This is a genomic window from Mesorhizobium sp. M4B.F.Ca.ET.058.02.1.1 (assembly GCF_003952505.1).
Classification (GTDB): domain Bacteria; phylum Pseudomonadota; class Alphaproteobacteria; order Rhizobiales; family Rhizobiaceae; genus Mesorhizobium.
Genome location: NZ_CP034450.1, coordinates 2,971,312 through 3,086,205 on the forward strand (window position 1 = coordinate 2,971,312; position 114,894 = coordinate 3,086,205).

Annotated in this window: 94 protein-coding genes, 1 tRNA gene and 7 pseudogenes; 34 read left to right on the plus strand and 68 right to left on the minus strand. The window is 63.6% G+C overall.

What is annotated here, in order from left to right; all coding sequences use genetic code 11:
- Positions 1-205: 205 nt before the first annotated feature.
- The 4 genes from EJ073_RS14750 to EJ073_RS31850 all read right to left on the minus strand — a co-directional run bounded on the left by EJ073_RS14750 (position 206) and on the right by EJ073_RS31850 (position 1,965).
- A complete protein-coding gene (locus tag EJ073_RS14750; protein WP_245455612.1) occupies positions 206-436 on the minus strand; it encodes a hypothetical protein in 231 nt (76 codons plus the stop codon).
- 51 nt (positions 437-487) lie between these two features.
- Positions 488-709 (minus strand): DUF768 domain-containing protein, encoded by a 222-nt coding sequence (locus EJ073_RS14755; protein WP_126056373.1) that lies wholly within the window; start codon positions 707-709, stop codon positions 488-490.
- Positions 710-757: 48 nt separating this feature from the next.
- The gene (locus EJ073_RS32755; protein WP_281033065.1) at positions 758-892 is read right to left on the minus strand and encodes a hypothetical protein; all 135 of its coding nucleotides are present in this window, start codon (positions 890-892) and stop codon (positions 758-760) included.
- Positions 893-1,560: 668 nt separating this feature from the next.
- Positions 1,561-1,965 (minus strand): hypothetical protein, encoded by a 405-nt coding sequence (locus EJ073_RS31850; protein ID WP_126056376.1) that lies wholly within the window; start codon positions 1,963-1,965, stop codon positions 1,561-1,563.
- On the opposite strand from EJ073_RS31850, the pseudogene EJ073_RS32155 reads away from it, so the two are divergent.
- Both EJ073_RS32155 and EJ073_RS32160 read left to right on the plus strand, forming a co-directional pair.
- A pseudogene (locus EJ073_RS32155) lies at positions 1,909-2,275 on the plus strand (diguanylate cyclase); the annotation flags it as partial. The gene EJ073_RS31850 and the pseudogene EJ073_RS32155 sit on opposite strands and share 57 nt — an antisense overlap.
- Positions 2,270-2,578: pseudogene (locus tag EJ073_RS32160) on the plus strand (TRAP transporter large permease subunit); the annotation flags it as partial. The pseudogenes EJ073_RS32155 and EJ073_RS32160, both read left to right, overlap by 6 nt.
- Positions 2,579-3,268: 690 nt before the next feature.
- On the opposite strand, the gene EJ073_RS14780 reads toward EJ073_RS32160, so the two are convergent.
- The 8 genes and pseudogenes from EJ073_RS14780 to EJ073_RS14815 form a co-directional block, all read right to left on the minus strand.
- Positions 3,269-3,985 carry a pentapeptide repeat-containing protein gene (locus EJ073_RS14780; protein WP_126056377.1) on the minus strand — a complete coding sequence of 239 codons (717 nt, stop codon included), beginning with the start codon at positions 3,983-3,985 and terminating at the stop codon, positions 3,269-3,271.
- 355 nt (positions 3,986-4,340) lie between these two features.
- Entirely contained in the window at positions 4,341-4,697 is a 357-nt protein-coding gene (locus tag EJ073_RS14785) for a helix-turn-helix transcriptional regulator (RefSeq protein WP_281034933.1), read from the minus strand.
- A 134-nt stretch (positions 4,698-4,831) separates the two neighbouring features.
- Positions 4,832-5,869 (minus strand): CapA family protein, encoded by a 1,038-nt coding sequence (locus tag EJ073_RS14790; protein ID WP_245455616.1) that lies wholly within the window; start codon positions 5,867-5,869, stop codon positions 4,832-4,834.
- Between the two features lie 49 nt (positions 5,870-5,918).
- Positions 5,919-6,587, minus strand: a pseudogene (locus EJ073_RS14795) (Arm DNA-binding domain-containing protein); the annotation flags it as partial.
- A gap of 292 nt (positions 6,588-6,879) precedes the next feature.
- A complete protein-coding gene (gene guaA, locus EJ073_RS14800; RefSeq protein WP_126056379.1) occupies positions 6,880-8,442 on the minus strand; it encodes a glutamine-hydrolyzing GMP synthase in 1,563 nt (520 codons plus the stop codon).
- Positions 8,443-8,497: 55 nt separating this feature from the next.
- Positions 8,498-9,153 (minus strand): annotated as a pseudogene (locus EJ073_RS14805) (5'-methylthioadenosine/S-adenosylhomocysteine nucleosidase).
- 3 nt (positions 9,154-9,156) lie between these two features.
- Positions 9,157-9,615 carry a PaaI family thioesterase gene (locus tag EJ073_RS14810; RefSeq protein ID WP_126056380.1) on the minus strand — a complete coding sequence of 153 codons (459 nt, stop codon included), beginning with the start codon at positions 9,613-9,615 and terminating at the stop codon, positions 9,157-9,159.
- 95 nt (positions 9,616-9,710) lie between these two features.
- On the minus strand, positions 9,711-11,000 hold the full coding sequence (locus EJ073_RS14815) for an RsmB/NOP family class I SAM-dependent RNA methyltransferase (protein ID WP_126056381.1): 1,290 nt from the start codon (positions 10,998-11,000) through the stop codon (positions 9,711-9,713).
- A gap of 331 nt (positions 11,001-11,331) precedes the next feature.
- On the opposite strand from EJ073_RS14815, the gene EJ073_RS14820 reads away from it, so the two are divergent.
- The gene (locus tag EJ073_RS14820) at positions 11,332-12,009 is read left to right on the plus strand and encodes an MIP family channel protein (protein ID WP_126056382.1); all 678 of its coding nucleotides are present in this window, start codon (positions 11,332-11,334) and stop codon (positions 12,007-12,009) included.
- A 78-nt stretch (positions 12,010-12,087) separates the two neighbouring features.
- On the opposite strand, the gene katG is transcribed toward EJ073_RS14820, so the two are convergent.
- The gene (gene katG, locus EJ073_RS14825; RefSeq protein ID WP_126056383.1) at positions 12,088-14,283 is read right to left on the minus strand and encodes a catalase/peroxidase HPI; all 2,196 of its coding nucleotides are present in this window, start codon (positions 14,281-14,283) and stop codon (positions 12,088-12,090) included.
- Positions 14,284-14,423: 140 nt separating this feature from the next.
- Here katG and EJ073_RS14830 point away from each other — a divergent pair, with 140 nt between their 5' ends.
- Positions 14,424-15,332 (plus strand): hydrogen peroxide-inducible genes activator, encoded by a 909-nt coding sequence (locus EJ073_RS14830; RefSeq protein ID WP_126056384.1) that lies wholly within the window; start codon positions 14,424-14,426, stop codon positions 15,330-15,332.
- On the opposite strand, the gene EJ073_RS14835 is transcribed toward EJ073_RS14830, so the two are convergent.
- A complete protein-coding gene (locus tag EJ073_RS14835) occupies positions 15,295-16,347 on the minus strand; it encodes a DMT family transporter (RefSeq protein WP_126056385.1) in 1,053 nt (350 codons plus the stop codon). The two genes, EJ073_RS14830 and EJ073_RS14835, sit on opposite strands and share 38 nt — an antisense overlap.
- A 387-nt stretch (positions 16,348-16,734) precedes the next feature.
- Positions 16,735-17,376, minus strand: coding sequence for a hypothetical protein (locus tag EJ073_RS32165; protein ID WP_245455618.1), 642 nt, complete (start codon positions 17,374-17,376; stop codon positions 16,735-16,737).
- Here EJ073_RS32165 and EJ073_RS14845 point away from each other — a divergent pair.
- The 7 genes from EJ073_RS14845 (at position 17,366) to EJ073_RS14880 (ending at position 27,022) form a co-directional block, all read left to right on the plus strand.
- Positions 17,366-18,529, plus strand: coding sequence for a hypothetical protein (locus tag EJ073_RS14845; protein WP_245455620.1), 1,164 nt, complete (start codon positions 17,366-17,368; stop codon positions 18,527-18,529). The genes EJ073_RS32165 and EJ073_RS14845 overlap by 11 nt on opposite strands.
- A 92-nt stretch (positions 18,530-18,621) precedes the next feature.
- Complete coding sequence (locus EJ073_RS14850) at positions 18,622-21,357, plus strand: hypothetical protein (protein ID WP_126056388.1); 2,736 nt, start codon at positions 18,622-18,624, stop codon at positions 21,355-21,357.
- A gap of 65 nt (positions 21,358-21,422) precedes the next feature.
- Positions 21,423-22,268, plus strand: a complete 846-nt coding sequence (locus tag EJ073_RS14855; RefSeq protein WP_189347762.1) for a UbiA family prenyltransferase — start codon at positions 21,423-21,425, stop codon at positions 22,266-22,268.
- Positions 22,269-22,282: 14 nt separating this feature from the next.
- Entirely contained in the window at positions 22,283-23,053 is a 771-nt protein-coding gene (locus EJ073_RS14860) for a glycosyltransferase family 2 protein (protein ID WP_126056390.1), read from the plus strand.
- Positions 23,054-23,279: 226 nt separating this feature from the next.
- Entirely contained in the window at positions 23,280-24,098 is an 819-nt protein-coding gene (locus EJ073_RS14870) for an N-formylglutamate amidohydrolase (RefSeq protein ID WP_245455622.1), read from the plus strand.
- Entirely contained in the window at positions 24,095-25,963 is a 1,869-nt protein-coding gene (locus EJ073_RS14875) for a flavohemoglobin expression-modulating QEGLA motif protein (protein ID WP_126056392.1), read from the plus strand. Before EJ073_RS14870 ends, EJ073_RS14875 begins: the two co-directional genes overlap by 4 nt.
- 12 nt (positions 25,964-25,975) lie before the next feature.
- The gene (locus EJ073_RS14880) at positions 25,976-27,022 is read left to right on the plus strand and encodes a glutathione synthetase (protein WP_126056393.1); all 1,047 of its coding nucleotides are present in this window, start codon (positions 25,976-25,978) and stop codon (positions 27,020-27,022) included.
- 270 nt (positions 27,023-27,292) lie between these two features.
- Here EJ073_RS14880 and EJ073_RS14885 read toward each other — a convergent pair whose 3' ends face one another.
- A complete protein-coding gene (locus tag EJ073_RS14885; protein WP_245455624.1) occupies positions 27,293-28,249 on the minus strand; it encodes a calcium:proton antiporter in 957 nt (318 codons plus the stop codon).
- Here EJ073_RS14885 and EJ073_RS32760 point away from each other — a divergent pair.
- Entirely contained in the window at positions 28,242-28,367 is a 126-nt protein-coding gene (locus tag EJ073_RS32760) for a hypothetical protein (protein ID WP_281033066.1), read from the plus strand. The genes EJ073_RS14885 and EJ073_RS32760 overlap by 8 nt on opposite strands.
- A 91-nt stretch (positions 28,368-28,458) precedes the next feature.
- Here EJ073_RS32760 and EJ073_RS14890 read toward each other — a convergent pair whose 3' ends face one another.
- The 5 genes from EJ073_RS14890 to hisS form a co-directional block, all read right to left on the minus strand.
- Entirely contained in the window at positions 28,459-29,112 is a 654-nt protein-coding gene (locus tag EJ073_RS14890; protein ID WP_126056395.1) for a poly-gamma-glutamate hydrolase family protein, read from the minus strand.
- Positions 29,113-29,122: 10 nt separating this feature from the next.
- Positions 29,123-30,889, minus strand: a complete 1,767-nt coding sequence (locus EJ073_RS14895) for an AMP-binding protein (RefSeq protein WP_126056396.1) — start codon at positions 30,887-30,889, stop codon at positions 29,123-29,125.
- 171 nt (positions 30,890-31,060) lie between these two features.
- Positions 31,061-31,762: an ATP phosphoribosyltransferase gene (gene hisG, locus EJ073_RS14900; RefSeq protein ID WP_126056397.1), complete on the minus strand. Its 702-nt coding sequence runs from the start codon at positions 31,760-31,762 to the stop codon at positions 31,061-31,063.
- Positions 31,759-32,880: an ATP phosphoribosyltransferase regulatory subunit gene (locus EJ073_RS14905; protein ID WP_126056398.1), complete on the minus strand. Its 1,122-nt coding sequence runs from the start codon at positions 32,878-32,880 to the stop codon at positions 31,759-31,761. The genes hisG and EJ073_RS14905 overlap by 4 nt, the downstream gene beginning before the upstream one ends.
- Positions 32,881-33,057: 177 nt before the next feature.
- Positions 33,058-34,563 carry a histidine--tRNA ligase gene (gene hisS / locus EJ073_RS14910; protein ID WP_126056399.1) on the minus strand — a complete coding sequence of 502 codons (1,506 nt, stop codon included), beginning with the start codon at positions 34,561-34,563 and terminating at the stop codon, positions 33,058-33,060.
- A 198-nt stretch (positions 34,564-34,761) separates the two neighbouring features.
- On the opposite strand from hisS, the gene EJ073_RS14915 reads away from it, so the two are divergent.
- Entirely contained in the window at positions 34,762-35,010 is a 249-nt protein-coding gene (locus tag EJ073_RS14915; RefSeq protein ID WP_126056400.1) for a hypothetical protein, read from the plus strand.
- Between the two features lie 73 nt (positions 35,011-35,083).
- Here the strand turns inward: EJ073_RS14915 and EJ073_RS14920 are convergent, their stop codons facing one another.
- Complete coding sequence (locus EJ073_RS14920) at positions 35,084-35,722, minus strand: DNA-3-methyladenine glycosylase I (RefSeq protein ID WP_126056401.1); 639 nt, start codon at positions 35,720-35,722, stop codon at positions 35,084-35,086.
- Positions 35,723-35,934: 212 nt separating this feature from the next.
- Here EJ073_RS14920 and EJ073_RS14925 point away from each other — a divergent pair, with 212 nt between their 5' ends.
- The 3 genes from EJ073_RS14925 to EJ073_RS14935 all read left to right on the plus strand — a co-directional run bounded on the left by EJ073_RS14925 (position 35,935) and on the right by EJ073_RS14935 (position 39,295).
- Positions 35,935-36,675, plus strand: a complete 741-nt coding sequence (locus tag EJ073_RS14925) for a L,D-transpeptidase (protein ID WP_126056402.1) — start codon at positions 35,935-35,937, stop codon at positions 36,673-36,675.
- 291 nt (positions 36,676-36,966) lie between these two features.
- Complete coding sequence (locus tag EJ073_RS14930) at positions 36,967-37,887, plus strand: bifunctional 5,10-methylenetetrahydrofolate dehydrogenase/5,10-methenyltetrahydrofolate cyclohydrolase (protein WP_126056403.1); 921 nt, start codon at positions 36,967-36,969, stop codon at positions 37,885-37,887.
- A 217-nt stretch (positions 37,888-38,104) separates the two neighbouring features.
- A complete protein-coding gene (locus tag EJ073_RS14935; protein ID WP_126056404.1) occupies positions 38,105-39,295 on the plus strand; it encodes an integrase core domain-containing protein in 1,191 nt (396 codons plus the stop codon).
- A gap of 228 nt (positions 39,296-39,523) precedes the next feature.
- On the opposite strand, the gene glcF is transcribed toward EJ073_RS14935, so the two are convergent.
- The 5 genes from glcF to EJ073_RS14960 form a co-directional block, all read right to left on the minus strand.
- Entirely contained in the window at positions 39,524-40,849 is a 1,326-nt protein-coding gene (gene glcF / locus EJ073_RS14940) for a glycolate oxidase subunit GlcF (protein WP_126056405.1), read from the minus strand.
- A gap of 9 nt (positions 40,850-40,858) precedes the next feature.
- Positions 40,859-41,248, minus strand: a complete 390-nt coding sequence (locus tag EJ073_RS14945) for a DUF4870 domain-containing protein (protein ID WP_126056406.1) — start codon at positions 41,246-41,248, stop codon at positions 40,859-40,861.
- Positions 41,245-42,501 (minus strand): FAD-binding protein, encoded by a 1,257-nt coding sequence (locus EJ073_RS14950; protein ID WP_126056407.1) that lies wholly within the window; start codon positions 42,499-42,501, stop codon positions 41,245-41,247. Before EJ073_RS14950 ends, EJ073_RS14945 begins: the two co-directional genes overlap by 4 nt.
- A 108-nt stretch (positions 42,502-42,609) precedes the next feature.
- The gene (locus EJ073_RS14955; RefSeq protein WP_126056408.1) at positions 42,610-44,106 is read right to left on the minus strand and encodes an FAD-linked oxidase C-terminal domain-containing protein; all 1,497 of its coding nucleotides are present in this window, start codon (positions 44,104-44,106) and stop codon (positions 42,610-42,612) included.
- Positions 44,107-44,384: 278 nt separating this feature from the next.
- Positions 44,385-45,707, minus strand: a complete 1,323-nt coding sequence (locus EJ073_RS14960) for a DUF3422 family protein (protein ID WP_126056409.1) — start codon at positions 45,705-45,707, stop codon at positions 44,385-44,387.
- A gap of 207 nt (positions 45,708-45,914) precedes the next feature.
- Between EJ073_RS14960 and EJ073_RS14965 the strand changes: the two genes are divergently transcribed.
- From EJ073_RS14965 to EJ073_RS14975, 3 genes are read left to right on the plus strand one after another with little or no spacing between them, the layout of a single operon-like run.
- Positions 45,915-46,712, plus strand: coding sequence for an FCD domain-containing protein (locus EJ073_RS14965; protein WP_126056410.1), 798 nt, complete (start codon positions 45,915-45,917; stop codon positions 46,710-46,712).
- Positions 46,713-46,734: 22 nt separating this feature from the next.
- Positions 46,735-47,871, plus strand: coding sequence for an alpha-hydroxy acid oxidase (locus EJ073_RS14970; RefSeq protein WP_126056411.1), 1,137 nt, complete (start codon positions 46,735-46,737; stop codon positions 47,869-47,871).
- A gap of 59 nt (positions 47,872-47,930) precedes the next feature.
- A complete protein-coding gene (locus EJ073_RS14975; RefSeq protein WP_126056412.1) occupies positions 47,931-48,704 on the plus strand; it encodes a metallophosphoesterase family protein in 774 nt (257 codons plus the stop codon).
- 46 nt (positions 48,705-48,750) lie between these two features.
- On the opposite strand, the gene EJ073_RS14980 is transcribed toward EJ073_RS14975, so the two are convergent.
- On the minus strand, positions 48,751-48,891 hold the full coding sequence (locus EJ073_RS14980; RefSeq protein WP_006206855.1) for a hypothetical protein: 141 nt from the start codon (positions 48,889-48,891) through the stop codon (positions 48,751-48,753).
- Between the two features lie 421 nt (positions 48,892-49,312).
- Complete coding sequence (locus EJ073_RS14985; protein WP_126056414.1) at positions 49,313-50,011, minus strand: type 1 glutamine amidotransferase; 699 nt, start codon at positions 50,009-50,011, stop codon at positions 49,313-49,315.
- A gap of 75 nt (positions 50,012-50,086) precedes the next feature.
- On the opposite strand from EJ073_RS14985, the gene EJ073_RS14990 reads away from it, so the two are divergent.
- The 4 genes from EJ073_RS14990 to EJ073_RS15005 all read left to right on the plus strand — a co-directional run bounded on the left by EJ073_RS14990 (position 50,087) and on the right by EJ073_RS15005 (position 54,155).
- Positions 50,087-50,734 (plus strand): hypothetical protein, encoded by a 648-nt coding sequence (locus EJ073_RS14990; protein WP_126056415.1) that lies wholly within the window; start codon positions 50,087-50,089, stop codon positions 50,732-50,734.
- 31 nt (positions 50,735-50,765) lie between these two features.
- On the plus strand, positions 50,766-51,500 hold the full coding sequence (locus tag EJ073_RS14995; protein ID WP_126056416.1) for a 16S rRNA (uracil(1498)-N(3))-methyltransferase: 735 nt from the start codon (positions 50,766-50,768) through the stop codon (positions 51,498-51,500).
- A gap of 185 nt (positions 51,501-51,685) precedes the next feature.
- On the plus strand, positions 51,686-53,059 hold the full coding sequence (locus EJ073_RS15000) for a glutamate--cysteine ligase (RefSeq protein ID WP_126056417.1): 1,374 nt from the start codon (positions 51,686-51,688) through the stop codon (positions 53,057-53,059).
- Between the two features lie 103 nt (positions 53,060-53,162).
- On the plus strand, positions 53,163-54,155 hold the full coding sequence (locus EJ073_RS15005) for a DUF937 domain-containing protein (protein WP_126056418.1): 993 nt from the start codon (positions 53,163-53,165) through the stop codon (positions 54,153-54,155).
- Between the two features lie 148 nt (positions 54,156-54,303).
- On the opposite strand, the gene EJ073_RS15010 is transcribed toward EJ073_RS15005, so the two are convergent.
- Positions 54,304-54,594, minus strand: a complete 291-nt coding sequence (locus tag EJ073_RS15010) for a DUF1127 domain-containing protein (protein ID WP_126056419.1) — start codon at positions 54,592-54,594, stop codon at positions 54,304-54,306.
- Positions 54,595-54,772: 178 nt separating this feature from the next.
- On the opposite strand from EJ073_RS15010, the gene EJ073_RS15015 reads away from it, so the two are divergent.
- Positions 54,773-55,729, plus strand: a complete 957-nt coding sequence (locus EJ073_RS15015; protein WP_126056420.1) for a LysR substrate-binding domain-containing protein — start codon at positions 54,773-54,775, stop codon at positions 55,727-55,729.
- Positions 55,730-55,754: 25 nt separating this feature from the next.
- On the opposite strand, the gene EJ073_RS15020 is transcribed toward EJ073_RS15015, so the two are convergent.
- A complete protein-coding gene (locus EJ073_RS15020) occupies positions 55,755-57,977 on the minus strand; it encodes an EAL domain-containing protein (protein WP_126056421.1) in 2,223 nt (740 codons plus the stop codon).
- A 122-nt stretch (positions 57,978-58,099) separates the two neighbouring features.
- Between EJ073_RS15020 and xseA the strand changes: the two are divergent.
- Together xseA and EJ073_RS15030 are read left to right on the plus strand one after the other, a co-directional pair.
- A pseudogene (xseA, locus tag EJ073_RS15025) lies at positions 58,100-59,661 on the plus strand (exodeoxyribonuclease VII large subunit).
- 110 nt (positions 59,662-59,771) lie between these two features.
- Complete coding sequence (locus EJ073_RS15030) at positions 59,772-60,896, plus strand: P1 family peptidase (protein WP_126056422.1); 1,125 nt, start codon at positions 59,772-59,774, stop codon at positions 60,894-60,896.
- Between the two features lie 49 nt (positions 60,897-60,945).
- Here EJ073_RS15030 and EJ073_RS15035 read toward each other — a convergent pair whose 3' ends face one another.
- The 12 genes and pseudogenes from EJ073_RS15035 to EJ073_RS15090 form a co-directional block, all read right to left on the minus strand.
- A complete protein-coding gene (locus tag EJ073_RS15035; RefSeq protein WP_126056423.1) occupies positions 60,946-61,200 on the minus strand; it encodes a DUF768 domain-containing protein in 255 nt (84 codons plus the stop codon).
- A gap of 415 nt (positions 61,201-61,615) precedes the next feature.
- Entirely contained in the window at positions 61,616-62,527 is a 912-nt protein-coding gene (locus EJ073_RS15040) for an ABC transporter permease (protein ID WP_126056424.1), read from the minus strand.
- Complete coding sequence (locus EJ073_RS15045) at positions 62,524-63,624, minus strand: ABC transporter permease (protein ID WP_126056425.1); 1,101 nt, start codon at positions 63,622-63,624, stop codon at positions 62,524-62,526. Before EJ073_RS15045 ends, EJ073_RS15040 begins: the two co-directional genes overlap by 4 nt.
- Positions 63,621-65,143, minus strand: a pseudogene (locus EJ073_RS15050) (ABC transporter ATP-binding protein). Before EJ073_RS15050 ends, EJ073_RS15045 begins: the two are co-directional and overlap by 4 nt.
- A gap of 2 nt (positions 65,144-65,145) precedes the next feature.
- A complete protein-coding gene (locus EJ073_RS15055; protein ID WP_189347630.1) occupies positions 65,146-66,240 on the minus strand; it encodes a BMP family ABC transporter substrate-binding protein in 1,095 nt (364 codons plus the stop codon).
- A 26-nt stretch (positions 66,241-66,266) separates the two neighbouring features.
- Positions 66,267-67,646, minus strand: coding sequence for an amidohydrolase (locus EJ073_RS15060; protein ID WP_126056427.1), 1,380 nt, complete (start codon positions 67,644-67,646; stop codon positions 66,267-66,269).
- A 1-nt stretch (position 67,647) separates the two neighbouring features.
- Complete coding sequence (locus EJ073_RS15065; RefSeq protein ID WP_126056428.1) at positions 67,648-68,307, minus strand: glutathione S-transferase family protein; 660 nt, start codon at positions 68,305-68,307, stop codon at positions 67,648-67,650.
- The gene (locus EJ073_RS15070) at positions 68,304-69,149 is read right to left on the minus strand and encodes an aromatic ring-hydroxylating dioxygenase subunit alpha (protein ID WP_126056429.1); all 846 of its coding nucleotides are present in this window, start codon (positions 69,147-69,149) and stop codon (positions 68,304-68,306) included. The genes EJ073_RS15065 and EJ073_RS15070 overlap by 4 nt, the downstream gene beginning before the upstream one ends.
- Entirely contained in the window at positions 69,146-69,796 is a 651-nt protein-coding gene (locus EJ073_RS15075) for a Rieske 2Fe-2S domain-containing protein (protein WP_126056430.1), read from the minus strand. Before EJ073_RS15075 ends, EJ073_RS15070 begins: the two co-directional genes overlap by 4 nt.
- A 161-nt stretch (positions 69,797-69,957) precedes the next feature.
- Positions 69,958-70,239, minus strand: a complete 282-nt coding sequence (locus EJ073_RS15080; RefSeq protein WP_245455626.1) for an acylphosphatase — start codon at positions 70,237-70,239, stop codon at positions 69,958-69,960.
- 258 nt (positions 70,240-70,497) lie between these two features.
- Entirely contained in the window at positions 70,498-72,150 is a 1,653-nt protein-coding gene (locus EJ073_RS15085) for an ABC transporter substrate-binding protein (protein ID WP_126056431.1), read from the minus strand.
- A 145-nt stretch (positions 72,151-72,295) separates the two neighbouring features.
- Entirely contained in the window at positions 72,296-74,293 is a 1,998-nt protein-coding gene (locus EJ073_RS15090; protein ID WP_126056432.1) for an FAD-dependent oxidoreductase, read from the minus strand.
- A gap of 140 nt (positions 74,294-74,433) precedes the next feature.
- Here EJ073_RS15090 and EJ073_RS15095 point away from each other — a divergent pair, with 140 nt between their 5' ends.
- Complete coding sequence (locus tag EJ073_RS15095; RefSeq protein WP_126056433.1) at positions 74,434-75,432, plus strand: helix-turn-helix domain-containing protein; 999 nt, start codon at positions 74,434-74,436, stop codon at positions 75,430-75,432.
- Positions 75,433-75,504: 72 nt separating this feature from the next.
- On the opposite strand, the gene EJ073_RS15100 is transcribed toward EJ073_RS15095, so the two are convergent.
- The 4 genes from EJ073_RS15100 to EJ073_RS15115 form a co-directional block, all read right to left on the minus strand.
- On the minus strand, positions 75,505-76,533 hold the full coding sequence (locus tag EJ073_RS15100) for a GlxA family transcriptional regulator (protein WP_189375297.1): 1,029 nt from the start codon (positions 76,531-76,533) through the stop codon (positions 75,505-75,507).
- 82 nt (positions 76,534-76,615) lie between these two features.
- Positions 76,616-78,169, minus strand: a complete 1,554-nt coding sequence (locus EJ073_RS15105) for a trimethylamine methyltransferase family protein (RefSeq protein WP_126056435.1) — start codon at positions 78,167-78,169, stop codon at positions 76,616-76,618.
- A gap of 257 nt (positions 78,170-78,426) precedes the next feature.
- Positions 78,427-79,191, minus strand: coding sequence for a glucose 1-dehydrogenase (locus EJ073_RS15110; protein WP_126056436.1), 765 nt, complete (start codon positions 79,189-79,191; stop codon positions 78,427-78,429).
- A gap of 7 nt (positions 79,192-79,198) precedes the next feature.
- Positions 79,199-79,966: an SDR family NAD(P)-dependent oxidoreductase gene (locus EJ073_RS15115; RefSeq protein WP_126056437.1), complete on the minus strand. Its 768-nt coding sequence runs from the start codon at positions 79,964-79,966 to the stop codon at positions 79,199-79,201.
- A 327-nt stretch (positions 79,967-80,293) separates the two neighbouring features.
- On the opposite strand from EJ073_RS15115, the gene EJ073_RS15120 reads away from it, so the two are divergent.
- Together EJ073_RS15120 and EJ073_RS15125 are read left to right on the plus strand one after the other, a co-directional pair.
- Positions 80,294-81,205: a LysR substrate-binding domain-containing protein gene (locus EJ073_RS15120; protein ID WP_126056438.1), complete on the plus strand. Its 912-nt coding sequence runs from the start codon at positions 80,294-80,296 to the stop codon at positions 81,203-81,205.
- Positions 81,206-81,363: 158 nt separating this feature from the next.
- Complete coding sequence (locus EJ073_RS15125; protein WP_126056439.1) at positions 81,364-81,582, plus strand: hypothetical protein; 219 nt, start codon at positions 81,364-81,366, stop codon at positions 81,580-81,582.
- 315 nt (positions 81,583-81,897) lie between these two features.
- Here the strand turns inward: EJ073_RS15125 and EJ073_RS15130 are convergent, their stop codons facing one another.
- The 12 genes and pseudogenes from EJ073_RS15130 to EJ073_RS15185 form a co-directional block, all read right to left on the minus strand.
- Complete coding sequence (locus EJ073_RS15130; protein ID WP_245455628.1) at positions 81,898-82,881, minus strand: GlxA family transcriptional regulator; 984 nt, start codon at positions 82,879-82,881, stop codon at positions 81,898-81,900.
- Positions 82,882-83,060: 179 nt separating this feature from the next.
- On the minus strand, positions 83,061-84,044 hold the full coding sequence (locus EJ073_RS15135) for a 4-hydroxyproline epimerase (RefSeq protein ID WP_245455630.1): 984 nt from the start codon (positions 84,042-84,044) through the stop codon (positions 83,061-83,063).
- A 51-nt stretch (positions 84,045-84,095) separates the two neighbouring features.
- Positions 84,096-85,427, minus strand: a complete 1,332-nt coding sequence (locus EJ073_RS15140; RefSeq protein WP_126056441.1) for an FAD-binding oxidoreductase — start codon at positions 85,425-85,427, stop codon at positions 84,096-84,098.
- Positions 85,424-86,941 (minus strand): aldehyde dehydrogenase, encoded by a 1,518-nt coding sequence (locus EJ073_RS15145; RefSeq protein WP_126056442.1) that lies wholly within the window; start codon positions 86,939-86,941, stop codon positions 85,424-85,426. The genes EJ073_RS15140 and EJ073_RS15145 overlap by 4 nt, the downstream gene beginning before the upstream one ends.
- Positions 86,934-87,844: pseudogene (locus EJ073_RS15150) on the minus strand (dihydrodipicolinate synthase family protein). The gene EJ073_RS15145 and the pseudogene EJ073_RS15150 overlap by 8 nt, the downstream one beginning before the upstream one ends.
- A gap of 150 nt (positions 87,845-87,994) precedes the next feature.
- Complete coding sequence (locus tag EJ073_RS15155) at positions 87,995-89,035, minus strand: betaine/proline/choline family ABC transporter ATP-binding protein (protein WP_245455632.1); 1,041 nt, start codon at positions 89,033-89,035, stop codon at positions 87,995-87,997.
- Positions 89,028-89,915: a proline/glycine betaine ABC transporter permease gene (locus EJ073_RS15160; RefSeq protein ID WP_126056444.1), complete on the minus strand. Its 888-nt coding sequence runs from the start codon at positions 89,913-89,915 to the stop codon at positions 89,028-89,030. Before EJ073_RS15160 ends, EJ073_RS15155 begins: the two co-directional genes overlap by 8 nt.
- A 148-nt stretch (positions 89,916-90,063) precedes the next feature.
- Positions 90,064-91,056, minus strand: a complete 993-nt coding sequence (locus tag EJ073_RS15165) for a glycine betaine ABC transporter substrate-binding protein (protein ID WP_126056445.1) — start codon at positions 91,054-91,056, stop codon at positions 90,064-90,066.
- Between the two features lie 270 nt (positions 91,057-91,326).
- Positions 91,327-92,214, minus strand: coding sequence for a dihydrodipicolinate synthase family protein (locus EJ073_RS15170; RefSeq protein WP_126059236.1), 888 nt, complete (start codon positions 92,212-92,214; stop codon positions 91,327-91,329).
- 460 nt (positions 92,215-92,674) lie between these two features.
- Entirely contained in the window at positions 92,675-93,361 is a 687-nt protein-coding gene (locus tag EJ073_RS15175; protein WP_126059237.1) for a GntR family transcriptional regulator, read from the minus strand.
- Between the two features lie 270 nt (positions 93,362-93,631).
- Positions 93,632-93,708 (minus strand) — tRNA-His (locus tag EJ073_RS15180).
- Positions 93,709-94,066: 358 nt separating this feature from the next.
- Positions 94,067-94,525, minus strand: coding sequence for a phasin (locus EJ073_RS15185; protein ID WP_126056446.1), 459 nt, complete (start codon positions 94,523-94,525; stop codon positions 94,067-94,069).
- A 247-nt stretch (positions 94,526-94,772) separates the two neighbouring features.
- Here EJ073_RS15185 and EJ073_RS15190 point away from each other — a divergent pair, with 247 nt between their 5' ends.
- Positions 94,773-98,732 (plus strand): PAS domain S-box protein, encoded by a 3,960-nt coding sequence (locus tag EJ073_RS15190; protein ID WP_126056447.1) that lies wholly within the window; start codon positions 94,773-94,775, stop codon positions 98,730-98,732.
- 249 nt (positions 98,733-98,981) lie between these two features.
- On the opposite strand, the gene EJ073_RS15195 is transcribed toward EJ073_RS15190, so the two are convergent.
- The gene (locus EJ073_RS15195; protein WP_126056448.1) at positions 98,982-100,940 is read right to left on the minus strand and encodes an acetoacetate--CoA ligase; all 1,959 of its coding nucleotides are present in this window, start codon (positions 100,938-100,940) and stop codon (positions 98,982-98,984) included.
- Between the two features lie 264 nt (positions 100,941-101,204).
- Here EJ073_RS15195 and EJ073_RS15200 point away from each other — a divergent pair, with 264 nt between their 5' ends.
- A complete protein-coding gene (locus EJ073_RS15200) occupies positions 101,205-103,061 on the plus strand; it encodes an AsmA family protein (protein ID WP_126056449.1) in 1,857 nt (618 codons plus the stop codon).
- Between the two features lie 17 nt (positions 103,062-103,078).
- Here the strand turns inward: EJ073_RS15200 and EJ073_RS15205 are convergent, their stop codons facing one another.
- From EJ073_RS15205 to EJ073_RS15240, 7 genes are all read right to left on the minus strand, one after another.
- Positions 103,079-103,897 (minus strand): ABC transporter permease subunit, encoded by an 819-nt coding sequence (locus tag EJ073_RS15205; RefSeq protein ID WP_126056450.1) that lies wholly within the window; start codon positions 103,895-103,897, stop codon positions 103,079-103,081.
- Positions 103,894-104,865: an ABC transporter permease subunit gene (locus EJ073_RS15210; RefSeq protein WP_126056451.1), complete on the minus strand. Its 972-nt coding sequence runs from the start codon at positions 104,863-104,865 to the stop codon at positions 103,894-103,896. Before EJ073_RS15210 ends, EJ073_RS15205 begins: the two co-directional genes overlap by 4 nt.
- Before the next feature lie 9 nt (positions 104,866-104,874).
- Entirely contained in the window at positions 104,875-106,014 is a 1,140-nt protein-coding gene (locus EJ073_RS15215; RefSeq protein WP_126056452.1) for an ABC transporter ATP-binding protein, read from the minus strand.
- 409 nt (positions 106,015-106,423) lie between these two features.
- Complete coding sequence (locus tag EJ073_RS15225; RefSeq protein WP_126056453.1) at positions 106,424-107,521, minus strand: polyamine ABC transporter substrate-binding protein; 1,098 nt, start codon at positions 107,519-107,521, stop codon at positions 106,424-106,426.
- 360 nt (positions 107,522-107,881) lie between these two features.
- Positions 107,882-108,844 carry a DMT family transporter gene (locus EJ073_RS15230; RefSeq protein WP_126056454.1) on the minus strand — a complete coding sequence of 321 codons (963 nt, stop codon included), beginning with the start codon at positions 108,842-108,844 and terminating at the stop codon, positions 107,882-107,884.
- A gap of 171 nt (positions 108,845-109,015) precedes the next feature.
- A complete protein-coding gene (locus EJ073_RS15235; protein WP_126056455.1) occupies positions 109,016-109,918 on the minus strand; it encodes a DUF2167 domain-containing protein in 903 nt (300 codons plus the stop codon).
- Between the two features lie 150 nt (positions 109,919-110,068).
- Positions 110,069-111,514: a helix-turn-helix domain-containing protein gene (locus tag EJ073_RS15240; protein WP_126056456.1), complete on the minus strand. Its 1,446-nt coding sequence runs from the start codon at positions 111,512-111,514 to the stop codon at positions 110,069-110,071.
- A gap of 250 nt (positions 111,515-111,764) precedes the next feature.
- Here EJ073_RS15240 and aceA point away from each other — a divergent pair, with 250 nt between their 5' ends.
- The 3 genes from aceA (at position 111,765) to EJ073_RS15255 (ending at position 114,063) form a co-directional block, all read left to right on the plus strand.
- Positions 111,765-113,054 (plus strand): isocitrate lyase, encoded by a 1,290-nt coding sequence (gene aceA, locus EJ073_RS15245; protein WP_126056457.1) that lies wholly within the window; start codon positions 111,765-111,767, stop codon positions 113,052-113,054.
- Between the two features lie 65 nt (positions 113,055-113,119).
- Positions 113,120-113,362: a hypothetical protein gene (locus tag EJ073_RS15250; protein WP_126056458.1), complete on the plus strand. Its 243-nt coding sequence runs from the start codon at positions 113,120-113,122 to the stop codon at positions 113,360-113,362.
- Between the two features lie 239 nt (positions 113,363-113,601).
- A complete protein-coding gene (locus EJ073_RS15255; RefSeq protein ID WP_126059238.1) occupies positions 113,602-114,063 on the plus strand; it encodes a response regulator in 462 nt (153 codons plus the stop codon).
- A gap of 38 nt (positions 114,064-114,101) precedes the next feature.
- Here the strand turns inward: EJ073_RS15255 and EJ073_RS15260 are convergent, their stop codons facing one another.
- Complete coding sequence (locus tag EJ073_RS15260) at positions 114,102-114,815, minus strand: HAD family hydrolase (protein ID WP_126056459.1); 714 nt, start codon at positions 114,813-114,815, stop codon at positions 114,102-114,104.
- Positions 114,816-114,894: the final 79 nt, after the last annotated feature.

The window sequence follows — 114,894 nt, forward strand, 5'->3', positions numbered from 1 at the left end:
TCGCTTGGCACAAGTATCCCGTCGAGGCACGACAGAGGCATTACGCAACCCTCAATTGGCTAAGACCCTGCCTGTTATTTTGTGAGCGGTTTGCCGATTTCAAGCTACCTCTTGCGCCGCTTCTCCGGCGTCCTGGCAATGCTGGTGAACTGCAGTTTCCGATCTTTACGCCGACACGCAGGAAGCCGCTGCGCGACATGGTCGATTAGCTGCCCTTGGCCCTGCCGTAGGCGTTGGGGCTGGTGTCGGGCGTGTAGATCAGGCCGACATCCGTGCCGCCGCACCTGTTGCATTTCAACTTGGGAATGAGGTCATCGGCCTTTGCCGGCGCGTCAGGGCCGTAGCGGTCCCGGAGCTGGGCAAGGTCGAGCTTTTGGCTATGGTTGCAGGGAGACCAATGACAGAACGCCGTCACGGCCATCTTGGCGTCGATCAAGCTTTGGAATGTCCAGCCCTTGCCCATGCACCCGATATAGTGCGGCTCCAATCAATCCGCCACGCCGGCCTCCCGATGAACGGTGGCGTCAAAGATCACCTCATAGACGCTCCCAATTTCTTCCTCGATCTCCGTGCTGTCGATCCCGAGTACCTTGGCGTCAGCAAAAAGCTGTTGGGCCAATTCAGCCACGGAGATGACGTCGGCGCCGACCGTCTCCGGGATGTTGTTGGAAATCCATTTGTGGAGAAAGTTGATGCCGCGCGTGCTCATCTCGGCGACAAGCGCCGGCGGGGCATTAGGTTCCTTCCGTCGGAGACGTTAGGTCGACATCTCTTTGATGACCGCATCGAGCGAGGCGATATCTTCCAGCGCGGCTATTTCGAGCGGATCAGCCGCCTGTGCTGGCGTGCGTATCTCAGGAACGCCACCAGGCCCTATTGGCGCGTAGCTCATTACAAGGGTGTCGCGATACTGCCTGAGCAGGACGAGCGCTCTATCAATGGTTCGTTGGTCCATCGGTGAGATTTTAGCATATAGGTCCAACTCTGCGCACTACGCTAATTCTTCCCGAAATCCTGCCCGTTTCGGCGTCAAAGGTCACCTTGTCGATGAAGCGTCCTAATTGGCATCCCCCTGTCCGTTTCCGCTACCGACAATGCCAAAATCCTGAGATTTGATATTTCCATCCGCCAAGAGAAAGCCCTCAGCAGCCAGGCCCCGCCTCAACAACTCACGCACCGCTGACGCTCGGCTTGGCATTCGTCTTTCAAAGCGCCAGTCCTCCAGCGCATCAATTTCCCTTTGCGACAACATTATTTGAAGACGTACAGGTCTCTCGATTTGTGGCATTTTGCGACCTCACCCATAAAGCGTCGAATGAGTAGTTAGCGTATAATGAGCATAACACTCCAAAGGTTGCATGACCATCGTCTTGGGTCTGTACGCCTGATGAGGCGAATGCATTAAGGGCTGCGTCTACCGTAAGTACTAACTTCTTGAAAATATTAGCTTATTTAATGCTTTGTGACTTGTGCTCCCCTTCGCGAGCGCGCATGGTGAAGGTGAGGGTAACCCGGTCCGGAGGACAAGAGGTCACCATGCGCTACCATTATTCACAGACCCTACTGGACGACGTTACGGCGAGTGTCACTGAGGCGTTCCAGAGGCTTCGCATTGTCAACGTTCCGGTCGTGGCGGAACAAGTCAGGCGTCGTCATCTCTCGGAGAATATCGCCCTTGAGGACATTGAGGAGATAGTCCTGGACACCGCTCAAATGTTTCACATCCCGATGGAATTCGACGGTACGCGCGGCATTTTTGCTGGGCACGAAGCGGAAACCAGGCTGGCCGGGCGATTTGCGACCTCCCTCCACGGCCAACCACCACGCCTTTTGGCGAGCGAGAACTAACGCTTGGCCAGCGCGAAACGGTCGATGGCCCCGAAATATCTCGATCATCGGTTGCAATGCCCCGGTGCCGCAATGCTTATGTGCGATATCGACCACTTCAAGAAGCTCAACGATCACCTCGGACCATGCCGAAGGCGACCGATGCCTAGTGGAGGTCGCACCGATCATTCGAGACAACATCCGGCGCGGTGATCTTGTGGCCCGCTACGGAGGCGAAGAGTTCCTCGTTGTTCTGCCCGGCATAAAGGACGAGGCGTCCTCTGTCGCGGAACGCATCCGGGAAAGCGTAGAAGCCGCCGCCATTCACAACCCGGGATCGCGGCTGTCTCCTCGCGTAACACTCAGCATCGGAGTGGCAATTCAAACTTCGGACGAGGTGATCTCGCCGGAGAAACTGCAACGCCAAGCGGATGAAGCACTCCTGGTGCTCGGAACCATCTTTCTCGGTTTCGCCACGCCGACCGAAGGCGGCGCCATGGGCTCGGTCGGCGCCCTCATCATGGCGGCGGCCAAGCGCCGGCTTTCGCTCGACCTGATCCGGCAGGCGCTGACCTCGACGACGCGGTTGTCGTCCTTCGTTCTCTCCATTCTGATCGGCTCGCGCGTCTTCTATTTGACTTTCTGTGGTGTGAACGGCCATCTGTGGGTGGAGCATCTCTTGGTGTCACTGCCCGGCGGCGAGGTCGGCTTCCTGATCGTCACCAACCTGATCGTCTTCTTCCTCGCCTTTTAGGCGAACCTAAGGACCAGGAGGAGGACTAGAATTCCATGTGCATGTGGTGTCTCTTTCATCCACAAAAGGGTAGATGAACCCATCACGAGCGCGGCTGGTTTGAGGCCGGAAGCGCTCTGGCTGCTTTGGAGCTAATGTCGGCGATTTCGGTCGGTAGGCCATCTGTTAAGACGGTCCGTGTGGTCATTCGAACCACTGTCGCGATCGCGATCTATTTTATCCCATTTTTTGATGCTTTCCTCGTCCCGCCCGGCCGCGCACCCATGCTCGAGCGCGCGCGGCTACTCTGGAGCATGGCGGCCACGAATCGCAGATAGCGCACGAATTCGAGCCAGAATCATCCCATCCGGCATCGGTGAAGAACCTATGCCCGAACAGGCGTAGGATTGGACCTCGGCCGGTAGCGATGTCGATCAATGCCAGAGCAAGCGCCGACCAGCGCTACTCCCCCGCTCACATCGTTCTGGACCATGCAGCGAAGACATGGGCTACCTTGACCGCACTCGCCTGCGGGGCTTGCGCAACCCATTCCAGCAAGGTTTCGAAACGGGCCTCGGGATCAAGCATGTCGTCATCATCTTGGTCCGTGGATGCGACGCCGCTTCGCGTTCACCCGACCCTTGTTCCCCTAGCAGATGGCCTGGAACCCTGTCGGGTGCAGCATTGCGGCAGTTTGCTTGCCGACAACTATTCCTGCTGGAATTGACATGGCCAATCTTCAGGCCTGGTCAAGCCAGACGGCAACTCGGTCCGGGTGTCTCCGCAAGCCATGTTGAGCTGCCATTGGGACAGACCCGCCGATTTGGAAAGATCGAGGCCCTCGATACGGGTCAGAAAGAAAAAAGCGCGGTCAAAGTCTATCGGCTCGGTGAACGTCGCTCCTCGGAAGTCCGCCCGCGCGAGATTGGCAAACGAAAAGCGGCTGCCACTGATATCGGCGTCATGGAACTGCGCTCGCCCTAATTCCGCCTTTGTGAAATCAACATCGGTCAGATTGGCGTCCTGGAAATTCGAGCGCTGCACTTCCGCGCTCGTAAACACAGCGCCCTGCGCGTCCATATGGCTGAAGTCGGTCCTGTAGGCCTCGATTTTGTCGAACCGGGCTCCTTTGGCGGTCGAGCCGGCTAGGGAAGCACGCACAAGCGTTGCCTTCTCAAAATTTGCCGCAAGGAGATTGCTGTTCCTGAGGTCGGTCGAAGTGAAATCAACACCGATCAGGTTCGCGCCGCTCAGGTCCTGTCCTTTAAGGATGAGAAGCTTTTTGTCACAGTCCTGCCAATTGACGCCGGGCGTCGCGGCTGCGTCGCAATTTTGAGCGGCAGTGGCGTTCTGCCAAGCAAATACAATGCAAACCGCTAGAACCAAGCCGGATGTGACGTAAGCTCTAGTTCGTCTCAAAGTCATTGTTTCTGGACCTCTCCTACTCGCCGACAATCAAGCTTACCACATCTGCTGGCAATCGACCCACGGTAACGACCGCCGTCACATTTGGCGCATTTCTGCACAATTGCGGCTCGGAATTGCAGCCGATACTAGGCGTCGCTCATCTACCTCTCCAAAGCGGTGGCGTGGACTACGCTCACCCCGCGCGAGCTTGAAGGCGACCCGCTGCCTTCTCCGAGCTGGTTTCTTCACTACTGTAGCGCGCACCAGGTGATTTCCGGAAGCGGAACAGCCCTGGAGCAGCAGCGTTCGCCCTGATGGCTCTCGTCACTGGGTTTGCGTCTGCAATAAACGTCCTATCTGATGGTTCTGCTCTTCACCCGATTGCGGCAATAAGCGCAGAAATGCGGGCTCGCACCCTCGGAGGTAGTTGAACAAGTTGCTCGATCAGGCGCCGACCTTCTGCGCTGGCAATGAAGCCAATGCGCTCATCGGTTCGTAGACGTGAAGCCTCATTGCCGCTCTCACCATTCTCCGGAAGGCCTTCGAAAAACCGACTGACGGCGACGCCTAGCGACCTGCCAATCTCGTAGAGCATGGACGCGCTCACTCGGTTCCTTGCGTTCTCGTATTTTTGGAGTTGTTGAAAGGTTATGCCTATCGATCGGGCAAGCTGAACCTGCGATACGTCTGACTGCACGCGAACCGCTGCGATCTGCCTGCCGACATGCACATCGACGGGGTGAGGCTCACGCCCGATCTTTGGTTGTGGCGCCGCCAGGGACGGGCTGGAGCGGTGCGTTCGATGCCCCAACAGATCTTTGGGTGAAAATCAGTCGCGGTCGGTTCTGGTTTTTGTGTCGATTGTCAGCCGAATTTTCGCGCAGGCGGCACAACTATCCTGCCGGAGTATCCGGATATTTCGATCCCGGTACCGAAGGCACGCGAGCGGCTTACGAAGCCCTCGAGACCATCTCGCGCCACGTGCCCGGTGGCGGGGACCGGGACCAATCTGCCCCTTTCGGATCCTATGCGATCATTTAGATCGCCGATCACTACCGGCAGAAGGTCTATGCCTTCGAGGGTTCCACTCTCATCGTAGCGGCAAGCCGCGACAATGCTCTGCCAGACTTCCGGAGGATCCCATTCGCCCTCGTCCGGATGGACGTGAAACAGGAAATTTCCGAGACCGTAGAAGATGGGCAAGCCGTTATAGATTTCCACCGCCTGAAGAACCGGGGCACCGTGGCTGACGAAGACGTCTGCGCCGGCGTCGATGCATGTGCGGGCAAAGGTCTGCACCCAGCGCGGCACATCCTGCCAGCCCGGTTCCCAATGATGGTGGTGCAGATAGGCGATGACGAAATCGCCCCGCGCAGACGCCTGACCGATGGCAGACAGATGGATGCTGGCGCTCGCTTGATCGACTTCGACCATGCGGCCGAAATTGGCTGCTTGGGTGAACACGGTGCCGTAGAAATTGAGCTCCCCGTCGCTCGCTATCTCCGGCGGATCTTCCGGCTGCGCATAATTGGTCAGTTCGAAGGGAGAACTTTGCAAATGGCCTCCAAGCCGTGCCAACCGTCGGAAATGCCCGTCCGGCACTCCAATTTTTCGAACGGTCTTAAGCCGGTTGACGCCAGGGCGAGACGGGCGAAAGGCCGTGTGGTTCTCGGCATACATGCTGGACGGGCCGGGACCCGCATCGATCGCAAGAAGAGCGACGTCGCGTGTACCTAGCCGGCGGCGGCCCAGTTCCCGGGCATCGGTCGCGTCGACCCCGATGCCCGCATGCAGGAAGCCCCGTTCTTGAACTTCCTCTAGCGTCGAGAGGACGCCGCCAGCACCGAGATCGAACGCGTGGTTGTTCGCTAAGGCGAGCGCGTTGAAACCAATGTCCTGCAATGCATCCAGAACTTCGGCCCTGGAATAGCCGAAGTACCTGCCCTTGGTCGGGCAGTGTTGCGACCTTCTCCAGTATCTTGAGCATGACGCGGATTTCAGTTGGGGAGAGCGAGCGATCTCTCGGGACAAAGTGAGCAATCGATGCCGGCCCTACGTCGTCGGCCGGATTGGACACCTTCTCGCCATGGAGAATGGCGAAGCCGTAAATTTGCTTGAGGATATCACGGACGTGGATCGCCGTTGCCGGCGCTCCACGCTCGACGATCTTGGCACATTGGGCGCGAAGATCGTCCGGTGTGATTTCGGTCAGCAGCCTATTGCGCCAAACCGGCAGGAGTTCGCGTTCGTAAATTGACCGGCGCATTGAGCGAGTGCTATCCGCCATTGATGCCATGGTCAGCCACTTCTCTCCAAACTGACCAAAGCTCTTTGCTTCTTTCAGTCGCCGTTTGTCGCGCTGCTTCTCGATGGCTGGAGAGCGACCTTCTCTAACCGCTCGACGTGCATCGAGGCATTTTTCCCGGGCTTGGAGCAGGGAGATCCCATCGCGCCCGTACTTGCCGAGATAGACGGTCTCCCTCCGGCCATTGAGCCTGTAATCCAGACGAAACGAGATCGTGCCGCTAGGCATGACGCGGACATACATCCCGTCACGATCCGCCACCTTGTACATTTTCTGCTTTATTTTCAATGCCTTGATTGCGGCGTCCGTCAGCATCCCGACTGCCTTTCCAAAAGTACCGTCACGGGTTTTTTGAGGGCTTTTGGCGGAACTTCTTCTTAATTTTCATAGCCTTAGCCTGAAAAAAGTACCGTCATCAGACCTCTATGACGTGACGGTACTGTCGAAAATTCATCGTGGCAATATGTCGGAGGTCCGGCAGCCAGTCCGGCAAGGCCGAACAATGCACGCCGATAGGCAGCGAAAGCTGCTGGCAAAAATTATTTTTAATTTCAGTTAGTTAGATCGATTTTTGGCGTAATTTCGGCGAGGTTCGGATAGACCTGAATCATTCCCACTCGATCGTGCCGGGCGGCTTCGACGTCACATCGTAGACGACGCGGTTGATGCCCCGTACCTCGTTGATGATGCGGGTGGCGGCGGCGGCAAGGAAGTTCATGTCATAGTGGTAGAAGTCGGCGGTCATGCCGTCGACCGAGGTGACGGCGCGCAACGCGCAGACGAATTCGTAGGTGCGGCCGTCGCCCATCACGCCGACGGTCTGCACCGGCAAGAGCACGGCGAAGGCCTGCCAGATGGCGTCGTAGAGGCCGGCCTTTCGGATCTCGTCGAGATAGATGGCGTCGGCCTCGCGCAGGATCTCAAGCTTCTCGCGAGAGATGCCGCCCGGGCAGCGTATGGCAAGGCCGGGGCCCGGGAACGGATGCCGGCCGATGAAGCTCTCGGGCAGGCCGAGCTCCTTGCCCAGCGCCCTCACCTCGTCCTTGAACAATTCGCGCAGCGGCTCGACCAGCTTCATGTTCATGCGCTCTGGCAGGCCGCCGACATTGTGGTGTGACTTGATCGTCACCGACGGGCCGCCGGAGAAGGAGACGCTTTCGATGACGTCGGGATAGAGCGTGCCCTGGGCCAGGAAATCGGCGCCGCCGAGCTTCTTGGCCTCTTCCTCGAACACTTCGATGAAGAGCCGTCCGATCGTCTTGCGCTTCTTTTCGGGATCGGCCTCGCCTTCCAGCGCCGAGATGAAGCGGTCGGACGCGTCGACCAGGATCAGCGGCAAATTGTAGTGCTGGCGGAACATCTCCACCACGCTCGCCGCCTCGTCCTTGCGCATCAGGCCATGGTCGACGAGGATGCAGGTGAGCTGATCGCCGACCGCCTCGTGGATGAGAAGTGCGGCGACCGAGGAATCGACGCCGCCCGACAGCGCGCAGATCACCTTGCCCTTGCCGACCTGCTTGCGGATCGCCTCGACGGCGTGCTCGCGATAGGCGCGCATCGTCCAGTCGCCCTCGATGCCGGCGATGTTGTGGACGAAGTTCCTGAGCAGCCTGGCGCCGTCCGGCGTATGCACCACCTCGGGATGGAACATGATGCCGTACATCTTGCGCTCGACATCGCCGAAGATGGCGAAGGGCGAGCCTTCGGACCTGCCGAACACCTCGAAGCCCTTGGGGAGCGAGATGACGCGGTCGCCATGGCTCATCCACACCTGGTGCCGCTGGCCGGGCGCCCACAGGCCCTCGAACAGCGGGCTCTCCTTCTCGATCTCGACGAAGGCGCGGCCGAACTCGCGATGGTTGGAGCTTTCGGCGACGCCGCCCATCTGCACACAAAGCGCCATCTGGCCATAGCAGATGCCGAGCACCGGCACGCCGGCCTCGAAGACGATCTGCGGGGCGCGCGGGCTGCCGATATCGGTGGTCGAGGCCGGGCCGCCAGACAGGATCACCGCTTTGGGATTGACGCGCTCGAAGGCCGTCTCGGCCGACTGGAACGGCACGATCTCGGAAAAGACGCCGGCCTCGCGGATGCGGCGGGCGATGAGCTGCGTGAACTGGCTGCCGAAGTCGACAATCAGGACGGTGTCGGAGCGATTGGCTGTTTTCATGGCGAGCGTTTAGAGAAAGAAACGAGTCGGCGCAATGGGTTGCGAGGCGTCCGGTTCAATCCGACGGCTTCGCCGCGCCCAGGCTGACCGTGCCGGAAGCGATCGCCTGTTCCAGAAGGCCGACCGCGCCGGCCAGTTTCTCGTCGATGACGTGCAGGTATTCCGTCCAGTCGCCGACATGCCTGAGGTCAGCCGCGCCATCGGAAATGCCGCGCAGGCCGGCGAGTGGCACGCCGAACAGCTGGCAGGCGCGCAGGCAGGCGAAAGTTTCCATGTCGACCATGTCAGCGGCGATCGCATCATAGGCAGCGCCGGAGATGATCGCGCCGCCGGTCGACAGCGACGCCTCCCTGATGCCGGGGATCCTTAGCGGCAAGGGCACGGTGACCGGCAGGTCGAGAAACGGCGTGGCACCCTTCTCGAAGCCCAAAGGCGAGGCGTCGATGTCGCGATAGGCGACCGAAACCGCCTGATAGATCTCCGCCTGCTCCAGCGTGCGGCTGCCGGCCGAGCCGAGCGAGACGACAAGATCCGGCAGCGCCTTCCCCCCCTCAGCCGGGCAAGCTCGGCGCCCAGCCTGACCCCGGCCTCGACCGGCCCGACGCCAGTCATCAGCGGCGTGAACAGTTTTCTGAGATGCGGACCGTATTCGGCCTGCGCGGCCATGACGAAGAGAACGTCCCTGCCCGCGATCCGCACAGCGCTTGCCATGGATTATCCTTCGATCCCGTCCCGTCCGACGACCGTCATCATGGTGCCGGTCATGGTGGCGATCAGCTTGGCCTCGCCGTCGGCGGCGAAGGCGTAGGCCTGGCCGTCGGCGACGATGATGGTGCGGCCTGGCTTGGTCACCGAGCCGCGGAACAGGAAGCGCTCGCCCCTGCCCGGCGCCAGGAGATTGACCTTGAACTCTATGGTCAGCACGCTGGAATTCTGCGGCAGCAGCGAGAAGGCAGCATAGCCGCAGGCCGAGTCCAGCGCCGTCGAGATGACGCCGGCATGCAGGAAACCATGCTGCTGGGTGAGCGCGGCCGAGTAGGGCATCTCGATCTCGATGATGCCGGGTGTCACCAGGGTCAGCTCGGCGCCGATGGTCGTCATCGCCTGCTGCCGGGCGAAGGATGTGCGGACCCGGTCCTCATAGTCAGGAGCGGGTACGATCTTTGCTGCCATGGCTGTCGCCTTCATTTCCTGGGAAAGCTTATTGCAGAGGCACGCCGCGCAGGCAATCTCTTATGTTGCAGTGCAGCAATGCCGGCACCCCTGCCTCAACCCGCCCTGTGCAGCGCGCAGACATAGAACCCGTCGGTGCCGCTCAGCGCCGGCGACAGCGAGATACCGCCGCCGGCGCCGATGCGCGCGGCGGCTTCATGGCCGGGAAAGCGGCCGTCCCAGAGCTTGCGGTGGTCAACAGGCGCGAACTCACCATGGCGGGCGCGGAAATCGGCCACTTGCTCGCCATTCTCGGCGTCGAACACCGAGCAGGTGATGTAGACCAGCAAGCCACCGGGTTTGACGAAGGCCTTGGCCGCGTCGAGGATTTCCCTTTGCTCGCCCCGGCGCTGGTCGAGCTGTCTTTGCGTCAACCGCCATTTGGCGTCGGGGCGGCGCCGCCAGGTGCCGCTGCCAGTGCAGGGGGCGTCGACCAGCACGATGTCCATATGGCCAGCGAGCGGGCCCAGTTCGGCGGGTTTGCTGACGATCTGGATGTTTCGGTTTTCGGACCGGCGCATGCGGTCGAAGATCGGCGCAAGCCGCGCCTTTTCGGCATCATGGGCAAATATCTGGCCGCGATTGTCCATTTCGGCCGACAGCGCCAGCGTCTTGCCGCCGGCGCCGGCGCAATAGTCGAGCACCTGCATTCCGGCCTCGGCGCCGGCCAGCGTCGCGACGATCTGCGACCCTTCGTCCTGGACCTCGAACCAGCCCTTCTGGAAGGCGGGTTCGGCCTGGACGTTGGGGTGCCTGCCGTCGCCATCGATCGGCGGGATGCGGATGCCTTGCGCGGCAATGCTCGCGGCAGCCGCGCCCGTGCCGTTGAGTTCGGCCAGCACCTTGCCGCGATCGGCCTGCAGCGTGTTGACCCTGAGGTCCAGCGGCGGGCGAGCGGCGAGCGCCGCCCCTTCCGCGACCCACGTCTCGCCGAAAGCCTGCCCGAACAGCGGCACACACCAGTCCGGAATGTCGGCTCGTACCGCGTCCGGCGCATCGGCCGGGCGGCGATCGGCCGCCGCCATCAGTTCGGTGTCGCTGAGCAGCGGCGGCGCGAACCTGTCGCCGTCCAGCGCATCGTTCAGCGACTGTGCCGTCTGGCCCCATTCGAGCAGCAGGGCGCCGAAGCCGATTGCGCGCGGGGTGTCCTCGCCGAGCAGCCAGCCGGCGGAACGCTTGCGGCGCAGCGCGTCATAGACGATGTTGCCGATCGCCGCGCGATCGCCGCCGCCGGCAAAGCGGTGCGACAGGCCCCAGTCGCGCAGGGCGTCGGCCACCGGCCGGTGCCGCCGGCCGATGTCTTCCAGAACCTCAATGGCCGCCGCCAGCCTTCCGCCCAGTCTCATTCCTGCTCCGTCAACCGTTGCCTTCAGTCCTGCTCTTAGAGCCTTTCCTGCTCCGATTGAAACAGTTCTGTTGCGGTGAGGCCAAAACGGCCGGTCCAATGCCATCCTGCGTACGACATACGGAACGCTTTTCGATGCAGTCGGTCCTCAGCGGAAAACAAGAACAAATCAACCGGAACATGAAATATGTCTAATATTTTTACTAACGAGTACAAGCAAGCCCGCGGGCTTAACCACTCCGCTTTCCAAGATTTCGGGTTGCGAATACTCTCTCAGCCGTGATTCGCGACGCAGTAAAGGCGGTTTTGCGGATCGATACGAGGAGAGGGCAATGAAGACTTATCTTGCGGAAGTTCTAGGCACATTCCTGTTGGTATTCATCGGCACGGCTTCTGTGGTCACGGGCGGCTTCGGCGGCGCGCTGCCGCTTGGCCAGGAAGGCATCGGCCTGGCGTTCGGCATCGGCCTCATCGCGGCGGCCTATGCGATCGGGCCGATCTCGGGCGCGCATCTCAATCCGGCTGTGACGCTTGGCGCCTTCCTCGCCGGCCGGCTGCCGGCAAAGGACGTCGTTCCCTACTGGATCGCGCAGATCATCGGCGCCATCATCGCCTCGCTGGCGCTGTGGATCATCGTCTCCGGCCAGGTCGGCGGCCACACTGGCGGTTTCGGCGCCAATGGCTGGGACGAAGCGAAATGGGGCGTCAGCTCGGCTTTCCTGTGGGAATTGATCGCAACCTTCACCTTCGTCACCGTGATCCTCGGCGTCACGGCGCAAAATCACAGCACGACCTTCGCCGGGCTGGTCATCGGCCTGACGCTGGCCGGGCTGCACTTCGCCATCATCCCGGTCACCGGCACCTCGCTCAATCCGGCCCGCTCGATCGGTCCGGCGCTGTTTTCGGGCGCGGCGGCGCTCAGCCAGCTGTGGCTGTTCATCGTCGCGCCACTGATCGGCGGCGCCATCGCCGGCGTCGTCGCCAAGGCGCGCATCTTCGAGAAGGACTGATTTTTTTTGAAGCCTGAATGCGAAAAGGCGCGGGGCTGGCCCCGCGCCTTTTTGTTGGAGTGCACGCTCTTTCGAGGATCAGGCAATCTCGAAGCGGTCGAGGTTCATCACCTTGGTCCACGCCTTGACGAAATCCTTGACGAATTTGTCCTTGGTATCGACCGAGCCGTAGACCTCGGAAAGCGCTCGCAGTTGCGCGTGCGAGCCGAAGATCAGGTCGGCGCGGGTGCCGGTCCATTTGACCGCCTTGGTCTTGCGGTCACGCGCTTCGTAGATCTCGTCGGAGCCCGACGCCGGATCCCAGACCGTCGCCATGCTGAGCAGGTTGACGAAGAAGTCGTTGCTCAGCGTGCCTGGTCTGTCGGTGAACACGCCGTGCTTCGAGCCGCCGGAGTTGGCGCCGAGCACCCTCAAGCCGCCGACCAGCACCGTCATTTCTGGCGCTGTCAGGGTCAGGAGCTGCGCCCGGTCGACCAGCAACGCCTCGACCGACAGTGGCAGCTTGCCCCTGGCATAGTTGCGGAAGCCATCGACGACCGGCTCGAGTGCGGCGAAGGACTGGGCGTCGGTCTGTTCCTGCGAGGCGTCCATGCGGCCCGGGGTGAACGGCACCTTCACCTGGTGGCCGCCGTCCTTCGCCGCCTTTTCGACCGCGGCGACGCCGCCGAGCACGATCAGGTCCGCGAGCGAGATCTTCTTGTCGCCGGTCTGCGCTGCGTTGAACTCCTTCTGGATAGTTTCGAGCTTCGCCAGTACCGTCGACAGCTTGGCGGGCTGGTTGACCTCCCAGTCCTTCTGGGGACTCAGGCGAATGCGCGCGCCGTTGGCGCCGCCGCGCTTGTCGGAGCCGCGGAAGGTCGAGGCCGAGGCCCAGGCGGTCGAGACCAGGTCGGAGACCGACAGGCCGGAGGCGAGGATCTTGGCCTTTAGCGCAGCGATGTCCCCTTCGCTCGCCAACTCGTGGTCGATCGCCGGAATCGGATCCTGCCAGATCAGCTCTTCCTTCGGCACGAGCGGGCCGAGATAGCGCACGACCGGCCCCATGTCGCGGTGGGTGAGCTTGAACCAGGCGCGGGCGAAGACGTCGGCGAACTCAGCGGGATGCTGGTGGAACCGCCGCGAGATCTTCTCGTAGGCCGGGTCGAAGCGCAGCGAAAGGTCGGTGGTGAGCATGGCCGGCGCATGGCGCTTGGACGGATTGTGCGCGTCCGGCACCAGGCCGGCGCCGGCGCCGGCCTTCGGCGTCCATTGATGGGCGCCCGCCGGGCTCTTCGTCAGCTCCCATTCGTAGTTGAAGAGGTTGTCGAAGAAGTTGTTGCTCCACTTCGTCGGCGTCGTGGTCCAGGTGACCTCGAGGCCCGAGGTGATGGCGTCGCCGGCAATACCGGTGGCGTATTTGCTCGACCAGCCGAGGCCCTGCGCCTCGATGCCGGCGCCTTCCGGCTCGGCGCCGACAAGTGCGGCATCGCCGGCGCCATGGGTCTTGCCGAAGGTGTGACCGCCGGCGATCAGCGCGACTGTCTCCTCGTCGTTCATCGCCATGCGGCGGAAGGTCTCGCGGATGTCGCGCGCCGCGGCCAGCGGATCCGGATTGCCGTTGGGGCCTTCGGGATTGACGTAGATCAGGCCCATCTGCACGGCGCCGAGATGGCCATGGAGCTCGCGGTCGCCGGAGTAGCGCTCGTCACCCAGCCACTTCGCCTCGGAACCCCAGTTCACGTCCTGCTCGGGCTCCCAGACGTCGGCGCGGCCGCCGGCGAAGCCGAAGGTCTTGAAGCCCATCGATTCCAGCGCGACGTTGCCGGCGAGGATCATCAGGTCGGCCCAGGAGATCCTGCGGCCATACTTCTGCTTGACCGGCCAGAGCAGGCGGCGCGCCTTGTCGAGATTGGCGTTGTCTGGCCAGCTGTTCAGCGGCGCGAAACGCTGCTGGCCGGCGCCGGCGCCGCCGCGGCCGTCACCGATGCGATAGGTGCCGGCGCTGTGCCAGGCCATGCGGATGAACAGCGGCCCGTAATGGCCGAAGTCAGCCGGCCACCAGTCCTGCGAATCCGTCATCACATGGTGCAGGTCCTTGATCACCGCATCGAGGTCGAGGCTCTTGAACTCCTTGGCGTAGTCGAAATCCTCGCCCATCGGGTCCGAGAGGTTCGACTGCTGGTGGAGCACGCCGAGGTCGAGCTGGTTCGGCCACCAGTCACGGTTGGTCCGGCCGGCGGATCCATGCGCCACAGGGCATTTGCCCGCGCTGTTGTCGTCGGTTTTCGCGTCCATCTTACTCTCCGATTTTTGCCGAGATTTGATTTTTCACCAGGGGCTGCCAGCGGCCGCGCCAATCTGGAACGATTCCAGACTAGGCCGGCGAGACGATAAAGACAAATTGCCTTTCCTGTTTTTTCCGATAGGATTTCCTTATGATCGGCCTCACCGTCCGGCAGATGCAATATTTCGACGCGCTGGCGCAGACGCTGCATTTCGGCCGCGCCGCCAAGCTCGCCGGCGTCAGTCAGCCGGCGCTCTCCGCACAGATCGCGGAGATGGAACAGCGGCTGGCCTGCCGTCTGTTCGAGCGCGGCGGCAAGACGGTGCGAATGACCGACGAGGCGCTGGCCTTGCAGCCACGCATCGAGCGCATCCTCGCCGATATCCGTGACGTCGAGACGACGGCCCGGCGCGGCCGCCCCGCCATGGAAGGGCGCTTCCGCCTGGGCATCATTCCCACGGTCGCGCCCTATCTGCTGCCGCATGTGTTGCCGGAATTGAGAAAGCATTTCCCGGTCCTGCAACTCGAACTGCGCGAGGCGGTGACCGCGTCGCTGGTCGAGGACACAGCTTCCGGCCGGTTGGACGCCTTCATCGCCGCGCTGCCGCTCGACCATCCCGGCCTAGTCAGCGAAGAGCTTTTCCCTGACCGCTTCTTCCTTGCCGTGCCGTCAGGCGATCCGGCCTTCGCCTCGCCGCCGGTGCCGCCGGAAAGCCCGGCGCTGGAAAGGCTGATGCTGCTGGAGGAAGGCCATTGTCTGCGCGAGCAGGCGCTGGCCGTGTGCGGCAATGTCCGTCCGGTGGCGATGGCAAGCTACGGCGCCACCAGCCTGACGACGCTGCTGCAGATGGTGGCGCATGGACTGGGCGTGACGCTCGTGCCGGAGATGGCGATGCGGCCGGCCGGCACCATCCCCGACCTCAAGATCGTCCCGTTCCAGGAACCGATGCCGCTGCGCATGATCTGCCTCGCCTGGCGCCGCAACAAGGCGCGGCATGACGAATGCGTGGAGTTGGCGAAAATCATCCGTGGGCTTGGCGAAGCTGTGCTGGCGAACTGAGAAGCGTCGTGTCCGACCGGATGTCTGCTTCTGGCGACTGGCGATCTGACCCGCGATCAACCGACTTGTCCCCATCCGTGCCATCGGGTTTCGTTCCTATCGGCCCAGTTGAAATGACAGCGGCGAGCACCATGGCAATGCCGCCCAACTGCATCGCCGATATCGTCTCGCCGAGAACCAGGACGGCAAAGACTATGCCGAGCAGGGGCTCGACATTGCTGATCATCGTGGCGCGCACAGAGCCGACAATCGGGAACGCGCAAAGGAAAGCCAACGTTCCGATGGTGGAACCGATCGCGACACCTGCAAACCCGACCCACCCCGCAACAGTCTGCGGCAACGCGAATACACTCATGAACGGAAACAGGAGCGCCAGCGTTATCGTTGCCGACACCATCATATAGAAAGCCACAGCCAGGCCGCCGGCCTGTCTCATGGCGCGGGCGCTTCCAACAATAACGAACACGCAGGTGACCGCTCCGAGAGCGGCAAGGCAAAGCCCCGTGGCATTCAAGGCGCTGAGCGAGAAACCAATGGCCAGGCCCAAGCCCGCGAATGCCGCTGTGAACGCCATCATCATTCTCATGTTCATCGCCCCGTCGCCGAGCAGCGCCGCGGCAACCCCTACCAGCAGAGGGTGCGAAAAATAGATCAGGATGACCATGTTGACGGGGATGTATTTGACCGCTCCCAGAAATCCGAACAGCATGACGGCGTAGGACACGCCGGCAACGCAGCTGACGATCAAAGATTTTCGGACTATCCAAAGGGTTTGGCCGAGCGAGACCATCAAGATCCAGGTCATTCCGACGGTTAACAGGCATCGCAGCGTTATGACGGACATGACGTTGCTGCCCCCGTCGTAGGCCAGCCTGGCGAAGCTCGGCACGACGGCTATCGCAACCGACGATAAGATGACCATGGCCGTGCCAATGGATTGGCGATGGCGAGGCGGGGCCAAAGCCCGGCTAATCTGTCGGTGATCCTTTGGAAGACTTTCAACCGCAGCCGTCATTGTCGTTCGCCCCAAATCATCCGCGCCTTCAAACCTCTTGTATCGCCGTGCAGGGATGCATCCGTGGCAGCCAGCGGGAAGCCAGCGGGATTCGATCTGTATCCGTTGTGCCTCCCGGGAATTGCGCGTTAATTGTGGAGCCAAGGGTTTGGATGACAGCGACCCAGCTGGCTGGTGGGCGTCGTGGCCGTAGAAATCACGTTGTTCGGAGACTTCGGGCTAAAGCTTGCGACCGGCCAGGATATCGACCTGCCGGGCCAGAAAGACCGTGCCCTGCTTGCGTTCCTGGCGCTATCGCCTGGCACGAACCACACGCGAGACAAGCTGGCAAACCTGTTATGGTGCGACCGAGGAGATCAGCAGGCCCGCGACAGCTTGAAACACGCCCTAACGCGCGTCCGGCACGGCCTGCAGGCATCGGCGGCATCTCCGATCGTTGCGGACCGGCGAACGGTGAAGCTCGATCCCGCCGCGGTGAAGACGGACGTCGCGACGTTCGAGCGGCTTTTGCGCGAAGGAACGCCGCAGTCGCTCCATGCCGCGGCTGCGCTCTACCGCGGGGAAATCATCGAGGATGTCCGCGTCCGAAGTCCCCCGTTCGAGGATTGGCTGCTTCTCGAGCGACGGCGCCTCCGACATCTTCTCGAAGCTGCGCTGACGAGAGCCATTGCCGATTCGATCGCCAACGGCGAATTGGGTTTTGCCGCGGAGGCCGCGCGGCGACTCCTCCTGCTTGATCCTCTCAACGAAGCGGCCAGCCGGGCAATCATGCAGGCAGAGGCCGAGGCGGGCCAAACCGTTCAGGCGTTGAGGCGGTACGAAGGACTGCGCGATCGCCTTCGCGCGGAGCTCGGAGTCAAGCCGGCGCCAGAGACAATTCGCCTCTACGAAGCCATCCGGGATCGCGCCGCTGAGGAGCCCGTTTCTGCTGTCAGCCCTGTCTTGCCTTCGACTGCGGAGATGCCGCTCCCCGAGAGGCCGGCGGTTGCCGTGCTGCCCTTCGAGAATCTCAGCGGCGATGCCGACCAACAGTATTTCAGCGATGGCATCTCCGAGGACTATCATCACCGAGCTGTCGCGGTTCAGGTCGCTGTTCGTGATCGCGCGACACTCTTCGTTTGCGTTCAAGGGCCGGCCGGTCAAGGTGCAGGAAATCGCGCGGGAATTGGGCGTGGCCTATGTGGTCGAGGGCAGTTTCCGCCGGGTGGGCGACAGGGTGCGCATCAGCGCGCAACTGGTGGATGCTGGTCGTGGCACCCAGCTATGGGCGGAAAAGTACGACTGGGAGCTTGTCGATATCTTTGCCGTTCAGGATGACGTCGCGAGGTCCGTGGCCGCGGCCGTCTGCGGGCGGGTGGACGTGGCGAGCCGGGACCGGGTCGAGCGTATGAGCCCGGACACGCTGCGGGCCTATGACCTGGTGCTGCGCGCCAAGTTCCTGACGCTTAACTATACGCGAAGCGAGAATGCGCAGGCTCGCGAATTCGCCGAGCGCGCGGCGACGCTGGATCCCAAGAGCGCTGCGGCATGCACTCATGCCGCATGGTGCCTCTTCTATGAATACATGGCCAAATGGACCCGTGACTCCGGCGCGTCGCTTCAAAGAGCTTTCGACTATGCGCAGCGCGCCGTTCTGCTCGATGAAACCGACAGCTTTGCCCATACATTGCTTGGCATAGTGCACCTGTTCAGACGGGAATTCGACCAGGCTCATACAGAAATCCTAGCCGGCGTGGCTCTCAATCCCAACGATTTCCTGGCGCGACGCTACTACGGCATGTTCCTTGCCGCGACCGGCAACGCTGAGAGCGGCATCGCTCAAATCGAGCTGGGGAGACGGCTCAATCCGTTCGATACGCGTTGGGTGCCATGGGACATGGGGATTGTCTGTTTCACAGCCCGCCGCTATCAGGAGGCGATCACCGCACTCAAGCAGGCCCGCAATCCCATCAATGAAGTGCACGGCTGGCTTGCAGCCAGCTATGCCCAAGCCGGCCTTTTGCAGGAAGCCAGATCGGCGCTGGAGCATTTCCTGCGCGTTGCGGAACAAGACATGGCGGTCTTTCCCGGCCGCAAGCTCGCCAACTGGGAGCCCTATTGGCACGGAGCTTTCGAGTATCAGGACCAGGCGGATTTCGACCACCTGTTCGACGCGCTTCGAAAGGCCGGATTGGACGACTGAAGCGAGCTACGGCAAGCGGACAATTCTGTTGAAGCATAGGCATATCCGTTGAAGCCGACCGCGGCGACACTATAGGGTCCCTGAAAAGTCGCATGGGGTTCAGGGTATTGCCGACCGACACGGCCCATGCAGCGGGGCAAGAACGACAATCGCGGATATCGCGCCGAAGCGCCTTTCGGGATGTCGCGATCGCGGTCCTGATCGGGCTTTTCGCCTTTGTCGTCTACAACGCAAACCTGCGGTCGATCCCGGCCGCCGATACCTATGCGGCGCGATATATGCCGTTCTCGATCCTGCGCGACCACAAGGTGGTGCTGGATTCCATCGTCAGGGAGGTCGCCCAGGGGCGCAAGCCGCCGGAGGCTCAAGGGCAAGTCGAGACCGCGGCCTGGATGCTGAAGGGGCCCGGCGGCCACCTGGTCTCCCTATACCCGGTTGCCGTCCCTGTCGTTGTCGCTCCGCTGTACCTTCCGGCCGTTCATTTCCTCTCGGCCAGGGGCTGGGAACCGCTGCTGTTCGACAAGGTTGCCCGGGTCATGGAGAAGCTCTGCGCCTCGCTCATGGCCGCGGGCTCGGTCATGCTTTTCTATCTGCTGCTGCGGCGCCGCTGCGAGCCGCGGACCGCCGTTTTTCTCACTGCCATCTATGCTTTCGGCACGACAACATGGGTCATCAGCAGCCAGGCGCTCTGGATGCATGGGCTGGCTCAGCTCCTTGTCATCGCGACCATGCTGTTGCTGACCGGGCCGGTCACCGCGCTCCGCGCCGCGGCAACGGGTTTTCTCTGCGCGCTCATTGCCGTCAACCGCCAACCCGATGCCATTCTGGCGGCGGGCCTCGGCCTCTATGGACTTTGGTGGGCGGGACGCAAAATCCCCCTCTACGTGGCCGCAGGGCTGATCCCAGTGGGCCTGGTGGTCGCCTACAATCTCCATTTCGTCGGCAATATCGCCGGTGCCTACGCCTTGATCGATCCGCCGGACAAGTACAGTGACGGCGTTCTGGGCGGCATTGCCGGCCTCCTGTTCAGCCCCACGCACGGGCTCTTCGTCTTTTCGCCTTTCCTGCTGTTTGTACCCTGCTTCCTGCGCCAGGTGCTGCGAGACCGGAAGATGCGCGGCCTGACCATCGCGATAGGCTGCGCCATGGTCGTCCAGGTGATCTTCTACAGCATGATAGACTGGCGCCAGGGCATGTCCTTTGGGCCGCGCTGGCTCACGGATATGGCGCCGATGCTTGTCTGGATGCTGCCGCCCGTGCTGGCGGCATTGTCGCGAGCGGGCCGGGTTGTGTTTGCAGCAGCCGCATTGGCGGCGGTCGCGATCGAGGTCGTCGGCGCGTTCTGGTACCTCGGCGTGGCGGATGCGCACGTGGTGGCGGCGCGCGGTCCCGACAGAATGCGGCCAGCATGGGACATCAACAACGCTCCCTTTATCGCCGAGCTGAAGCATCCGCCCGCGCCCATGGACCTCCTGACCCGGATGCGCGGCTATCTGGACGAGATCAGGGTCATCGAGGCGTCGGCGGCGGGAGGCCAGGCGACCGAGCGCCAGGTCGAGATCGTCGGATGGGCGCTCGCTGATGCGATGACTCCGGTCGATGTCAACGCCATGGTCGACGGCCAAGGCATAGCCGGCACAAACGCGTTCTTCGATCGTCCCGACGTCAGTCAGGCACTCGGCTCGACGAATGCCGCCGGCTGGCGAATCTCGTTTCCCGCCAGCAAGCTCGCGCCGGGCGACCATATGGTGAGCATCCTGGTGCATCCGTGGCAAGGCGGCGAACCGCGGCTCATCATGGAGCGCAAGTTCACCCTGGCACCGCCGCCGACTAGCGAGCAACGCGCGGTTCAGGCACTTGCCGAGAGACAACAGGCACCCGGCTACTGGCTGACGGATTTCACCAGTGGCACAGCGTTCGAGCAGACGCGCCAGGAACTGAACACCTACCTCAACGCTGTCATGGTTGACGTCCTTTCGCCCGTGGCGAACGAGGCCGGCGTGCCGGACATGCTGATGCGGGCGCGGCGATATCTGACGGACCAGATCGAACCCGGAGGCCTGGTCCGCTATCACGGACGACCCGATGCGCCGACGATCGGCACGCTGGGCTGCGCCATAACACCGGACGCCGACGACACGGCACTCGTCTGGCGCGTAGCGCCGAGCACGGACAGGACGCTGTTGGCCCCGGCGCTCGCCACCCTTGCGCAATATCGCAGGGCCGACGGTCTCTACAGGACCTGGCTCGCGCCGACGGAGCGCTATCAATGCCTCGACCCGGGGAGGGATCCAAACCCAGCCGATCTCGGCATCCAGATGCATGTGTTCATGCTGCTCGCCAAGGAAGACCCACCCGCGGCAAAAGCACTGTGCGAGGCCATGACCCGGAAAGCAGCCGATGGCGACGTCTGGGTGTACTACGCCGATGCCCCGCCTTTGCTCATCCTGCGGCTCGCCGAACTGCGCAAGGCCGGCTGCCCGCTACAGCTGCCATCGTCGCGCCTGCGCACGACAGTTCCCGGGCAAGAGATTTGGATCAGAGCCATTCAGCTTCTGCAGTTGACGGAGGACGGCGCGGCCACGGCCGACACCCACCACGAGGCAACAGAACTTCTGGACAAGATCGCCGCCGATGATTTTTCCTTGCTCAGGAGCACCCCTCCGCTCTTCTATCATAATGATCTGACTGCCTCGGTGCGGCGATTCTACTGGTCGCAAGAGCTAGGATATGCATTGTGGCTGAGGCTCGATTTCGAAAACCGATCCAGGCAGACCAAGGCTGGCTGCCGATCCGACAGTCTCCAGCAGCGATGCGGTGAAAAGTGACACGAATTCCAATCGAAACGGCCATTGCGACGCGTCCTCGGCCAGGATTGTCCGCATATCGGCTGTTGTCCTGCGTCCGCTTCGATGAAGTGCTGGCGCTTCAAGGCGCGCCGCTGCTTGGGGCGATCCTATCGATCGGCACCCTGACAAGCGGCAACCTGTTGGAGATCGCCGCTCTCATGAGCGGCAATTTCTGTCTGGTCGCGCATGTCTTTGTGTTCAACGACTGGTCGGGAATCGATGGCGACCTCAACAACCCCCGGCGTGCCTCCGGGACTTTTGCCGCCAGAGGGTTGACGCGGACCGAAATCGGCTGCCTGGCGCTGTCGCTTCTGGCGCTCAGCCTCCTGCTGTTCGGATTGGTCGGCCAGAACACTCTCCTGCTCGGGCTAGCGATTGCCGGCCTCAGCGCGCTCTACTCCGCCCCTCCCGTTCACCTCAAGGGCGCGCCTTTGTTCAGCTCGGCGCTTCATCTTGCCGGCGGGGCGCTGCACTTTCTGCTCGGCTACGCAACCTTCACGGCGATCGACGCACGCGGCTTGGCCATCAGCTGCTTCTTCGGGCTGGTGTTCACCGCAGGCCATTTCACGCATGAAACGCGCGATCACGAGAGTGACGACCTCAACGGGATCCGCACGAACGCCGTGGCTTTCGGCAAGAGGCAGAGCTTCTTTGCCGGGCTTGCCTTGTTCACGGTGGCCTATGCCCTTCTGGTTGCGCTCGCGCTGTTGGGCCTTGTACCCCTCGTGCTCGTTCTGGCCGCGGCCCTCTACCCCTTGCATGTCCTGGCATCGTTGCGGGCCTTGCGCGAGGGCCTCACCTACGAAAGCCTGATCCGGCTTCAGGGACAGTATCGAGCGTTCTTTGCGATCATCGGACTGCTGATGCTCGCAGCAGCGCTTCTTGCCTAGGCCCGCCCCTCCCAATGCTTTCCGTAATCGTTCCTGTCTTCAACGAAGTTGCGACGCTGCCAAGCGTGCTGTCCGTCATCAGCAGCGCGCTTCCCGGCATCGAGAAGGAAATCATCGTCGTCGATGACGGATCGACCGATGGGACCCGCGAGCTGCTGCGAAGGAATTTTCCAGACGGGCCTCGCTCGGCCTCCGGCATGGTGGTCGGTGCCAACGGAGATCTAGTCTTCACCGACGATGCGGCGGATGCTCGAGTTACCGTGCGACCGCACTACCAGGAGCGCAACAGGGGAAAGGGCGCCGCAGTGAGGAGCGGGCTCGCGGCCGCCAGCGGGGATGTCATCGTCATTCAAGACGCGGACCTCGAATACGACCCCGCGGACTGGACCGTGATGTACGACCTGATCACCGGGCGTAAGGTTGCTGACGTGGTTTACGGCTCGCGCTTCTATGGCCGGCCGCATCGGTCACTCTATTTCCACCACTATCTGGCGAACAGGTTCATCTCGCTGATGTTCAACCTGCTCTACAACCAGACGCTCACCGACATCGAATGCTGCTACAAGATGTTCACACGTGAGGTCAAAGACCGCCTGCGTCTCACCTGCGACGACTTTGGCTGTGAAATCCAGTTGAGCGCCCAGATCGCACGCGCGCGCCGCTTGCGCATCTATGAGGTAGGCATCAGCTACTACGGCCGGACCTATGACGAGGGCAAGAAGATTGGCTGGCGCGACGGGATGAAGGCGCTCTGGTATCTGATCCGGTTCCGGATTTCTTCGTGACTTGTTGGCGCCGTTTCGGCAGGAGGAGGGTCAGCGCGACCAGGACCGCCAGATAGGCGCCGGTCCCTGTCGAACGATCGCCTGCTTGCGATGACGCCAGCCCCCAGGCGAGAGGCACAGGCCGACAACGCCTGCGAGACAATGTGGTTCTGCTCGCAAGCGTCAACCCGCTATGCTGGTGTGACGGACTGGAACCGTCCGCCCTCTCCGTGCATTTCGGTGGATCGTGAACAAGCCAACGTTCAATACCAATCGGGGCGGGCCGGCAGGCTGGACAATCAAGCTCGGTGATTCCCCCGTTATTGGCACGGCGATCCACAGCGGCTCCGACGTCGGGCCGACCTGCCAATCGCTCCTGTGCATTTCCAACTCGGACCGACGGAGGGAGGAAGACCCCTTCACCGAGCACTTTATCGCCGATTTCCCAACCCAGATCATTGTTCATCGATCGCGCTTCCAAGTCGATCTGAACCGCGCGCGCGCGGCTGCGGTCTATCGGTCGCCGGATCAGTCCTGGGGTCTGAACGTATGGCGAGAGCCGCCTGCCGAGCACATTGTCGACGAGTCCGTTGCCTTTCACGACGCGTTCTACGGCGAACTCAAGCGTGTCCTTTCCGATGTCGAGAAACGTTACGGCAAGTTCGTCCTGGTCGACGTCCACAGCTACAACCACCGGCGCGAAGGGCCGACGGCAGCGGCTGCGCCGCAAGATGTCGCGCCTGACATCAACATCGGCACATTCTCGATGGACCGCACGCGCTGGGCGCCGGTCGTCGACGCCTTTGTGGAAACGCTGCGCGGCCATCGTTTCCATGGTGACCCGATCGACGTGCGCGAAAATGTGTCTTTCCAGGGCAAGGGCGAACAGACCCGCTTCGTCCATGCCAATTTCCCCGAGACGGGGTGTGCCATCGCGGTCGAGTTCAAGAAGATTTTCATGGACGAATGGAGCGGCGAGCCCGACTGGGCGGCAATCGAACGACTGCGCGCCATGCTTGCGTCGACGGTGCCCGTGCTCGAGGCAGCGCTGCGGGGCATGACATGAAACCGAAGCTGGTCCAGGCTGCCTCTCCGTTGGCGACAATCGAATCGGACCTCGACGCACTTTTCCGGGACGGTAAGCCGATCCGCCGCGAGTTCGGCGACGGCGACCGTTTGCACATCGATCGGCCGCTGCCCTTTCTCTGCGTCCATGTCGGCTCGCAGCAGGATGCGGCATTCGATGTTGTTTCCGCCAGTGCGTCCTATCTGATCGTGGCCAATGCCGGCTTCGCCGGCGAGGTTGCGCGGCTGATGGCGAAGAGGATACGCGATCGTTGCGGCGCATTCCTCGTACTCGACATCGGCGAATTGGCCGAAGACCGGTTCCTGACGGAGGACGTTCCGTTCCTGCCGCCTTTCGAGATTGCACTGGCCGGCGGCGGCACGGCGGGTGAGAAGGCAGCGCTCAAGCGCTTCGCCGCCGCCGCGTCCGGACGCGACGCAAAATACCGCACGCCCCGCGTGGACGAATTCAATCCCACGACACGCGCCGAAGCACGGCTCCCGGACCATCTCGGCAATGTGGCGCGCCTGACGGTGCGCTTCGCGCCAATCTACAGGGTGCCAGGCACCGAGCGCGTCTATCCTGAATTACGCGACCTCATCGTCGCCAACATGGTGGATTCGGCGCTTCAGGCCGTCAGCGCCTTTCTGAAGGCATCAAAGCTGGAACCGCCGGCAACCCATCGTTCGCTGGGGCGACGCGCCTATATCGACGCTGTCGTGCGCGCCGACCGGGCGCTCGACAGCGTCGCGTCGACATTCGATTTTCTGCTTGCCGTCACACCGATCAACGCCGAACCAGCCTGGCAGGAATTCCAGGCCGGCGGCTTCGAGCGGATGCCTGCGCTGCTCTACAGGCCGCTTGAGTTCGAGGTTGCCGCGCAGAAGCGGAAGCTCTATTCGGTCTCCCTTGATCACCTGGAAGATCCGCTCCTGACCAGGCTGCTGTCCGAAAAGCAGCAGGAACTCGATCTTCAACTGTCGATGCTCGCGGCACGCGAAACGGCCAGCTTCGTCGAACTCGGTCGAGCACTGTATGGCAGCGTCGAGCCTAGCCTGGCGGCGAGGGCACGCACCATTCTCGAAAAGACGCCCCGCGTTGCTTCGACGGCCCGACAGAAGGGCCTGGGCGCCGACGCTGTCGCCGCGGCCGCGCGAGACATGATCGCCGGATACAGTGCCGCCTACGCCGATTTCGACGCTTCCGTGGAGGTCCGCGCCGACCTGCCGGCCGGCCTCCTCGTCTCTCGGAACCGGCTGCTGGTTTCGCGCGACACCAATCTTCCACCGGAGCGACTGACCGCACTGCTCAGTCACGAGATCGGTGTTCATCTGCTGACCTATTTCAACGGCGATGCGCAAGGGCTCGCCATCTTCCGCAACGGGCTAGCCGGTTACGAGGGCATGCAGGAGGGACTGGCCGTGCTGGCGGAATATCTGGTCGGCGGCATGACCGCGGCGCGGCTGAGACTGATCGCGGCAAGGGTTATCGCGTGTCAGGCGATGCTCGCCGGCGCACCGTTTGAGTATACGTTCCGCGTTCTGCATGGTGATTTCGGTCTCGATGATCGCAGCGCCTTCAACGTCGTTCTGCGCGTCTTTCGAGGCGGCGGCTTGGCAAAAGACGCCATCTATCTGCGTGGCGTGGCGCAGGTTCTTGATCATCTGAAGAGTGGCGGCAGTCTCACGCCGTTCTGGATCGGCAAGATCTCCGCGGCGCATTTCGCCGATATCCAGGAACTCAACGCGCGCGGCTTGTTGCGGGCGCCGCGGCTCGAACCTGCGTTCCTCTCTTCCGACGCAGCGCGTCCACGCCTGAAGAAGGCGATGGCGGGGATCGATCCGATCGATATGGTTGAGACGTGAGCGGAGCCCCCGATGCGCATTGCGTTCTTCGTCAATTCGATTGAGAGCGAGACGCCCGGCTACACGACGACAACGCTGGCGCAGGCCGCGGTTCAGCGCGGTCATTCTGTTGTCTACGTTGAACCTGGCGACTTCATACTGCGTCCGGATGACAATCTGGCTGTCAGCGTCGCTGTCCTGCCGAACGCTCCCTACAGGACGACCGACAAGCTGTATGCTGCCCTGAAGGATGCCGCGAAGCAGAAAAAGACCTTCCCGACAGGCGAAGTCGACATCTTGTTTCTGCGCAACGACCCGTCGCTCGACGCCACCGATCGACCATGGGCCGCCAACGCAGGCGTTATGTTCGGGCGGCTCGCTGCGGAACGCGGCGTCGTCGTCGTCAACGATCCGGACGGTCTGGCGCAGGCACAAAGCAAGCTCTACCTGCAGACCTTCCCCGAGGCAGTTCGGCCGGCGACCCTGATATCGCGCAGCATTGTCGAGATCCGCGCGTTTATCGACAAGAACGCAAAGGGCTGCATCGTCAAGCCACTCCAGGGATCGGGTGGCAAGAACGTCTTCCATATCGCAACGCCTGCTGATTCCAACCTGAACCAGATTTTCGAGGCGGCCAGCGGTGACGGCTATCTCATCGCCCAGGTCTACATCCCGGAGGCCAAGGCCGGTGACGTGCGTCTCTTCCTGATGAACGGCCTGCCACTGATGCGCGATGGCAATTATGCAGCCTTTCGCCGCGTCCCCGCCAAGGGCGATGTTCGCTCCAACATCCACGCCGCCGGAACCGCCCGCAAGGTCAAGGTGACGGACACGATGTTGCGCATTGCCGAGATGGTACGCCCCAAATTGGTGAGCGACGGCATGTTTCTGGTTGGGCTCGACATAGCCGGCGACAAACTTCTCGAGATCAATGTGTTCACGCCAGGCGGGCTGTCGCGGCTCGCGGACATGTACAAGACTGATTTTGCCACACATGTCATCGTTGCGCTGGAAGAGAAGCTGACCCTGCGCCGGGCCTACGGAAAGACCATGCCGAATTCGCGGCTGGCGACCCTTTGATGAACGCAGGGCAAGCCGGCCATAAGATCGGCGATAGGGCAAGCAGCGGCTGGCTTTAGCGAGGAGACTGACCAGCTCGCAGCGCTGTCTTGTGGCATGCGCCCCGACAGAGCAATTCCAGGAAAAAGTGTGAAACGGCTTTCCGTCCGGAATTGCGTCAAAACAAAGAGATAGAGCGGTTCAGCGTTTCCGCGAACAATGAAAGCACCAGCGATTCCCAACCGGTGGCCGTCTCATCCCTGCATCCGGTTGCCAGCATGGACCAAGCCTTCAGGGTACAAATATCAGAAACACGTACGTAAGAAACACCACGACATGAACCATGCCCGTCAGGAATGTCGTTCTTTCGGTGCTGAAGCTCACGTTGCAAACGAAAAGCGCCAAAACCATAAGGACTGCGTCAGCCGCCGGCAGCCCCAGGGTCAAGCCTCGTCCCGTCAGCAGGCTGGCGGCGGCGACCGCCGGTATCGTGAGACCAATCGTGGCGCAAGCCGAACCCAACGCGACGTTCAAGCCGCGCTGCAGTTCGTTGCTGAGTGAAGCGCGAACCGCCGAAATGGCCTCCGGCATCAAGACCAGCCCCGCGATCAGCGCCCCCACGATGCTGTCCGCCTGGGTCACCTGATAGGCAACGAGCGCATCTTCGACACTCGCGGCGACCTGTTCAGCGAGCATGACAATGCCGATCAACCCGATGAACAGGAGCACGGCGCTGGCGTAGATGCCTTCGTGAGGGGCGCTTGCGATCAAGACGTCGCGCGCCTGTCCTTCGATGAAATCGTCGCGGTGCCGGACTGTCTGCGCGAACACGAAAGCCGCGTAAAGCAGAACCGAAAGCACACTGACAAAGCCAAGCTGGGCGGCCGAGAACGTGCCGGGATCGGTGGTCCGGGTGTAGGTCGGCAGGATGAGCGTCATCACCGTCAGCGCGATCAGGACCGCCAGGTAGGCGCTGGTCCCCTGTCGAACGATTGCCTGCTTGCGGTGACGCCAGCCGCCAAGCACGAGGCACAGGCCAACAACGCCGGTGCATGTGATCATCACAGTCGAGAAGACGGACTCGCGGGCAAGCGTCGGGTTGTTCTCGCCATGCAGCATCATGGAAACGATGATCGACACCTCGATCGCCGTCACGGCAAAGGTCAGCACCAGCGTGCCGTATGGCTCGCCCACCCGCCGAGCCACCGCCTCGGCATGCTCGAGCACGATGAAAATGGTGATGAACATGATCGCGCTCGAAAGCGCTCCGATTAGGATCCTGACGCTCGGCGAACCTGCGTCCACCGACATCCCGCTGGCTCTGACCGCGACGGCCATCGCCAGGGCGACCAAGGGCATCGCATAGGACGTCACCGATCGGCCGAAACCTGTCATCCGAGCCCCCGAACGCCGCGCGTTTCTGCGAACTTAGCGGAAAAGGGCGGCGGGGGCACCTCTCACAGGCATCTTTGCCTGCCAAGCGCACCATTCAAAACACGATTGAGGCCAGGGCACCGTTTTGCGCATCGAATGTCTCGATGGCCTTGCGAACCGCCCCACAAAATCGTTCCAGAAGTTCCAACTCGTTCCCCAGTCGACGGCGCAACGACAAGGGCACTTCCAGCTGTGCTCCTTTCCCCGTCAAGCCTCGGTTGACGATGCAAATCCTGGATACCTGGAAAGGGATGGTTGTCCTTTTGCGTCTGGAAGTCGGCGTCCTGCAGACGCCAGGCTATCTCCGAAACCAACGCGGCGTCCTTGCCGCCGAGGTAGACTGTCGAGGGATCGTCCCGATCCCGACGACCGTGGATAGCGACGACCGTGGACTTGGTCCGCAACAGTTCCAGCGCGGTTGCCTCGTCAAAGTTTCTGGATGTTATGTGCAGCTCTCGGTTGCTTTCCGGCATGAGCCCTTCAAAGCAATACATATCGAGATCGCGCCCGGCTATCGTCTCGGTGATCAGGGAGGTGCGGGGCTCGATCTTGCCGCCATGCGGGGCCATGACGATCGCACTGCCGGTTCGCCCTCCGCGCCGGACGACTATGCGAAAATCTATGTTTTCGGTTTTGGCAGCCTTCAGCGCCGCGAAATTCGGAAACTCGTTGTCCATAAATGCCGTTTCACGCCGTCTTCTGCACCACCAAACCCAGTTCTTCGATCATCGCGTCGCGCATCAGGAATTTCTGCGGCTTGCCGGTGACCGTCATCGGCAGTTCGGTGCGGAAGCGGATATAGCGAGGCACCTTGTAGTGCGCGATCTGGCCGGCGCAGAAGGCCTTGATCTCCTGCTCCGTGGCAACCTGGCCGGGTTTCAGCACGACCCAGGCGCATAGCTCCTCGCCATATTTGTCGTCCGGGACGCCGAAGACCTGCACTTCCTTGATCTTGGGATGGCGGTAGAGGAACTCCTCGACCTCGCGCGGATAGACGTTCTCGCCGCCGCGGATGACCATGTCCTTGACCCGGCCGACGATGTTGCAATAGCCCTCGACGTCTATCGTCGCTAGGTCGCCAGTGTGCATCCAGCCGTCGGCGTCGATCGCCTCGCGGGTCTTCTCGGCGTCTTCCCAGTAGCCCTTCATCACCGAATAGCCGCGCGTACAGAGCTCACCCGGCGCGCCAACCGCGACGGTAGCGCCATCGGCGTCGATGGCCTTGACTTCGACATGGGGATGGATGCGCCCGACGGTGGAGACGCGCTTTTCCAGCGGATCGTGGACGCCGCTCTGGAACGACACAGGGCTGGTCTCGGTCATGCCGTAGGCGATGGTCACCTCAGACATATGCATCAGCGACACCACCTTCTTCATCACCTCGATCGGGCATGGCGAGCCGGCCATGATGCCAGTGCGCAGACTGGAAAGATCGAAGCTCGAAAAATCGGCATGGTCGAGCATGGCGACGAACATGGTCGGCACGCCATAGATGCCGGTGCAGCGCTCCTGCGCCACGGCCTTCAGCGTCGCGCCGGCATCGAAGCCCTCGCCCGGAAACACCATGGTGGCGCCCTTGGTGACGCAGCCCATCGTGCCCATCGACATGCCGAAGCAGTGGTAGAGCGGCACGGGGATGCAAAGCCGGTCGTCGACGGTGAGCTTGATCGCCGCGGTGACGAAATTGCCGTTGTTGACGATGTTCAAATGGGTGAGCGTCGCACCCTTCGGCGCACCGGTCGTGCCGCTCGTGAACTGGATGTTGATGGCCTCATTCGGTTTCAGCCGCTCGGAGATGCGGTCGAGGCTGTCATGCTCGTCACGCCCGGCCATGGCCAGCACGTCGCCGAAATTGAACATGCCGGGCGAATTGTCCTCGCCCATGCGGATGACGATCTTCAGCGCCGGCAGCTTCTTCGCGTTGAGCTTACCTGGCGTCGCGGTGGCGATCTCCGGCGCCAGTGTCTCGATCATGCCGAGATAGTCGGACGTCTTGAAGCTGGCGGCCGTGACCAGCGCCGTGCAGCCGACCTTGTTGAGGGCATATTCCAGCTCGGTCAGCCGGTAGGCCGGGTTGATGTTGACCAGGATCAGGCCGATGCGCGCGGTGGCGAATTGCGTCACCAGCCATTCCCAGCGGTTGGGCGACCAGATGCCGACGCGGTCGCCCTTTTCCAGCCCGAGCGCCAGGAAGCCGGCGGCGAGCGCATCCACCGTGTCCGACAGCTCGCTCCAGGTGAAGCGCTTGTCCTGGCCGACGAAGACTGCGGCGTCGAGCGTGGCGTATTTCGCGACCGTGTCGGAGAACAGTTCCGGGATGGTCTTGTCGAGCAAGGGCACCGAGTTGTCGCCCGAGACGTGCGCCTTGCCACCGACCGGGGCAATGAAGGTGCCGCTCGCGCTTCGCCCGCGCAGATTGGTGGCGTTCATGAGCTCGTCGAGTTTGATCGCCATCGCCGTCTCCTCCCGGGATAGACCGAGCCTATCAGTCCGCCGGGGCAGAGGAAATCCCACCAATGTCCCCCTTGAGGGGAGGGTGGACAGCCGCCGACGGCGGATGGACGTGAGGGGGCCTGCTCGAAGTGAGACGACCCCACCCGCCTCGCTTGGCGAGGCACCCTCCCCTCAAGGGGGAGGAAGGGCGCTCATCTTCGCGCCGATATCGCGCAAGAGCGCCTCATCGGCGGCTGTGCGTTTCTTCCTGGAGGCGACAAGGCAGGCCTGCGATCGCAGCACCACGCCATCAGCCAGCACCTTGAGGTGATTGGCGCGCAGCGTCGAACCGGTGGTGGTGATGTCGACGATGACGTCGGCCAGCCCTTGCGCCGGTGCGCCCTCGGTGGCGCCGAGGCTCTCGACGATGCGATAGACCTGGATGCCGTGCTTGAGCGAGAAGAACTGCTGGGTGAGCCGCCAGTATTTGGTGGCGATCCGGAGCCGCCTGCCGTGGCGCTGGCGGAAGTCGGCGGCGACATCGTCGAGGTCGGCCATGGTCTCGACGTCGAGCCAGATGTCGGGCACCGCCACCACGACATCGGCATGGCCGAAGCCAAGACGGGCGACGATCTCGGCGCGCGCTTCCCAATCGGCCAGGTTTTCGCGCAAAAGGTCCTCGCCGGTGATGCCGAGGTCGACAGAGCCCTGGCCGATCTCGCCGGCGATTTCCGACGCGGAGAGAAACGCGACCTCGACGGCCTCCATGCCCTCGATGCGGGCGCGGTATTTGCGCTCGTCGCCGGGCAGGCTGACGGTGAGGCCGGCCTTGGCCAGCACCTCCAGCGCCTGCTCCTTCAACCGGCCTTTCGACGGGAGAGCGAGCGTTATCATTCGGCCTTCTCCCGCAGCGCCTCGATGCGGTCGAGCCAGACCGAGAAGCCGACGCCGGGGATCGGCGTCTTCGCGCCGAGCAGAGTCAGCAGGCGGTCATAGCGGCCGCCGCCGGCCAGCGGCCTGTCGCCGCCTTCAGCCGCGATCTCGAAGACAAGTCCGGTATAGTAGTCGAGCGGACGGCCGAAGGCCGCGTCATAGCGAATGCCGGCAACCGGCAGGCCATGCGCCTCGATCGTACTGGCGCGAGCGGCGAAATTGTCCAGCGCCGCGCCCAGCGAGAGACCGGCAGAGGCCGCGAAGCTTTCGAGGGCCTGAGGTGCGCCATCGAGCGGCACATCGATCGCCAGAAACCCTTTCAAGGCCGAGAACGCCTCGTTCGATAGCCGCACGCTGCGCAATTCGGCCTTCTCGATCAGCCGCCGCGCAATGTCCGCGGGCGAGCGCCCGGCGGAAGCCGACAGGCCTGCCTCTTCCATGCCGGCGGCAATATGCGCGGCAAGACCCTCGACGTCGCCGTCGAGCACCAGCGTCGCGACCGAGCCGGCAAGCTGGCTGTTGCGCGGCGGGTTGGCGAGGTCGGCCAATGCCGCCTCCAGCATCGGCGCCGAGCCGAAGGCCCGCGCCAGCCGCATGCGCCAGCCGCGCGGCAAGCCAAGGGCTGCCAGCACCGCCTCGAAGACGGTCTGGTCGCCAAGCGTGACGGCCAGCGCCTGGCCTGGCAGCGCCAGCGTCAGCAGCGCGTGCGCATCGGCCAGCGAGCGGGCATCGGCGGCGGCGGTGTCGCGATCGCCGAGGTCCTCGATGCCGGCCTGGAAGAACTCGTTACCGCCCTCGCGGCGCTGGCGAAACACCTCGCCGAGATAGGAATAGCGGCGCGGCGTGCCCGCCTGGCTGGTGATGTGGTCCAGGCAGACGGGAATGGTGAATTCGGGCCTGAGACACAGCGTCTTGCCGGTCTCGCTCTCGGTGAGGAAGATGCGGCGGCGCAGGTCTTCGCCGGCCATGTCGAGGAACGGATCGGCCGGCTGCAGCACGGCGACCTCGACCGCGTGCGTGTCACGCGCGGCGAAGAGCTTGGCGATGTCGGCGGCGATGGCGGGGTAGCGGGAGATCATGGATAGGTTGGGCGCGAGGCACCCCCCTCTGGCCTGCCGGCCATCTCCCCCTCAAGGGGGGAGATCGGCAGCTTCGAGCGCCGCACCCTTACTCCAACACCGGAGATTTGCGAAACCACACGGGACATCCAATCTCCCCCTCTGAGGGGGAGATGTCCGGCAGGACAGAGGGGGTGTTCAAGCGCCACCCTTCGCGCGGTCGGCAGCCTGAGCCGCCAGGATCTTCTTCACCTCGGCAACCAACTCGCTCTCCGCCACCGTCACCTGCGCCGGGCGTGCGGCGCGCCATTCGGCGTTGTCGGTGATCTCCGCCGACATGCGGGCGCCTTCGATCAGGTCCTTGATCTGCAGCTCACCCCGGGAGCGCTCGTCGCCGCCCTGGATGATGGCGACCGGGCTGCCGCGGCGGTCGGCATATTTGAGCTGCGCCTTCATGCCGGCGCCGCCGAGATACATTTCCGAGCGGATGCCGGCCGCGCGCAGCTCCGCCACCATCTTCTGGTAGCGGCCGAGGCTTTCGGTGTCCTTGTCCATGACCAGAACGACGACCGGAGCGATGACGTCGGAGATGTCGAGCTTGCCGAGGTTCTTCAGCGCCGTCATCAGCCGGGAGACGCCGATCGAAAAGCCGGTCGCCGGCACCGGCTCGCCGCGGAAGCGCGAGACCAGCCCGTCATAACGGCCGCCGCCGCCAACCGAGCCGAAGCGCACGATCTGGCCGTCCTCGTTGGGGATTTCGGCCAGCAGCTCGGCTTCGAAGACGGGGCCGGTGTAGTATTCCAGGCCGCGCACGACGGAGCGGTCCATGGCGACGCGGTCTTCGCCATATCCTGCCGCTCTGACCAGAGCTTCGATCGTGGCAAGTTCGGCGACGCCTTCCTGGTAGACGGCGTTGGAACTGACGCTGGTATTCTGGCCAGCCTGTCCGTTCCTCGCCGTTGCAATCAGCACAGCTTCGGCCTGCGTGTCTTTCAGTCCGGCGCCCTTCGCGAAATCGCCTTCGCCTTCCTTGCCGCCATCCCAGCGCCCCGGACCAAGCAGGAGCCTCACGCCTTCCGGCCCGAGCTTGTCCAATTTGTCTATCGCGCGCAGCACCGTCAGCCGCCGCCCCGCATTCTCGTCACCGCCGAGGCCGATCGCCTCTAGCACGCCGTCGAGCACCTTGCGGTTGTTGACGCGAATGACGTAGTCGCCGCGCTTGATGCCGAGCGCTTCCATGACGTCGGCCATCATCATTGCCATCTCGGCGTCTGCCGCCACACCGGGCGTGCCGATCGTGTCGGCATCGAACTGCATGAACTGGCGGAAGCGGCCGGGTCCGGGTTTTTCGTTGCGGAACACCCAGCCGGAGCGGTAGCTGCGATAGGGTTTGGGCAGCTTGTCAAAATTCTCGGCGACGAAGCGTGCCGTCGGCGCGGTCAGGTCGTAGCGCAGCGACAGCCACTGGTCATCATCATCCTGGAAGGAAAAGACGCCTTCGTTCGGCCGGTCCTGGTCGGGCAGGAATTTGCCGAGCGCGTCGGTGTATTCGATCATCGGCTGGTCGACCGGCTCGAAGCCGTAGAGCTCATAGACGCCGCGGATGGTCGCCATCATCTTCTCGACGGCGCGGATGTCATCGGCGCCGCGGTCGGCAAACCCGCGCGGCAGCCGCGCTTTCGTCTTTTCCGATTTGTCGGCCATGGGATGGGGTCTTTTCGTTCGATAGATGCTGGCTGGTTGCGGGCGCGCGTGTCCTAGCCCATGCGGCTTGGAGCGGCAAGGGTTTGCACCTTCACGGAAACAAACGGCGCCCAAAGGAAACAATTCCGCCATCGGCGCGGCATCGTGTCGACACAATCGCAGCCGATAAAGCGCACCGAAAACAAAGAGTTCGGGGCTATGAGCACCACGGGACAATTCGACACCATCAACGGCGGCACGCGCGAACTGCCCATCCGGCTGCGCCCGGCCGACCACCAGGCGCCCGTGACGGTGAGCCAGGCAGCCGGGCCGTTCGAGGTGGATCCGCGCCGGGGCTCATCCATGCGTGATGCGCTGATGACCGGCCTGCTGGTGATCTATCCGGCTTTCGCCGCGCTGGCGGCGATCGTCGCCGGCCTGTTCCTCACCGGCGCCAGCGGCATCTAGTCTCGCAGGCGGGCGCTGCCCCTCATCCGCCCTTCGGGCACCTTCTCCCCGTGGAACGGGGAGAAGGAAGGTCCTACCTCGGCCGTTTGAACCTCTTCCGCTCCGCTTCCACTGCGTTGCGGCAGACGCATCCTTCGAGATGGTCGTTGACAAGGCCCATCGCCTGCATGAAGGCGTAGACGGTGGTCGGGCCGACGAAGCTCCAGCCCCGCTTCTTCAGCTCCTTCGAGATGCGGACCGAGACCGCCGTCGTCGGATTGGCGCGCAGATGGGCAAGGTCGACGATCTCCGGGCGCTCGCCCGCGCCCGGCTCGAACTTCCAGAACCAGGCCGCCAGCGAGCCGAACTCATCAACCATTTCGCGCGCCCGTTTGGCGTTGTTGATGGTCGAGACGATCTTGCCGCGATGGCGGATGATGCCGGCATTGCCGAGCAGGCGCTCGACATCCTTGTCGGTGAACTGAGCCACCTTGTCGAAGTCGAAGCCAGCGAAGGCCTCGCGGAAATTCTCGCGCTTGCGCAGGATGGTCAGCCAGGAAAGGCCGGACTGGAAGCCTTCGAGGCAGATCTTCTCGAACAGCCGCCGGTCGTCCACCACCGGCCGGCCCCACTCATGGTCGTGGTAGTGCAGATAGTCCGGCAGATTGCCATGCCAGAAGCAGCGCGCCTTGCCGTCAGGGCCGTCGAGCAGGCCGGCATTTTCAGTTCCCATTGCCAGAAATCCGTTCGTTAATGCGCCTCGGCGCCTGTTTTACCGTGGCTTTACCAGATTCCTGAACCGGCCGGTAACCACACCAAAAGGTTTACTGACACATCGGCATTTTACGCATTCCGATTCATGTTTCGGTTGCCGCTTCGCGCCAAGGATCGCGCAACCGGGGCGGTTTCGTGCCTCCGTCCGTTCGACGATCAAGGTGCGTTCCGATGAAGACAACGTTGGTTTCCCTGCTGGGTGCCGCGGCGGTTCTTGCCGCCGGCGCCACCGCCTCCAATGCCGATGACCGCTATGCCGACCGGCCGCCGGTGATGGTGAGCCCCGACCTTTCGGCGCCCTGGGTGCTGCAGCTTGGCCGCGCGCCTGGTATCGTGCGGCAGACCCGCCAGATGGTGCAGCAGCCGCAGCGGCGCTATCTGCAGGTCCAGCCCGACCAGCAGCGCACGGCGGCGGTGCAGCAGCCGGCCCGGCGCACGGCGATGCGGCCGCAGATCAACCCGATCTACCTGCCGCAGGAAGTCGCGTTCGACGGGCCGCAGAAACCAGGCACCATCGTCATCGATACGCACCAGAATTTCCTCTATCTGGTCGAGAAGGACGGCAAGGCGCGGCGCTACGGCGTCGGCACCGGCAAGCCGGGCTTCGAATGGTCGGGCACGCACAAGATCACCGACAAGCGCGTCTGGCCGGACTGGCGCCCGCCGGCGGTGATGATCAAGCGCGAGGCCGCCAAGGGCCGCTATCTGCCGACCTATCTGGCCGGCGGCGAGGAGAACCCGCTGGGCGCCCGTGCGCTTTATCTCGGCACGACGGAATACCGCATCCATGGCACCAACCAGCCATGGACGATCGGCGGCGCCGTATCTTCCGGCTGCATCCGCATGCGCAACGAGGACGTCGTCGACCTCTACGAGCGCGTCAATGTCGGAACGACGGTGGTGGTGATATAGGGACTGCGAATCTATCGGTCAGGCAGCGCCGACTAATTTTGGCGCCAGCTGTTGCTCCCAAGCCATAGCGCATATTCGGGAGACGTGCTTAGACTGGCAACGAGTTAACGGGGGACGGGCCGTGTGGGGATGCGGCCGGTCACGAAAGGGCAGCACGGGAAACCGCGCTGCCCTTTCGCCTTTCGAGGCAAAACGCGTCGCGCTGAAGGCAGAGCGTTTCGTTTTCGGAGGCTGATTTCCCGGACGGCCTCTGCTATTGCAGCGCACAATTCCCGACGCCAAAGGTCAGCCATGTCCCGGTCCGACGACAGCCGCTATCTCAAGGGTGGGCCGGTGGCCCAGCGCATCATCGCCTCCGTGCGCGAGGACGCCGCGATCGCCACAGCCGAGGGGTTTCCGCCAAAGCTGGTGTCGATCACCGTCGGCGACACCGCCGCAGTCGATGTCTATGTGCGCAACCAGCGCGCCAAGGCGGAACTGGCCGGCATCGGCTTCGAAGAGCGGCGCTTTGCCGCCGACATCACCGCCGGCGAACTGGAGGCCGCGATCCACGGCCTCAATGCCGATCCACGCGTCACCGGCATCATCATCCAGCGGCCGGTGCCGGTGCACATCCCGATCAAGACGCTGCAGGCGGCGGTGCATCCGCTGAAAGACGTCGAGGGCATGCATCCGGCCTCGATCGGCAATATCGTCTACAACCAGCTCGATCTGGCGCCCTGCACGGCGGCCGCCTCGGTCGAGCTCTTGAAGGAGACCGGCCTCGACCTCAAGGGGCTCGAGGTGGTCGTCGTCGGCCATTCCGAGATCGTCGGCAAGCCGATCGCCTTCCTCTTGATGAGCGAGGGCGCGACGGTGACGGTCTGCCATCACATGACGCGTTCGGTGGCAGCACACGCGCGGCGCGCCGACGCACTGTTCGTCGCCGTCGGCAAGCCGCGCCTGATCAAGGCAGATATGGTGAAGCCGGGCGCCGCCGTCATCGACATCGGCATCAATTCCGAGATCGGACCGGACGGCGAGAGCCGCATAGTCGGCGACGTCGACACCGACAGCGTCAAAGAGGTCGCCTCCTGGATCACGCCGGTGCCGGGCGGCGTCGGGCCGATCACGGTGGCGATCCTGCTGCGCAACACGATGGTGGCGCTCAGCCGCCAGCGCGCGCTCTACCACGCGACCTACGGCGTGGCGGACAAGCTGGCGGCGGAGTAGCGCGGTCACACGCCCGAGGCTATTACGTCAACCAAGCCGTTTCCAATTTTTGCAGACACGCCAATTGTCGAAGCTGGCGCCGCCCCTCATCGCCCGCCGGGCACTTCTCCCCGTATAGTGACGGGGAGAAGGGGCTGGTGTCCGAACCGGATAGATAGGTAACAGAATGGACCGATTGCATAGGTGACAGTTTTCTCCCTCGCCGGAGGACCCGGCGATGGTTTGGCGAGAGACTGGCATCATGGACGAGCGGCTTCGTTTTGTAGTGGATTGCCTTTCTGGCGAAGAGACGATGAGCGAGCTTTGTGCGGCCTACGGAATTTCGCGCAAGATCGGCTATAAATGGCTGGGTCGCTACCGGGAGTTTGGCCCGGAAGGTTTGCACGATCGGCCGCGAGCGCCGCTCAATCATGGCCGTGCGACAGCCCTTGATCTTGTCGAGCGGATCGTGGCGGCGAAGGAGACGCATCCGCTGTGGGGGCCCAAGAAGATCGTGGCGCGGCTCAAGCGCGCGGCTCCCGACTTGATCTGGCCGTCGGCCTCGACGGCAGGCGCTATCCTTGCACGGCATGGGCTTGTCAGCGCCCGCAAGCGGACCCGGCTGCGGGCCTGCGGCAATGGACCTTGGCCGGAGCCGCAAGGGCCGAACGCGGTGTGGACCGGCGATCACAAGGGCTGGTTCCGGACCCGTGACGGGTGGCGTTGCGAACCGTTGACGGTGATGGATGCGTCGAGCCGCTACTTGCTGGCGCTCGAAGCGACCGGCTCGACGGCGGATGCCGAGGCCTGGCCGGTATTCGAGCGGCTGTTTGAGGAGCATGGCCTGCCGGACCGGTTCCGAAGCGACAATGGCCCGCCCTTCGCGTCGGCCGGTGTCACCGGGCTGACACCGCTTGCGGTGCGCTTCATCAAACTCGGCATCGCCCTGGAGCGGATCGCGCCCGGCAAACCCCAGCAGAACGGGCGCCACGAGCGCTTTCATCTGACCCTGTTGCCGCTGGCCGAGGCACCGGAGGCCGACAGGGCGACCCAGGGCCACGCCTTCGAGGCCTTCCGGCGCAGCTACAATGAAGAACGTCCCCATGAGGCGCTAGGCATGGACACTCCAGCCCAGCATTACAGATCCTCCCGGCGCGCCATGCCGACGATGCCGCCCGAGCCTGATTATCCGGCCGAGGCCGCGGTCCGTCATGTACGCCACAATGGCGAGATCAGGTGGAACGGCGGCTTCGTCTATGTCTCGCAGGCACTGGTTGGTGAAGCTGTCGCGGCCGCCCAAACCGAGGATGGTCAATGGGCTCTTTCCTTCCATGCACACCAGCTCGGCATCATCGACACAAGGCGTATGACGCTTGTCCGCTGCAGCGCCGCGCTAACCAATCCGCTTGGCGCTGCAGCGGACAAATAGGGGGAGAACTGTTACCTATGTATCCGGTTCAAACTGTTACCCATCTATCGGCTGGACACTGGCTGCGACGGCGGCGACCCTCTTGCAACGCAGGTGATTGGCGAAATCAGCCATGACAGCGCCCCTCTCCCCGTCACTATACGGGGAGAGGACGCCGGCAGGCAGGTGAGGGGCAGCGCCGACAGTCCGAAGAATTATCTGGCCAAGTCGAAACCTGGAGGAACTGCATCACTCTGCCGCGACCATCGTCGAGTCGGCAACGCCTTCCGGCTTCGGGCCGCCATAGGCCCAGTCGAGCAGCTTGATCGTGTGCACCACCGGCAGTTTCGCGGCGGAGGCGATCTGGGTGATGCAGCCTATGTTGCCGGTGGCGACGATTTCGGCGCCGGTCGACTCGATGTTTTTCACCTTGCGGTCGCGCAGTTTTGCCGAGATCTCGGGCTGCAGGATGTTGTAGGTGCCAGCCGAGCCGCAACAAAGATGCCCTTCGCGCGGCTCGCGCACGACAAAGCCCGCCCTGGCCAGCAGCTCCTTCGGCTGCCGGGTGATCTTCTGGCCGTGCTGCATCGAGCAGGCCGAATGATAGGCGACGACAGTGCCGGGCTTGCGCAGCGGTTCGGGCAGGTCGAGACCGGCCAGATATTCGGTGATGTCCTTGGCCAGCGCCGAGACCCGCGCGGCCTTTTCGGCATAGGCCGGATCGAGGCGCAGCATGAAGCCGTAGTCCTTGATCGTGGTGCCGCAGCCCGATGCGGTGATGACGATAGCATCGAGCCCGCCCTGGTCGATGGCGCGCGTCCAGGCGTCGACGTTCCGCCTCGCCGAGGCAAGGGCTGCCTCCTCGCGGCCCATATGGTGGACGAGCGCGCCGCAGCAGCCCTCGCCTTCCGGCACCACGACATCGACGCCGAGCCTTGTCAGCAGCGAGATGGCCGTCTCGTTGATGGCCGGATCGAGCACCGACTGCGCGCAACCGGTCAGGATGGCAACGCGGCCCTTGCGCGTGCCCTGCCCGGCGTGCACGCCAGGCAAGGCCATTGCCGACACCGCCGGGATCGAGGATGGCGCGAGCCTGAGCATGGCGGCGACAGGCTTTAGCGCCGGCAGCTTTTCGAACAGGCCGATGAACGGCCTGCCGAGCCCGGCCAGCTTCAATGCCGCACGGAAGCGCGAGGGATAGGGCAGCACGAAAGCCAGCATGGCGCGCGTCAGCCGGTCGAGCAGCGGCCGCTTGTAAGTTTGCTGGATATGGGCGCGAGCATGGTCGACCAGATGCATGTAATTGACGCCCGAAGGGCATGTCGTCATGCAGGCGAGGCAGGACAGGCAGCGGTCGATATGGGTGACGATCTCCTTGTCGGCCGGCCGGCCGTTCTCGAGCATGTCCTTGATGAGATAAATCCGCCCGCGCGGCGAATCCAGCTCATTGCCCAAGGTCACATAGGTCGGGCAGGTGGCGGTGCAGAAGCCGCAATGCACGCATTTGCGCAGGATCTTTTCCGATTCCGCGACGTGCGGATCGGCAAGCTGGGCGGCTGAGAAGTTGGTCTGCACCGGGGAGTCCTATTGTCCGAGGAGCCAGCTTTGCGGGTTCTTGACCGGCTCGCCGCGCTGCAGCGCCTGCAGCCCGAGGATGCAGCGGGCGATGAACCAGACAGCAGCGGCAAACATCAGCAGGAAGCCGATCACGAGCATCATAAGGACCACGGAGATCAGCGCGTAGAGCAAACCGATCCAGAAGGTCCTGATCAGGAAGGTGTAGTGGCTTTCGACGAAGCCGCCAGCCTTGCCGCGGTTGATGTAGGCAAGCACGATGCCGACAATGCCGGTGACGCCAATGACGAGGCCGGCGAGATAGAGAATGTAGATGACCAGGGCGTTGGTCGAACCTGGCTCCAGCCAGCGATCGGTCTGGCGCGGTCCGCCGCCCGGGCCTTGATTGATGTTGCTCATTGTGCTGCTCCTTCCGATGAGTGTGCCAGAGTAGCAGAGCTGGAACCCGGCGCCATTCGACCGGGGTTGAGGATATGCTTGGGGTCGAACTCGGCCTTCAGCCGCGCCGACAGCGCCGCCAGATGCGGTGGCTGCGGCTCGAACACCGGCAGAGCGGCGCGATGCGCGGGTGCGGCGCGCACCAGCGTCGCGTGGCCGCCGCCATGCTTGCGGATCAGGCCGCGCAGCAGGTCGGCCTCGGGATCGTTCTCGCGCATCGACAGCCAGACCAGACCGCCCTGCCAATCGTAGAAAGCGTCGACCGCCGCCTGCATGCGCAGGGCCATCACCATGTGATGCGCCTGCGACGGCGCCATCGACACACGCCATACCGGTCTCGCGCCGCCATCGGCGAAGGGTATGCAATCGCGGATATCGCGCCAGATGGCCTTCGACGCCTCGCCGGCGATCTCCTCCAGTGGCCCTGCTTTGCCAAGCAGCTGCTTCAATGCCTCGATGCGATAGACAACGGAAGGGCCAAAACCCTCGACGCGCAGCAGCGTCGCGGCATCGCTGCCATGCTTGCCGGTAGCGACGCGCGCTGTGATGCGCTCAGGCAGGTGCGCGGCGCTCGACACTTCGGCGCTGGAGCCAAGTGCCAGCGCCATGGCGGCCGTCGCCGCCTCGTCGAGCAGGCCACGGATGGCGAGCGTCACCTCGGTCTCCGCCGCCGGCAGCACCTTGAAGGTGACGTCGGTCAGCACGGCGAGCGTGCCCCAGCTTCCCGCCATCAGCTTGGAGAGATCGTAGCCGGTGACGTTCTTGACGACGCGGCCGCCGGACTTGAAGGCCTCGCCGCGACCCGAGATGGCGCCGACGCCGAGGATGTGGTCGCGCGCCGCGCCAGCCTTCAGCCGGCGCGGGCCGGACAGATTCGCCGCAAGCACGCCGCCGATCGTGCCTTTGCCCGGCTCGCCGCCGAGCAGTCGGCCATAGTCCATCGGCTCGAAGGCGAATTGCTGGCCGTTCTCGGCAAGCAGCCTCTCGATCTCGGCAAGCGCCGTGCCGGCTTTGGCCGACAGCACCAATTCGGCTGGCTCGTAGAGGGTGATACCGGTGAGCTTCGACAGGCCGAGCGTGTGTTCCGCTTGCAGCGGACGACCGATGCCGCGCTTGGAACCATGCCCGAGGATCTCCAACGGCGCCTCTTCCGCTGCAGCCCATTGAATGGTGGAGAGGACTTCGGCGGATGAGATTGGGGTGAAGGTTGTCATCGGAGAGCGCCTTTCCTCGCCCCCGCAAAGCGGGGGAGAGGTGGCTCGGGCGTAGCCCAAGACGGAGATAGGCCGCGTTCCTGCGCCGTCATGCGAAATTGGCCCCCATCAAAACCTCGGAATGTCCGGAAACGCCACCTGCCCGCGATGCACATGCATCCGCCCCAGCTCGGCGCAGCGGCGGAGCTGCGGGAAGACCTTGCCGGGGTTGAGCAGGTGGTTGGGGTCGAAGGCGCATTTGACCCTCATCTGCTGGTCGAGGTCGACCTGGTTGAACATTTCCGGCATCAGGTCGCGTTTTTCGACGCCGACGCCATGCTCGCCGGTCAGCACGCCGCCAACCTGGACACAGAGGCGCAGGATGTCGGCGCCGAAGCTTTCGGCCTTGTCCAGCTCGCCCGGCACGTTGGCGTCGTAGAGGATCAGCGGGTGCAGGTTGCCGTCGCCGGCGTGGAAGACGTTGGCGACTCCGAGCCCGTATTTCTCCGACAGGTCGCGCATGCCGGCGAGCACGCGCGGCAGTTCCTTGCGCGGTATGGTGCCGTCCATGCAGTAATAGTCGGGCGAGATGCGGCCGACCGCCGGGAAGGCCGCCTTGCGGCCGGCCCAGAAGCTCAGCCGCTCCTGCTCCGACTGCGAGATGCGGCAGGTGGTCGAGCCGTTCCTGTAGGCGATCGCCTCGACGAGGCCGATCAGGTGGTCGACCTCGACGCCCGGTCCGTCGAGCTCGACGATCAGCAGCGCCTCGACGTCGAGCGGATAACCGGCATGGACGAAATCCTCCGCGGCGTGGATCGCCGGGCGGTCCATCATCTCCATGCCGCCGGGGATGATGCCGGCGCCGATGATGTCGGCGACGCACTGGCCGCCCTGCTCGCTGGTCGGAAAGCCGATCAGGAGAGCGCGCGCCGTCTCCGGCTTCTTCAGGATGCGCACGGTGACCTCGCTGACGACGCCGAGCAGGCCCTCGGAGCCAGTCATGACGCCGAGCAGATCATAGCCCTCGGCGTCGAGATGCCGACCGCCCAGCCGCACCACCTCGCCATTCATCAAGACCATCTCGATGCCCAGCACATTGTTGGCGGTCAGCCCGTATTTCAGGCAATGCACGCCGCCGGAATTCTCCGCCACGTTGCCGCCGATCGAGCAGGCGATCTGGGAGGATGGATCAGGGGCGTAATAAAAGCCCTCCTGCTCGACGGCGGTGGTGATGCCGAGATTGGTGACGCCCGGTTGGGCGACGACAACTCGATTGGGAAAGTCGATCTCCAGGATGCGGTTGAAGCGGCTCATGACCAGCAGCACGGCATCCTCGAGCGGCAGCGCGCCGCCCGAGAGCGATGTGCCGGAGCCGCGCGGCACGACGCGGATGTTGCGATCGTTGCAGTATTTGAGCACCCGCGAGACCTGCGCCACCGTTTCCGGCAGCACCACGACCAGGGGCAACTGCCGGTAGGCGGTGAGACCGTCGCTCTCGAAGGCGCGCATTTCATTGGCCGTGTCGACCACGCCCTCGCCCGGCACGATGATGCGCATGTCGGCGACGATCTCGGCGCGCCGGCGAATGGTGGCGGCATCTGGCTTCGGCATGGCAAGGCCGGGCATGGGCTGCCTCTTCGCTTTACTGGTCAAAATCTTTTACCAGTGAAGCGCGTCAGTTGCAAACTCTGCATTGATCGAGATCGAGTGCCGGACGCTTCCGCAGCGGCAATCTGCCGCTGCGCCCTAATCTCCCCCTCGAGGGGGGAGATGGCCGCGAAGCGGTCAGAGGGGGTCCTAGCGCGTGAAATGCCAACGCTGTCTGACGTCGCGAAGAGCGTCGGCGCCCCACGCGAGGCGACCCCCTCTGTCGCCTTCGGAGACATCTCCCCTCAAGGGGGAGATTATTCTCCCGGATGTTTCGCCGGCTCGGAGTGCATGCGCCGCACGCGGCGCACGCCCCACCAGACAAGCAGGATGGCGACCGGCACCGCGGCGGCGGTGACGACTTCGGGCGCAAAGGCATGGCCGAAGATCGAGGCGCCCTTGGCGAGATAGGAGATGAGGCCGACGACGTAATAGGAAACGGCGGCGACGGAAAGGCCTTCGACCGTCTGCTGCAGGCGCAGTTGCAGGCGGGCGCGGTTGTTCATCGAGGCCAGCAGGTCGCGGTTCTGCTTCTCGACCTCGACATCGACCCAGGTGCGCAGGAGCGTGGTGGCCCGGGTGAGTTTGCGCGACAGGTTGGCCTGCCGCTCCTCGACCGAGCGGCAGGTGCGCATGGCCGGCGCCATGCGCCGCTGCAGGAAGCCGGCCCAGGTGTCGTAGCCGGACACCGGCTCTTCCTCCAATGCCTCGAGTCGCTCGACGACAATGCCGTCATAGGCGCGGCTGGCGCCGAAGCGATAGAGGCTGGAGGCGGCATCCGCCTCCAATTCGGCGGCCAGCTCGGTCAGGTCGGCAAGCAGCGTCTGGCTGTCCCGGGTCTCCGCCCCCTTCATTTCCAGCGTGGTCTGCGCCAGCCGGTCCTCGATGCGGCGGGCGCGGCCGGAGAGCGTCAGCGCCAGCGGCAGGCCGAGCATGGCCAGCGTCCGGTAGGTCTCGATGTCGATCAGCCGCTGCGACAGCGCGCCGGTGCTGGCCGGCGTCAGGCCCCGATCGAGCACCAGCATGCGTGTCAGGCCGTCGCCGTCCTGGCGGAAGTCCGTGACAATGGCGGCATTGCCGCGCCCGACCAGCGAGTAGCACAGGCTGGTCGGGTCGAAATCGGCGATCAGTCTTTCGCTGGCCTGCGTCCATTTGCGGATCTCGAGCCTGATCCCGGATATGACCGTGCCCGGCGGCGAAAACCCGTTGCCAAAAGGCGAATCCTCCTGCGATCCGGCGCTTTCGGCAAGCGGCCCTTCCCACAGGTAGGTCGAGAATTCCGTGTGCCGTTCCCAGCGCAACGAGCCCTTGCCCCACTTCATGGCATGGTGGCGGGCCTGGCGGTCGGGGGCGGCGATGCCAAGGCGTCGCGACATCTCCGAAAGCACCGCGTGGTCGACGCCGGAGCCGCCTTCGGTCATGAAGGAAAGCTGGATCAGCACGCGCGGCTTCTCGATCAGCGGATGCGGCCTGGCATGGACCTCGCCCAGCGCGCCGGAGCGCCCTCCATGCGCCGGAAAACCCATGACGCTGCCCTGGGCGCGTGGCTGGAATTCGAGATTGGACGTCTCGTCCGACACGGCCGGTCCCCCTGTTCTTGACCCTGCGTGTATCGGCGTCCTCTAGGACCAATCGCCGGGAGACGCAAACGGCAAAGTTTAGCTGAAGGCGATATAGGGCGGCGACGCCGAACCGGACCAAACCGAACGAATTGGATAAATAATTTGACCAGTTGGCGACACAGGCTTTAATCTGAACGTCAACCGCTTCTTTTCCCAGGCACCCCGTTGAGCGATATTTTCTCCAGGATCGAGCATTCGCGCACCGCCGACGAGGTGGTGCAGCAGATCGAGAGCCTGATCCTGGAAGGCGTGTTGCGCACCGGTGACCGGCTGCCGGGCGAGCGCGAGCTGGCGCGCCAGTTCGACGTGTCACGGCCGATCCTGCGCGACGCGCTGAAGGCGCTGGAGGGGCGTGGGCTGCTGACGACCAAGGCCGGCGGTGGCACTCATGTCGCCGACGTCATCGGCCAGCTGTTCACCAAGCCGGTGACCGACCTCATCTCGATGCACCGCAAGGCGGTGACCGACTATCTGGAGTATCGCCGCGAGATCGAGGCGGTCGCCGCCGAATACGCGGCGCGGCGCGCCACGCCGGAAGACCTTACGCTGCTCGACAGCATCATGGCGCGCATGGACGAGGCGCACCGCACCGGCGATTTCGACGACGAGGCCGAGATCGACATCGAGTTCCACCACGCCATCTCGGAATGCGCGCACAACATCATCCTGCTGCATACGCTGCGCTCCTGCTACCGGCTGTTGTCGGAAGGTGTGTTCCAGAACCGGCTTCTGGTGTTCAGCGTGCCCGGCGCGCGCGAGGCCCTGCTTCACCAGCACCGGGCGATCTATGCGGCGATCAAGGCCGGCGATCCGGCGGCTGCCCGGCAAGCGGCCATGGACCACATCTCCTATGTCGAGCGCTCGATGCTCGAGGCCGAACGCAGCGGCGACTGGCAGCGCGTGTCACGGCTGAGGCTGAGACAGCGCTCCGACGCCGGCGACGGCGCCAAGACAACGAATTAGCGAACACCCAGCGGGAAAGACCATGAGCGACATCCTCACCATTGCCGATCTGAAGGACCTGGCGCGCCGCCGCGTGCCGAAGATGTTCTTCGACTACGCCGATTCCGGCGCCTGGACCGAAAGCACATACCGCGCCAACGAGGAGGATTTCCAGAAGATCAAGTTCCGCCAGCGCGTGCTGGTCGATATGAGCAACCGCTCGCTGGAAACGAGCATGATCGGAGAGAAGGTGGCGATGCCGGTGGCGCTGGCGCCAACCGGCCTGACCGGCATGCAGCACGCGGATGGCGAGATGCTGGCGGCGCAGGCGGCGGAAGAGTTCGGTGTGCCGTTCACGCTGTCGACGATGAGCATTTGCTCGATTGAGGATGTCGCCTCGGTGACGAAGAGGCCGTTCTGGTTCCAGCTCTACGTGCTGCGCGACAAGGACTTTGTCCTCAACCTGATCGATAGGGCGAAGGCGGCGAAATGCTCGGCGCTGGTGCTGACGCTCGACCTGCAGATCCTCGGCCAGCGCCACAAGGATGTCCGCAACGGGCTGTCGGCGCCGCCCAAGATGACGCTCGCCAACATCATCGACCTGGCGCTCAAGCCGCGCTGGTGTCTGGGCATAGCCGGCACCAAGCGCCGCACCTTCCGCAACATCGTCGGCCATGCCAAGGGGGTCGGCGACGTCTCTTCGCTGTCGTCGTGGACGACGGAGCAGTTCGACCCGCAACTGTCGTGGAAGGATGTCGCCTGGATCAAGGAGCGCTGGGGAGGCAAGCTGATCCTGAAGGGCATCCTCGACAAGGAGGACGCGCTGATGGCGGCCCAGACCGGCGCCGACGCGATCGTCGTTTCCAACCATGGCGGACGCCAACTCGACGGCGCCGCCTCGTCGATCGAGGTGCTGGAGGAGATCGCCGACGCCGTCGGCGACAGGATCGAGGTGCACATGGATGGCGGCATCCGCTCGGGCCAGGACGTGCTCAAGGCGCTCTGCCTCGGCGCCAAGGGCACCTATATCGGCCGTCCCTTCCTCTACGGCCTCGGCGCCATGGGCAAGGACGGGGTCACCAAGGCGCTGGAGATCATCCGCAAGGAAATGGACATCACGCTGGCACTGTGCGGTAAGCGTTTGGTAACCGACATGGGCAAGGACCAGCTGAGGCGCTAGGGCCTATTCACCTATCCGCCCTAGTTTCCCGTGATGATCGATACGGGAAGACGCTCACCGTGACCGAAACCGGCATCCACTATCTCGACGCGCGCGGGCCGGAAGGCATGCGGCTCTGCGCCATCGGCGACGTGCATGGCCGGCTCGACCTCCTGGCCGCCATGCACCGCCGGATCGAAAGCGAGCTCGAATACAAGCCGACCGCTGACTGGCGTGCCATCCATCTCGGCGACTATGCCGACCGTGGGCCGGACTCCAGGGGTGTGATCGATTTCCTGATCGACGCGCAGAAGCGCGACCCGCGCCACCTGATGCTCGCCGGCAACCATGACATCGGCTTTCTCGACTTTCTCGCCGAACCCGATCCGGACGGCCTGTTCATGCGCTATGGCGGCGTCCAGACGGCGCAGTCCTATGGCGTTGATCTGGTCGCGGACGCGCGCTGGTTCGGCAAGGCAGAGACGGTACGGAAAGGACACGCGGCCCTGATCGAGGCCGTACCGCAAGCCCATGTCGATTTCCTGCGCTCACTGCCGTTTTCCGTGGCCTTCGGCGACTTCTTCTTCTGCCATGCCGGCATCCGGCCAGGCGTGCCGCTCGAAAGCCAGAGTCCGCAGGACCTGATCTGGATTCGCGATGCCTTTCACGATCACCCCGGCCTTTATCCGAAGGTGATCGTGCATGGGCACACACCGGTGCCGGAGGCCGAAATCATGGCCAACCGCGTCAATGTCGACACGCTCGCCTGGCATTCGGGAACGCTCAGCGCGCTCGTTGTCGACGGCGCGGAAAAGCGCATCCTGACGGTCGAAGGGCGGCCGTTCCAGTCATGATCCCGACTATGGGATCAGCTTTCCGTTTGTCGGGAAGGACCAGGCTTCAGCGAAGGGCGGCGGTGACGCCGTAGCCGTCGACGGCCTGATGATTGTTGGCGGCGTCGGCCGAATAGATGCCGAGGCCGCACAGGACGATGGCAGACAGCATAACAAAGGACAAAAGCGCTGCTTTCACGGACGTCATCTCTGGTTGAGCTTCCTGCATCTGTGCACGACCCGGTTACCAATGCGTTGAAACGATAAAATGCGTCTCAATGTTTCGACGATCTCGCGTTTCTAAGCAGATTCCGTATCGCCGGTGTGTCGCGCGGATCACACAGAAGGTTCATCGCGGTTGCACCGGCGATACAAAGCGCGCGCCTTCTAGGATGGCGCGCGGCCACAAACCAAGGATGAAAAGGGTTTTCCCCAGCCGGAACTGCCGTGGCGTGCCAATAATGTCACGCCGCCCCAGGTCGGTGTGCGCCAAAGTGGGAGATTCAGGTCAGGCCGAGCCGAAAACTATGGCTTTTGAGAACCGGAGCGGAGCGTACTTGAAGTACGTGAGCACCAGAAGCGCAGGAAGCCATTGTTTGCAGGCTGCCTCACCTGAATATCGACACGCTTCAGATGGTCGCCACCCAGGCGCGGGCAATGGCCAGACCGGCGGCGTCGGCATCGGAACCATTGCGGGTGATTTCGCCGTCGAGCCGATCGTTCCAGTCGGGATGGCGCTCGGCGATGAGGGAGGCGAAGGATGTGCTCCAGTCGCGCACCATCGGCGTATCCGCCTCGAAATGGAACTGGAAGGCGTAAACGGCGCGGCCAAGGCGGAAGGCCTGGTTCTCGGCGACGGCGCTGCCTGCCAGCCGCACGGCATTCTGCGGCAGCGCGAAGGTGTCGTCGTGCCATTCGAAGATCGGGAAATTCTCCGGCAAGGCTGCCAGCACCGGATCGGTCTTGGCCGCCGGCGTCAGTGACACCTGGTGCCAGCCGAACTCGGTGGCACCGCCGATCTGGTTCTCGCCGCCGAAGGCCCGCGCCAGCAACTGGCTGCCGAGGCAGATGCCGAGCACCGAGCGGTCCCTGTCGGCGAAGTCGCGGGTCAGATCGAGCAATTCGGGGAAATAGGGGCAGAGTTTGTCATCGAGCGCGTTCTGGGCGCCGCCCAGCACGACTATGGCGTCATGCTCGCCGCTGTGCTCGGGCAGGGCCTCGCCACGATAGGGCTTGCGCAGATCGATATCGGCGCCAGCCTCGACCAGTGCGGCGCCGATCTGGCCAAGGCCCTCATTGTCGAAATTCTGAACGACCAGGACGCGCATCGAAACCCTGCTGACATGATATTGATCCCGCGAGCGATATCATGGCGCCCGCATCGCAGCCAAGAAGGAACGCCTATGCCACTGCAGAACCGGGTCGATCCGTTCGGCGCAATCCACGCGGTGCCCGAACGCGGCCTGTTCACCGGCAATCGCGGCATCATCCACGACCCCGAGACGAAGACGCTGTTGAGGAAGCGCTGGGCGCTTCAGGCCTGGATCATCTGCGTGTGCCAATTTCGCAATGTGCGACGCGAGCCGATGGGCCGCAACAGGCAGGGCGGCAAGGCGGGCTGGACCGAGCTGTTCTTCCTCGACGAGGTGACGGCGCTTGCCGCCGGCCACCGGCCCTGCTTCTTCTGCCGGCGCGAACGGGCGAGCGACTTCGTCCGCCGCTTCGGCGGGGCGTTCGGCATCGCCGAGCCGCGCGCGCCGATGCTCGACAAGCGGCTGCACAGGGAGCGGCTGGCGGCTGGCGGCCAGCCGCCGGCGGTCAAGCCGGAAGCGCTGGCCGCCCTGCCCGATGGCGTCATGGTTGCTGACGGCAACGCGGCTTATGCCCTGCACGGCGGCCAAGCGCTGCGCTGGTCGTTCGCTGGCTATGGCGCGCCGGCCGCTTTTGGCGATCTGGCCGGCCGGCCACTCCGGCTGCTGACACCGGCGACCACCATTTCGGTGCTGCGGCAAGGCTACGTGCCGGCATGGCACCCTTCCGCCGAGGCTTGACGGCAAACACCGCCTCGCCCATTGCTCGGCCATGCGCGCCAATTACAAGATGCAGCGGCTGTTCGTGCCTGACGATCTCGGAACCGGCATTGAATTCGATGCCGGGCCACAGCAAAGCCATTACCTGATGCATGTGCTGCGGCTCGGCGAAGGCGCGGAGCTCCTGGTGTTCAACGGCCGCGACGGCGAGTGGTCGGCGGCGATCGCGGCAAAGTCCAAAAAGGCGGTTCGGCTGAAGGTTGCCTCCCTGCAGCGGCCGCAGCCGCCGCTGCCCGATCTCGTCTACTGCTTCGCGCCGCTGAAGCAGGGACGGCTCGACTATCTGGTGCAGAAGGCGGTCGAGATGGGTGCCGGTATCCTGCAGCCGGTGATTACGCAACACACGCAAGTGGCCAAGCCAGGCATCGAGCGGCTGCGCGCCAATGTCGTGGAGGCGGCCGAACAATGTGGCATCCTGGCGGTGCCTGAGGTGCGCGAGGCGGAAAAATTCGAACGCCTGCTGACAGGCTGGGACAAGGAACGGCGGCTGATCTTCTGCGACGAGGATGCCTCGACCAACAATCCGCTGCCGGCGCTGCAGGCGGTCGACGAGACCAAGCTCGGCCTGCTGGTCGGACCGGAGGGCGGCTTTTCCGACGACGAGCGCAAGATGTTGAGGGCGCTGCCTTTCGTCACCGCCATCCCGCTCGGGCCGCGCATCCTTCGCGCCGACACGGCCGCGGTGGCCGCGCTTGCGGTGATCCAGGCGACAATCGGTGATTGGTGATCAATTCGAGTTGAGCCCTGGCTCAGGATTTTTCGCTTGATCGGCTACTGACATTTCGTCCATCTAGCGCCGGCGGTCGTTCGGCCGCCTATAGCGCCGCGCTCTTTTGTGCGCACAAGGAACGCTGTAGCACTATGGTTTGGCGCATGATCGGTCTTGGGGATCACGCGTCGGGAGGGCTTCTGATGGCGCGCGACACGACCGATTTCCGGCCCATCGAGGGCGTCGACGAACTTGTCGCCTACCTGGCCGCCGGCAATAAGCCGCGCGACCAATGGCGTATCGGCACCGAGCACGAGAAGTTTCCGTTCTATGTCGACGGCAATGCGCCGGTGCCCTATGGCGGCGAGCGCGGCATCCGCGCCATTCTAGAGGGCATGCAGCAAAAGCTCGGCTGGGATCCGATCATCGATGACGGTCGCATCATTGGCCTGGTCGAGCCGACCGGCCAGGGCGCGATCTCGCTTGAGCCGGGCGGCCAGTTCGAGCTCTCCGGCGCGCCGCTGGAGTCGATCCACCAGACCTGCCGCGAGGGCAATGCGCATCTTGCGCAGGTGCGCGAAATCGCCGAGCCGCTCGGCATCCGCTTCCTCGGGCTCGGCGGCAGCCCGAAATGGTCGCTCGCCGAAACGCCCAAAATGCCGAAGTCGCGCTACGAGATCATGACCCGCTACATGCCGAAGATCGGCACCAAGGGCCTCGACATGATGTACCGCACCTGCACCATCCAGGTGAATCTCGACTTCGAGAGCGAGGCGGACATGCGCCGCAAGATGCAGGTCTCGCTCAAGCTGCAGCCGCTGTCGACGGCGCTGTTCGCCAACTCGCCCTTCACCGAAAGCCGACCGAACGGGCTGCAGAGCTGGCGCGGCGACATCTGGCGCGACACCGACAACCAGCGCTCCGGCCTGCTCGAATTCTGCTTCTCGCCCGATTTCGGCTTCGCCGACTATGTCGAATGGGCGCTCGACGTGCCGATGTATTTCGTCATCCGCGACGGCCACTATCACGACATGACGCACATCACCTTCCGCCAGTTCATAACAGGGGCCGCCCGCAATGAGGTCCCGGACGGGCTGCCGACGATGGGCGATTGGGCAAACCACCTGTCGACGCTGTTCCCCGACGTCAGGCTGAAGCGCTTCCTCGAAATGCGCGGCGCCGATGGCGGACCGTGGCGGCGCATCTGCGCGCTGCCGGCCTTCTGGGTCGGGCTGCTCTATGACGAGGCCGCGCTGGACGCCGCCGAGGCGCTGACCTCGAACTGGACCTACAGGGAAGTGCTGGCAATGCGCAACGCCGTGCCGGAGCTGGGCATTTCGGCGCCGTTCCGCAACACGACCTTGCGCGATGTCGCGCGCGACGTGCTCTCCATCTCGCGCTCGGGGCTGAAGAACCGCGCACGCAGGAACCGTGATGGCTATGACGAGACCTCGTTCCTCAACACGCTGGACGAAGTGGTGGCGCGCGGCACGACAAGCGCCGAGGAGATGCTGTCGGCCTACCACACGCGCTGGGGCGGCTCGATCGAGCCGGTGTTCATGGAGTATGCCTACTGACCCTTCGCCATCCGACCGGTTGAGGCTTCGGCAAAAGCCGCTTCAATCAAGGATGGAAACGAACTAGGTTTCTCCAACGAGGATGTTCCCGGAGGAGATTCCAATGCCTTCCCTGTTCGACATATTCGCCCAGGCGCAGAACGGCGCCGGCATGCAGGCGCTGGCTCAGCAGTTCGGGCTTTCGATGCAGCAGACCCAGGCCGCGGTCGAGGCGCTGCTGCCTGCCTTTTCGCAAGGGCTGCAACGCAACACGGCCGACCCCTACGGGCTCGGCGCCTTCATGACCGCGATGGCGAGCGGCCAGCACGCCAAATATTTCGAGGACGCGACCCGGGCCTTCTCGCCGCAAGGCATCAACGAGGGCAACGGCATTCTTGGCCATCTGTTCGGCTCGAAGGAGCTGTCGCGGGCCGTGGCTGCCCAAGCCGCGCAAGCGACCGGTCTCAGCCAGCAGGTGCTGCAGCAGATGCTGCCTGCGATGGCCTCGATGATGATGGGCGGGCTGTTCAAGCAGACCACCAACCAGATGCAGGCGGCGGGCGGCTTCGGAGGCGGCGGCAATCCGCTCGGCGAGATCATAGAGCAGATGATGCGGCAGGCGGGCGGCAGCGCGCAGCAGCCGCAACAGGCGCCCAATCCCTATGGCGACAACCCGCTCGGCAAGGTGCTGCAGGACATGTTCGGCGGTGGTGCGCAGCAGCCGCAGAGCCAGCCGCAGCAGGCGCCCAATCCCTATGGCGACAATCCGCTCGGCAAGGTCCTGCAGGACATGTTCGGCGGCGCGCAACAGCCGCAAGGCCGGACGCAGCCGCAACAGACGCAAAGTCCCTTTGGCGACAATCCGCTGGGCAAGATGTTCGAGGAGATGCTGCGTCAGAGCGGAGGCGGCGGGTTCGGCCAGCCGGTGCCACAGCAGCAGGCACCCCAGCAGCGCGAGGCGCCGCAACCGCAGACCAACCCGAGCGGCAGGCCGAGGAACCCGTTCGACGATCTGTTCGGTAAGATGTTCGAGACCGGCGCGCGGCAACGCGACGAGTACCAAAAGGGCATGGAATCGATCTTCGATCAGTTCAAGCGCGGCATGGATCGACGTTAGCCCGAAAAGAAGAGCCCGGTCCTTGGGAGGACCGGGCAGCGTGCAGGCAGGCCGGGGGGAACCGGCAGGGAGTGGGGAGCCTGCATGAACCTTGGTCGCCGCGCCCCTTGAAAAGGTTCAGGGCGACCGAATGCACCAGCCGGCTGGATCAAGCCACCTTGCGGGCGAGATCCTCGATCGAGCCGACCCGGTCGCTGGCGATGGCGCGCAGCTTCACCGTCGGGTCACGCCCGAAGGGCACAGCGACGGCGACGTGGAGGTCGGCGCGCGTCAGCCCGATATCGGCGAGTTCGGCATCCGACATCTCGCCGAGGCGATAGAATTGGCGGCGGTTTTTCCAGGCGCGGTAGGCATCAGCGATGGCATTGGCCACGCGCGCCGCTACGGACGGACGCGTGGTGATGCGCGAGGTCTCGGTGGCGAAATCAAACGTGGTCATGTCAGTCCTCCTTCAGAGTCGAGCGGGCGAAGCCGGGCAAACGTCGCTGGGAGGAGCGCCGTTCCGGTCTCGATTCACATGCCTTCATGTGGATGTTGGAGAATGTGCCACGGTGCGATTGATTAATCCAACGAATGTTTCTAATCTTTAGCATCAACATCAATGATGGATTGGACCGATGAAAGCGCCACTCGATCTCGATCAGTTGCAAACCTTCATCTCGATCGCCGATACCGGCAGCTTCACCCGCGCGGCGGAAGAGGTGCATCGGACGCAGTCGGCGGTGTCGATGCAGATGCGCCGGCTGGAGGAGCGGATCGGCAAGCCGCTGTTCGAGAAGGACGGCCGCACCAACAAGCTGACCGAGGAAGGCGACAGGCTGCTTTCCTATGCGAGGCGGCTGATCTTCCTCAACCGGGAAACGCTGGCCGCCTTCGACGACAAGCGACTGGAAGGCACCATCCGCATCGGCACGCCGGACGACTATGCCGACCGCTTCCTGCCAGAGATCATGGCGCGCTTCACGCGCTCCAACCCGCGGGTCGAGCTGACAGTCATCTGCGAGCCGACGCCCGGACTGGTCGAACACATCAAGCGCGGCAATCTCGACCTGGCGCTGGTGACGCACAACGACACGCGCGGCCAGTCGGAAGTGGTGCGGCGCGAGCCGCTGTTGTGGGTGACCTCGGCCAACCACGCCACGCATGAGCAGGAAATCCTGCCGATGGCCTTCGGCCGGCCGAACTGTATCTGGCGCCGCGCCGCGGTCGACGTGCTCGACCGGCAGAACCGCGAGTACCGCATCCTGTTCTCGAGTTTCTCGGCGACCGTCATCACCGCCGCGGTGCTTTCCGGCCTCGCGATCTCGGTGCTACCGGAATGCGCGCTGCGGCCCGGCATGCGCGTGCTCGGCGAGGCCGACGGCTTCGGCACCCTGCCCGACTGCCGCATCGGCATCATGCGTGGCCAGACCTCGCAGCCGGAGATCGTCGACGCGCTCGCCCGCCACATCTGCGAAAGCCTCGACAACATCTCGGTGCCGCTGGGCGAAGAGACGGGAAACTTCGACTTCGCCGCGCTCGCCTTTACCAAGATGAAGCGGACCAAGGCAAACCAGATCATGCCGGGCTGGTAGGGCCTGTTTCCGGGTCAGAGATGCCCTAGGCCCGGGCGGCCGCCGGCACGACGTCGTCCGGCGAAGCCAGACCGGAAAGACCGAGCAACTGGCCCGGTTCGAGCGGTGGCGACAGGAAATAGCCCTGGAACTGCCGGCATCCCATGGCGACCAGCAGGATCTTCTGCGCCTCGGTCTCGACACCCTCGGCGGTGACGTCGACGCCGAGCGCGACGGCGAGGTCGATCAGCGCCTTGACGATCGCCGCCGCATTGCCTTCGCCGTCGAGCAGCCGGACGAAGGAGCGGTCGATCTTGAGCTTGTCGATGGCGTGGCGGCGCAGATAGCTCAGCGACGAATAGCCGGTGCCGAAATCGTCGAGCACGATGCCGATGCCCGACTGGCGCAAGGCGGCCAGAGCCGCCCTCGAGGCATCGCTGTTCTCCAGAAGCACACTTTCGGTGATCTCGAGTTGCAGGCGCTGCGGCGCCAGTCCGGTGTCGGCAAGGATCGACGCAACCTGTTCGGCAAAGCCGGCGTCGCGCAGTTGCAACGGCGACACATTGACGGCGAGCCATGGCAGTTCGGTCCGCACGGCGAAACGGCAGGCTTCCTGCAGCACCCATGCGCCGAGTTGGCCGATCATGCCGCGCTCCTCGGCAATGGCGATGAACTGCGCCGCCGGCAAAGCGCCATGCACCTCATGCCCCCAGCGGATCAGCGCCTCGGCGCCGAGGATCGTCTTGCCGTTTGCCGCGAACACCGGCTGATAAGCGAGCCCGATGCCGGTGCCGCCATCGAGGGCCTTGCGAAGCTCGGTCTCAACCTTGCGCTTGCGTAAGAGAAGGTCGTCCATGTCGCCGGCGAAGACCTGGTGCCGGCCACGGCCGTTCTTCTTGGCCTCGTAAAGCGCGATGTCGGCCTTGCGCAGCAGGTCATCGGCATCGGTCTCGGCCTCGGCCGACAGCGCGATGCCGATGCTGGCGCTGACGAAGACCTGGTCGTCGATGAGCTTGAACGGCTCCTGCAACTTCTGCAGCAGCCGCTCGGCAATGTCCTCGGCGGCGCGGATATCGCGGATGTCGATGAGGATCAGCGCGAACTCGTCACCCCCCAGCCGCGCCACGGTATCGACTTCACGAATGGTGTGCTGGAGCCTGGCCGCAGTCTGGCGCACGAGCTCGTCGCCCGCCGGATGACCGAGCGTGTCATTGATATGCTTGAAGCGGTCGAGGTCGAGATAGAGCAGCGCCACTTTCCCAATGTCGTGACCGGCCTGCCCGGTCCTGAGCATGGCCTGCCGCAGCCGATCCTCGAACAGGGCCCGGTTGGGCAGGCCGGTGAGCGTGTCGTGGAAGGCGAGATACTGCGCCCGATCCTGGCTGGTTTGCAGCGCCGAAGAGGCGCGGCGCAGGCGCCGCAGCAGGAATGCAAGCACGCTCGCCGCGAGCAGCAGGCCGACGATCAAGGCAGGGGCAGCCTTGCGCACCAGCGTCAGACCGGGACGTTCCTGATCCCAGCCGATATAGCCGAGAATGACGCCGCGAGAATCGACCAGCGGAATGGCGGCCGAGCCGCTGGTTTGCGAGAGCGGCAGCAGATGCGCGCCGGCCAGCAGGTATTTTTCGGCAATCTTGCCGATGACCGCGTCGTTGATGAACTCGACCGAGATGTGGAGGTATTCGCTGCCCCGTGCCTGGGTGAGCCGGTTCGTGCTGGGGACGAGCGGCATGATGCTGAGTATGGCCGGCTTGCCGCCGAGCGACACCAGGTCTTCGCCGACCATCTTGGCCGGCGCGGCCGAAGCGTCCTCACTCGGCGGCTCGGCCATCTTTGCGCGCAGCCTTTCGATGGTGGGCCGCAATTCGGGCTCATCCTCGCCATAGACGGACGGGTCGAGCACCTTGCCTTCCCGCATGGCGTGTACCGGACGGTTTGCGGCATCCAGCACATAGACCCGGTTGTGGCCGTAATAGGAGTACATCCAGACGCTGAGGTTCTCCTCTATCCAGGCCTGGTTTCCCGCCTTCACGTTGATGATGGAATCATCCCAGACGGTCACGCTCTCCTGCTCGCGCTCGACCGCCGCGATCTGATCCTTCAAGCCATTGGCGAAGAATATCTTTTGCCGTTCGAGCGAGACATGGTCGGCCTGGGCGGTGGCATAGAAACCAAAGCCGACGACCATGGCCAGCGCAAAGGCGGCCAGCATCAACACGGTCAGCGTGACCTGATGCGTCAATGGGCTTTGGCTTGCGCGTGCGCTCATGCGTTCCTGGCCGGCTGCGTTACGGCGAACTCAAAGCAAATCGGGCTTAAGATCGCGTTATTGTATTAGCGAGGATTGAGCGCCGCCTTGACGCGGACAGGCAACCGCCCCTCAATCGGCCGATGAGCGACACGTCCGAATCACGCAGCAACGCCACCGAATACACGGTGAGCGAGATTTCCGGCGCGCTGAAGCGCACGGTGGAGGACGCGTTCGGCAATGTGCGGGTGCGCGGCGAGATTTCCGGCTATCGCGGCCCGCACTCGTCCGGCCACGCCTATTTCGCGTTGAAGGACGACCGCGCGCGGCTCGATGCCGTGGTCTGGAAGACCACGATGAGCCGGCTGAAATTCCGTCCAGAGGAAGGGATGGAAGTGATCGCCACCGGTAGGCTGACGACCTATCCCGGCAAGTCCAACTACCAGATCGTCATCGACAATCTGGAACCGGCCGGGGCCGGCGCGCTGATGGCGCTGCTCGAGGAGCGCAAGCGCCGGCTGCAGGCGGAAGGCCTGTTCGATGCCGGCCGCAAGCGGCGGCTGCCGTTCATGCCCAGCGTCATCGGCGTCGTCACCTCGCCGACCGGCTCGGTGATCCGCGACATCATTCACCGCATCAAGGATCGCTTCCCGCTGCACGTTCTGGTCTGGCCGGTCAGGGTGCAGGGCGAGACGGCCGGCACGGAGGTGACTGGCGCGGTCAATGGCTTCAACGCGCTTACCCGGGATGGCGCCATCCCCCACCCCGACGTGCTGATCGTGGCGCGTGGCGGGGGCAGCCTCGAGGACCTTTGGGGCTTCAACGATGAAAGTCTGGCGCGAGCGGTCGCCGCCTCGCGCATCCCGGTGATATCAGCCGTCGGGCACGAGACGGACTGGACGCTGATCGACTTCGCGGCCGACATGCGGGCGCCGACGCCGACGGGTGCGGCCGAAATGGCCGTGCCGGTCAAAGCCGACCTCGAAGCGACCCTAGCCAGCCTCGGCGCGCGGCTCAAGGCAGCGGCCTCGCGCAATTTCGAGCGCAAGCGCCAGGCGGTACGCGCAGCGGCGCGGGCGTTGCCCTCGCCCGACCAGTTGCTGGCGCTGCCGCGCCGCCGCTTCGACGAGGCGACGAGCCGGCTCGCCCGGGCGCTGACGGTGAGCATCGAGCGCAAGCGGGCAAGGCTGGAGCGGCGGCGGCTGACGCCCGCCACACTGTCCCGCCGCATCAACGAGGCGCGCACGCTGACCGGCCGCGATCTGGCGCGCGCGAAGGCTGCCTTCTTCGCCATCGTGCGCGAAAGGCGGGCACGGTTCAAACGTACCGCTGCACGGCTGTCGCCGGCGCCGATCGCAAGACGACAGAAGGTGCAGGCCGATGCTCTGACCGGGCTGACACGGCGCCAGGACCATGCGATTGCGCGAAGGCTGGACCGGTTGCGCGCGAGCCTGACCCAGGCCGACCGGCTTTTGTCGACGCTTTCGCACAAGGCGGTGCTGGCGCGCGGCTTCGCGCTGGTCAAGGATGCCGAAGGCGCGGTGATCAAGCTGGCGGCGGACGTCGCGCCGGGGCGGCGCTGTCGCTGGAATTCGCCGACGGCAGCGCCGACGCGATCGCCACCAGCGGCGCCGCGCGGCCGAAGGCGCCTGCCAAGCCCGCTGCCAAGACCAGGGAGCCGGGCAATCAAGGCTCGTTGTTCTAGCGCCGGTCAACCTTTCATGTAATCGCTGAACCGCCCTAAGTATTTGGTTTGACGCAATTCCGGATGGAAAACCGCTACGCACTTTTCCTGGAATTGCTCTAAGGTACGGCATGACAGGACATGATCCGCACCTTGCGACGCCGTCGGGAAGGCCACGCGCCCGATATTTCGGCATCGGCTTCGACGGCACGCCGGGCGAGTCCAACGCCATCACCGACGTGGCCGGCGTGTCAGTGGGCTACACGACGCTGATCTCGGGCGACGGGCCGCTGGTCGTCGGCAAGGGGCCGGTACGCACCGGCGTGACCGCCATCCTGCCCAGGCCGAAGGCGGAACTCGCCACGCCGGTCCTTGCCGGGGTCTTCAGCCAGAACGGCAATGGCGAGCTGACGGGGTCGCACATCATCGAGGAAACCGGCGCCTTCAATTTCCCGGTCACCATCACCAACACGCATTCCTGCGGCGTCACCCGCGACGGCACGCTGCGCTGGATGCACAAGGTGCTGCCGGCCGCGCTCGACACAGGCTGGGGCCTGCCGGTGGCGGCGGAGACCTATGACGGCTTCCTCAACGACATCAATGGCCATCATGTCAGCTTCGACGATGTGGCCGGCGCCCTCGACAGCGCTGCCGTCGGCGCAATCGAGGAAGGCAGCGTCGGCGGCGGCACCGGCATGATCTCGTTCGGCTTCAAGGCCGGGTCCGGCACCGCCTCGCGCATCGTCGCATGGCAGGACAGCCGCTACACCGTCGGGGTGTTCGTGCAGGCGAATTTCGGCAAGCGGCGCAATTTCACCCTGCGCGGCCAGCGCGTCGGGCCGGATCTCGCCGAACCGGCGATCCGCGAAGGCACACCGCGCGCCGAAAAGGGCTCGATCATCGCCATCGTCGCCACCGACGCGCCCTTGCTGCCGCATCAGATGAAGCGGCTGGCGAGGCGTGTCCCGCTCGGCATCGCCATGACCGGCGGCTACGGCTACCACAGTTCGGGCGACATTTTTCTCGCCTTCTCTACCGCCAACCCGGAGGCCGCGCTGGCGCCGTCAGGCCGGATCGCGCATGCCGATTTCGTCCCTGACGTCGATATCGATCCGTTTTTCGATGCGGTGGTGCAAGGAGTGGAGGAAGCGATCCTCAACGCGCTGGTCGCCAATGAGGACATGACAGGGCGGGACGGCAATTTCGTGCCGGCGCTGCCGAAGGCCTGGCTTCAGGCCAGATTCCCGAACCAGTAGGCGCTGCCTGGGACAGGCGTCCCTCGCCCGGCTGCTCCGGGCCGGGCTATCACTCGGACGGCTTATCCGGATTGGTCTCTTGCTCGCTGGCCTCGGCGGCCTCTTCGAGGCGCGATGCGATCAATTCCTTGATGTCGCCGACCTCTTCCTGGATGTCCTCCAGAAGAATGCCCTCCTCGGCCGCCTTGGCCGCGCACTCCTTGGCAAGGGTCTCGGCCTGCGTCTCGATCTTTGCCGGCGAGTGCTGGCAGTGAACCTTCTCGCCAATCCACTCCCGCAAGAACTCGATCGCATGTTCACTCATACTGCTTTTCCCTAGCGGCTATGCCGGTTGGTAATCATAAACGTCGGCATCCCGCAAAGGATGCATGCTCCCATTCCAGCCGAGTCGGCCTCGCCCGGCAAGTTGATCTTGCCCGAGGTCCACAGGGTGCGAGAGGTGGGAAGGTTCAAGGAACACGTTCTGATCGTTGAGGATGATGGTGGCGGTGGCTGGGATACCCAGCATCATACTATTGTTTCTATTTTGCTTTTCCGGTTTTCAGACCGATTTGCATCACAATAGAGGTCAGCACATTCGCAGCGCCGTCGACCGCACAATACCCAGGGCGCGTCGCCGAAGCCGCCGGTATATAGAGATATCCTCATGCGATGTCGACTCTCCTGGTTCCAGTGCTTCTTTCCGCCGCAATGAGGGGGCCGCCGGGGGTGCTGCGTACCTATCGCTCGAAAGACTCTCCGAGCGAAGCCACGCCGTTGAGCTTGAGCAGGCGCCGGTTCGACGAGATGATGCCAAGTACGATGATTGTCACGAGATAGGGCAGGCTCGACAGAAGTTGCGAGGAAACGCCCAGCCCGGTCGCCTGGGCCGCCAGGCTTGCCAGGGACACGGCGCCGAAGAGGCAGGCGCCGAGGAAGATCCGGCTGGTGAGCCATGTGCCAAAGACGACGAGCGCAATCGCAATCCAGCCGCGCCCGGCGATCATGCCATCGGCCCACAGCGGCGTGTAGACCACGGCTGCGTAGGCGCCGGCGAAACCCGCCAGCACACCGCCGAAGGCGACGGCTGCGAAGCGTACGGCGATCACCGGATAGCCGAGCGCATGCGCCGCCTTGGGGTTCTCACCGACGGCGCGAACGACGAGGCCGGTCTTGGTGTAGGCGAACATCGCCCAGATGGCGACGGTCGCGGCAAGCGAAAGCCACACGACAACGTCCTGGGCGAACAGGCCGCCGAAGACCGGGATATCCGCAAGCCAGGGCAACGAAAGCTTCGGCAGCCCCTTGACCGTGAGGCTTTCATAGCTCTTGCCGAACAGCGCCGAGAGGCCCTGGCCGAGTATGCCGATGGCGAGGCCCACCGCGACCTGGTTGGCGCGGAATCCCAGCGCGATGACAGCAAAGACAAGGGAAAGAGCAGCGCTGGCGAGGCCAGCGGCGAGGAAACCGAGGAGATGCCCGCCGCCTTGATGGACGACGATGAAGGCGATGACCGCCCCGAGGGCCATCAGCCCCTCGATGCCGAGGTTGAGGACGCCGGCCCGCTCGGCCACCAGTTCGCCGAGCGCCGCCAGTAGGAACGGCGTGGCCGCCGCCAGCATCCCGGCGACGATGAACTCGACGGCGTTCATGACGTGCTTCCGTGGACGGCATGGCGCCAGACGAGCCGGTAGCGGACGAAGGCGATGGCGACGAGATAGGCGAGCAGCAGGCTGCCCTGGAAGACACGGACCGCTGCGACCGGCAGATTTGCCGAGACCATGGCGTTATCGCCACCGATGTAGAGGGCCGCCATCAGCAGCGCGGAAAAGACGATACCGACCGGGTGAAGGCCACCGAGATAGGCGACGATGATGGCGGCGTAGCCGTAGCCGGTCGAGATGGAGCGCTGCAACTGACCAAGCGGGCCAGCCACCTCGGCCGCTCCGGCGAGACCTGCCGCGAAGCCGCCGATGAGCAGCGAAAGCCAGATCGCGCGCCCTTCGTTGAAGCCGGCGTATCCGGCCGCGTGCGGCGCGAGGCCGCCGACCTGCAGCTTGTAGCCAGCGAAACTCTTCTGCATGAAGATCCAGGCGGCGAGGGAGAATGCGAAGGCGACAAGCAGCGAAACATTGACGCGGGTGCCGGGGATCAGGATCGGAACCATCGCATCATACTGGAACATCACCGATTGCGGGAAGTTGAAGCCGTTCGGATCCTTCCATGGGCCGAGAAGCAGATAGTTGAGCAATTGCGCGGCAACCAGCGCCAGCATGAGCGACACGAGAATCTCGTTTGCGTTGAGCCTGACGCGCCAGAAGGCGGTGAGCGATGCCCACAGCGCGCCGCCCAACGCACCGATGACGAGCATGGAGGGCCAGATCCACTGGCCCGTCGCCGCTGGAAACCAGATGGGGATGGCCGATGCGAAGATCGCGCCGAGGACGAACTGGCCCTCGGCGCCAATGTTGAAGACCTTTGCGCGAAAGCCGATCGCAAGCCCCTGCGCGATGAGCAGGAGCGGCCCGGTCTTGAGCAGGACTTCCGAGAACGAGGCCCAGGACAGGAAAGGTTCCAGAAGCATCGTGTGGAAAACGGCCACCGGATCGCGGCCCATCAGGAGGTAGAGCCCGAGATTGAGGAGAGTCGCCAGGCCGAGCGCCACGGGCGGGGCGACCAGCTTCACGGTAAGCGAGGCATGCTCCCGGCGAACCAGAACGGGAAGGAACGGCCTGGAGAGAGCGATCATGCAGGGACTTTCCTGGCCGTCGAATGTGCGCCGATCATGTAGCGGCCGATCTCCTCGGGTCTGGTGTCGCGCGTCACCAATGGCGGGCTCAGCCGGCCCTGATGGATCACCTGGATCGAATCGCAGAGTTCGAACAGCTCCTCCAGTTCCTCCGAGATGACGAGGATGCCCATGCCTTCGTTGCGCAAGGCGACGAGGCGCCGGCGGATGGCGGAGGCCGCGCCGACGTCCACGCCCCAGGTCGGTTGCGCCACGAACAGCAATTTCGGCGACAGCATGATCTCGCGGCCGACGATGAACTTCTGCAGATTGCCCCCGAGAGCGCGCCGGCCTCCGCTTCGGAACCTGGCGTTCGCACGTCGTATTGGCGGATGCAGTCCTCGGTGAAAGCTTTCGCCCGGGCCGTGTCGACAAGGCCGCGTTTCAGCAGGCCGAACGGATGGGCGGTCAGAAGGCTGTTGAGGACGAGCGACATTTCCGGCACCGCGCCGCGGCCGAGCCGCTCCTCAGGGACGAAAGCGAAGCCCAGCCGGCGGCGTGCCGCCGCATCGAGCGCGCCGACATCCTTTCCCATCATGAAGATACGGTCGGACTTTTCGCGCGGCAGCACCGTCTCGCCCGAGATCAGCGCCGCGAGTTCGCTCTGGCCGTTGCCCGATATGCCCGCGATGCCGAGGATCTCGCCGCCCCGCACCGTCAGGTTGACGTCGGAAAGCGGCACGGCGAAGGGGTCGTCCGGCCGATGGTCGAGGCCGACGATCTCGAGGCGCTTGTCTCCGCCGGAATGCGCGACCGCCGGCATGGGCTGCGGCATGTCGCGGCCGATCATCATGCGGGCGAGGTCGTGCGCGTCATGGTCGCGCGGGTCCACATTGCCGGTGACGCGGCCGCCGCGCAGGATGGTCGCATGGTCGCAGACCGCGCGGATCTCCTCCAGCTTATGCGAGATGAACAGGATGGAAACGCCGCCATCGCGCAGCCGCCGCAACGTCTCGAACAGCTTGTCCACCGATTGCGGCGGCAGGACGGAAGTCGGTTCGTCGAGGATCAGGAGCTGGGGTTCGGTCATCAGGCAGCGGATGATTTCCACCCGCTGCCGCTCCCCGACCGAGAGCGCGTGCACATGGGCGAGCGGATCGACTTCAAGTCCGAAGGCGCGGCCGAGCGCACGGATGCGTTGCGCAAGATCCGATTTGCTTGCGGGCACAACCAGCCGGATGTTCTCCACCACCGTCAGCGTCTCGAACAGGGAGAAATGCTGGAACACCATGCCGATCCCCTTGCGCCTCGCATCTGCCGGGGACGCGAGGGCCAGGGGTTCGCCTTTCCAGATCACCGTTCCGGCGTCGGGCTGCTCGACGCCGTAGATCAGCTTCATCAGCGTCGACTTGCCCGCTCCGTTTTCGCCGAGGATCGCGTGGATCGAGCGCGGAGCCACGTCCAGATCGATGTCTCGATTGGCATGGATCTGGCCGTAGCTCTTGGAGATGCCGCGCAGCGACAGGAGCGGGACGGTCATGGTCACTTGGGCAGCGGCGTGGTGACACCCTTGACGTGCCAGTCCATGGCCACGATCTCGGCCTCGGTCATCGTCTTGCCGGCGGGGACACCCTCGTTGCCATCGGCCTTGGCGATCGGACCGGCAAAGGGCGAGAAGCTGCCGGCGGCGATCTTGGCTTCAACCTCCTTGATTCTGGCCATCATGTCGGCCGGGATACCCGGGTTCCAGTCAACGACCTCGACAACCTTGTCGCCGACACCCAGGAAAGCGTTGCCACCCTTGAAGGTGCCGGCGATGTGGGCGTCGACCGAGGCCTTGAAGAAGGGCGACCAGTCGGTCGCAACACAGCCAAGATAGGTTTTGGGCGCGTATTTCTTCATCGACGAGTTGAGGTTGAAGGCGGGGACGCCGGCCTCCTCGCAGGCCGAGACGACGGAGGGCGTGTCCTGCGCGTTGGAAAAGATCACATCGCATTTCTGCGCCAACAGCGCCTTGGCGGCCTCCTGCTCCTTGGCCGGATCGAACCAGGAGTTCACCCATACGACCGAAACCTCGACATCGGGCCTCACCGCCTGCGCTCCGAGCGTGAAGGCGTTGATGGAGGTGATCAGCTCGGGAATGGCGAAGGCGGAGACCGAGCCGAGCTTGCCGGTCTTTGAAAGCGCGGCTGCCGCCATGCCCATCAGGTAGGTGCCCTGGGAATACTGGGCCGCGAAGGGCGAGAAGTTCGGCGCCACCTGGAAACCGGAAGCGTGCAGCACGGTGACGTCGGGATTGCGGCGTGCGATCTGCAGGGCGCCATTCTGGTAGCCGAAGGAGCCGGCGATCAGGAACTTGTTGCCGTCGGCGACCGCCTTGTTCATGATCCGGTCGGCATCGGGTCCTTCCTGAATGTTCTCGATGACGGTCACCTTCACCTTGTCGCCGTAGGCCGCCTTCACCGGCTCGAGCCCGTCGGCGAGCGCGCGGCCCCAGCCGACATCGCCGACCGGCGACGGGACCACAAGCACGATACCCAGAGGTTCGTCGGCGGCAAACGCGCGGCCGGCCACCGCGGCGACGAGCCCGGAGGCGGCCGCGCCCTTCATCAACGTTCTGCGGGTAAGTTTTGTCAGCATGTCGGTTCCCCTTGTTTTGGTTGCTAAAATTCCACCGTCGCGAGCGCCGCCTCGGCTTGCGCGAACAGCCGGGCCTCGTCGAGGCCCGGGAACTCGCCCTTGGCCCAGACGATGCGGCCGTTGATCATGGTCATGTCGGTCGGCGCGCCGATGCCCACCTTGGCCAGCAGGCTCAGCGGATCGTGCCTGGTGCCGACATAGTCCATGCGCCGCGTGTCGATGGCGAATAGGTCGGCGGCCATGCCGGGCGCCAGCCTGCCGATGTCGCCGCGCCCGAGCAGCGCCGCGCCCCCGGTCGTCGCATAGCCGAGAAAATCGGCCGGCGGCGGCACCGGATGGCCGCGCGTCGACGCCGCCAGGCATTGCAGCATGTAGGCGGAATGGATGCAGTGCATCAGGTTGGAATTGTCGTTCGAGGCGGCGCCGTCGCAGCCCAGACCCACATTGAGCCCGAAGGCCGACATCGCCGGAATGTCGGTGATTTCGGCGCCGACGAGATAGACCGGCTCCGGGCAGTGAGCGACGCCGGTGCCGCTGGCGGCCATCTTGCGCAACTCGTCGTGGGTCAGTTCCCAGCAATGGGCATAGAACGCATCCGGCCCGCAGAAGCCGATCTCCGCGCAATAGTCCACCGTGCGCATGCCGTGACGGGCCTCGATGACCGGGCTTTCGCCCTCGCCGACATGGGTATGCAGGCGCACCCCGCGGTCGCGCGCCAGCGCCACCGATTCCACGAAGGTCTCGCGATAGCAGTTGACCGGCTGGCAGGGCGCGACGACGACCTGGCGCGTGCTGAAAGGACCGGCATCATGATAGGCGTCGATCAGCCGGGCGCAGTCGGCGATGAACTCGTCGGTCGTTTCCAGCATCGCGTCGGGGATGGTCGAGCCTTCCGATTTCGGCAGCGTGTTGCCGCCGCGTCCGGCATGGAAGCGCATGCCGAGGAGTTCGGCCGCTTCGAACTGCCGGTCGACCAGCCGTTTGCCGGCATGCCGCGGAAAGCAATACTGATGGTCGAACGCCGTCGTGCAGCCGTGCTTTATCAACTCGGCCATCGCTGTGACCGACGCGTGGTAGAAGCATTCCTCGGTCAGCCGCGAGAAGACGGGATAGATGCGGTCGAGCCATTCGATGACCGACAGCTTCGTCCAGTCCAGATCGGCGCGGTTGCGCACGAAGCATTGAAAGAAGTGGTGATGGGTGTTGACGAGGCCGGGATAGACAAACCAGCCGGCGGCGTCCCACGCTACCGTCCCGGCGGGCAGCTCCGCCTTGTCGATACCTTCGCCGATGGCGCGTATCGCCGGGCCGTCGGTCAGGACATCGACATTGCGCCGGACGTCAGGACCGTTGCCCTCGTCGACGATGACCGCAGCGCAGTTCTTCAACAGATAGCCAGCCACGTCAGGCCTCGCCGACTTCTGGCACGGGCTCGGGCTTCAGTTCGTGCAGCCGGTGGATGCCGGGCATCTCGATGAAGCCATCGATGGCGCGGATCGCCCGCGACCAGAGCCGGATCGCAGGATAGGGATCGAGCGAAACACCGCCGTCCGGCGCCAGCGCCACATAGGGAAAGCAGGCGATGTCGGCGATCGTCGGCCGGTTCGACGCAAGGAAGCGCTGGCCGCGGATCTGCTGTTCGACAAGGCCAGCCTCCAGCTCCCGCAGGGCCGCTACCCCCTGCCCTTGGAGGACAGCGATATTGCCCGGACGCAGCAGCATCTCGTGCAGGCGCGCGGCGCCCAGGCTGGCGGTAAGCCGGTGCGCGAAGGAAAGCCATTGCTGGACGCGCGCCGCCTGCCCGGCCGTATCGTTGCCCAGCCATTGCGGCGCCACCTTGGCGGCGAGGTAGACCAGCATGGCCGAGGATTCGGTGAGGACAAGATCGCCATCCTCCAGGATCGGGATCGAACCCGCCGGGTTCAGCGCCATGAGCTCAGGACCGCGATGCTCGACACCGGGATGGAAGTCGACAGGGCGGATGTCGAGCGTCACCCCGGTCAGCGCAGCCATGAGGCGCACCTTGTAGCAGCTCGGCGACAGCACGTAGTCGAAGAGCTTCATTGCGCCACCAGTTGCGCGCCGTAGGTGTAGCCATGACGTTTCAGCCAGCGCCGGTAGGCAACCGAGGTGAGGTCCGCTCTCGTGGGGATCTCCATGCCGGGATCCAGCGGCAGCAGCCCCGGAATCTGGTTTTCGAGGATTGACCGGTCCTGGACGAAGATCGTCTGCTGGAAGTGGATGAGGTCCGTCATCGGCGTTTCGTCGTCGAACAGCGCCATCCATGGCCAGACATCGCACAGATCTTCGGCAAGCGGCTGCACGAAAAGCGTGATGACGTCCCATTCACCCGGGCGCGGCGGGCAGGTCTTGTAGAGGATCGAGCAGGTCGGCGCGGGCACGCGATACATGTATTCCGTGGTGATGCCGCCCTCCGCCGACTTGGCGGCCTGCGGCTGGTAGAACTTCACCTGGGTCGCCCAAACCTCGTCTTCGTCCTCCCGGATCTCGACCTTGTAGTTCTGCACCTCGGTGTGCGGTTCGGCCCCCAATATGTCGGTGTGCACGAAAGGAAAATGCGCAATGTCGAGGAAGTTCTCCACCGCGCGCAGCGGCGAGCAGCGCACGCGCACCACCCCGACATCGACGAGCCGGCGGCCGGGCTGATCGGCCTCGGGGATTGCAAACAACGGCTTTTGCGGGTCGCCGAGCGACGACCAGACATGGCCATAGCGGATGCAGGCCGGCAGGGCACGTCCGTTGCCGCCGGTCACCGTCGCGTTCCCGTCTTCGCCGCGCCTCAGCTCGATCGGCTCGCCCATGAGGGCCGTCTTGCGTCCATGCGCGTCAAGCTGGCTGGCAAGGCCGACCGGATACCATTCGTCGATCATCGCGTTACGGGTCATCGGGCGATCCCGCCGCGCGAATTATCCTCGGCCGCCCGCCGCAGCGCCTCTGCGGCCCTCGATGCGGCGATACGCTCGGCCTGACTGCTGCCCTGGTCCACCAGAACATGCATCAGCGTCCGCGCCTTCCCTTGCGGAGCAAGCAGCAGCTGGACGGTCCGGGCATTCTCGGTGTAGCCGAGCAGGCCTCCGTCGGCCTTGGTGCCCGCGACCGCCTCCAGCGCCGCGATGTCCGCTTCCACCATCATCGAGCGCAGGGGGGCGAGGCCCTCGAACCGGGGCGGCCCGGCGGCGGGTTCGCCAACGGAAATCCACATGATACCGCCGCCGTCCTCGACGGGCTGCGTCGCGACACGAATCGTGTCCGGCGGCGCCAGTGCCGGATGGGCCGGAATGCGCAGGCAGTTTCCCGCCTGGGCATAGCTCCAGCCGTGATAGATGCAGGACAGGCTCTCACCGCGCACGAAGCCATGGGAAAGGCGCATGCCGCGATGCGGGCATCTGTCGGCGAAGGCCGCCGCACGGCCGGAACGGCTTCGCCAAAGGGCAATCGGCCCGGCTGGGGATTGCGCCGGGATTACGGTTCCCGCCGGCAGGTCCGCGGAGAGGGCAACAGGCATCCATGAGCCAGTCGGATAGGGCGGCATGCATCAACTTTCAAACGACACCTAGCATCTTCCCGAGCGCGGCTTCGCGGTCAAGGATATGCTAATAAGCTCGGTTACGTTTGCACAACATTTCCTCACTGGCAACAATAGCCTAAAAAAGGTGCATGACGCCGTGGCAGGCAAGACCTGCGACTGCAAAGCTAGCCCGATTCGCTCTCGATCGGCGCCCGGCGAATGGTCTCGACCCAGACATCGATTGGTCCAAGAGAGCACCCCATCTCCATCATGTCGATGAGTTCGGCCGGGCCGGCAACTTCGAGTTCGATCCGGTCGGGACCGGTGACGCATATTGCCTGCGCGAGCCCGAGCTTGGCGGCATGACGCTCGATCCACGGAAGAAAGGATGCCGCCTCGACATCGCCGAGGATCGTCATGCGTTCCCGCGCAGAACGTGGGTTTTGCTCGCTCATCGAGACCTTCATGATTCGTCCGCGGCCGTCACGGCGGGACAGGATACGACTGTTTCGACTGCCGCACAAAAGATACCGGAAGAAGGTAGTGGGGCAGACTACCCAGTCGGTTTGGTGAGTGAAAACGCGAAGACGCCGCGGCCAGCCGGAACGGACTGTCCGCGACGTCGGTGGGCGGCAACCTTCATGCTTGCGTGAGAGCACAGTATTGCCCTTCCTAGGGAAAGGGCATCCGCAGCCACCACTGGCCGTCAGCGAAAAGCAAAAGCGTCAGTCTTGCTCCAGCCAGACCTTCTCCAGATCCATCTGGAAGGTCGGGTGGATGGAGTAGTTCTTCACCTTCTTGCTCATGTGATTGTAGAGCTTCTGCCAATAGGGCTGGATGATGATCCCCGAGTCCTGGATTATGGTCTCGATGTCCTTCATCACTTCCCGCCGCTTTTCGGGCGCGCTTACCGACAGGGCCTCCTTGAGCTTCTTGTCGAACTCCGGATCGGAGTAGCCGGTCTCGTTCCAGGCCTCGCCCGTTCGAAACGCCAGTGCCAGCACCTGGACGCCAAGCGGGCGCATGTACCAAACGGTGACGGAGTAAGGATACTTCGTCCAGTCGTTCCAGAAGGTCGAGCCCGGCAGCACCGTGCGCTTGACCTTGATGCCGGCGTCGCGAAGCTGGGCGGCAATCGCGTCCCCCGTGCTCTTGTTCCAGTCATCGTCGACGGTGATCAGCTCGTGCTCGAAATCCGCCTGGCCGGCTTCCGCCATCAGTTTCTTTGCTCCCGCCGCGTCGCGCGCCTTCTTTGGCAGCGGGTAGTATTCGGGGTGAATCGGGCTGACGAAATGATTTTCGCCGACTGTCCCGCGTCCGGCATAGCCCAGTTGGAGGACGACGTCGTTGTCGACCGCCATCTGGAGCGCGTTGCGCACGCGCTTATCGTCATACGGTTTTTGCGTGACGTTGGTGCGCGCAACCAGCGTCGTCGCGGTCTGGATCTCAGTCTGGTGAAGTCCAAGCCCGTCCAGGATCTCGACATAGTCCGCGCCAGTTTCATTGTTTAGGTCAACCTCGCCAGCCTCGAAGGCATTCACCATCGCGTTCGGGTCGGTTCCATAGTCGATGAACTCGATCCCATCGAGCATCGCTTCTCCGCTCCACCATTTTCCGCTCTCGCGCCGTTTCAAGACTGCCTTCTGGCCGACATCGTAGGAGACGAGCTCGAATGCACCGGTGCCGATCGGTTTCGTGACCGGATTGGCGCCGTCGGCGTCAAAGTTGCGGTGCACGACCAAGGCGGGGTAGTCGGTGAGACCGGCAATGAGCGCGATATCCGGGTCGCTCGGCGAGAGCTTGACCGTGTGATCATCGACCTTGGTAACGGCACCCTCGCGCGCCTTGCCGGTCTTCTGGTCGACCAGGCTGTTGACGCGTGCGGCCATGGAATTGCCCGCCGCCTTCTTGTCGCACCAGCGGTTGAAGCTATGGACGACATCGTCGGCGTTGAAGGCGTCGCCATTGTTCCAGGTCACGCCCTTGCGGATATGGAGCACGTATTCGGTGGCGTCGCTGTTGACCTCCCAGCTTTCCAGAAGCACCGGCTCGAAGGTGAATTCGCGGGTGTACCTGACCAGCGGCTCCAGCCAGGCGCGGCTGATATTGGCCATCTCTACCCAATCATAGGTGCGCGGGTCCTTCTGTTGCTTCACGACCATGGCGACGCGAAGCGTTCCACCCTTCTTGCCTTCCTCGGCGAACGCCGGGGCCGGCGCGGCCAGGCCAACCATGCCGTAGGCAACCGCAGTTGATGCGCCGAATGCGCTGGCCATCGCGAGGAATTCGCGCCGGTCCATAAGGCCCTCACGAACGTCCTTCGCCATACGCGTTATCGCTTTTGGAACGCGGGTTCCGCCGCTTTTGAAAAACTTCATTTTGAGTGCTCCCTGTTGATGATTGCTTGTCTCTCACGCGCTGCCCAAACCAAATGTCGAACCCCTGCATAGCGGCCGGTTTCTCGGACCTCAGGACCGCCGCCTCTCTGCCCGACCCGGCCAACAATGTCGGCTGGCTGCCGGTCTAGATCGACTGGCCAAGCACCCTCCCCTCGTAGATCGCCGCCACGGCAAGCCGCGGCGCCAGCGCGTCGCCGATGACCTTCGGTTTCAGCGCGGGCGCCTGTTCCTCGAGATCGTCCCGTACCCCCGTGTCGGACACGTTGGTGGTGGCCAGGACGAGTGTGTCGGCATCGATCACGGTTTCGGTCCCATCGAGATGGCACCTGACCGTCGCGCCGTCGCCATGCCATGCCTTGACCACCGCGTCGGTTATCCAGTCGCCGCCCGCGCTCTTCAGCCGGGCGCGCGCAACGCCGTCGCTTTCCGTGCGTTGCAGGAAACGGCCTACCACTGGCCAGGACGTAACCACGGTGACGCGATGGCCACGCGCCACGATTTCGAGCGCGGTGCCGAGGCCCCGCCAATCACCCGTGTCATCGATGAGGAGCACATGGTCGCCCAGGCGTGCCGTCCGGGTCATCACATCCTCGACTGACCAGACATTGGGCAAGTCGACCCCTGGAAGGCGGTCCTGCCCAGGCAGTCCACGCTGGAAGCCCGTGCCGGCGGGTTGCGAGCCCGTCGCGATGACGATTTCCTCGAAGTCGCGGCCGGCGACCTCCCCGGCATCGAGCGGTGTATTGAACAGCAGACTGACGCCCAGTCTGGTCAACTGCCGTTCGTACCAGTTGATCAATTCCAGGATTTGAGACCGCCGCGCCTGCAAACCCGCGAGCCTGAACTGTCCGCCGAGTTGCGGGCCGGCCTCCGCGAGCGTGACGCTGTGGCCGCGCTCGGCGGCAACGCGGGCCGCTTCGAGCCCTGCCGGTCCGCCCCCGACCACCAAGACGCGCTTCGGCTGCATGCTCGGCGCGAAGCGGTCGCCACCCCATTCGAATTCGCGGCCGGCCGAGGGGTTGACGAGGCACGAGATCCAATAGTCCCTGGAGCGCCTTCCCCAACACATCTGGTTGCATGAGATGCAGCCGCGAATGTCGGCGTCGCGGCCGCTGGCCACCTTGTTGACCCAGTGCGGATCCGCGATCTGGCCGCGCACGATGCTGACCATGTCGGCCTGGCGCGACGAGATAACCTCGTTGGCATTTTCGGGTGTGCGGATATGGCTTTCGGCCTGGACGCGGGTGTGTTTGCAGACCTCCTTCAACGCATGGGCGTTGGGGGCGCCGAGCTTGTCGGGGAAGAGGAACGTCGGCATGACCGAGGAGTGATCGAAGTAACTGCCGGTGCCGCAGCTGATGTAGTCGATCAGGGCGCGCGCATCATGATAGGCGGCAATCTCCTGGAGCAGCTCCGTGTTCATCCCGACTTCAACCGAGGCGTCGATGCTCGAGGCTAGGCCGATGATGAACCCATCGCCGGTCACCGAACGGATGCGCGAGGTGATCTCGGTCGAGAACCGCATCCTGTTTTCGAACCTGCCGCCCCAGCGGTCGTCGCGCCGGTTCGACCATGGCAGCCAGAATTGCTCGATCAGCGAGTTGTAGGGGCCGAACAACTCCACCCCGTCGAAGCCGCATTTCTTGGCCCGGACAGCGGCGCCAACAAAGCTTTCGATGATCTCCTCGATCTCGGCTTCACGCATACGATGGCTGCCGTCCCCATCGTGATAAGACGGCAGGCCCGAGGGAGACCAATTCGGACTATAGGAATTGTCGTAATCTCCGTGCTGGCCGACGTGATACAGCTGGTGGATCATCACCGCGCCTTCCGCCTTGCAGGCGTCGGTGATCGCCCTGAAGCCAGGGATCACCGCATCGTCATCATGTCGGAAATTGCCGCGCGTCAGCCGAGCCGTCCGGTGGACCGGCATCGGCTCGACCACGATCATGGCCGCGCCTCCCCTGGCCCGTTCCAGGTAGTAGCCCAGGTGGCGCGCTCCGGGCATGCCATCTTCGGCCATGTTGGCGGTATGAGCGCCGAAGTTGATGCGGTTGCGGAGCGTCTTGTGGCGCAGCTGGAGCGGCTCGAGGATTTTGGAAAAAGCCGGCGTCAACGTCATGTCAGGGGAGTCTCTGCTCGCGAGCGCTCACTCGTTGGATGGTCAAACATTAGCGGTCTGCGAAATTCACGAATTGTGATTGCGACACGTTTTTCATAAGAATTGCGCTGGCGTGCTCTGCGTTGGAAAGGCGCCCGGATTTGACACCCGCACTGAAAACGCCTGATCGCGTCGGGCTGCCCTATCTGAAGGTCGGCATCATTCTTTGTCCGAGCTTCACCCTGACGCCGATGGCGAGCTTCGTGGATGCGCTTCGATTGGCCGCTGACCGGCAGGATCAGAGCCGGCAGGTCTATTTCGCCTGGGATTTCATTGCGGCGGGGCCGCTACCGGTGCGCGCAAGCTGCGGCCTAGAGATGGCCGCGACGGGAAACCTGGATGATCCAGCCACATACGACTGCCTGGCCGTGTGCGGCGGGCTGGTCCGGGATATGGAAACGATCCATGCGGCGACATTCGATTACCTGCAGGCAGCGGACAGGCGCGGCATCCCCATCATCGGCCTGTGCACGGGCAGCTTTGTGCTGGCACAGGCAGGGCTTCTCAGGCATCGCGAATGCGCTTTGCACTTTGACACGCTGGGCGAGTTCGTGGCGAGGTACCACCATGCCAGCCCGGTCACCAACCAAAACTATGTCATCGATGGAAATATCGTTACATGCCCGGGGAGCATCGTGGCGATTGAGGTCGCGGCCTTCCTGATCGCGCACTACAGCAATGCCGGCAGGGCGCAAAAAGCCCTCAATTACCTTCTCTTCAAACCCGAGGAACCGCGCATCGCCTTGCGGACGAAACCTTACGAGGAGGCACTCGGGGCGGCATCGCGACTGACCGTAGAGGCGGTGAAGGTGATGGAGACCCGCATCGATGCGCCATGCTCGATCGAGGAACTCGCGCATTCCCTGAACACTTCCAAGGCGCGCCTGAATCGCGCCTTCCTCGCAGACCTGCAATCCGCGCCAGCCGTGTTCTGGCGACGGATACGTCTACTCGCAGCGCGTGAACTCCTGGCGAGCCGACGGCGAAGTGTCACGGAGATCGCCTATGAAACAGGATTCAGCGACACTGCGCATTTCTGCAGCAGTTTCAAGAAGCACTTTTCGATGACCCCCAAGCAATTCAGGCGGATTGGGAAATGAGCCCGTCGGGGTCAAGCGCTGACGGATTCGAAACGGCCTTCCCCAAAACGACCAAGGGTCCTGGCCGATCAACTATCCAAGTCCGGGGCCTACCCAGGCCGGCACCATTGCTCGACACTGTTGCGGCGATATCCCGTTGAAGGCCCTGAAGCACTTTGCAAAATGCGAGGCTGACATGAACCCGCAGGCGATGGCTATGTCGATGATGGACATGCGCGTGCCTTCGATCAGGCGCTTGGCATGGTCCGTGCGTATCCGCAGATAGTGCCGCACCGGCGGCACCTCGATATGAGCAGCAAACAAGCGTTCCAGTTGACGCCGCGACACTCCGGCCCGATGCGCAACCTCATCCATGGAGAGCGGAAATTCGACATTCTCCTCCATGATCCGCATTGCCATCAGAAGCTTGTCACTCACGCCGGCAAAGGCAAGACCTGAAGGCCCGGTCTGGCGGTTTGACCCCGAACGCTGACCTTCGACGGTCGCGTGCCGGCAGACCTCTTGAGCAATGTAGTCGCCTGCGTGGCTCCCGATCAGGTCGACTGCGAGGTCAAATGCCGCCAGCTCGCCAGCGCAAGTCGAATATTGCCCATCCTTGACGAACAGGGAATCTCGTATTCGCGGCTGGTTGAAAACTTCGGCAAATGCGGCGAGCCGGGACCAGTGGATCGTGCAGCGCGTTCCCGCAAGCAGACCGGTCTGCGCCAGCACCCATGTCGCCGTTCCAACCGCCGATATCGAAACGCCGCGGCGCGCAATCGTGCGCAGAAATCCGTTGAGTTGTGGCGTCAGTTGCCGTTCGACCGGTTCGCCCGCCATTATCGCGAGCTGATCCGGCTTGCGATCGTCCGATCCGCAACCCAGCTCATCGATTGTTGCATCAACTGCAATTGAAAGGGCGTTGGCACCCTCCACGGGCCCAGCGTTCAGGCCCGCGATCCGCCAGCGGAACAGTGGCAGGCGCGATATCGTATTGGCGATGCGGAACGGTTCGATATAGGCGTGAAGCGCCAGATGCGAGAAGCCGGGCAACACCAAAACCACCAGCTCGAAGGGCCTGCCGGCTATCGCCGAAGTTCCCGGCGTGGCGGATGACTTCATGGCGCTTATGTTCGCGGACGCGTTCATCGGAGGCCGTGCATGGCGGTTGGGTTACCGAACATTCCGGGCTCGGGCTTCACCCTCAATATTCCTCGTTCAATGCATCGACCGCGGGAATCTCGCGCGATCGCCGGTCTATGTAAGCGCGCAGCTCCTCGTCCTTCGCGACATCTAGCGTGGGTTCTTCATACTCGGCCAGAAGCCGCCGGGCATGTTCCAGGGCGCGCACTTTGATGTCTTTGGAGCCGTCCGCGTACCACTGCTCGATCGAATTGTTGTCGAAAAGCTTGGGGATGAAGAATGCCCGCTCGAAGTTGGCCTGCGTATGCGGATGGCCAAGATAGTGGCCGCCGGGGCCGACATCGCGGACAGCGGCCAAGGCTTCGTCTAAATCGTCCCACTGGATGCCTTGCGTCATCCGATAGCCCATCGAGCAGACCTCGGCGTCGACGACGAACTTCGCGATCGAGCAGTGCATGCCGGCTTCGTTCCAGCCCGCCGAATGCCAGATGTAGTTGGCGCCCGACATCAGGACCGCCATCATGGTCATGGCGCTCTCATAGCCGGCCTGCGCATCGAAAACCTTGGCGCCGCCGAGCAGGTTGGACGTGCGCCAGGGCACGTTGTAGCGGCGAGCCATCTGGCCGATCATGAAGTTCATGAGCGAGATTTCCGGCGTGCCTGCCATCGGCGCGCCCGACTGCATCGACACCGTCGAAAGGTAGTGCCCGTAGATTGCCGGACAGCCCTTGCGTATCACCTGTGTGTAAGCCAGCGCGGAAAGTGCCTCGGCGTTGAGCTGCGCTACCGCCGCAGCGGTGGAGGCCGGCGTGTTGGCGCCGCCGAGAACGAAGGGCGAGCACAGCACCGGCTGGTTGCGCCGGCAGAAGGCGCGCATGGCGCCGAGCATGACCTGGTCCCAGACCAGCGGCGAATTGCCGTTGCAATTGCCTGTCGTGACGGCGTGCGTCTCGAGAAAACCCTCGCCGAAGAGGATCTCGCACATGTCGAGCACATCCTCGGCGTTCTTGGGCGAGGTGGTCATGCCCATGAAGATCTTGTCGGAATGCTTCATCGACGAATAGGTGATGTGCAGGTGCCGATGCGCGACGACAAGGTCCATCGGCTCAACGATGTGGTGCGCCGACGAATGCAGCGCCGGCATCATGTGCGCGAGCTTGTGGAAGGTGCCGAGGTCGGCGATCGTCGGGCCGCGCCTGACATCATCGAGGTCGCGCATGAAGGGCGCGCCGGTCATCGGCACGAAGATCGACTTCGGCCCGCCGAGCTCGACATTCTTCGCCGGGTCGCGGGCGAAGTATTCGATCCTGGAAGGAATGGTCTTGATGAGCTCCATGACCAGGCCGCGATCAAGATGGACCCTGTCATCCGCGCGCACGTCGGCTCCGGCCCTCTTCCAGTCCTCGATCGCGATCGGGTCGCGAAACACAACGCCGACGTCTTCGAGGATCGCGAGTGAAGCCTGGTGAATGCGCTCGACCTGCTCGGCATCCATAGGCTCCAGCACCGGCAGGCCGCGCTTCAGCGTCGGCAGCATGTCGATCTTCGGTGCCGTGCGGATGGTCCGCCGCGCTTCCCGCCCTCCCCTACGAGAAACTTGCAGTTGAGCAGTCATGACGCGGCCTCCAAGAGAAATTGTGCGGCCCTTGTGAGCCGGCCGGAACTATTGCCGGAAGCAGCGGATTTCACCTACTGCAAAAGTCTCACGCGCCTGTTGACTAAAGCGCGGAAAGGCCGAGTCTCCGACCTCCCGCCGCTAAGCCGCGGCCGCTGGCAACACCATCGGAATTCACCCTTCTGCTTGGTCGGGCTCGTCCCTGATCCAGGGGCGAGTTGCGCGCAAAGCCGGTACGGATTGCCGGGTTCTCAGCCTCAAGAGACCGGCAGCGGCAGCTTCTTTGTGCGCCCACCATCGATGACGTAGACTTGGCCGGTGACGAAGGCGCTTTCGTCCGAGGCCAGCCAGACTGCGAGGTTTCCGACGTCGGTCGGCTGGCCGAGACGCCCGACCGGATGCATGACAAGCAGCTCCCTACGGACGCGATCCCTGTCGGCCATGCTGTCAATGTAGGCTTCGCTAAGGTCGGAATTGATCCAGCCTGGCGCGATGGCGTTGCAGCGGATGCCCTCGTGCCCATGGTCAACGGCGACCGCCGCCGTGAAGCCGTGAATGCCCGCTTTCGAGGCTGAATAGGCTGGATGCCCGGGATTGGACGCCAGCCCTTCGATCGAGCCGATGTTGACGATGCTTGCGCAGGGCCGCTTCCGAAGGTGCGGCATTGCCGCCTTTGTCAGCAGAAACGGGGCCTTCAGGTTGATGTCCATCATCTGGTCCCAGTCGGCCTCGGTCATCTCGTCGACCGTCTTCTCGAACATGATGCCGGCGTTGTTGACGAGGATATCCAAGCCACCAAACCGTTCGACGACGGTCTCGACGGCAGCAGCAATGTCCCGGGAATTGGAGAGATCCGCCTTCACGTAGATGACACCCTCGTTGAGCATCGTCTCAGGCGGCGAGTTCCTCTGGACAATGGCGACTTTTGCGCCCGCCTCCACAAAGCGCTGGGTGATGCCGGCGCCGATACCGCGCCCGCCGCCGGTGATGATTGCGATCTTGCCTGCCAGTCTGTCAGCCATGGTGTCCTCAATAGACCGGCTTTGCGCCGTTCACTTCGACCGTCGTGCCGGCAATGTAGCGGGCGGCGTCGGAACTCAGAAAGTAGACCACCTCGGCTATGTCTTCCGGCTCGGCGATCCGGCCGAGCGGCACCGTGCTGTTGAGCTCCGCTATGGCGGTGTCGGGATTGAAACCGCGCTTGGCGAAGCCGGTGCGCAGCATCGGCGTGTTGACCTCGTTCGGGCACACCGCATTGACCCGTATCCCATCGCCGGCATGATCGCGGCCAAGACATTTGGAGAACGCCGCCACGGCCGCTTTGCTGGTGCAGTAGGCCGCGTGGCCGGGCCCGGGATAAAGTCCCCAGCAGGATGCGATGTTCACGATCGCGCCGCCGCCATGACCCTTCATATGACGAATGGCGCGCCGGCAGGTGTAGAAGATCGACTTCAGATTGATGTCGAACGTCCGCTCCCAGTCGTCGTCGGTCGTCTCGAGGATGTTCCCGCGGGTGATGATGCCGGCATTGTTGATGAGCACGTCCAGACGCCCTGTGGCCTGGATGGCGTATTCGATCAAATCCTCGCAATAGGCCTTGTCGCGAAGATCGCCGGCCTTGCTCCAGACCTTCTGCTCACTTCGGTTGAGCTCGGCGGCGAGCTTGTCCAGCCCCGCCTGGTCGGCGTCGCCGGCGACCACACGATAGCCGTTGGCAATGAACTGCCTGGAGAGCACTTGGCCGATGCCCCCGGCCGCGCCTGTTATCACCACCGTCTTCTTCTCAGTATCCGTCATCGCTCGAGCCATATTTTGAGGGAGAATTCGGCTCATATTCTCCGAACCACCGCCGAACGCCAGCGGCGCAAGCCTGCAAAAGTCTCACCTCCTTGTTGAGTTACGCGGCGGTCGACAGCGGCGTCGGACGCTGATTGGAAGGCGTCGGGGATCGCGACGGGTTGGTTCGTCGGATTCTCCTATGATCCGCCGCGAAGGGTTGGGATCGCGGCCATAGTCTGCCGAAACGCGGGCTATCGCATCGCTCGAAAAACGGCTTTCGGACAGATTGGCCTCTCTTGCTCAAGCTGTCGCGCCGCGCGATCATTGAACTGTTGGGAGCTTGAGATGGTTCGCCGCTACTACGATCTGCCGTCCTTGACCGCCTTGGCGGTTTTCGAGGCGTCCGCCCGGCACCTGTCGTTCAAGCTGGCGGCGGCGGAACTGAACGTCACTCCAGGCGCCGTCAGCCGGCAGATCAAAGCGATCGAGGACGAGCTCGGAGTGCCGCTCTTTACCCGGCTGGGGACCGGCGTGGCGCTGACAAGCGCGGGCGAGGACCTTTACGGCGTGCTCGCCAGCGGCTTCTCGCGAGCCGCCGACATCGTCCGAAATGTGAAGCGCGGCGATCGTTCGAGGAACGTTACTTTGGCCTGCTCGGATGCCCTCGCATCGATGTGGCTGATCCCGCGCATGCCGGACTTCTGGACGCGGCACCCGGATATTTCCGTCGACCACCTGATCTCCGACGATCCTCGCGACTACCGCCGCGCCGAAGTCGAATTGCGCATTCGCTACGGATTTGGATCGTGGCCGGACGAGAATGCCGAGCTGCTTTTCGACGAGACCATCTACCCCGTTTGCGGGCCTGGCTTTGCGAGCAGGCACCGCGATGCAACCGCGCAATCGCTGGCTGACCTGCCGCTGCTGCATGTTGATTGGGTTGATCCCGACTGGGCCGGCTGGGACGAGGTTTTGCGGCGCGCAGGCGTGCCGCACGGTTCGACCAGAGGTCGGCGCTTCGGCAAGTTCTTCGTGGCGCTGCAGGCCGCCCAGGCCGACCAGGGCGTTGCCGTTGGCTGGCACCGCCTGGTCGAGGCGCAGATCGACGAAGGCAAGCTGGTCAGGCTGACGGATCTGGAGCTGCCGGCGCCGGGCGGCTACTACCTCACCTGGAATGACAACCGCATGCTTTCCCCCGCTGCCGAAAGCCTGCGCGGCTGGATTCGGGAAATAGCGGCACAGGAGCGGGGAAGCTAGAACTCCCCGCCGCGATGCCGCTGCATCTCCCATTGACCAGCCAGACGATCCCTGCCAAACCGCGCCCCCGCATTGTGACAGGCTGTTGCGCGCCGTGTCGGAACCAATCCAATCGGCACTGGTTTCGATCTTGAAGGGACCGCAACGCGAGCGGAAAGATGGTTGAAATTTACAGCTTCGAAATGGACAAGGCGCGGCAGCGTGCCGGCCGAGCGGAACTGGCCCTGGAACGGGCTGAAAAACTGCTGGAGGGGGACGGCAACGTCGCTGTCAATTTGGCCCTGTGCTGCAGGATCAGAGGTGCGCAGCGGCGCGTGAGCGAGGCCAAGGCACGGCTGAAGAAGATCGAGTCCGCCAGAAGACTTCGCACCGGTTGATCGGATATTAGCAAATGTAACTGCGAGCGCGGCGGCGCGTGTGCTAGATTAGGATGTGCTGGTGTTCTCCTGGGAGGAACCGTCGTTGAGTATTGCATCCAAGCTCGCCGCAATGTCGGCGGGGCTGCTCGCTAGGCGTGTAGCCGCCGCCGCTCAACCCACTGCTGCCGTCAAACCCATCCGGTCATCGCTCGCCGACATTCCTCTCCGGCGCCAGCCTCTTCCGTTCAGGCCACGACCGCCGATCCGACCGTGCAGCAATATGTGACCTGAAGCCTGTCAATCGCCGCACTGCTGCGCCTGGTGGTATTGAGTCTATCTATCGACAAGGCTCGTGCCGCCGGCAACCGCCGATCGCAGTTTGCTCGGCGGCATTCCAAATGTCTCCCGGAAAACCCTGGAGAAATGCGACGCGTTCTCGAAGCCGACTTCGATGGCGATGTCGAGCATCGGCACGCTGGTCTCGAGTAGAAGCTGCTTTGCCCGCTCGAGGCGCACCTTCTTGTAGACGAGCGCCGGGGAGGTTTTCGTCTTCTCCATGAACAAGCGTTCCAGCTGCCTTCGCGACAATCCAACCGATGCCGCGATCTCGGATATCGAGATTGTATTCTCGATATGGTTTTCCATCGCAATCAGCGCCGCCTGAAGCCGCGGATCGTTGCATTCGATCGAGAGCGGTCGGCGCGGCTGGATGTGCAAGGCCGGGCGCGCCTTGTCGATCTGCAGGACCTCGAGCGCATTTCTTTCGGCGCGTTCGCTGATATGACGCCTCACGATCGATGCTGCCATGTCCGCGGCACTGCTGCCGCCGGCGCACGATCCCCTCGTCCGATCGAGGTTGAAGATGCGGTCCGACCTGACTTCGTGATCCGGGAAGCGCTGACGGAATGCCTGGTAGTGCAGCCAGCTGACGCAGGTCCGATGGAACTTCATCAGGCCGGCGTCCGCAAGCACGAAGGTCCCCGTGCAGACGCCGATCAATGGCACTTTGCTGGCGGCTGCCTTCTTGAGATAGCGGACCGTCTCGTCGTCGACCGGGAACTCGGTGTTCAACAGCCCGCCGACGACGACGATATAGTCGAACAGACTGGGGTCCACAAGATCCGATGTCGGCGCGACCTGCACGCCGCAGCTGGAGGTGATCAGATGCCGAGTGCTGGCCAGAACCTGCCAATCGGCAAAGATGCGGCCCGACCGGTCCGCCTCGTCGCTGGCCAGACGCAGCGTATCGACGAACAAGGCGAAGGCTGAAAGGGTGAACGAACGCGCGAGCACAAAACCGATTTTCAGTCGGTTCATCTCGGCAATTCCGCTTGCGGATTTCATCGATCGTTTCCTTCGCTTCGGCCACTTGCGGCTTCGAGGCTCGTCGCCCGCGCTGCTATCCTACCGGCAAAATTGTGGCCATGATGCCGGCGGAATAGTCGCACTGATGCTCCATGAACGACATGACGACCTCAGGCTGAAGCGAGCGGCCTCTACGCAATCTGGAATCCATGGGCCAGGGGATCGCGGTCATCGACGAATATCGTGTTGTGACCGATGATGCGGGCCCAGCCGCCGACGCTTGGCGTGATCCCCTTGAAAGGACCGATGTCGGTCTCCGCCTCGACGCGGCCTTCGAACACCGTGCCGATCAGGCTTTCCTGGCGGAAAATGTCACCGACCTTCAGCCGGCCCTTGCCATGGAGTTGCGCCATGCGTGCCGAGGTGCCAGTGCCGCCCGGCGAACGGTCGATCGCCTTGTCGCCATAGAACACCGCGCCGCGGCCGTCGGCATTTCTGGTTGACGGCTTGTCGCACCAGATGGCGTGGTGCACGCCGCGGATCCTTTCATCGTCGGGATGAACCGGATCGCAGACTGGTTCGAGGGCCTCGCGAAGACTGCGGCTGAGACCCACGATGTCGCTGGCCGACAGGCCGTCGATGCCCCGCCACGACTCTTGCGGCTCAACGACAGCGTAGAAGTTGCCGCCATAGGCGATGTCGACGACGAGCCGGCCGAGGCCAGGGACATCGACGGCGACATCCGCGGCATGCAGGTAACTGGCGACGTTGAACATAAGGACGGAGTCAACGAATTCGCCCGGCTTTTCGTACCGGATGTCAACCCGTCCCGCGGGCGTCTCGATGGAAAGCCTGTCCGGGACCCGGGGCGTCACCAGGCCTTCCTCGATTGCCGCCGTCACCGTCCGGGCACATCGGCAGGCAGCCGCTGACCTCGATGAAGATGACGGCGAAATCGCAGTCCTCGCGATATGCCGGGTAGATGATCGCGCCGACATGATGTCGTGTCCACGCGGTTCGAACATCAGTGCCTGCCGGATCCAGTCATGATCGCGCATGAAGAGTTCACGCCTCTCGGCGATCGGGGCGTGGGGCAGCAAGGGGCCACCCCCTGCAACGAGCCGAACCGGATTGCCGCACGTATGGGAATCGATGCAGAAGAAGCTGCGGCGCATGATCTCTCTCTTTGCCGTACCGGCTCAACTTTCACATTGCGCGGCCAGGGCTCATCCTTCGCGGCCAGCACGCAATTCCTGCAAACGGATCACGGCGTTCACGCCGAGCCACGCCAGCGGCTCGGGCGGCAGCCTTGCCGGTTGTGGCTGATCCGAGAATTTGTCGAGCATCTCGGAGCGGGCACCGGTCGCCAGATCGGCGGCCATGACGCCCGCGAGCGTGCTTTTGACGGTCCCAAGACCGTTCTCGCAGCATGCCGAATAGAGGCCCTCTTCGATCTCGCCGAAGGCCGGGACATGGTTGCGGCTGAGGCAAAGCCGACCGGCCCAGACGTATTCGAACGGCACGTCCTTAAGGTCCGGAAACCTCGCATCCAGCGAAGCCCGCTGCTCGGCGGCGATACCGGCTAGACGCTTTTCGCTGACTTGAACGGCCCAGTCATAGGTAAACCGGGTTCTGATTACGATGCGCGAAGATCCATCGCTGGAAATCTTCCTGACCGTTGCGCCCATCGGGTCGGCCGGAAGCAAGGCCCACCTGTCCTTGCCCGTCGATTTCGATGTGAAGGGGGCGGTCATCGACGCATAGGTGAAGATATGCATCAGGCGGCCGCGGAAGTAGCCGAAGTCGTCGATGTGGCCGTTGACGCCCAGGATCACCTTTGGAGCGGTAACGGTCCCATTGCGCGAGAACGCTTTCCAGGTCCTGCCGAGGCGTTCGAGTTTCAGCACCGGCGAGCGCTCGAACATGTCGACTTTGGAGGCCAGGCCCGCAGCGAACCCGCGAATATAGTCGGCGGGCTGGATCATCACGGTGCCCGGCGTATAGAGGCCGCCCAAATAGTAAGACGAGCCGGTCAACTCCCGCATCTCCACGGCATCGAGGAAGCGGTGCTCCTCGCCGATGGTCTTTAGCGAGCGACCATAGTTGGCATTGAGCGTCATGCCGCGCCCCGTCGCCGCGGCATTGATCTTGCCCGACGGATCGAAGGTGCGCGCGGCCATGCCGTATTCCGCCGCCGCGTCAGCGGCGAAGGAAATCGCGAAACGGTTCTGGGCGATCTCGGCCCTGGTTTCGGCTTCACCGGCAACGGAGTATTCGCCCGACGACAGATTGTGCGGGACGTCGATCATGTAGCCCGAGTTGCGGCCCGCCGGACCCTTGGCGATTTCTGCTGCTTCCAAGAGGACGATCTTGTCTCCGGGTCGAAGCTGGGCGAGGCGCCGCGCCGCCGAGAGGCCGGCGAAGCCGCCGCCGATGATCAGCCAGTCGGCCGAAACGTCGCCTTCAAGCGCGCGGACCGGGAAGGATCGCTTGCTGATCGCCTCCCAGCCCGAGGTTCCGGATTCCGCCGGGAGACGCTTGACCACAAGGTCACTCATCTTACGGTCTCGTCGACCGAACGATCCGAGACGTCGATCCAGACCGTCTTCAACTCGCAGTAGTTGTCATGCGCGAAGACCGACTTGTCGCGCCCGCCGAAGCCGGACTCCTTGTAGCCGCCGAACGGAGTGGTCGCATCGCCTTCACCGAAGCAGTTGACGGTGACAACACCGGCGCGGATTTCGCGCGAAAGCTTGATCGCCTTGCGCAGGCTCCCCGTATAGACGGACGCGGTCAGGCCGTAGTTGGTGTCGTTGGCAAGCGCGATCGCCTCAGCCAGCGAATTGAATGTCGTGACCGAGAGGACCGGACCAAAAATCTCTTCCTGGAACAGCCGGCTCGAAGGGGTGACACCGTCAAAGACCGTCGGCTCGACATAGATGCCTTTCTGCGTGCCGCCGCCGTGGGCGACCGTGAGCTTTTCGGTCTTTGCATCGGCGAGAAAGGATTTCACCTTTTCGAAATGGCTCTTGCTGACCAGTGCGCCGATGCGGTTTTCCGGGTCGAGCGGATCGCCGGTCTTCCACTCGCGCATATAGGCGCCGATCCGCTGCAGCAATTCGTCCTTGATGCTGGCCTGGACGATAAGCCGCGACGTGGCCGAGCAATTCTCGCCCATGTTCCAGAAGGCTCCGTTGACAACCTGCTCGGCGACCAGGTCGAGATCCTCGGCATCGTCGAGAACCACCGCCGGGTTCTTGCCGCCGCATTCCAGCACGACGCGCTTAAGATTGGAGTCCGCCGCGTAGCGCAGGAAGCGGCGCCCGGTCGGCGTCGATCCGGTGAAGGCCACCATGTCGACGCCCATGTGCATGCCGATCGGTTCGCCGACATCCTTGCCGCCGCCAGGCACGACATTGAAGACACCGGCCGGAATACCGGCCTCGTGGGCCAGCTCGGCGACACGAAGCGTCGTCAGTGTTGTCTCCTGGGCGGGCTTCACGACCACCGAGCACCCGGCGGCCAGCGCCGGCCCGATCTTCCAGGCCAGCATCAGCAGCGGAAAGTTCCACGGCAGGACGCAGCCGACCACGCCGACCGGTTCGCGCACGACCATGGTCAGCGCCTTCGAGCCGACAGGCGCCGTGTTGTCGTAGAGCTTGTCGATGAGCTCGGCGTGCCAGCGCAGGGTATGGATCGTATCCGGCACGTCGACGGTCTGGCATTCGCGAATCGGCTTGCCGCTGTCGAGGCTCTCCATGACCGCAAGCTCGTGGCGGTTGCGCTCCAAGAGCTTGGCGAATCTGAGGAGGACGGCCTTGCGCTCCGCGGGCGAGAGGTGCTGCCAGCGGCCGTCATCGAAGGCTTCCCTGGCCTTGGCCACGGCGAAATCGACATCGGTTGAATCGCAGGCGGCGATCTCGGCAAGCGTCTCGCCGGTAGCCGGATTTGTCGTCTTGAATGTCTTGCCGGAATTCGCCGGACGGAATGCCCCATCAACAAAGGCGTTGGTCGGGAATTGGATCTCCGCGGCGAGCGCCCTGTATTCGGCGGCGGTCAAAGGCTCATGCATGGTTTGCTCCTGAAGTGATCTGGGCGACCGTGCGCTTCAAGGTGGCGACGACAGTCTGCAGGGTTCGCTTTTCTTCTGAGTTGAGAGGCCGCAGCGGCGCACGAACGCCACCTGCCTTCAGGCCGATCAGCTCACATCCATGCTTGATCGATTGGACGAATTTTCCACATTCGAGGAAATCCATCAGCGGCAGCATCGCGGTCATGATCGCGCGGCCCTTGTCGAAATTCTTCTCGAGCACGCACGCCTCGTAGAGCGCGACGTGCTCGCGCGGGAGAAAGTTCGAGCCGGCACAGACCCAGCTCCTGGCGCCCCAAGCGAAGAATTCGAGGGCCTGGTCGTCCCAGCCGCAGGACAGCGAGATGTGCGGGAACTTGCGGGCCAGCCGATGCAGATTGCCCATGTCGCCGGAGCTCTCCTTGATGGCGACGACATTCCGGGATTTTCCGATGCGGGAGAAATACTCCTCCCCCATCATGACACCCATGCGCGCCGGGTAGTTGTAGAGCATGATCGGGAGGTTCGCGGCGCGGTCCACAGTGAGGGCATGAACCGAATTCTCGCGCTCCGTCGGCAAGGCGTAGGGCGGCGACGATACGAGGATCGCGTCGGCGCCGATCTCTTTCGCCGCCTTGGCGTATTCGACCGAGTCTTCGGTCCTGATAGCACCCGTGCCGATGATGAGGGGATGCGGGTGCCAATCACCTTCTTGGCGTAGGCGCCGAGAGCGAAGCGTTCCTGGGTGCTCTGGGCGTAGTATTCGCCGGTCGATCCGCCAATGATGATGCCGTGCACTTTGGCTTCAATAAGTGACTCCAGAACGTCCGCGAACGCGGCGTTATCGATCCGCCCATCGGGGCCGAGCGGCGTGATCGCCGGTGTGTAGATGCCTTCGAATTTCAAGATAGTTCTCCGTCAATGGAATGGCGGTTTCGGCCAATGCGTCATTCGGCCCTTCTGCGAGCTTTCTTGTCAAAGCGCCCCGGCAAGCCCCGGAGCGCTTATCCCGTTCGGAACGTTCATCAGCGTCCGGAGGACGCTAATTGCGTATCTTCACGCGGCCGACCCGGATGATAGAGCCGCCGTGATCTGCCGCAGGGAAATCAACCCGAGCGGCTGGCCGCTGTCTGCGGTGACGAAGGCCGCGTCATAGGAAGAGTTGGTTAGTTCCTTGGCGGCGATCTCGAGCGTCAAGCCGGACTTCAGCTTCGGCAGCGGTCTGCTCTCGGATTGCGGCGGCGGCTCCATGACAGCGTCGACCTTGATGAAGCGGCCGCGATTGACGTCCTTGACGAACCGCTCGATGTAGTCGTCGGCAGGGCGCAAGAGGATGTCCTGGCTGTTGCCCTGCTGGATGATCGAACCGTCGCGCAAGATGACGATCTGGTCACCGAGCCGCAGCGCCTCATCGAGATCATGGGTGATGAAGACGATGGTCTTCTTCAGTTCGGTCTGCAGATCGAGCAGCATGGTCTGCATGTCGGTCCGGATCAGTGGATCGAGAGCCGAATAGGCCTCGTCCATCAACAGGATCGAGGCATTGTTGCTGAGTGCGCGGGCAAGCCCGACGCGCTGCTGCATGCCGCCGGACAGTTCGTCCGGATAGCGCTGCTCAAAGCCGGCGAGGCCGACGCGCTCGATCCAGCGCATGCCGATGTCACGGCTCTTCGCCGCCTCGACACCACGCACCTCCAGTCCGAACGTGACGTTGTCGATGACGGACCGGTGCGGCAGCAGTCCAAATCTCTGGAACACCATCGCGGTGTGGTTGCGGCGGAACTCGCGCAGCTCCAGCTCCGACATTTCCAGAACGTCGCGCCCGTCGATCATGATCGAGCCAGATGTCGGCTCGATCAGCCGGTTGATGTGGCGGATCAGCGTCGACTTGCCTGAGCCCGATAGCCCCATGACGACCTGGACCTTGCCCGCCGGCATGGAGATGTTGATCTTGTTCAGCCCCAGAATGTGGCCATGCGTCCTGCCGAGTTCGGTCTTCGACAGACCGTTGCGGACCGCATCGACGTATTTCTCCGGAGATTTGCCGAAGATCTTGTACAGGTCACGGATTTCGATTGAGGCGTTGTTGCTAGTCATGAGCTGCACCCCGATGCTTCTGCAGCCGGTGGCCATAGGCCTGGCTGATGCGGTCGAAAATGATCGCGATGCCGACAATGGCAAAGCCGTTGAAGATGCCTTGCGTGAAGTACTGGTTGGCGATGGCCTGGAGAACGTTGAGGCCGAGCCCCTGCACGCCGATCATCGAGGCGATGACCACCATGCCGAGCGCCATCATGATGGTCTGGTTGATGCCGGCCATGATGGTCGGCATGGCGAGCGGGATCTGTACCTTCCAGAGCTTTTGCGAGCGCGAGCAGCCATAGGCGTCGGCGGCCTCCAGCACCTCCTTGTCGACCAGGCGGATGCCGAGGTCGGTGAGGCGGATGATCGGCGGGATGGCATAGATCACCACCGCGATGAAGCCCGGCACCCGGCCAATGCCGAGCAGCATGACGACCGGAATGAGATAGACGAAGGGCGGCATCGTCTGCATGACGTCGAGCACCGTGTGCATGACCGCGCCGACGCGCTTGTAGCGGTTCATCAGGATGCCGAGCGGAATGCCGATGGCGATGGCGAAGATCGTCGCGGTGAAGACAAGCGAGATCGTCTTCATCGCGTCCTGCCACAGGCCAAGGAGGCCGATGGCGATGAGCGTGCCGACAACGGCGGCAACCACAGCCCAGCGCCGTGCCGCAAACCAGGCGATGACCGCCAGGGCGAGCACGACCAGCGGCCAGGGCGCGTTCGAGATGGTGCTTTCGAAGAAGACGAGAACGCGCAGCAGCGGATAGAAGAAGTCTTCGATCGCCTGACCGTAGCCGCGCGTCAGCGCCTTCAGGGCGCCGTCGATAGACCGCTTCACCGCAAGCAGGAATTCAGGGTCGAGTTGAGGGAATCTGAAAAGCCAATCCATATCGCGATGCCCTATTGTGATTGCGCCATTGGGGACACATTGCCGGCCATAGGCCGAGAGCAGGGAACAAAGGCTACGCCGGCGGACCGAGCCGCCTAGGTGGAGGCCTTGAATACGCTCAAAGCCTCCACCCGCCCGATTGCCCGATTTAGAGCGCGGCTTTGACCTTTTCGGCGACGTCAGCCGGGACCCACTTGGTCCAGACTTCCGGCATGTTCTTGATGAACCACTTGGCGCCGTCCTCGCCATTGGCCTGGTTGTCGGTCATCCACAGCATCACCTTGCCGACTTCAGCCTGGGTCCAGCTGCGCTTGGCGAGGTAGTCCTTGACCGGGCCGACGTCGTCACGCTGGGTGAACTTGCTGCTGGCCAGCGTCACCATCTCAGCCTGTTTCCAGTAGTTCGGCTTCGGATCCGGACAGTCCTGCTTTGACGTGCAACGCGCCCACTCGGCATCGTCATGAGCCATTTCGAGGCGCACCATCGGATACTTCACCAGAAGGGATGTCGGTGCCCAATATTGCGCGAGGAATCCCTGCTTCTGTTCATAGGCTTTGGAGATGACGCCATCGAGCGCTGCCGCCGAGCCGGTGGGGACCAACTCGAAGCCCTTCTTGTCACCCTCAATGGCCTTGTAGAGCTGCGCCGTCACGACCGTGTCGCCCCAACCCTGCGGGCCCTGGATAACGCCGCCTTTCGAGGGGTCTTCCGGAGCCGGGAACAGCTCCGGATGCTTCATGGCGTCGTCGACGGTCTTGATATCGGGATGCGCATCCGCGACATATTGGGGAATGTACCAGCCGGAAACCTGCCCGTCGCTGATCGCCGTGCCGATCTGGCTGATCCGCCCCTCGGCGGCGCCCTTGATATAGACGTCACCGAGCAGGCTTGGCGTCGATTCCGAAGAAATGTCCGGCTGGCCCTTCTCGATCATCGCGGTGATCGTCGGCACGGTGTCGCCCGCAACCGTCGTGGCGTTGCAGCCGTAGCCGTTCTTCAGGATGAACTGGTCGACATTGGACATCGCCTCGGCCGACTGCCAGCTGAAGACCGCCAATGTAACGTCGCCGCAAGCCGCCTGTGCGGCACCTGCGGTAAGCAGCGCTCCGAGGGCAACGGCAGGAAATAGTAGTTGTCTCATTTTGTTCTCCTCATTCTTCGCGTGGCTTATTGACAGACCGACACCGAACCCACGCCGCCCGGCGAAACTGAACTAGCAGGGTGATGCAAGAAGGCGTTTCATCGTCTCCCGATTGCGCCTGCAGCGACGCCGCCTACCCGGACGTCGCGGATCGGCCCGCCCTCCACTCGCGAACCGCCATCCGCACCTTTGCCCCGATCGACGTGACAGGTGAGGCGCCACGGTTCGCCGGCAGGAAAGTTGAGAAGACTTTGGCTTTCTGGCTCACGATCAGGCCGCCTCGCGCTCGACGAGGGTGCCGAGCGCCCGTCGCAGCGTCGCTACTCTGTCGGCGGGGAGCGCGCGCAAAGGCTTGCGGGGACTTCCGGCGCCATAGCCGACCAAGTCTGCCGCGGCATAGACCGACTGCACGTAGTCGCCCTGCCAAAGAAGGGACATGACATGCTCGAGCGACGCCCAGATTTTGCGCACGTCAGCCCAGTCTTTTGAGGCTGCCGCTTCAACCAGGGCCACGGTTGTCCTGGGCGCAAAATTTGCTCCGCCCCATATCAGGCCGCTGCATCCCGCGTAGAGGGCATAGGCCACCAGGTGGTCGGCGCCATTCATGACCGGAAGGCCGGTGCGAATGAGCGAAGCCTGCTTGCCGAGATCGCCGCCGCTATCCTTGACGGTGCAGAAGCCTGGAATCGCGCACAGTTCCCTCAGCAGCGAGGGCGTGATCGCAACGCCCACCGCCTGGGGCACGTTGTAGCCGATGATCGGCAGTCCGCCCTTTGCGGCCTCCGTGTAGAAGTCGACAATGCCCCGGTCATCCGTTGGGCCTTCGAAGAAGGGCGGCAGCACCATCACCCCATCGGCGCCGCAATCCTTGGCGTGGCGGGTCCGCTCGACAACATCTTCGACGAGCAGCGCGCAGGTCTGCACAATGATCTTGGCGCGCCCGTTGATGATCTTGGCGCCCTTTTTGACCAGAGACTTCGACTCGTCCGCCGACAGGTATGCGTGCATGCCCGTGCCCGAGCTCAGAACAAAGCCCCGTATGCCGGCCGCGATATAGCGCTCGATGTTCTGCTCGAGCCTGCCGAGATCGATGCGACCTTGCGCGTCGAATGGCGTGGCAATCGCGAGGTTCAATCCTGAGAAAGGGAAATCGGACATGTTCATGCAGGCTTCCTGTCCCGGAGCGGCCGTTTCCGACCAATGCGTCATTCGGCCAAAGGAGAACCGTCTGAGAACTCTCCTGAGAAATCCTCAGCGCCCGAAACCCGGTCGATCGCATTTGATGGCGCGCAAGATTGCACACCGGCGTGCCGGAGTCAACAAATTGTATTTTTTGGGTACACAAATCTTATAATTGGATAACACAATGCTGATGCCCTGAACCGAACCGCCGTCCGTGGCCGGAGATGCGACGACAATGGCGCCGGGACAGAGCCGCAACCGGGCGGCGTGACAGAATCAGAGCGAAAAGGGCAGGCATGCCTCGATGACGCCGCATGCTATGCGGACTGGCGGCTATTGGGAGTCTCGCGAGCGTGGCGCCGCAGCCGACCAACAGTCCCAGACAAACCATAACGTGGCAGAATGGAAGGTTTTTCAGAAGGACAGAGCGCAGCCGTCAGGAATCGCCGACCAGGGCATCCGCCTTCAAGCCTTGAGGTGCGATGAACATCTCCATGGTCTCGCGCGACAGTTCCCAATGCTCGAACACCAGGTCGACGACAGCGTTCTCATCATGACCGCCAATGGCCGAGATGAAGCCGTCATGGTGTTCGACGGCGATCCCCAAACGCCGACGCATGTCATCATTGCGGGGCCGGAAGAAGGTGTGGCCGATACGGGCGTGATCGATCAGCAGCCTGCCGAGGCTCGGCTGAAGATAGGCATTTCCGGACATCTCGCCGATGATCTCGTGAAACCTGTTGTTCTCGACCACCATCGACAGTGCGTCGCCCGACTTGCTCGCGGCGCGGAAACGCTCCTGCGTGTCTTTCAGGTCTACCAACTGCGAAGGCTTGAAGTTTTGCACCGCCAGCCGGCCGATGGCGGCGTAGACCATGGGAGCGACGAGGAAGAACTGCCTAAGGGTCGAGTGATTCATCGGAACGACCCGGGCACCCCGGTTGGCGCGAATTTCGATGTAGCCTTCGCCCTCCAATCTGCGGAAGATTTCCCTCACCGGAGTGCGCGACAGGCCGTAGCGCTCGCTTAACGCTACCTCGTCCAGATCCTCGTCCGGATCGAGTTCCATCGTCAGGATGCGACGCTTCAGATCGTCGTAAAGACTGCCCTTGCTTCCCTTCATCGCGCACCTCAGAATCAACCCTGCCAGTCGATCATACTTGGCACTCCTGAAGAGAGTCGCACGCACCTGTGGGCGTGTCAACGGATTGTATTTTCTTGGTACACAATTTTTGGACGAGTGGATCGACGGCTCTCGATGGGAGCTATCAGCCGATCGCATAAGCAGCGGTGACGCGCAGAGGGGCCAGAAGGATTTTTCCTTCGAATGCCATAAGCCGGCGCGACCAGGCTGAGCTATGAAATTCTTAGCAAGATCAAATACTTAAGCCGATGGTACCGTTGGCTGGGATCGAACCAGCGACCTCCGGATCCACAATCCGGCGCTCTAACCAGCTGAGCTACAACGGCACGTCTGCCGGAGCGCGATCCAGGGGAAGCTCTGCTCTCCAGATCCGCTCTGTCGTTCGGCGATGCGTCCAATACGGACTATCGGAGCCTAATTCAAGGCCCTTGATGAGGCAAAGGCGGGTTCTGCGAACCGCGCCCGGTTTTCAACCAGCCAATTTCGGGCAAAAGAAAAGGCCGGCGGGAGGAGGTGCCGGCCTTTTCCTGTTACGAGCCAGCGGGAGGAGGTGCTGGCTGGTCATCCCGGAGAGCAGAGGGAGGAGGTTCCGCCCGCCGGGTATTCGCTTGGACAACTCTATCGCACATCTATTTGTCTGATAAAATGCGACGTTTTGATGCATCGCCGAGTTATGCGAAGATATTAGGCGGCCTTGATGTCCTTCAAGGCCTTCTCGAAAGCGGTCTTGATCGGCTTGGAGACGTCCTCGGCAGCCTTGGAAGCGACGGCCTGGAATTCCTTGGCCTGCTCGACGGCCAGTTCGGCACGCTTGCGCAGGAATGCGGTCTGCAGCTCGACGACTTCCGACAGCGACTTGGCGCTGACCAGGGCTTCGAGATGCGAGAAGCCGGCGTCGGCATTGGCGCGCAGCGCGGCGATGGTCTTGAGCGACAGGTCGCCGGAAACGGTCTTGGCGGTCTCGAAGGTCGACTCCAGAACCTTCTGGGTCTCCTCGGCGCCGGTCTTCAACTTGGCATAGGCTTCCTTCGACTGCTCGACGCCCTTCTCGGCGAAGGCGCGGATCTGGTCGGTGGCCTTGGAAGCGTCGAAGCTCGGGAATTCAACGTTCTCGATGGTCTCGGCGGTCTTGATCTTGGACATTTTCCATCCTTTTCGCGGGTAGCGGCTTTGACAGAAAGCCGTCTCGTTCATGTATGATGGCAATATAGAGGTTTTTTTGTGCATTGCAACATCTTTGTTGCAGTGCACCATCAGAATCTTCCCCGCCGTTAACCAAGCGCTCAGAGATTTCGCCCGCCGCACGCCTTGGCTTGTGGACCTTCGCACCGCCCGCTTTTATTAACAAAGCGTTAACTGAAATTGCCCGCCGGAGGGATTCGCCAAGCGCATGCCGCCCGAAAACTATTCCTTCCTCGACGTTGCCGTGCTCGATGCGGTCCGCCAGCGCTTCGCCGCCGGCGATGCGATCGCTATATTGTCGGCCGACCTCGAACAGGTGATCTGGGCCAACGGCCCCGGAGCGGCGGTGTTCGGCTATCCGGACATCGAGGGCATCATCGGCGCCTCGGCGCGGCTGCCGCTGATCGCCAGGCGCCAGATCATGGCGACCAGCGGTTTTCCGCAGATCGGCAGCGACCGGGCCATCACGCTGCGGCTGGCGACCGGGATGGTGAGCCGCGCCGTCGGCTTCCTGGCCAGCGCGGTGGCGATGCCAGACGGCGAGAAAGCGATCATGCTCACGGTGCCCGCGGCGCAGACCGGCTCGCGCAGTGCTGCAGAGATCGCCAGCCGCGCCATTGGCGGCTTCACCGAGGACGGCCATTTCATCGCCTTCGTCGACGCAGCGGGCAAGGTAGAGGCCGCCTCCGACGGTTTTGCGGCGCTGGGCATCCTGCCCGAGACGCTGGCGGCGCTGGTCGCAGACGTAGCCGATGACAGCGACCGCATCGTCAAGCGCCTGGTCCCGGGCGGCAGCAATTCCTATCCGGCCGGCCTCGCGCGGCTGACCGAAACGCGCCACTTGCTGGTGGTCATCGACGAAGCCCAACTCGACGAAGAGCGGCCGGGTGAGCCGGGGGGCGACGCTCCGGCAGCCGCGGCATTGCCGGCGGAGGCGCCTTCCGCTGTGCCGGAGGCAAGGCAGGAACCTTCGCCCACGACGCCGGACGTGATGGCCGAGTCCACGCCGGAGGTGGCCAAGGGCGTTGCCGTCCCTGCCGGCGGCCCAGTTGCCGGCCCGACTGGACAGAGCCCGAAAGCGGCGGTGGGCGACCGGGCGACGGCCAGCGAGACGCAGCCGCAGCACGACCATTGGTACTTCAACGCCGGCGGCGATGAGGCACGGCATCAGGACCATGCATCCGGCAAGGCCGAGGCGGCGGAGCCGGCGTCGCCAGCCGAAGCGCCTCGGCAGGCCGCCGCCGCGCCGGCCGCCGGGCGGACGATCGATCGGTCGGCGCCGCCGCTGCGCTTCGTCTGGCGCACCGACGCTGACGGCAAGTTCAGCGCATTGTCGGCCGAATTCGCCGAGATCGTCGGCAAGCCCGCCGCCGACGTGATCGGCCGCCGCTTCAAGGATGTGGCCACCACTTTCGGCCTCGATGCCTCGGGCGAGATCGCCGGCCTGCTCGAACGCCGCGACACGTGGTCCGGCCGCTCGGTGCTGTGGCCGGTTGCCGGCACCGATCTCAAGATACCGGTCGACCTGGCGGCGCTGCCGGTCTATGGCCGCAGCCGCGCCTTCGAGGGTTTTCGCGGCTTCGGCGTTGCCCGGGCCGGCGACGCGGTCGTCGATCCGGAAGCCATCGGCATGGCGCTTGTCCCCAATGGCGGGCCGCTTGCCGATGGCGAGCGGCCGGCGCCGAGCGAGCCGGCCGTCGAGGACACTGTCGCGGAAACCCCGAAGCCAGCCGACCCGTTCAAGGGCGAGGTGCCGGCGCTGACCATCGTGTCGAAGCCGGAGCGGCGTTTCGCCGACAAGGTGATCCGGCTGGCCGAGCACCGGCAGCCGGCCAACGACAAAGGCCTGTCGACGCTGGAACGCAGCGCATTCCGCGAGATCGGCGAGCGGCTGAAAAGGGACAGCTCCGCCCCCTCCGAGCCGCCCCCTGCCCCGCGGCCCGACGCCGGGCAGAAACCCGCCAGCCCTGCCGAGACCGAACAGTCCGACCGATCTGTTTTGCCCGAAGCTCCGGCGCACACCGGTGCCACGCCGCCAGCCAAGGGGCCGGTCGAGCCATCGGCTGAACAGACTGACGCCGACCAGCAGCCGGCGGCCGGGACCCGGGATGACACCGGCACGCCAGTGAGCACGGAAGCGCCGGCGGCCGCGACGCAAGACGATGCGGAACCGGCGGAACCGCAGGAGAACGATGCCGAGGACGAGAGCGATCTGGCTCGCCTCGACGGCGAACCGGACGAGATTGCCGAAGAACCTTCCGCCGGCCAGGCTACCCCGCCCCCGGTCTCGGGCTCGCTGCTCGACTACGCGGGCAGCGACGACCAGACCGGCCCGGTGGCCGAAAGCAGCGACGCCGCGCCGGTTGCCGGACCGGACGAAACGACGGCAGCGGCAGAGGCCGCGGAGCCCGCTGATACCCGGTTCGATATTGTCGGGACACCGCCCGACGGCCGCGCCGGCGACGACAGCATGACCGCGGACGATTTCCGCGATGCCGAGGACAGCGAGGATTGGGCAGCGTCCGGTGAGGAAGCCTCCCCCGACGATGCCGGGCCTGCCGATGCGGCTGCGCCCGCGGCGGAGCGGCCGCGCCTGCAGGTGCCGCCGCTGCGGCTCGACGGCTTCGTGCCATCGGCTTTCTCGACCGGTGAGGAAGCCAAGGCGCCCGATACCTCCATACTCGGCAAGCTGCCGGTGCCGCTGCTCATCCACTCCGGCGACGCGCTCTACTATGCCAATGACGAGTTCCTGCGCCTGACCGGGTATGACACGCTCGACGAGCTGACGGATGCCGGCGGGCTCGGCGCCCTATTTGCCGATCCCTATTCGCCACCCGAGGACGGCGCTGCCGGCGAAAGCGACCATGCGCTCAAGTTGAAGACGCGCGACGGGCAGGAATTCCCGATCGACGCCATCCTGCGCTCGGTGCCGTGGCGCGCCGGCAAGGCGCTGATGCTGGTGGTGCGCCGCTCCGGCGAGGAGGGCGCGGCGCCCGCGCATTTCAGCGCCGCCAATGACGAGCCCACCCAGCAGCCCGACACTTCCGAGCTGAAGAGCCGCATCGCCGAAATGCGCACCATCATCGACACCGCCACCGACGGCGTGGTGCTGATCGGCCGCGACGGCAACATCCGCTCGATCAGCCGGCCGGCGGAAGCGCTGTTCGGCTTCGACAGCGACGAGGTCGCCGGCAAGCCATTCGCCTCGCTGTTCGCCATCGAGAGCCAGCGCGCGGCGCGCGATTATCTTGGCGGGTTGTCCGAACCCGGCGTGGCGAGCGTGCTCAATGACGGCCGCGAGGTAATCGGGCGCGAGTCGCAGGGACGGTTCATTCCGCTGTTCATGACCATCGGCCGGCTGCCCGGCGACAGCGGCTTCTGCGCCGTCGTGCGCGACATCACGCAGTGGAAGCGGGCCGAGGAAGACCTTACCCAGGCGCGCGCCGTGGCCGAGCGCGCCTCCTCGCAGAAGACGGATTTCCTGGCCCGCATCAGCCACGAGATCCGCACGCCGCTCAACGCCATCATCGGCTTCTCGGAACTGATGGTGGACGAGAAGTTCGGTCCTGTCGCCAACGATCGCTACCGCGACTATCTGCGCGATATCAACCGGTCGGGCAACCATGTGCTCGACCTCGTCAACGACCTGCTCGACATCTCCAAGATCGAGGCCGGCCAGCAGGAGATGGATTACGAGGCGGTGTCGCTCAACGACACGTTGGCCGAAACGGTGGCAATGATGCAGCCTCAGGCCAATCGCGAGCGCGTCATCATCCGTTCCAGCTTCGCCTCGCGGCTGCCGGAAGTGGTGGCCGACCTCAGAAGCGTGCGCCAGATCGCGCTCAACATCCTGTCGAACGCCATCCGCTACACGCAGGCCGGCGGCCAGGTGATCGTGTCCACCGCTTACGAGACCTCCGGCGACGTCGTCATGCGGGTGCGCGACACCGGCATCGGCATGAGCCAGGCCGAGATCGAGCAGGCGCTGAAGCCGTTCAAGCAGATCAATGCGCTGAAGCGCGGACGCGGTGACGGCACCGGGCTTGGGCTGCCGCTGACCAAGGCCATGGTGGAAGCGAACCGGGCGCGGTTCAGCATCACCTCGACGCCCGGCGAAGGCACGCTGGTGGAAGTCGCCTTCCCATCGACCCGGGTGCTGGCCGAATAGCGCACTGCGGGAAAAAGAAAAGGCGTCCAACGGGACGCCTTAAGGATGGGATTGCTGTCACAACGGGGGCTTGAGCGAATCTGAACCTCAGGGGACGAGGAACGGGATTTCTCCCTCAAGTTACGTGCGACTATCGGCGCCGTCCCTTAACAAGTTCTTACCGGGCCGCCAAAAAATTTACGAATGTGTACCACTCGTGAAATCTAGGTAAATTCGGCCGACATTTTTCGTTAACCATGCCAGGGCAGTTCAGTCGGCGAGCTGCGGCAGATTGCGGAACAGTTCCAGCGCTTCCGGATTGGCCAGCGCCTCCTTGTTCTTGATGGCGCGGCCGTGGACGACGTCGCGCACCGCGAGCTCGGTGATCTTGCCCGATTTGGTGCGGGGAATGTCGGTGACCGCGACGATCTTGGCCGGCACATGGCGCGGGCTGGCGCCAGTGCGGATCTTGGCGCGGATGCGCTTTTCCAGATCCTCGTCGAGCTTCACGCCGGCGGCCAGCCGCACGAACAGCACGACGCGCACGTCATTGTCGAAATCCTGGCCGATGCACAGCGCCTCGAGGATCTCCGGCATCTGCTCGACCTGATTGTAGATCTCGGCCGTGCCGATCCTGACCCCGCCCGGATTGAGCGTCGCGTCGGAGCGGCCATGGATGATCATGCCGCCATGCGCCGTCCATTCGGCGAAATCGCCATGGCACCAGACATTGTCGAAGCGCTCGAAATAGGCGGCCCTGTATTTCTTGTCCTCCGGGTCGTTCCAGAAGCCGATCGGCATCGCCGGAAAGGCCTTGGCGCAGACCAGTTCGCCCTTTTCCTGCCTGACCGGCCTGCCGTCGTCGTTCCAGACATCGACGGCAAGGCCGAGCCCGGGCCCCTGGATCTCGCCGCTCCATACCGGCTCGATCGGCACGCCGAGCACGAAGCAGGAAACGATGTCGGTGCCGCCGGAGATCGAGGCCAGGTGCACATCCGTCTTGATGCCGTCGTAGACGAAGCGGAAATCCTCCGGCGACAACGGTGAACCGGTCGACGAGATGGTGCGCACGCTCGAGAGATCGTGCGTGCCGATCGGCTTGAGGCCGGCCTTACGCACGGAATCGATGAACTTCGCCGAGGTGCCGAAATAGGTCATCTTCTCGGCGTCGGCAAAATCGAACAGCGCATTGCCGTCCGGATAGAAGGGCGAGCCATCATAGAGCAGCAGGGTCGCGCCCGAGGCGAGGCCGGAGACCAGCCAGTTCCACATCATCCAGCCGCAGGTGGTGAAGTAGAACAGGCGGTCGCCATCGAGCAGGCCGGCATGAAGGCGCTGTTCCTTGACATGCTGGATCAGCGTGCCGCCGGCCGAATGGACGATGCACTTCGGAATGCCGGTCGTGCCGGAGGAGAACAGGATGTAGAGCGGGTGCGCGAACGGCAGCCGTTCGAAGCTTACGGGCTTCGCGACGAAGGACGACAAGGCCGCCTCCAGGGCGTCCGCCTTGTCGATGGTCGCGGCGACGTCGGCCGAGGTGCCGAGATAGTCGACGATCAGCACCTTGCGGACGCTCGCAAGCCTGGCCGCCACCGCCCTGACCTTGTCGGCGACTTCGATCGCCTTGCCGTTATACCAGTAACCGTCAGGCGCGATGAAGACCACCGGCTCGATCTGGCCGAAACGGTCGAGAACGCCCTGCTCGCCGAAATCCGGCGAACAGGACGACCAGACGGCGCCGATCGAAGCGGCGGCGAGCATGGCGGCGACGGTCTCCGGCATGTTGGGCATCATTGCCGCGATGCGGTCGCCCTTCTTCACCTTCAGCGACAGGAAGAGCTGCTGCAGGCGCGACGTCAGCGCATTGAGTTCGTTCCACGACAGCCGCCGCTCGACCTTGTCCTCGCCGCGAAAAACGATCGCATCGCCGGAGCCGGTTTTCTTCAGCAGGTTCTCGGCGAAGTTCAGCCTGGCGTCGGGAAAGAAGGCGGCGCCCGGCATCCTGTCGCCGTCGACCAGCACGCGTTCGCCCTTGTCGCCGACGACACCGCAAAAATCCCAGGCTAGGCCCCAGAACGCCTCGCGCTCGTCGATCGACCAGCGGTGGAGCTCGGCATAGGAGGAAAAGGCCGTACCCGTCTTGGCCGCCGCGGCCTTCATGAAGGCGGTCATGGGCGCCGCGTCGATCTGGTCTTGCGTCGGCGTCCACAAGGCGGTGTCGGCGGCCATGCTCGTTCCTCCCAAAAACGCGACGCGTTCGCGGCAGTTAAGCCCAACGCCGCGTACGTCGTTGTCCCAAAACCGGCGTGTAATTTCCGGCGACGGCCGGTGGCACCGCTTATGCATACCGCAGCGCAGCAGAGCAAGATTTTGTTCGGCCGGCGGCTTCAGATGTGCGCAAATGCCATCGCCGGGCCATAAAGACTTGAAATGCGTCGGCGCTGGGGTACATCCGTCGGACGATTTGTCGGCAATGGAAGCATATAGGGCGATATGCCATCATCTTTGATCCGGCGCGGAGCATGGGCGATCGGCTTTGCCGTGCTCGTCATCGCGCTGGTCGTCGCCGCGCTGCCGCTGATCGCCTCGACCCGCATCGTGCGCGACCGCATCGCCTGGGAAATGAGCGCCTGGAGCGGTTTCAGGGTTACTATCGATGGCTCGCCGCGCATCGAGGTCTGGCCCACCTTCCGCGCCATCCTGACCGACGTGACGCTTTCGCAATGGACCGAGACCGACGCGCCGCCGGTGATCGAGGCCGAACGGGTAGAGGTCGATCTTTCGGCCATGGCCGCCTTGCAAGGCGACGTCGTGTTCTCGACGGCGCGGCTGGTGCGGCCGACGATCAGGGTCCAGCGCACCGCCAGAGGCTTCTTCCTGCCGGCCATCCCGACCGGCGGCCGCATCACGCGCTCGATCGACACCGCGCGAGGCCTCGTCACCGCCAACCCGCAAAAGCCCGATCTCGGCAAATTGCCCTCGGACCCGTTCGGCACGGTGGAACTCAGGGACGGCCGCGTGGTGGCTTCGCTCGGCGGCAAGGACCAGGAAATCCTGAGCAGCCTGACCGGGCAGGCGAACTGGGCGGCGATGAACAGCAACGCGACGCTGACGGCGACCGGCATCTGGCGCGGCGAAAGCGTCGCCGTCGACTTCGCGTCGCCCAAGCCGCTGGTACTGTTCGCGGGGGGCGCTGCTCCGCTCACGCTCTCCGTCAAGGCGGCACCTGCTACCTTCTCCTTCGAAGGCGTAGCCTCGATGTCGGACAACGCCTATTTCGACGGCCAGGCGAAATTCGCCGCGCCCTCGCTGCGGCGCGCGCTGGAGTGGTCGCAGGCCGGCATCGCGCCCGGAGCCGCGATCGGCTCGGTCTCGGTCGCCAGCAAGGTGACGGCGGCCGCCGGCCGGGTGAAGTTCGAAAACACCACTGTGGCGCTCGACAACAATCCGGGGATGGGAGCGCTTGACTTCTCCTTCGGCGAAGCACTGCCGGTCATCTCCGGCACACTCGCCTTCGACACGCTCGACCTCCGATCGTTCCTCTCGGCCTTCACGCCGCTGGCGCCAACCGGCGAAGCGGGTCCCGGCGAGATCGACACCAGCTTCGCCGACAAGATCAATCTCGACCTCCGCGTGTCGGCGGCGCATGCCACGGCAGGACCGGTCCAGCTTGCCGACGTCGCCGCTACGGCGCAGGTCAAGAACGGACTTGCCGTCTTCGACATTTCCGACGCCTCTGCCTTCGGCGGCAACATCCAGAGCAGCCTGCGCTTCGACCGCAAGCTCGAAGGCACGCAGGTCGAGATCCGACTTCTCGCCTCCGACGTCGATGGCGGCGCCTTCGCCACGGCGGCAGGGATGACGAGACTGGTGCCTGTCGGGACGGCAACCGTCTCGGTCATCCTCAAGGGGCCGGGCAAATCCTGGAACTCCATCTTCGAAAACGCCGATGGCTCTGTCTCGGCAACCGTCGGGCCGGGCGCGCTCACCGGGCTCAACCTGCCGGCCTTCCTCAAGCGCACCGACCAGGGCGGCTTCTTCGCGCTCGACGACGTCGCCGACGGAACGCTGCCGATCGACGGGGCCGAGATCAAGGCGAGCATCTCCAAGGGTGTGGCGCGACTCGACAAGGCCGAAGCCAATTCGGCGAAATCCAAGATCTGGCTGTCCGGCATCGCCTCCTATGCCGGACGCGGGCTGGCGCTGTCCGGCGGCATCGTCCAGCCGGACCCGCCGGCCGCGCAGGCGAATGGCCAGCCGGCGCCGCCCAAGCAGTCGACCTTCTTCGTCGGCGGCACCTGGAGCACGCCGTTCATCTCGCCGATCAGCCGCGGCGTTTCCGGCGAATAATTTCGCGCTTGCCTGCCCTAGCCTCGCTGCGCGGCCTGCTCGTCGCGCTGGCGCTGGACCTCGCGGCGCTTGTTGGCGACCGAGGCGATGATGACGCCAACGGCGACGACCGCGATCAGGATGGTGCAGGCGGCGTTGATTTCCGGCGTCACGCCAAGGCGAACCTGGCTGTAGATCTTCATCGGCAGCGTCGTGGCGCCCGGCCCCGAGGTGAAGGAGGCGATGACCAAATCATCGAGCGACAGCGTGAAGGCCAGCATCCAGCCGGAGACGATCGCCGGCAGGATCACCGGCAGAGTGATGTGGAAGAAGGTTTTCACCGGCGGCGCGCCGAGATCCATCGCCGCCTCCTCCAGGGAGCGGTCGAACGAGACCAGGCGCGACTGCACGACGACGGCCACGAAGCACATGGTGAAGGTAATGTGGGCGAGCGTGACGGTAAGGAAGCCGCGGTCGAGGCCGACGGCGACGAAGAGCAGGAGCAGCGACAGGCCGGTGATGACTTCCGGCATGACAAGCGGCGCAAAGACCATGCCGGAAAACAGGATGCGTCCCCGGAAGCGTGTGTAGCGCGTCAAAGTGAGGGCGGCGAGCGTGCCAAGCACGGTGGCGACGGTGGCCGAAATGACGCCGACGCGCGCCGTCACCCAGGTCGCGTCCATCAGGCCCTGGTTGTGGAACAGCGAGACGTACCATTTGGTCGAGAAGCCGCCCCAGACGGTGACCAGCTTCGACTCGTTGAAGGAGAAGACGATGAGCAGCACGATCGGCAGATAGAGGAAGGCAAAGCCGAGCACGACCGAGGTGATGTTGAAGCGGCTCCAGGTGGTGTTCATCTGCCCTGCTCCTGCGCGCGCGCCTGGGCCCGCTGGAAGAGCATGATCGGAACGATCAGCAGCAGCAGCAGGATGACGGCAACCGCCGACGACAGCGGCCAGTCGCGGTTGCCGAAGAACTCGCTCCACAAGGTCTTGCCGATCATCAGTGTCTGCGAGCCGCCGAGCAGGTCGGGAATGACGAACTCGCCGACTGCCGGGATGAACACCAGCAGGCAGCCGGCGATGACGCCCGGCAGCGACAGCGGGAAGGTGATTTTCCAGAAGGCGCTGATCGGCGGACAGCCAAGGTCCTTGGCGGCCTCGATCAGCGAATGGTCCATCTTCTCCAGCGATGAATAGAGCGGCAGCACCATGAACGGCAGGTAGGAATAGACGATGCCGATGAAGATCGCCTTATAGGTGTTGAGGATGAGCAGCGGCTCGTGGATGATGCCGATGCCAAGCAGGAACTCATTGAGCAAGCCTTCCGGCTTGAGGATGCCGATCCAGGCATAGACGCGGATCAGGAACGAGGTCCAGAATGGCAGGATGACCAGCATCAGCAAGGTCGGCCGGATCGCCGCCGGCGCGCGCGCCATGCCGTAGGCGATGGGATAGCCGACGATCAGCGTCAGCACCGTCGAGATCGCGGCGATGATCAGACTGGTCACATAAGCATTGAAGTACAGCGAATCCTTGGTCAGCAAAGTGTAGTTGTCGATGCTGAGCTCTCTGAGCTGTCCGACAAAACCGAACCAGCCGCCGCTGAAATCAAGCACCGGCGTGTAGGGCGGCATCGCGATCGCCGTTTGCGACAGCGAGATCTTGAAGACGATGACGAACGGGATGAGGAAAAAGAACAGCAGCCAGAGATAGGGGACGATGATGACCAGGCGGCCGACGAAGGCCGAGCCCAGCCGGGCCAGCGGGGATTTGGCGGCATCGGCTGCCGACGGGGTTGTTGCGGCGGTCGCGGCGCTCGACATGATTGCCCCCTACCGCGTCAGCACGACGCCGGCGTCGGGCCGGAAGGAGACCCAGGCGCGGTCGTGCCAGGTCAGCGGGTCCTCGGTGATGCGCGAGGCGTTCAAGGCGCTCGCCCGCACCATCTGGCCGTCGTCGAGCCTGACGTGATAGACGGTCATGTCGCCGAGATAGGCGACGTCGTAGACTTCACCTTCGAGTGCGTTGACGGCATCGGCCGGCTTCTTCGACGAAACCTTGATCTTCTCCGGCCTTATGGCGAAGACGATGTCGGCGCCGGCGGCGGTATCGCCGCCATTCTCGACAACGATCTGGGCTCCGGTCAGCCCGGTGATGCGCGTCGTGTTCGCCGCCCGCTCGGCAACTTTGCCCTCGAACATGTTCACGTTGCCGACGAAATGCGCCACGAAGCGAGAGCTGGGGGCTTCATAGACTTCCGCCGGCGTCGCGACCTGCATGACCTCACCCTTGTCCATGATGGCAATGCGGTCGGCCATGGTCATCGCCTCTTCCTGGTCGTGGGTGACGACGACGAAGGTGAGGCCGAGTTCCTGCTGCAGGTCCATCAGTTCGAACTGCGTTTCCTCGCGCAGCTTCTTGTCCAGCGCGCCGAGCGGCTCGTCGAGCAGCAGAACCTTCGGGCGCTTGGCGACCGAGCGGGCGAGCGCGACACGCTGGCGCTGGCCGCCCGACAATTGGTGCGGCTTGCGCTTGGCGAACTGCTCGAGCTTGACCAGCTTCAGCATTTCGGCGACGCGCTTTTCGATGTCAGGGGCGGGCATGCCCTCCTGCTTGAGGCCGAAGGCGATGTTCTTCTCCACCGTCATATGCGGAAACAGCGCATAGGACTGAAACATCATGTTGACCGGCCGCCGGTAGGGCGGGATGCCGCGCAGGTCCTGGCCGTCGAGCAGGATACGCCCGGCGGTCGGCTCCTCGAAGCCGGCAAGCATCCTGAGCAGCGTCGACTTTCCACAGCCGGATGCGCCGAGCAGCGCGAAGAACTCGCGCTCGAAGATGGTCAGCGACAGGTTGTTGACGGCGGTGAAGTCACCGAACTTCTTGGTGACATTGTCGAATTGGATATAGGGCTTGGCGTTCGGATCATTCCATGGCGTGAAGTCCCTGCGGATGCTGCCAAGCGATTTCATTTCCCCACTCCGTCCTGTTTTTCGTCCCCAGGAGTGGTTCAGCTCTTGATAGAACCGTCGAACCGCTCCGGATATTTCCCACGCAATTCCAGAGGGAAAACCGCTACGCGCTTTTTCCTGGAATTGCTCTTCTGTTCCTGCGCAATTCCGGACGGAAAACCGCTTCGCACTTTTCCTGGAATTGCTCTTCTGTTCCTACGCAATTCCGGACGGAAAACCGCTTCGCACTTTTCCTGGAATTGCTCTTCTGTTCCTACGCAATTCCGGACGGAAAACCGCTTCGCACTTTTCCTGGAATTGCTCTTCTGTTCCTACGCAATTCCGGACGGAAAACCGCTTCGCACTTTTCCTGGAATTGCTTTTAAGCAAAGCGACCCCGGCAGCCAGGCGCCGGGGTCGTGCCGATCGCCTACTGGCCGGTGACGATCTTGGTCCAGGTCCGCGTGATGACGCGCTGGGTTTTGGGATCGTATGGCTGGACGGTGTACAGCTTCTGCAAGGTCGCGGCGTCCGGATAGATCGCCGGATCGTCGAGGATCGCCTTGTCGACGAATTGCTGCGAGGCTTTGTTGCCGTTGGCGTACAGCACATAGTTGGACGATTTGGCGATCACTTCCGGCTTCATCATGTAGTTGAGGAACTCATGCGCCTCGGCGACATGCGGCGCATCGGCCGGGATCGCCATCTGATCGAACCACATCTGGGCGCCTTCCTTCGGCACCGAATAGCCGATCTCGACGCCCTGCTTGGCCTCGACGGCGCGGTTGCGCGCCTGGAAGACGTCGCCCGACCAGCCGACAGCCAGGCAGATGTCGCCGTTGGCGAGCGCGTTGATGTATTCGGACGAGTGGAACTTGCGGATATAGGGCCGGACTTTCAGGAGTGTCTCCTCGGCCTTGGCGATGTCATCGGGCGAGGTGCTGTTCGGGTCGAGGCCGAGATATTTCAGCGCCGCCGGGATGATGTCGGCGGGCGAATCCAGCACATAGACGCCGCAATCCTTCAGCTTGGCCAGCGTATCCGGATTGAAGAACGTATCCCAGCTGTCGATCTTGTCGGTGCCAAGGGCCGCCTGCACCTTCTTGATGTTGTAGCCGATGCCGACGGTGCCCCACATGTAGTTGATCGAATACTCATTGCCGGGATCGTATTTGGCGGTGCGCTCCTGAACGGTGTCCCACATGTTCGACAGGTTCGGCAGCTTCGACCTGTCGAGCTTCTGGAAAACGCCGGCCTGGATCTGGCGGGCGAGGAAATTGCCGCTGGGTACGACGACGTCATAGCCGCTGCCGCCGGCCAAAAGCTTGGTTTCGAGGATCTCGTTGGAATCGAACGTGTCGTAGACGACCTTGATGCCGGTTTCCTTGGTGAAATCGTCGATGATCGAACTGTCGATGTAGTCGGACCAGTTGAAGACGTTGACGACGCGGTCCTCGGCGTGGCCGCCGATGGTGAAAAGCGTCAGGAATGCCGAGGTCGCCGAAAGCCAGAGCGCTTTGCGGGTCATGCTGTTCTCCTTTGGTGAGTGTTCCGTCGCCAATCCGTCGCGGCCTCCGCGCGGCTGGGCATTTGCTTCAGATTATTGAGCTTTCTGGAGAGCGACAAGCGCGAACGGCCGGCTGCGCGGCGGTCCGACATGAGGCCGATGAAAGCTTTGGGCCGTTGCCGTGGCCTGGGGGATGTGCCGACGTCGTCAGAGGCTTTCGCCATGGCGCGGGCAGGGATATGACGATGTGGTCCGGTTCCGATTGGACCGGCATTGAGACTTGGCAAGATACGCCTGTCTTGTTGTTGCCGTGCCCTTAGCCTGCCCGCCCGGCAACGACGTTGTCAATGGCCCATCTCGCGCTTTGGCGCATCCGCTGCGTTAATTGGGGGATGGCAGTCCGGTGACGCCAGGGCGCTGGGGGCGCGGCTGCCGCTTGAACTCGAGCCCGATATGGACGAGCAGCGCCGTGACGACGACCGCACCACCGACGATGGTGCGCACAGACGGCACTTCCGAATGCACGAGCCAGACCCAGATCGGGCCAAGGATCGGCTCGAACGTGCCGAGCAGCGCCGCTATCGCCGCCGGGACGAGGCGGGCGCCGGTAGCGAAGAAGGCGAGGCCGACGCCGAGGTTGAGGACGCCGAAGGCGAACAGGAAGCCCATGTCGCGGCCGGAAACGGCAAATTCCGAGGCCTGGGAGGCCGCGAACGCGCCGGCGAGCAGCGCGCCGAGGCAGTTGGCCGGCGTCATGCGCACATGGGCGAAGCGGCGGGTGATCACCGTGGCGACCGAAAACATGCAGGCGATCAGCAACGCCAGGCTGTCGCCGACGGGAGACACGGTGCCGTCGAGCGATTCAGAGACCATGATGGCGACGCCGGCGATGACGGCGGCGATCGCCACCCAGGTCGCCGCCGCCACCCGCTCGCGAAACAGCACCCAGGCAAGCAGCGCGGCAAGCAGCGGCACGCCGGCCTGCATCAAGAGGATGTTGGCGACGGTGGTGTAGGAAAGCGCAACGATGAACGAGGTCGACGCGGTGGCGAAACAGATCGCGACGGCAAGGCCGGGCAGGCCCATGCCACGAAACAGTTTCAGCGTGCCTCGCCAGCCGTCGCGCCAAGCCATGAAGCAGAGCAGGAAGGCCACCGCCCAGAGCGAGCGCCAGAATACAATCGTCCAGTTGTCGGTAATGTCGATGAAGCGGGCGATGGTGCCGCCAAAGCTCCACATCAGCGCCGACAGGAACACCAGCAGCATGCCAAGGCGCTCGTCGCCAGGCGAGATGGCCGGGCGCGGCGGGACGGCTGGCGAAGCGTGCGATACGGCGTCGGTCATGGTTGCGACTGTCGGCGATTTCAGGGCGGCACGATGCGCGATGGGCGACAGAACCGCGCTGCATTCGCCTAACGCATCGGCGGCTGCAAGGCGTGATCCAGCCGCGCGTTCCGTTTGGCGCACTGGCGCATTAGCTCGACCAACGCGTCCAGCCCCGGCCGATACCTCCGGTTAAGAGGAGGCGTCCCGGTTGCGCCGAATGAGCCGCCAGAGGCCGACCAGGGGGACCAGCAAAATCACACCGAATTTCTTCAGCGCAATCAGCGCCACCGCCAGCAGTCCGGCCTTGGCCGCCAGCTTGCCCGCGATAAGGCCACCGATGCCCACAGCGGCGACGGTGTCGAAGCCTGGCCTGAAATCGACATACTTCTTGCCCGGGCTGAAGGTTGCGAGGCCAAGGACCTCGTCCAGGCTCTGCCTGATCTCGGGCAGTTGCTCCACCGTGGCGATGTAGCTCATCACGAAGACCCCCTCCCGGCCGAGAAAGCGCACATCGTAGTTGAGCGTGTGGACGGCATCGGTTCCGAACTGCAGCTCCTTGGCCCAGTGCAGACGTTTGTTGACGGCATCGTAGACGGGCGGCGAGGCCCAGCCGATCAAGGTGACGGGCTGAAATCCGTCCTTCACCCTTTGATCGTTGCTGGACAGGGTGTCCTCCTGCATGCTGCGCAACAATTCAGCGTAGTCGATCGACGCGGCGTCGCTGTCATCGACATAGCCGATCTTTTCCCAGCGCAACTCAATGCCCCAATTGTTCTCGGCGATGGGATCATGGCTGGTCGGAAAAATCATACCGACGGAGTCGGCACCGGCATCTGGCGGATTGCCCCAAGCCTCGGTCAGGACGGAGGCGGCATCCTTCTTGTCCAGGAAGTAGAACTTACCCTTGAGATCGAGGTGCACGCCTTCGGCAAGATCTATCGCACCGGTCCTGGGCTCGATCTTGTCAAGGAATGCCTTGCCGGCATCATTGTACTCTTGGTACGATTTGAAGAATTCCGAGGATTTCTCCGCAAATGCGGATGAGGCTGAAAGGGCAAGCGTCAGCCCAAGCCAAAAAACTTTCCTGTTCATCGCCGACCCCCAGTCTTGCGCAATTCGTTTTTGATATCGCGGCGCTAATGCTTAATCAATATTGCCGACGGAAAGATTGCGTGGAGAACCCTCAATGGCTTGCTGTTGCAAAGGAGGATGGGCCTCCCGGGCCGACCAGCACAATCGACGTCACTGGAAATCGAAGGCGCTCAAGCCGGTCACCATCTCGTCCAGGCCAAGCGGCCGCGTCACCGGCGGCTCGGCGCGCGCCAGGCAACCGATGCGTTCGCAGAGCCGGCAGGCGGGTCCCACCGGCGTGGCGACGGCGACGCCCTGCCCCGACTTGCCGCTCGCCGTTCCCGGAAGGGCGCCGCCATAGACGATCTCGTCACGAAAGCCGATATCGCAGCCGATGAGCAGCGCCGTGCGGCGCGGCCGCTCCGAGAACGCGCCCTGTGGCCCTTCCAGCGTGCGGGCAATGCAGAGGAATTCGGCGCCGTCAGGCATTTCCACCGCCTCCACCAGGATCTGGCCGGGCTGGGTGAAGGCGGCATGGACCGGCAGCTTCGGACAGCCGCCGCCGAAGCGGCTCTGCGGAAAGCCCTGGCTGCCCGCCTTGCGGAAGCGGTTGCCGGCATTGTCGACCTCAAGCATGAAGAACGGCACACCGGAGGCGCCGGGACGCTGCAGCATGGTCAGGCGGTTGGCCGCCTGCTCGAAGGACACGCCGAAGCGCGAACGCAGCACGTCGATATCGTAACGGGCACGCAGCGCGGCGGCATGGAAGGCCTGATAGGGCATCATCAGGGCATGCGCCGCGTAGCGGCCGAGCTCGAAGCGGGCGAGCCGGCGGGCCTCGTCCGTGGTCAGCTTCAGCGCCTGGATCTCTCCAGCTACCGCGACCGTCATGCGGATCAGCGAGGCTTCCATCGCCACTTCGCGCAATTGGTCGAAGGGCGACAGCCGCTCGGACAGGAACAGGCGTTGCGAGTGGCGATCGTAGCGGCGGCGCCAGTTCGGCATGGTGGCGACGGGCAGCACCTTGACGACGATGCCGTATTCGCGCCTAAGCCAGGCTTTCAGCGCGCCGAACAGGTCGTCGCCGGGGTCAAGCAGCGCGGTGAAGGCCTCGGCCTCCTCCTCCAGCGCGGCGAAATGGTTCGGCCGGCGCTCGAATATCTCATGCACCTCATCGACCGGCAGGCGGGCGCCGGACAGCGCGGTGGCGCGGCCCTCGCGCGCCAGGAGCTCGTTGAGATCGGAAAGCCGCTCGGCCTGCTCGCGATAGGCGCGGAACAGTTTCACCATCGCGGCGGATGCGTTGGGGGCCGCTTCGGCGAGCTCGATCAGCTCCTGGTCGCCCGGCAGTTCGGCCGCCAGCAGCGGGTCGCCGAACACTTCCTTGAGCGCCGAAATCGACCCCTTCGCCTCGCCCTGCAATTCATGCGGATCGACCTTGTAGACCGAGGCCAGCCTGAGGATCAGTTGCACCGTCAGCGGCCGCTGGTTGCGCTCGATCAGATTGAGATAGGACGGCGAGATGCCTAACCCTTCGGCCATCGCCGTCTGGGTCAGGCCCTTGGCATTGCGGATGCGGCGGATGCGCGGCCCGGCAAAAATCTTCTGGTCAGCCACTCAAATCCATCCTTGACAGGAATTTACACGATCTGGCCGCAGAGGCCTGCGCGCAACCTTTTACAATCGTGACAAATTTACAGAGCTTACCAGTCAAGCGCAACACTAATTTTCCCTTATTTTTCGGCCAAAAGCTCGGTTTTACTCGCGTGTTTCGCAGGGCGATGTAAATGATGTCACACACCAACGGCGCACAACTCCCATGACGCGACGTTTCCAAGAACCGACCTCGAATGAACTGGAGTATCCAATGACCGATTTTTACAACCTCGTCCCATCCGCGCCCGAAGGTCGCTTCGATGGTATCGAGCGGCCCTATTCGCCCGAGGATGTGAAGCGGCTGCGCGGCTCGGTCCAGATTCGCCAGAGCCTTGCCGAAATGGGCGCCAACCGGCTGTGGAAACTCATCCACGAGGAGGACTTCGTCAACGCCCTCGGCGCCATGTCCGGCAACCAGGCCATGCAGCAGGTCAGAGCCGGGCTGAAGGCGATCTATCTGTCAGGCTGGCAGGTCGCGGCCGATGCCAACACCGCGTCCGCCATGTATCCCGACCAGTCGCTCTACCCCGCCAATGCGGCGCCGGAGCTGGTCAAGCGCATCAACCGCACCTTGCAGCGCGCCGACCAGATCGAGACATCCGAAGGCAAGGGGCTTTCGGTCGAGACCTGGTTCGCGCCAATCGTCGCCGACGCCGAGGCCGGCTTCGGCGGACCGCTCAACGCCTTCGAGATAATGAAGGCCTTCATCGAGGCGGGTGCGGCCGGCGTCCACTACGAGGACCAGCTGGCGTCGGAAAAGAAGTGCGGCCATCTCGGCGGCAAGGTCCTGATCCCGACGGCGGCGCATATCCGCAACCTCAATGCGGCCCGCCTCGCGGCCGACGTAATGGGCACGCCGACGCTGGTCGTGGCACGCACCGACGCGGAGGCGGCGAAGCTTTTGACGTCGGATATCGACGAGCGCGACCAGCCCTTCGTCGACTATGATGCCGGCCGCACGGTCGAGGGCTTTTACCAGGTCAGGAACGGCATCGAGCCCTGCATAGCGCGCGCCATTGCCTATGCGCCGCATGCGGACCTCATCTGGTGCGAGACCTCGAAGCCCGATCTGGCGCAGGCCAAGAAGTTCGCCGAGGGTGTGCGCAGGCATCATCCGGGCAAGCTGCTCGCCTACAACTGCTCGCCGTCGTTCAACTGGAAGAAGAACCTCGACGACGCGACGATCGCCAAGTTCCAGCGGGAACTCGGCGCCATGGGCTACAAGTTCCAGTTCATCACGCTGGCCGGCTTCCACCAGCTCAACTTCGGCATGTTCGAGCTGGCCCGTGGCTACAAGGCGAGGCAGATGGCGGCCTATTCGGAACTGCAGGAGGCTGAATTCGCGGCCGAGGTCCATGGCTACACCGCGACCAAGCACCAGCGCGAGGTCGGCACCGGCTATTTCGACGCGGTCTCGATGGCGATCACCGGCGGTCAGTCGTCGACCACCGCCATGCATGAATCGACCGAGCACGCCCAGTTCAAGCCGGCAGCCGAGTGAGCTGCCACAGAAGACGACCAACAGAGGAAACGCCCGAGAGGGCATAGGACACAAGGAGAAGACCAATGGCATCGATAAGCCGCGTCAAGGAAAGGGCGGAAGAGCAGTCCTCGGCCATGAGCGTCGACCAGCAGGCGACCATCCGCATGCTGGCCAATGACCTGCACAGGCTCAACCAGTCGGTGATGAAGGCGGTCGAGGCGGGCGTCTCGGTGGAGCTCGTGCGCTCGGCAAGGCATCATGGCGGCGACGGCAATTGGGGCGACCTCCTGATCCCGGTGATCGTCACCCAGCAAAACCACGGCTGACCACGTTCCACGGTGGCGCATTCGCCGAATTCTGTCTCGCCCGCGCGGTAACGCGCGGGCGACTTTCGTTTTGCAAAGCCCGGCTCCGACTGCCAGGAATAAACCTGGCACTAAATTTTAGCTTTTCTTGCGATATTCTGGAAATTAGCCATTTCAGCTTGACACCAGCGGCGATCTCACGCCAATTGTCCCTCAAGTTTCAACCCTGCATTGAAACAGAGATGAGTGCCCGCCCGCACATGAGCCCCAGCAATCGCGAGACCAGGACTGAAAGACATCTGAATCCGGAGGGCCGTGGCGGCGGCGCCGAGATGCTGACCGATTTCTCTCAGGTGCTCGTCATCGGAAAGTCGCCGATAAACAGGGTCGTGGTGTCGAAAATCGTCGAGAAATCAGGGCTGAAGCCGATTTCCGAATCGCCCGATACGGCGGCGAAAGCCTTGCGCTGCCTCATTCCCGGCGCGATCGTGCTCGACGGCGGCGCCGACAACAAGGACTGCGACGCGTTGATCTCCGGAATAGATGCGCTCAGGCGGATTTCGGGCAAGGCATTGCCCTCGGTGATCCTGCTTTCAACCAAGACTGGCACACCGGAGAGCCTGGGTCTCTCGAGTGTGATCGATGTCGTGATCGCCAAACCGATCACTCCCGAGAGGCTGCAACCGGTGATCGACCGCCTGATCGGGTCAGGGCGCGGCTAGCAGAAACCGGATCCGCCGTTCCAGCGCTGGGGCACAAGTCAGCCGCTAGAAACGATGCTTTCAATCAACCTTGGCAGTTCGCCAAGATCGGCGATCTGGCGAAAACGCGGCGCGGCCCTCGGCGGCTCGACATGTTCGAGCACCCAGGTCAACTCGTGCGGCACGTGCACGCCCCAGCCGCCGGCGTCGATGGCCGGAACGACATCGGATTTGAGCGAGTTGCCGACCATCATGCTTTTCTCGGGCCCGTCGCCATGGCGGCTGAAGATTCGGGCATAGGTGGTCGCGCTCTTGTCGCTGACGATCTCGACGGCGTCGAACAGATCGCCGAGGCCTGATTGCGCCAGCTTGCGTTCCTGGTCGAAAAGGTCACCCTTGGTGATCAGCACCAGGCGATAGGAACCGGCCAGCTTCTCCACCGTCTCGCGCGCATGGGCCAGCGGCTCGATCGGATGGCTGAGCATCTCGCGGCCGGCGGCAAGGATTTCGGCGACCACCGATCCCGGCACACGGCCGCCGCTGATCTCGATCGCGGTTTCGATCATCGACAGGGTGAAGCCCTTGATGCCGAAGCCGTAGACGGCAAGGTTGCGCCTTTCCGCTTCGAGTAGCCGCGCCGAAATATGCTCCGCCTCGCCATGCTCGGCCAACAGTCCTGCGAAGCGCTTCTCGGTCAGGCGGAAGAACTGCTCGTTCTGCCACAGCGTGTCGTCGGCATCGAAGCCGATCGTCGTCAGTTCATGGCCGGCCATGGCTGTCCTGCGTCGGGGTCCAAGGTAATCGCATTTCGCGAGGCGTCGAACCTAAGCCCGCCACGGCGAATTTCAACCG

Excerpts from the sequence above, each read along its gene's own strand:
- aceA (WP_126056457.1), top strand. The coding sequence starts at position 111,765 with ATGACCGATTTTTACAACCTCGTCCCATCCGCGCCCGAAGGTCGCTTC.
- EJ073_RS15215 (WP_126056452.1), bottom strand. The coding sequence starts at position 106,014 with ATGAAATCGCTTGGCAGCATCCGCAGGGACTTCACGCCATGGAATGAT.
- EJ073_RS15260 (WP_126056459.1), bottom strand. The coding sequence starts at position 114,815 with ATGGCCGGCCATGAACTGACGACGATCGGCTTCGATGCCGACGACACG.
- EJ073_RS15140 (WP_126056441.1), bottom strand. The coding sequence starts at position 85,427 with ATGAGTGACCTTGTGGTCAAGCGTCTCCCGGCGGAATCCGGAACCTCG.
- EJ073_RS15065 (WP_126056428.1), bottom strand. The coding sequence starts at position 68,307 with ATGAAGCTCTTCGACTACGTGCTGTCGCCGAGCTGCTACAAGGTGCGC.
- EJ073_RS14990 (WP_126056415.1), top strand. The coding sequence starts at position 50,087 with ATGCCACTGCAGAACCGGGTCGATCCGTTCGGCGCAATCCACGCGGTG.
- EJ073_RS15005 (WP_126056418.1), top strand. The coding sequence starts at position 53,163 with ATGCCTTCCCTGTTCGACATATTCGCCCAGGCGCAGAACGGCGCCGGC.
- EJ073_RS15210 (WP_126056451.1), bottom strand. The coding sequence starts at position 104,865 with ATGTCGAGCGCCGCGACCGCCGCAACAACCCCGTCGGCAGCCGATGCC.
- EJ073_RS15160 (WP_126056444.1), bottom strand. The coding sequence starts at position 89,915 with ATGGATTGGCTTTTCAGATTCCCTCAACTCGACCCTGAATTCCTGCTT.
- EJ073_RS14980 (WP_006206855.1), bottom strand. The coding sequence starts at position 48,891 with ATGACGTCCGTGAAAGCAGCGCTTTTGTCCTTTGTTATGCTGTCTGCC.
- EJ073_RS15010 (WP_126056419.1), bottom strand. The coding sequence starts at position 54,594 with ATGACCACGTTTGATTTCGCCACCGAGACCTCGCGCATCACCACGCGT.
- EJ073_RS14945 (WP_126056406.1), bottom strand. The coding sequence starts at position 41,248 with ATGAGCAACATCAATCAAGGCCCGGGCGGCGGACCGCGCCAGACCGAT.
- EJ073_RS15085 (WP_126056431.1), bottom strand. The coding sequence starts at position 72,150 with ATGAAGTTTTTCAAAAGCGGCGGAACCCGCGTTCCAAAAGCGATAACG.
- EJ073_RS14890 (WP_126056395.1), bottom strand. The coding sequence starts at position 29,112 with ATGGACAACGAGTTTCCGAATTTCGCGGCGCTGAAGGCTGCCAAAACC.
- hisS (WP_126056399.1), bottom strand. The coding sequence starts at position 34,563 with ATGGCCGACAAATCGGAAAAGACGAAAGCGCGGCTGCCGCGCGGGTTT.
- EJ073_RS15145 (WP_126056442.1), bottom strand. The coding sequence starts at position 86,941 with ATGCATGAGCCTTTGACCGCCGCCGAATACAGGGCGCTCGCCGCGGAG.
- EJ073_RS15130 (WP_245455628.1), bottom strand. The coding sequence starts at position 82,881 with ATGAACCGACTGAAAATCGGTTTTGTGCTCGCGCGTTCGTTCACCCTT.
- EJ073_RS15115 (WP_126056437.1), bottom strand. The coding sequence starts at position 79,966 with ATGACGGATACTGAGAAGAAGACGGTGGTGATAACAGGCGCGGCCGGG.
- EJ073_RS14850 (WP_126056388.1), top strand. The coding sequence starts at position 18,622 with ATGGGGTTCAGGGTATTGCCGACCGACACGGCCCATGCAGCGGGGCAA.
- EJ073_RS15175 (WP_126059237.1), bottom strand. The coding sequence starts at position 93,361 with ATGAAGGGAAGCAAGGGCAGTCTTTACGACGATCTGAAGCGTCGCATC.
- EJ073_RS14860 (WP_126056390.1), top strand. The coding sequence starts at position 22,283 with ATGCTTTCCGTAATCGTTCCTGTCTTCAACGAAGTTGCGACGCTGCCA.
- EJ073_RS15020 (WP_126056421.1), bottom strand. The coding sequence starts at position 57,977 with ATGAGCGCACGCGCAAGCCAAAGCCCATTGACGCATCAGGTCACGCTG.
- EJ073_RS15105 (WP_126056435.1), bottom strand. The coding sequence starts at position 78,169 with ATGACTGCTCAACTGCAAGTTTCTCGTAGGGGAGGGCGGGAAGCGCGG.
- EJ073_RS14995 (WP_126056416.1), top strand. The coding sequence starts at position 50,766 with ATGCGCGCCAATTACAAGATGCAGCGGCTGTTCGTGCCTGACGATCTC.
- EJ073_RS14835 (WP_126056385.1), bottom strand. The coding sequence starts at position 16,347 with ATGACGGCTGCGGTTGAAAGTCTTCCAAAGGATCACCGACAGATTAGC.
- EJ073_RS15190 (WP_126056447.1), top strand. The coding sequence starts at position 94,773 with ATGCCGCCCGAAAACTATTCCTTCCTCGACGTTGCCGTGCTCGATGCG.
- EJ073_RS15070 (WP_126056429.1), bottom strand. The coding sequence starts at position 69,149 with ATGACCCGTAACGCGATGATCGACGAATGGTATCCGGTCGGCCTTGCC.
- EJ073_RS15205 (WP_126056450.1), bottom strand. The coding sequence starts at position 103,897 with ATGAACACCACCTGGAGCCGCTTCAACATCACCTCGGTCGTGCTCGGC.
- EJ073_RS14905 (WP_126056398.1), bottom strand. The coding sequence starts at position 32,880 with ATGATCTCCCGCTACCCCGCCATCGCCGCCGACATCGCCAAGCTCTTC.
- katG (WP_126056383.1), bottom strand. The coding sequence starts at position 14,283 with ATGGACGCGAAAACCGACGACAACAGCGCGGGCAAATGCCCTGTGGCG.
- EJ073_RS14820 (WP_126056382.1), top strand. The coding sequence starts at position 11,332 with ATGAAGACTTATCTTGCGGAAGTTCTAGGCACATTCCTGTTGGTATTC.
- EJ073_RS14755 (WP_126056373.1), bottom strand. The coding sequence starts at position 709 with ATGAGCACGCGCGGCATCAACTTTCTCCACAAATGGATTTCCAACAAC.
- EJ073_RS14985 (WP_126056414.1), bottom strand. The coding sequence starts at position 50,011 with ATGCGCGTCCTGGTCGTTCAGAATTTCGACAATGAGGGCCTTGGCCAG.
- EJ073_RS15035 (WP_126056423.1), bottom strand. The coding sequence starts at position 61,200 with ATGAGTGAACATGCGATCGAGTTCTTGCGGGAGTGGATTGGCGAGAAG.
- guaA (WP_126056379.1), bottom strand. The coding sequence starts at position 8,442 with ATGAAAACAGCCAATCGCTCCGACACCGTCCTGATTGTCGACTTCGGC.
- hisG (WP_126056397.1), bottom strand. The coding sequence starts at position 31,762 with ATGATAACGCTCGCTCTCCCGTCGAAAGGCCGGTTGAAGGAGCAGGCG.
- EJ073_RS15185 (WP_126056446.1), bottom strand. The coding sequence starts at position 94,525 with ATGTCCAAGATCAAGACCGCCGAGACCATCGAGAACGTTGAATTCCCG.
- EJ073_RS14810 (WP_126056380.1), bottom strand. The coding sequence starts at position 9,615 with ATGGCAGCAAAGATCGTACCCGCTCCTGACTATGAGGACCGGGTCCGC.
- EJ073_RS15090 (WP_126056432.1), bottom strand. The coding sequence starts at position 74,293 with ATGACGTTGACGCCGGCTTTTTCCAAAATCCTCGAGCCGCTCCAGCTG.
- EJ073_RS32755 (WP_281033065.1), bottom strand. The coding sequence starts at position 892 with ATGAGCTACGCGCCAATAGGGCCTGGTGGCGTTCCTGAGATACGCACG.
- EJ073_RS15125 (WP_126056439.1), top strand. The coding sequence starts at position 81,364 with ATGGTTGAAATTTACAGCTTCGAAATGGACAAGGCGCGGCAGCGTGCC.
- EJ073_RS15200 (WP_126056449.1), top strand. The coding sequence starts at position 101,205 with ATGCCATCATCTTTGATCCGGCGCGGAGCATGGGCGATCGGCTTTGCC.
- EJ073_RS15120 (WP_126056438.1), top strand. The coding sequence starts at position 80,294 with ATGGTTCGCCGCTACTACGATCTGCCGTCCTTGACCGCCTTGGCGGTT.
- EJ073_RS14950 (WP_126056407.1), bottom strand. The coding sequence starts at position 42,501 with ATGACAACCTTCACCCCAATCTCATCCGCCGAAGTCCTCTCCACCATT.
- EJ073_RS15080 (WP_245455626.1), bottom strand. The coding sequence starts at position 70,239 with ATGAAGGTCTCGATGAGCGAGCAAAACCCACGTTCTGCGCGGGAACGC.
- EJ073_RS14815 (WP_126056381.1), bottom strand. The coding sequence starts at position 11,000 with ATGAGACTGGGCGGAAGGCTGGCGGCGGCCATTGAGGTTCTGGAAGAC.
- EJ073_RS15230 (WP_126056454.1), bottom strand. The coding sequence starts at position 108,844 with ATGACCGACGCCGTATCGCACGCTTCGCCAGCCGTCCCGCCGCGCCCG.
- EJ073_RS14880 (WP_126056393.1), top strand. The coding sequence starts at position 25,976 with ATGCGCATTGCGTTCTTCGTCAATTCGATTGAGAGCGAGACGCCCGGC.
- EJ073_RS14935 (WP_126056404.1), top strand. The coding sequence starts at position 38,105 with ATGGTTTGGCGAGAGACTGGCATCATGGACGAGCGGCTTCGTTTTGTA.
- EJ073_RS14970 (WP_126056411.1), top strand. The coding sequence starts at position 46,735 with ATGAGCGACATCCTCACCATTGCCGATCTGAAGGACCTGGCGCGCCGC.
- EJ073_RS15015 (WP_126056420.1), top strand. The coding sequence starts at position 54,773 with ATGAAAGCGCCACTCGATCTCGATCAGTTGCAAACCTTCATCTCGATC.
- EJ073_RS15045 (WP_126056425.1), bottom strand. The coding sequence starts at position 63,624 with ATGATCGCTCTCTCCAGGCCGTTCCTTCCCGTTCTGGTTCGCCGGGAG.
- EJ073_RS14895 (WP_126056396.1), bottom strand. The coding sequence starts at position 30,889 with ATGGCGATCAAACTCGACGAGCTCATGAACGCCACCAATCTGCGCGGG.
- EJ073_RS15100 (WP_189375297.1), bottom strand. The coding sequence starts at position 76,533 with ATGAAGTCATCCGCCACGCCGGGAACTTCGGCGATAGCCGGCAGGCCC.
- EJ073_RS15000 (WP_126056417.1), top strand. The coding sequence starts at position 51,686 with ATGGCGCGCGACACGACCGATTTCCGGCCCATCGAGGGCGTCGACGAA.
- EJ073_RS15075 (WP_126056430.1), bottom strand. The coding sequence starts at position 69,796 with ATGCCGCCCTATCCGACTGGCTCATGGATGCCTGTTGCCCTCTCCGCG.
- EJ073_RS15155 (WP_245455632.1), bottom strand. The coding sequence starts at position 89,035 with ATGACTAGCAACAACGCCTCAATCGAAATCCGTGACCTGTACAAGATC.
- EJ073_RS14925 (WP_126056402.1), top strand. The coding sequence starts at position 35,935 with ATGAAGACAACGTTGGTTTCCCTGCTGGGTGCCGCGGCGGTTCTTGCC.
- EJ073_RS14875 (WP_126056392.1), top strand. The coding sequence starts at position 24,095 with ATGAAACCGAAGCTGGTCCAGGCTGCCTCTCCGTTGGCGACAATCGAA.
- EJ073_RS14955 (WP_126056408.1), bottom strand. The coding sequence starts at position 44,106 with ATGCCCGGCCTTGCCATGCCGAAGCCAGATGCCGCCACCATTCGCCGG.
- EJ073_RS14885 (WP_245455624.1), bottom strand. The coding sequence starts at position 28,249 with ATGTTCATCACCATTTTCATCGTGCTCGAGCATGCCGAGGCGGTGGCT.
- EJ073_RS14780 (WP_126056377.1), bottom strand. The coding sequence starts at position 3,985 with ATGACTTTGAGACGAACTAGAGCTTACGTCACATCCGGCTTGGTTCTA.
- EJ073_RS15110 (WP_126056436.1), bottom strand. The coding sequence starts at position 79,191 with ATGGCTGACAGACTGGCAGGCAAGATCGCAATCATCACCGGCGGCGGG.
- EJ073_RS15040 (WP_126056424.1), bottom strand. The coding sequence starts at position 62,527 with ATGAACGCCGTCGAGTTCATCGTCGCCGGGATGCTGGCGGCGGCCACG.
- EJ073_RS14845 (WP_245455620.1), top strand. The coding sequence starts at position 17,366 with ATGCCGACCAACAGTATTTCAGCGATGGCATCTCCGAGGACTATCATC.
- EJ073_RS15135 (WP_245455630.1), bottom strand. The coding sequence starts at position 84,044 with ATGCGCCGCAGCTTCTTCTGCATCGATTCCCATACGTGCGGCAATCCG.
- EJ073_RS32760 (WP_281033066.1), top strand. The coding sequence starts at position 28,242 with ATGAACATGATCGCGCTCGAAAGCGCTCCGATTAGGATCCTGACGCTC.
- EJ073_RS15250 (WP_126056458.1), top strand. The coding sequence starts at position 113,120 with ATGGCATCGATAAGCCGCGTCAAGGAAAGGGCGGAAGAGCAGTCCTCG.
- EJ073_RS14915 (WP_126056400.1), top strand. The coding sequence starts at position 34,762 with ATGAGCACCACGGGACAATTCGACACCATCAACGGCGGCACGCGCGAA.
- EJ073_RS15030 (WP_126056422.1), top strand. The coding sequence starts at position 59,772 with ATGACAGGACATGATCCGCACCTTGCGACGCCGTCGGGAAGGCCACGC.
- EJ073_RS15170 (WP_126059236.1), bottom strand. The coding sequence starts at position 92,214 with ATGTCCGATTTCCCTTTCTCAGGATTGAACCTCGCGATTGCCACGCCA.
- EJ073_RS14920 (WP_126056401.1), bottom strand. The coding sequence starts at position 35,722 with ATGGGAACTGAAAATGCCGGCCTGCTCGACGGCCCTGACGGCAAGGCG.
- EJ073_RS15235 (WP_126056455.1), bottom strand. The coding sequence starts at position 109,918 with ATGAACAGGAAAGTTTTTTGGCTTGGGCTGACGCTTGCCCTTTCAGCC.
- EJ073_RS15195 (WP_126056448.1), bottom strand. The coding sequence starts at position 100,940 with ATGGCCGCCGACACCGCCTTGTGGACGCCGACGCAAGACCAGATCGAC.
- EJ073_RS15165 (WP_126056445.1), bottom strand. The coding sequence starts at position 91,056 with ATGAGACAACTACTATTTCCTGCCGTTGCCCTCGGAGCGCTGCTTACC.
- EJ073_RS14930 (WP_126056403.1), top strand. The coding sequence starts at position 36,967 with ATGTCCCGGTCCGACGACAGCCGCTATCTCAAGGGTGGGCCGGTGGCC.
- EJ073_RS15225 (WP_126056453.1), bottom strand. The coding sequence starts at position 107,521 with ATGACCCGCAAAGCGCTCTGGCTTTCGGCGACCTCGGCATTCCTGACG.
- EJ073_RS15255 (WP_126059238.1), top strand. The coding sequence starts at position 113,602 with ATGAGCCCCAGCAATCGCGAGACCAGGACTGAAAGACATCTGAATCCG.
- EJ073_RS14830 (WP_126056384.1), top strand. The coding sequence starts at position 14,424 with ATGATCGGCCTCACCGTCCGGCAGATGCAATATTTCGACGCGCTGGCG.